Source organism: Bradyrhizobium arachidis, from assembly GCF_024758505.1.
GTDB classification, from domain to species: domain Bacteria; phylum Pseudomonadota; class Alphaproteobacteria; order Rhizobiales; family Xanthobacteraceae; genus Bradyrhizobium; species Bradyrhizobium manausense_C.
Genome location: NZ_CP077970.1, coordinates 6133452 through 6248794 on the forward strand (window position 1 = coordinate 6133452; position 115343 = coordinate 6248794).

Genomic DNA, 115343 nt, shown 5'->3' on the forward strand with positions numbered 1-115343 from the left:
CGGGGAGAGGGAGACCAGCGCCTTACTGGAATTGCGCCTTCTTATAGTAGCCGCTGTCAACCAAAACCTTCTCCCAATTGTCCTTGTAGACGACAACGGGCTTGAGCAGGAAGGACGGCACGGTCTTGACGCCGTTCTCGTAGGTCTTGGTGTCGTTGACGGTCACCTGCTTGCCGGCCAGTGCCGCGTCGACCATGTCAGCGGTCACCTTGGCGAGGTCGCGGGTGTCCTTGAAGATCGTCGAGTACTGGTCGCCGCGCAGCATCGCCTTGATCGAGGGCACTTCCGCGTCCTGGCCGCTGATGATGGGCATGGGCTGGCCGGCGCTGCCGTAGCCGACGCCCTTGAGCGACGAGATGATGCCGATCGAGAGGCCGTCATAGGGCGACAGCACGGCGTTGACCTTCTTGTTGCCGTAGTAGGCGCTGAGCAGGTTGTCCATACGGGCCTGCGCGGTGGCGCCGTCCCAGCGGAGCGTCGCGACCTTGTCCATGCCCATCTGCCCCGAAGCGACGACGAGCTTGCCGCTGTCGATGTAGGGCTTCAGCACGCTCATGGCGCCGTTGTAGAAGAAGTAGGCGTTGTTGTCGTCGGGCGAGCCGCCGAACAGCTCGATGTTGAACGGACCCTTGCCATCCTTGAGGCCGAGCCCCTGCACGAGCGAGTCCGCCTGGAGCACGCCGACCTGGAAGTTGTCGAAGGTCGCGTAGTAGTCGACGTTCGGCGTGCCGCGGATCAGGCGGTCATAGGCGATCACGGTGACGCCCTTGGCCTTGGCCTGCTTGAGCACGTCGGACAGCGTGGTGCCGTCGATCGCGGCGATCACCAGCACCTTGGCGCCCTTGGTCACCATGTTCTCGACCTGCGAGAGCTGGTTCGGGATGTCGTCCTCGGCATATTGCAGGTCGGTGGCGTAGCCGCGCTCCTTCAGCACCTTGACCATGTTGTTGCCGTCGTCGATCCAGCGTGCGGACGACTTCGTCGGCATGGAAATGCCGACCGTGCCCTTGTCCTGCGCGTAAGCGCCGCCGGATGAGGCGAGCGCGGCAGCGCCGGCGAATGCCAGTGCGAGAAAAGTCGCTTTTAGTTTCGTCATGTTTCACTCCCTTTAGGGTTTACGAACGCTTCGTTGCAGTGAGAACTCGGTGTGATGCTCTGTCTTTAGGTCTCCTATGCGAGCTTGACGTCGGGTTCCGCGCGACCGTGCGCGGAAGCCTCCAACAGAAAGGTGCAGCCGGCTTGCGGATCGGCAGCGCGCGCCGCCTCGTCCATATCCTGCCATGCCGAGGTGACGAGAAGATGCGACAGACCCGGCCCGACAAAGGCCGGACAGCTCGATTGCAAGGCGGGAACGCGCAGCGAGCGCAGGAGCTCGCCTTGCGGGCTGTAGACGTCGACGCAGCCGCCGCCCCAGCGCGCATTCCAGATCAGGCCGTCGGCATCGACCACGGAGCCGTCGATGCCGCCGATGCCGCGGTGGCGTACCAGCAGTTTTGGCTCACCGCGCGGCAATCCCGTCGCAGGGTCGAGCGCGACGCTAAAGAGCTCGTTGCGGCCGGTGTCGGCAAAGTAGCCGGTCGCACCGTCAGGCGAGAAGCAGATCGAATTCGGAATGGTGACGCCGGGATACAGCGTCGAGATCTCCCCACGATGCAGCGCATAGATCGCACCGGACAGGGGCTCCGCCTTCTTTCCCATCGTGCCGATCCAGAACGTGCCGGAGGGATGAACGCGGGAATCGTTGGAGCGCGTGCGGGGATTGTCGGCTTCGAGCGGACGATAGAGCGTCATCGCGCCATCGGCGATACGGCGGATGTAGAGGCCGTCTTCCGCGACGATCAACTGGCGCTCGGCGTCGATGCGGCCGAGCGCGCTCGCCATCCGGCCGAGATTGTGGATCCGGAGCGCACCGCTGCCGAGATGCGCCTCGAACAGCTTTGCCTCGCGAATGTCGAACCACCACGCCGTGTCGGTGGCCGGATCGTAGGTCGGCCCTTCGCCGAGATGGCAATGCTCGTCGCACAGGACTGATGTCGGCACCTGCTCGATCATGTCCGCACTCCAAAGCGATAGACCGTGCGATGCCGATAGACGCTGTCGGGCTTGAGGAGCGGACTCGGGAAGTCCGGCCGGTTCGGTGAGTTCGGCCAGACCTGCGGTTCGAGGCAGATCGCGTCCGATTGGCGGTAGAGCTTGCCGCCCTTGCCGAGCACGGAGCCGTCGAGATAGTTGCCGGAATAGACCTGCAAGCCCGGCTGATCGGTCAGAAGCTCGAGCACGCGTCCCGAGCGCGGCGCCTCGAGCCGCGCCGCGAGCTTCAAGGCGCCGTCGGGGGCGAAGCAGAAATTGTGATCGTAGCCCTTGCCGTTGCGCAATTGCTCGTGGCTGTCGCGGATTCGCGCACCGACCGGCGTCGCAACCCGGAAATCGAACGGCGTACCCGCAACCGGGTGCGGCGGTCCCGGCAGCGGAATGGCGGTGGGATCGATCGCCAGGAAATGATCTGATGTCAGCGTCAGCCGGTGGTCGAGCGTGTTGAGGCCGGAGGTGGCACCTTCCAGGTTGAAGAAGCTGTGATTGGTCAAATTGAGGATCGTCGACCGGTCGGCTCTCGCCACGAACTCCATCGACAGTTCGGCGGGTCCGGTGACGCGGTAGGTGAGACGCACCTCCAGCCGGCCCGGATAGTTCTCCTCGCCATGCGCGCTGACATAGCTGAGCGTGACCGCGGGCTCTGCGCCATCGGCGATGTCGGCAATGTCCCACAGCTTTCGATCAAAGCCGTTCGGTCCGCCATGCAGCGCATTCGGTCCGTTATTGGCCTCGAGCTGCACCGTTGCACCGTCCAGCGAGAACTGCGCGTTGGCGATGCGGTTGGCGTAGCGGCCGACGGTCGCGCCGAAGAACTTTCGCTCCGTGACGTAGCCGGCGAGTTCGTCATAGCCGAGCGTGACGTCCTCGCAGCCGCCCTTCGCATCCGGCATGATCAGCGCCTGCAGAGCCGCGCCGAAATTGATGATGCGCGCCTCGAAGCCGCCCTGCCCGCGCAAGGTCACGCGCTGGACGGCGCGGCCATCCGGCAGCCGTCCGAAAACCTCTCCTGCGATACGCGGCTCGGCCATGATCAATCCACGAACGGTTCGACGATTGTGCGCTTGCCGAGCATGAAGGCGTCGGCGACGAGACGGAACGGCGAAAGGTCGACGTCGGCGGCACCGGTCGCCGCAAGTTCGACAAAACGATGATAGAGCTCGCGATACTCAGCGTCCGGTGCCTCGGACAAGACCTTGCCGTCCACCGCCATCCGCCTGCCGCCACCGGACAGTGTCATGCGGCCGCCGTCGGTCTCCACAATGACGTCCCAGCTTTGCGGACCGGTCTGGCGGAAGTCGAATTCGGCCGTGATCGGCAAACCGGTCGCGTCGGCCAGCGTCAGGTCCGCCGCGATCGGCGCCTCGCAATTGGAAGGAAATGACAGCGTCGCCGCCGTGACGAATACCGGACGCGGCATGATCCTGGTCAGGATCGAGAGCGCGTTGATGCCGGGGTCGAACACGCCGAGCCCGCCCGGCTGCCAGATCCAGGTTTGCCCGGGATGCCAGACGCGGACATCTTCTTTCCAGCTGATGTGCACGGACGAAATGCGGCGCGCGGCAAGCCACTCCCGCGCCGGCTCGACCGCGGGCGCGTAGCGCGAATGCCAGGTCGCAAACAGCGTTCGCTTGGAACGCTCGGCCTGCGCAATCAGCGGATCGAGCTCGCTGACGCTGACGCCGGGCGGCTTCTCCAGCATCACATGCTTGCCGGCGGCGAGCGCGCTGGCTGCCTGCGCGCGGCGCACCTGCGGCGGCGTGCACAGCGAAACCGCGTCGATCGGCGGGCCCTTGCTCAGGAGTTCTTCGATGGTCGCAAAATGCGGCAGGTCCGGCAGCGAGGCGTTGCGGCTCGCGATCGCCGCAAGCGTGGCGCCCGGCGTCGCAGCAATCGCCGCGACATGCTGGTCGCGCGCGATCTTGCCAAAACCGACGATGGCTATGCGAAGCTCGGTCACGACGGATCTCCGGAGTCTGCGGCCATGGCTGCTTCGATCATCGTGCCCTCATGCCGGCTCATACCGTTGTGAATGACGAACACCATCGCTTGGAACGCCGCTTCGGTGTCGCCGGCCGCGATGGCATCGACGATCTTCTGATGCCAGAGCAGCACGGTCTCGCGGTCTTCCGGCTCGACGGGAGCGCTGAGCAGGAACGACGCCCGCAGGGCGGCCTCGATGACGTGGCCGATCGAGCGCATGAAAAGATTGCCTGACGCGCGCGCCACGCCAACATGAAGCGCAAGGTCGGCGTCGGCGAAGTCGGCGGAGTCGGAGGCTTCCTTGCGCATCCGATCCATGCTGCGCCTGAGCTCCGCGATATCCTCCTCCGAGCGCTGCATGGCCGCGAGCGCGGCCGCGCGCGGCTCGACCGCGAGCCGGATCTCGGCGAGGTCGTCAAGGAAGCGCTTGTCGATGCCGGCATCGAGATGCCAGGCCAGCACATCGGCGTCGAACATGTTCCAGGCGACGCGCTCGCGCACCACCGTGCCGACCCGGGCTTTGGTCGAGAGCAGGCCCTTTGCGACCAGCGTCTTCACGCTTTCGCGCAGCACCGGCCGCGAGACGCCGAACATCGCGGTCAATTCGGTATCGCCCGGCAACCGCGTTCCTTCGGCATAGCGGCCGGCGATGATGTCGATACCGATTGATCGGGCGACTTCGGCGTGATTGGAATGCGCACGCCGCGTCGGAATGACCACGATACGCGAGGCCATAGTGCTGCTCTCCCCCTCCGGCAAGCGCAATTGATCGCTGTCAGGACGGGTCAGGCGGCGGTAGGCTGGCGCGAGGGATATTGGGTCATGAGGTGCGTCTCCCGGATCTTCTTTGGCGCCAATCAGTATCATGGCACCTACTAGCCGCCTCTTCGGGCAGTCGGACGCACTATTTCACGGAATTTCGGCGACGACTAGTCATATTATCTGACTATTTCGCGATTCCCCTCATTTGGGCCGTTTTCTACTTTGCATGGGGTTGTTTCGCAGGACAGGGATCGGGCCGGCCGACCATGCGGCCGGCCGCCTTGCTTGCCCCGCGGCTAGATGACTTTCCGCTGCGCAAGGCTCTTCATCAGCGCACCGATGCCGAAGCTCCATGGCTCGCATTCGTCACTGGTGCGCATGCGGTTGATCAGCTTGCCGAGTTGAGGCGCCGAAATCGTGACGATGTCATCGCGCTTGTGGGTGAAGCCCTGCCCCGGCGCGTCGCGATCCTCGACCGGCGCGAACATGGTGCCGAGGAACAGGACAAAGCCGTCAGGATATTGATGCACCGTCCCAATGGTCTGCGCGACGAGGTCGGTCGGATCGCGGCTGATCTTGCTGATCGAGGAGTTGCCGTTGAGGACGAAGCCGTCCTGCCCCTTCACGTTGAGACTGATGTCGAGCTTGCGCGCGTCGTCGAGGGTGAACGTGTCGTCGAACAGGCGCAGCAGCGGGCCGATGGCGCAGGAGGCGTTGTTGTCCTTGGCCTTCGACAGCAGCAGCGCCGAGCGTCCCTCGAAGTCGCGCAGGTTGACATCATTGCCGAGCGCGCCGCCGACGATTTTGCCGCGGCTGGAGACGAACAGCACCAGCTCCGGCTCGGGATTGTTCCAGGTCGATTTCGGATGCAGCCCGGCGTCCATGCCGGTCCCGACCGAGGACATCGTCGGCGCCTTGGTGAAGACCTCGGCGTCGGGGCCGATGCCGACCTCCAGATACTGGCTCCAGGCGTTCTGCTCGATCAGCACCTGCTTCAGTCGCATCGCCTGGTCGGAGCCCGGCTTGAGTTTTGACAGATCGTCGCCGATGAGCCGCGTCACTTCCTTCCGGATCGCCTCGGCTGAAGCCGGATTTCCCTTGGCCTTCTCCTCGATCACCCGCTCCAGCATCGAGACGGCAAAAGTGACGCCGGCCGCCTTCAGCGTCTGAAGATCGACCGGGGCGAGCAGCCACGGTTTTTGCCGGTCGCGATGGTCGGGCGGCGTATTCGCCGCAATCGCCTCGAGATCGCCGATCCGCTCGCCCTTGGTCTCGCCCAGCGCCTTTGCGGGATTGTCCTCCTCGCAGAGCGCGCTGATGGTCGGAAACCGCGCGGTGACGTCGAACACGCCGTCGCCGCGCACGGCGACTACGGCCGGACCGTTGGCCTGCGGCAACCAGACGCGCCCCGCCAATGTCCCCTTCGTCCCGTCCTCGGGCAGAAGCTCTTTTGCCGTCAGTGCCGCTTCCGACTTCATCGCATCGGTCCTTTTTCCAGTCTCGTGATCGCCAATCATTGCGGCGTTAGCCGCCGCGACACCAAGAACACCATTTGAAGGACTAGCGCTACTGGCAGAACTGCAATTCGACCACGCCGCGCGCAACACCCTATTGCACCGCGGAACCATTTGCGACGCAACATTCAAAATGAGACTGCCCGTTAAGCCGCACGGGCCTGCGACGCGTGCGCTGCATTCGAGTTCGGTTAGCCTCCTCTCCAAGAGCCGTGCCTCGCGAGCGAGCCGCCAAAAGGCCGCGCCCGCGCGGTCGCGGCGAACAATGTGCGACACAGGGAGGAGAGCAATGTTGAAAGGCAGTGTAGGACTTATCGCGTTGAGCAGCCTGTTTCTTGCAGGGTCCGCTATCGCGCAGGAGAAGATCAAGGTCGGCGTCACCGCGACGCTCGAAGGCACCTATACCGTGCTCGGCGAGGACGGCATCCGCGGCCACCAGACTGCACTCAACGTGCTCGGCAAGAAGATCGGCGACAAGGAACTCGAGTTCGTCATCGCGTCCACGGACGCAACGCCCGACTCCGCCGTCCGCGCCGTGCGCAAGCTGATCGAGCAGGACAAGGTGCAGATCCTGCTGTCGCCGCTATCCGGCGACGAAGGCATCGCGGTGAAGAACTTTGCAAAAACCCATCCCGAGTTGACCTTCATCAACGCGGCCTCCGGCGCCCAGGAAACGACCTATGTCGATCCTGCGCCGAATTTCTTCCGCTACAACATGGACGGCGCCCAGTGGCAGGTGGGCCTCGGCAAATACGCCTACGACGAAAAGAAGTATCGCAAGATCGCGACCGTCGGCGAAGACTATTCCTTCATCTACACCCAGGTGTTCGGCCTCGTGCTCGAATTCTGCGGCGCCGGCGGACAGGTGACGAACCGGCAATGGGTGCCGCTCGGCACCAAGGACTTTGCCTCGGTCATCGCGGCGCTGCCCGACGATGTCGACGCGATCTATCTCGGCCTTGGCGGCGCGGACGCCGTCAACTTCCTGAATCAGTATCAGCAGGCCGGCGGCAAGGCGCACCTGATGGGCGGCTCGATCATGATCGACCAGACCATCCTGTCATCCAAGGGTAACGCCAAGAACGCGCTGATCGGCACGATCGCGGCGAGCGGCCAGGCCGACACCTGGGAGGATCCGGGTTGGCAGAAGTTCGTGAAGGCCTATCAGGACGCCTTCCCGCCGAACAAGCGCTTCCCGAGCCCGTCGCTGCTCGCGACCAACTATTACGGCTCGACGATGGCGCTGATCCTCGGCTTGCGCGCGGTCAACGGCGACCTCAGCAACAACCAGTCGAAGTTCAAGGACGCGCTGGCAAAACTCGAGATCGACGCGCCGAACGGCAAGATCAAGCTCGACTCCAACCGCCAGGCGATCGGCACCAACTTCGTCACCGAAGTCGTCGACGACGGCAAGGGGGCTCTGTTCAGCAAGGTCGTCAAGGTCATTCCGAACGTGAACCAGACGCTCGGCTACGATCCGGCGGTATTCGCCAAGATCGGCTTGCCAAGCCGTACAGTACCCGAATGTAAGAAGTACTGACGCATCACGTTCGTAACTGAACAGCCGGGGAGCGATTTGCATGCGCGGAGACTTCCGCCCTTGCAATCTCTCCCCGGTTGTTCGACGTTGTCGGGAAAATAACAGAACTTTGGGAGGGAAGGCATGAGCCGGGCGCTCGCCGTCTTCCATGGCCGGTTCGGTCGGGCGACGGTTTATCAGTTGAACCGCCCTTTCAACATCCACGCGCATCGCGAAGGTCATCTGATCTTCCATGTCGGCGGCGTGCCCGCTTGCATTGACGTCAATGACGGGCGACATGAGCTGAACGAAGGCTCCGTGGTCGCGGTCAATCCGTGGGAACCGCACAACTTCCTGCCCTCCGATCTCGAAGGCGGCGCGATCTTCTTCGTGCTCTACGTCAATTCGGAATGGTTCGCTCCCGACGCGCCCGGCGCCGATCGCCTCCGCTTCGGCCGTACCCAGTTCAAGCGCACCGTCGCACTCGACAAGCATATCCGCCGGACGGCCGCACTGGTGTGCGGTGCTCCCTCGCTCTCCAGTCTGGATTCCGAGCTGCGGCGGCTGATCGACATCTGCTACGACGAAAGCTGGCAGCAGTCCGAGATCGCCCGCGATCCGCGCGCCGGCGGCGCCGTCACCGACTTCCGCGTGCGCAAATGCATCAAGCTGATGTCGGAAAGTCCGGGCGCGGAGATGGAGCTCGACACCATCGCGCGTGAATCCGGCCTGTCGCGGCCGCATTTCTACCGGCTGTTCCGCACCCAGACCGGCGTCACGCCACACCTCTATCTCAACACCCTGATCATGGAACAGGCGCTGGAAGCGCTGGTTGCCAGCGAAGCGCCGATCGCCGACATCGGCTTCGATCTCGGCTTCTCCTCGCAGAGTGGTTTCACCCGCTTCTTCGCCGCCAATGTCGGCATGGCTCCGACCGATTATCGTCGCGCGGCCAAGGTCTTGCGCGCCTGACGCAGCGCGCGAAAAGATACTGACAATCAAACACCGGCCTTGGAGCCTCGATAGGATGTGCGGAACGCGATCCCGAAACCAGGATCGCAAATCCAGGGAGGACGCACGTCCATGGCAAGGCCTGCAGCCGTCGCAAGGCTGTCTGACCTGATTGCTCCCTCGCCCTGCTTGCGGGGAGAGCAGAAGCCATGACCCGTTTTATCGAACGCCATCCGGCATGGGCGCTGATCGTCATCATCGCGATCGCGATCCTGCTCTGGCTGATCTTTGCGGTGTGGCCGCCCGGGCTCGAAGAGGCGATCGGCCGCAAGCGCGTCTTCCTCAACGCCGTCTTCAACGGCATCACGCTGGGTGGCCTCTACTTCCTGGTCGCGAGCGGCTTTACGCTGATCTTCGGTCTGATGCGCAACGTCAATCTCGCGCACGGCTCGCTCTATCTGTTCGGCGGCTATATCGGCTACGCCATCAGCGCTTCGACCGGCTCCTGGATCCTCTCCTTCATCATCGCCTTCATCCTGACCGCGCTGGTCGGCGTGCTCCTGCAAGTGATCGTGTTCCGCCGCATGGAGGGACAGGATCTTCGGCAAACGATGGTCACGATCGGCCTCTCGATCGTCTTTGCCGATCTGATGCTCTGGGCCTGCGGCGGCGATTTCTACCAGATCCAGACGCCGAGCTGGCTGATCGGCCCGATCGATCTGCCGCTGATCACGGCAGTGAAGTCGTCCGGCGAACCGGTCTATCTCAGGTATCCGCTGGTGCGGCTCGTGATCTTCATCGCGTCCGTCGTGATCGGTGTCGCGATGTGGCTTGCGCTCAACCGCACCCGCATCGGCATGATCATCCGCGCCGGTGTCGACGACCGCGACATTCTCGCTGCGACCGGTGTGCGCATCCAGCTCGTCTTCGTGCTGGTCTTTGCCTTGGGCGCCGGACTTGCCGGCATTGCCGGCGTCGTCGGTGGTACCTTCCAGTCGCTGTCACCCGGCGAAGACATAAGGTTCCTGCTCGCCTCCCTCGTCGTTGTCATCGTCGGCGGCATGGGCTCGATCCCTGGTGCCGCGCTTGGTGCACTGATCATCGGATTGGCCGAGCAGCTCGGTTCCGTCTACATCCCGACCTACGCCATCGTCGTCACCTTCCTGATCATGGTGCTGGTGCTGGCGGTGCGGCCGCAGGGCCTGTTGGCGAGGCGCTGACATGTCCGTCACCCACGATGCCCGCGTTCAGCTTCGCTCCCCCGCCACAGCGCAGCGTCCTAGCGAACGGATATGGCCGGAGATCAACAATCCGGCCGCCTGGATCGTCGCCGTCATCCTCGTGATCATGCCGCTGATCGCCAACGGCTTCTTCCTGATCGAAATCTTTGCAACGACGATGATCCTAGGGACTATCGCACTCAGCCTCATGTTCCTCGCCGGCTATGGCGGCATGGTCAGCCTGATGCAGCTCACCATCGCGGGCTTTGCCGCCTATATGGTCGCGGTCTTCGGCGTCAGCGCCAACACCAATATCAGCCTCGGCTGGCCGTGGTGGCTCGCAACGCCTATGGCGCTGATGCTCGCAACCATCTTCGGCACGCTTGGCGGCACGCTCGCGGTACGCACCGAGGGCATCTACACCATCATGATCACGCTCGCGATCGGCGCGGCCTTCTACTATTTCACCAACCAGAACTGGGCGATCTTCGGTGGCCACACCGGCATCAACACCGTTGCGACCCCGCATTTCTGGGGCGTCAACTGGCGTTCCGATATTCCCTTCTATTATATCGTGCTCGGCACTGCTGCGCTGTGCTACTTCGCCGTCACCTACATCTCCCGCGCGCCGTTCGGGCTCGCCTTGCAAGGCGTGCGTGACAATCCGCGCCGCATGGCCGCGCTCGGCTTCAACGTCAATGCGCATCGGGTCGCGGCCTACGCTGTTGCCTCCTTCATCGCAGCACTCGCCGGCGTGCTCCAGGTCTGGAATTACCGGCAGATTTCACCGGGTTCGGTCAGCGTCGGCGCCTGCATCGATATCCTGATCATCGCCATTGTCGGCGGCATCACGCGCCCGATCGGCCCCTATATCGGCGCGCTGATCTTCGTGCTGCTGCGCACCTTCGCGCTCGACTTCCTGGTCAAGATCGGGCTCGACGGCAACCGCTTCCGGCTGATCATCGGACTCGGCTTCCTCGCCATCGTGTTCTGGTCGTCGGACGGCGTCATCGGACTTTGGCAGCGCTGGCGCCAGGGCAAGCGATCCACCACGTCGCCCCAGCGCGGAGGGCACGGTCATGGATAGCGTCGCGCACCGCCTCTCCGCCATCGGCGCCGGCGCGGCGCTCGAGCTTCGCGGCGTCACGCGGCTGTTCGGTGCACTCGCCGCGCTCACCGACGTCACCATCACCGTCCGCCCGGGCGAGCGGCGCGCGGTGCTGGGCTCGAACGGTGCCGGCAAGACCACGCTGTTCAACTGCATCACCGGCGACTTCCCGCCCACATCGGGTACGATCCGCTTCTTCGGCGAAGACATCACCCGCTTCCCGCCCTATGAGCGCATCCGGCGCGGCTTGCGCCGCACCTATCAGATCTCCGCGCTGTTCCCCGGCCTCACCGTGCAGGACAATGTCTATCTCGCCTGCCGCGGCGTCTCGCGTGGACGCTTCTCGTTCCTGCGTCCCGGCCAGAACGACGCGCTGATGCATGCGGCCGACAATCTCGTCCAGGCCGTACATCTCTCAGCCGTGAAGGATCAGCGCGTTGCCGAGCTCGCGCATGGCCAGCAGCGCCAGCTCGAGATTGCGCTCGCGCTCGCCGGCGCGCCGCGCTTCGTGCTGTTCGACGAGCCGGCTGCAGGCCTCTCGCCAGCCGAGCGGCTCGAGCTGATCGAGATTTTGACGTCGCTGCCCGCGCACATCGGCTACATCATCATCGAGCACGACATGGACGTGGCCTTACGCGTCGTCGAGAGCGTCACGATGATGCACAACGGCCGCATCTTCAAGGAAGGCCTGCCACAGGAGATTCAGTCCGACCCCGAGGTCCAGGAGCTTTATCTCGGAGGCGGCCATGAATGAGGTCCGCCGCGGAGCTCCTGCGCTCGAAGTGAAAGGCCTCGACGTCTATTACGGCCATTCGCATGCGCTGCAGGGCGTCGACCTGACGCTGGAGGCCGGCGTGTTTTCCGTGGTCGGCCGCAACGGCATGGGGAAAACCACGCTTTGCAAGGCCATCATGGGACTGGTCCCGGTCAGCGGCGGCTCGGTGCGCATCCGCGGCGAGGACATCACGCGGCGACCGCCGGCCCACATCGCGCGGCTCGGCGTCGGCTACGTACCGCAGGGACGCCGCCTGTGGCGCTCGCTCAGCGTCGACGAGCATCTACAGCTCGCCGCCGGCCTCCGACGCGGCGCCTGGACCGTCGAGCGCATCTACGACACGTTTCCCCGGCTTGCCGAGCGCAAGGATAACGGCGGCGGCCAGCTCTCCGGCGGCGAGCAGCAGATGCTCGCGATTTCGCGTGCGCTGCTGACCAATCCGCAACTCCTGATCATGGATGAGCCGACCGAGGGCCTCGCGCCGGTCATCGTCGCCCAGGTCGAGGAGATGCTGCTGCGGCTCGGCGAGGACGGCGACATGGCCGTACTCGTCATCGAGCAGAACATCGGCGTCGCCACCGCCGTCTCGCGCAACGTCGCGATCATGGTCAACGGCCGCATCAACCGCATCATCGACTCCGTGCGGCTCGCCGCCGACCGGGACTTGCAACAACGCCTGCTCGGCGTCGGCTTGCATGCGGAGCTCGAACCCGACGTCGATACCGCGCCGGCAGGCGCCGAGGCAAAGACCGCGCCGCAGGCCCCGCGCCCGGCCGGCCCAATCCGCATCTACATCTCGAACCCAACGCCGCCGACGCGCTGGTCGCAGCCGGTGCCGATCGCGCGCATCGAGGCCGCCGCGCGTACGCTTTCGACGCAAGTCGCCCGCCTCGACGAGACTGGGCGGCGCAAGCGCGAGCCGGTCGCAGCACAAACCTCGGGACCGCCGGTCGTCCTCGTCGTCGGCACGCTCGACACCAAGGGCACCGAACTCCGCTTCATCCGCGACATCATCGCGGGAAGTGGCTTGCGGACGCGGCTCGTCGACGTCTCGACCAGCGGCAAGCACTCCACCTGCGATGTCTCGGCACAGGAAATCGCGCTCAACCGCGGCCGCGGCGGCTCGGCCGTGTTCGGCCCCGACCGCGGCGTGGCCGTGACCGCGATGGCGGATGCCTTTGCCAACTGGATGCGACGCCAGGGAAACATCGCCGGCGCCATCTCGGCCGGCGGCTCGGGTGCAGCCTCGCTGGCCGCACCGGGCATGCGCACGCTTCCAGTCGGTGTTCCAAAACTGATCATCTCGTCGGTCGCATCCGGCGATGTCGGTCCCTATGTCGGTGCCGCCGACATCACCATGATGTACTCGGTCACCGACGTGCAGGGCCTCAACTCGATCTCGCGCGCGGTGCTGGCGAACGGAGCCAATGCGCTGGTCGGCATGGTGAAAGCACGTCTCGACCAGCGCGAGGCCCAGGAGCGCGTCGCAGGCGCCGCCCTGCCCTCGATCGGCATCACCATGTTCGGCGTGACGACGCCGGCCGTTCAGAAGATCGCGGCAGACCTGCGCGACGACTTTGAATGTCTCGTCTTCCACGCCACCGGCGTCGGTGGCCGCTCCATGGAAAAGCTCGTCGATTCTGGCCAGCTCGCCGGGGTGATCGATCTCACCACGACGGAGATCTGCGATCTCCTGATGGGCGGCGTGTTCCCCGCGACCGAGGACCGTTTTGGCGCCGTCATCCGCAGCCGCATCCCCTATGTCGGCTCCGCCGGCGCGCTGGACATGGTCAACTTCGGCGCGCCCGACACTGTCCCGGAGCGCTATCGCGGGCGCAAATTCCACGTCCACAATCCGCAGGTCACGCTGATGCGGACCACGGCGGACGAGAATGAGCGGATGGGCCGCTGGATCGGCGAAAAACTCAACCAGATGGATGGTCCCGTGCGCTTCTTCCTGCCCGAGGGCGGCGTGTCTGCCCTCGATGCAGCAGGCCAATCGTTCTGGGATCCCGAGGCCGACGCGGCGCTGTTCCGTGCGATCGAGCGCACGGTGCGGCAGACCAGAAATCGTCAGCTCATCCGCGTCAGGAAGAACATCAACGATCCCGAGTTCGCCGCCACCATTGTCAGTGCGTTCCGAACATTGTTCGGCCGCACCGGGGCGCGCAGAAGACTAGCGAGGTGACCGATGGCGAGGTTTGAACGCGCTGCTCTCCTGAAGAAGTTTCGCGACATGGCCAGGCGCGGCGAGCCGATCGTCGGTGGCGGGGCCGGTACCGGCTTGTCGGCCAAATGCGAGGAGGCCGGCGGCGTCGATCTCATCGTGATCTACAATTCCGGCCGCTATCGCATGGCCGGGCGCGGCTCGCTCGCGGGACTGATGCCTTATGGCGACGCCAACGCCATCGTCCTGGAGATGGCCGGCGAAGTTCTTCCCGTCGTGACCAAGACGCCGGTGCTCGCAGGCGTCAACGGCACCGATCCGTTCCGCGACATGGACGTATTCCTAGACCAGTTGAAGGCCATCGGCTTCGCAGGCGTCCAGAACTTCCCGACCGTCGGCCTGATCGACGGCACCTTCCGCGCCAATCTCGAAGAGACCGGCATGTCATACGCGCTCGAGATCGACATGATCGCAAAGGCGCATGACAAGGACATGCTGACCACGCCCTACGTGTTCAGCGAGAAGGAAGCCGCCGCGATGGCGATCGCAGGGGCCGACATCATCGTCTGCCACATGGGGCTGACGACCGGCGGCACGATCGGCGCGCAAACCGCGCTCAAGCTGCAGGATTGTCCCGCGCAGATCGACACCTGGGCCTCCGCCGCACTGAGCGTCAATCCGGACATCCTGGTGCTGGCCCATGGCGGCCCGATCGCGGATCCGGCGGACGCGGATTTCATCATGAAGAGCACAAGTCACTGCCACGGCTTCTACGGCGCGTCCTCGATGGAGCGACTGCCCGTGGAGCGGGCGCTGACGGATCAGGTGCGTCAATTCAAGGCGATCGGCGCGCGATAACGCCGGAACGTTTGAGGGAGGGAAAGATGTCAGGGATATTGGTCGGTGAATTGATCCTCTGGCTGATCGTCGCGATCGTCGTGATCGTGGTTGGCGTCTACATCGTGAACTGGCTCTACCACCGCTCCTCCAAGGAGGTGTCCTTCGTCCGGACCGGCTTCCTGGGCGAGCGCGTGGTGATCAATGGCGGCGCTTTCGTGCTGCCGTTCATCCACGACTATACGCCGGTCAACATGAACGTGCTGCCGATGGGCATCGTGCGGTCCCGGCAGGACGCCGTGATCACCCGCGACCGCATGCGTGTCGACATCGAAGCCGACTTTTACGTCCGCGTGCAGGCGAGCCGCGAAGCCGTCTCCATCGCCGCCGCCACGCTCGGCCGCCGCACCATGGAGCCGGAGCAGCTCCACGCGCTGCTGGCCGGCAAATTCATATCCGCGATCCGATCGGTTGCCTCCGAGATGACCCTGGAGCAGATGCACGAGCAGCGCGGCGAATACGTCGCCCGCGTCAAGGCCAACGCGGCCGAGGCGCTTGCGCAGAACGGCCTCGAGTTGGAGTCGGTCGCCATCACCGATCTCGACCAGACCGACCTCGAGTTTTTCAACCCGTCGAACCGGTTCGACGCCGAAGGTCTGACCCGCCTGATGGAGGATATCGAGGCCAAGCGAAAGCTGCGCAACGACATCGAGCAGGACTCGATGATCAAGATCCGCTCCCGCAATCTCGAGGCCGAACGGCAGGCGCTGGAGATCGAGCGCGAGAGCGAGACGGCCCGCCTCGAGCAGGAACGCGACATCGAGATGCGCCGCGCCCTGCAGCGCACCGAGGTCGCCCGCGAACGCGCGCTGCGCGAGACCGAGGCCGAGCAGGCCCAGATCTCCGCCCGCGAAGCCATCGAGAAGGCGCGCATCGCCAACGACCAGGCGATCGCAGAAGCTCGCATCGCCTCCGAGCGCGAGACCCGCCAGAAGGAGATCGAGCGGACCCGTACCATCGAAGAGAAGGAACTGCTGGCGCGCGAGGAGGTCGAAAAGACCCGGATTGCGAACCAGCGCTCGATCGACACGACCCGTATCGCTTCGGAGCGCGAAGTGCGCCAACGCGAGATCGAGCGGATGCGCACGGTCGAGGAAGCCGAGATCGCGGCACGCGAGGCGATCGAAAAGGCGCGCATCCAGCAGGATCGCGTCGTCACCGACGCGCGCATCGCCAACGAGGAGGAGACAAGGCGCCGCGAGATCGAGCGGACGCGCGCGGTGGACGAGGCCGAAATCGCCGCCCGCGAGGCGACCGAAAAGGCCCGCATCGCCCAGACCATGATCGTCAATGTCGAGCGCATCTCCTCGGACGAGCGCACCCGCGCGCTGGAGATCCAGCAGGTGCGCACCATCCAGGAGGCCGAGATCGAGGCGCAGCGCGCGGTCGAGGCCGCGCGTATCGCTCGCGAGCGGACCCTCGCCGCCGAGCGCATCGCGGCCGAGCAGAACACGCGCCAACTGGAGATCGAACGCAACCAGTCGCTGGACGTCGCCGGCATCGTCGCGCGCGAGGCCACGGAAGCCTCCCGCATCGCGCAGGAGGAGCGCGTCCGCTCGCTGGAGATCGCCCGCAACCGCGCCGTCGAGGAAGCCGACATCGCCGCCCGCGAAGCGATCGAGGCCGCACGCATTGCGCAGGAGAAGGCAGTTGCTGCGGAACGAATCCAGGCCGATCGGGATACCAAGGCGCTCGAAATCGAGCGCACCGCGGCGATCGAAGCCGCCGATCTCAAGCGGCGCGATGTCATCGAACGCCAGCGCATCGGCGTCGACCTCGCACTCGAATCCGAGCGGATCACCTCGTCGAAGAAGCGCGAGGTGCTCAATATCGAGCAGAAGAAGGCGATCGAGATCGCCGACGAGGACCGCGTCATTGCGCTCTCCACAAAGCGCTCTGAACGAATCGACGCCGACAGCCGGGTCAAGCAGGCCGAGATTGTCGCGCGAAAGGAAGTCGAGACGACCGACGTCTCGCGCGAGCAGGCGCTGGAAGCCGCTCGCATCGAGCGCCGCCGTTCGATCGAGCAGCTCGAAGTCGCCCGCGTCCAGTCGCTCCAGGAGGCCGAGATCGCCTCCCGCGAGGAAGTCGAGCGTGCCCGCATCGCGTCTGATCGCGGCCTCGACGAGGCCCGTGTCGGCCGCGAGCGCGAGCTGCGCAAGCTCGAAGTCAACCGCGAGAAGGAGGTCGAAACCGTCCTGATGGAGAAGGCGATTGCGATCCACCTGAAGTCGCTGGAAGAATCCGCGGCCAAGGCCTCGGCCGAGGAAGCACGGATGCGCGCGACGGAGGCCAGCGAGCGCGTCATCACCGCACGCGAAAGCGAGATCGCCAAGCGCCGCAAGACAGTGGAGATCCTGATCGCCGAGAAGCAGGCTGAGGAAACGCGCATCGCCGCGGAAGCCGAGCGTGTTCGCGCCGCCGTGGAAGCAGAGGCTCAGCGCCTATTGAACGAGGCCGAGAACGTTCTTACCGATCAGGCCCGCTACTCGCTGTTCCGCAGAAAGCTGCTCGACCGCATCGAGGGCATCGTCCGCGAGAGCGTCAAACCGATGGAGAAGATCGAGGGCATCCGCATCCTCCAGGTCGACGGCCTCAACGGTGGCGGCAATGGCGGTGGCGGCGGCCGCAGCGCCACCGATGAGGTGATCGACTCGGCGCTGCGCTACCGCGTGCAGGCGCCGCTGATCGACTCGATCCTGTCGGATATCGGCGTCGAGGGCGGCAGCCTCGCAAAGATGCCGGGCCTGATCCGCGAGGCCCGCGACATGCAGGGCATCAAGGATTCCGCCCGCAAGAGCGGCGGTGGCGGCGGTGGCGATAAGCCGGCCGGCCCGGCCGCTCCCTCCGCTGGAGGCGAGCCGCCGGCCGAGCGCGGTCCACGGAAGAAAAGCTGAGGATTTAGGTTCATGGCCCGCGTCTACGTCTCCACCGTCGTCAATGCCCGTAACGACCGCGTCTGGGCGCGGGTGCGCGACTTCAACGGCATGCCGAACTGGCATCCCGCGATTGCGGAAAGCCGCATCGAGGGCGGTGAGCCCTCGGACAAGATCGGCTGCGTCAGGGATTTTCGCCTGCGCAACGGTGATCGCATCCGAGAGAAGCTGCTTGGCCTCTCCGACTACGACATGTTCTGCACCTACTCGATCCTGGAATCCCCGATGGGCGTCGAGAACTACGTCGCGACGCTTCGGCTCACACCCGTCACCGATGGCGACCAGACATTTATGGAATGGACCGCCGAATTCGACTGCGCGCCGGAACGGGAAGCGGAACTGGTCGGCAATATCGGCGGCGGCGTGTTCCAGGGTGGGTTCGATGCCCTGAAGCGTGTGTTCGGAGGCTAACCGTGCCGCATATCGTCAAAAGCACGATCCTTAACGCACCGACGGACGCAGTGTGGAACGTGCTGCGCGATTTCAACGGCCATGATCGCTGGCATCCGGCGGTCGCAACCTCGACGATCGAGCGGGCGCAGTCATCGGACAAGATCGGCTGCATCAGGCGCTTCAAGCTCAGGGACGGCGCGGAGCTGCGCGAGCAATTGTTGGCGCTGTCCGACCTCGAACAGTCCTTCAGCTACTGCCTGCTCGATACGCCAGTGCCGATGTTCAACTACGTGGCCCATGTCCGCCTGCTGCCGGTGACCGATGGCGACCGCACCTTCTGGCACTGGGAGTCGCGCTTCACCACAAAACCGGAAGACCGGGACCGCATCACCCACATGGTCTCCGAGGATATTTACCAGGCCGGATTCGAGGCCATCCGCCGCCATTTGAAGGAGGCCGCTTAATCATGGCTGTCACGGTCAAGACCTTTGCCAGCTCGAACGAGGCTGCGACGGCGCTGTCGTCCGATCGCACCGCGCGCTATCTCGGCGGCGGCACGCTGGTGATGCGAGCGCTCAACGAGGGCGACGTCTCGATCTCGACCGTCGTCCGTGCCAGCGACCAGGCGCTGACCCGGATAGACGCGTCCGGCCCCCGGATCACGCTGGGCGCCGGCGTCACCTTCGCGCGCGTCCTCGCTGAGCGCGATCTCGCCTTCCTGCATGCCCCTGCCCGCTCGATCGGTGGCCCGGCCGTGCGCAACATGGGCACTGTCGGCGGCAATCTCTTTGCTCCAAACCCCTACGGCGACTTTGCCGTGGCGCTGCTCGCGCTCGATGCCACGGTGGCCGTGCAAGGCGGCTTTGGGTCCCGCGACATCGCGATCGAGGAGTTTTTGCAATCCCGCGAGCGGCAATCCGGTGCGCTGGTGCTGTCAGTGTCCTGCACGCGGCCGGCAAGCGCGGATGCCTTCCGCTACCGCAAGGTCGCGCGCATCAAGCCGAAGGGCGGCTCGGTCATCACGCTCGCGGCGCATCTGCCGATCAGCGGCGGGCGCATCGCCGGCGCGCGCATTGCGCTCGGCTCGATGGCGCCGACCCAGATCCGCGCCAAGGCCGCCGAGCGCGCGCTGGAGGGACGCGTCCTCGATGCAGCAACCATTGCTGCCGCGGCATCCGCCGTCACCGAGGGAACGGCGCCCTCCGACAATGCGCTCGGCAGCGCCTGGTATCGCCGTGAGATCGTGGGCGTGCATCTGCGTCGCCTTCTGTCCGGTCAGGAATAGATCGTCATGTCAAAAACGCCCCTGCAATTTCGTCACAACGGCCGCGACGTCGCGATCTTCGTCGATGGCGGCACCAACCTGCTGGTCGCCCTGCGCGAGCTGATCGGCGACATGACGCCCAAATTCGGTTGCGGCCAGGGCGGCTGCGGCACGTGCAGCGTGCTGATCGACGGCGAACTTCACCTCTCCTGCCTGACGCTGGCCGAAACCGTCGCCGGCCGTTCCGTCGAGACACTCGACGGCATGAAGCAGGGACCGAACCTGCATCCGCTGCAACGCGCCTTCGCCGACGCCTTTGCCGCCCAGTGCGGCTATTGCACGCCGGGCATGCTGATGGCGGCAAAGGCCCTGCTCGACCGCAATCCGTCGCCGAGCCGGGCCGACGTCGTCGAGGCCATCTCCGGCAACATCTGCCGGTGCACGGGCTACGAATCCATCATCAACGCCATCCTCGCCGCCTCGGGCGGCCGGGCCAGCGCCTAGAGGACCTCGTCATGCTGGAACTGCGCAAGGACATTTTCGCCGACGAGCGCGACGATAACCTCAAGGAGATCGGCAAAGGCACGCAGCGGCAAGACATGCTCGGCCACATCACGGGCACGTCGAGCTACTTTAACGACCATAAACTCCAGGGCATGCTGCATCTGAAGGTGGTGCGCTCGACGCATGCGCATGCACGGCTCCGGCGCATCGACACTACGGAAGCTGAGCGCTCGGCCGGCGTGCGCAAAATCATTCGCGGTGCCGACGTGCCGGTCAATCTCAACACGCTGCTCAGCCTCATCAACTTCGGCAAGGATGACGAACCATCGCTCGCCGTGGACAAGGTTCGCTACAAGGGCGAGCCGATCGTCGCAATCGTCGCCGACAGCGAGCGCGAGGCCTTTGAGGCGATCGCGAAGGTGCGGATCGATTATGAGCCGCTACCGACCGTATTCGACGTTGAGGACGCCCTGAAGCCCGGCGCGCCCGTCGTCAATGAGACATACCCCAAGAACGCCTTCATCTATCACGACGTCTACGACCACCAGCGGCTGCGTTTTGGCGATGCCGACGCGGCGCTGGCCACAGCCGATCACGTGCTCGAACAGCGTTATCAGATGTCGCCCATCGAGCATGCGCCGACCGAGACAAACGGCGCGATCGCAGCACCCGACACCAACGGCCGCTATGTCGTCTACACCTCGACACAGGCGCTGTTCTTCTCGGTCGACACCTGCGCCAAGATCTTGGATGTGCCCTCCAACACCTTCCATTTCATCGGCGGCACCGTCGGCGGCGGCTTTGGCGGCAAGGTCGATACGCTGACCGAGCCGCTCGCGATCCTCGGGGCGATGCTGACCGGGCGTCCCGTGCGCTATGTGTTCGGGCGCGAGGAGGAGATGCAATACGGCCCGCCGCGCGGCGCCGAGCGCATCTACATCAAGGACGGCGTGATGCGCGACGGCCGCATCGTCGCGCGCAAGATCCGCGCCTACTTTGACAGCGGCGCCTACACCCGGCTCTCCAGTTACGCCGCCGTGAAATGCGCAGCGCATCTGCCGGGCCCCTACACCATCCCCAACGTCCATGGCGACGTCTATTGCGTCTTCACCAATCGCACGCCCGCGACCGCGATGCGCGGCTTCGGCGTCACCGCGATGGATTTTGCGATCGAATGCCAGATGGACAAGCTCGCGAACCTCGTCGGCATGGACCCGATGGAGTTCCGCATTCTCAACGCCTATCGCGACGGCGACATGAAGGCGCACCGGCGCGAGGCCAAGAACACCGCGCTGATCGAATGCGTGCAGGTGGCTGCCGAAAAGGCCAAGTGGCCGATCCGCGACGAATTCAAGCGTGCCTCCTCGCGCAAGGACGGTGGCGGCAGCCGTGCGATCATTCCGCCGACACCTGCGGATGCGCGCGCGCGTCCGGCCGCGCCTGCGCAGCAGCGCACGACCTATGACCGCGCGCCAGTGAGCGCGACGCGAGAACCACCGCGCGAGCCGCCTCCGCCGGCACCGCCGCCTCCCCCGCCGCGGCCGTCGGCACCGTCGCACGGCGCGACGCGCTTCTCGTCCGTGTTCGGTACAAGGAGACGCTGACATGGCCCGGCATCGCGGACGCGGCATGGCGTCGATCAATTATCCCATCGGCATGAATCTCGGCGGCGATCCGAGCCAAGCGCTGGTGCATTCCAATCCCAGCGGCAAGTTCACCGTGGCGCTCTCGTCGATCGACCTCGGCCAGGGCATGAAATCAGTGACGCGGCAGATCTGCGCCGAGACGCTGGGCGTGCCCGTCGAGGATGTCTATGTCGACACCGCCGATTCCGACACCGGACCGCACTGCATGGGCTCCTTTGCCTCACGCGGCACCCACCGCGTCGGCAATGCCGTTATGGCGGCCGCCCGCGAGGCGCGCGGCGTGATGATGGAGGCGGCCGCCGAGGAACTCGAGGTCAACGCCGCCGATCTCGAGACCGACGGCCGCGGCAACATCCACGTCAAGGGCGCGCCGCACCGCTCGATCTCGACCAAGGATGTCGCCATCGCCGCTCAGTTCAAGCAGGGCAAGACCATCTCGGGCCGCGGCATTTTCCTGGTCCCGCTCTCCAATGTCGATCCAGAAACCGGCGAGATGTCACCGGCGACCTGTTATGCGCATGCCTGCCTCGTCGCCGAGGTCGACGTCGACGACGAGACCGGCGAAGTCGACATGGTGCGGATGGATTCTGCCTATGAGCTCGGCCGCGCGCTCAACCCGCGCCTCGTGGAGCAGCAACTCGTCGGCGGCGCCTGGATGGGGATCAGTCACGCGCTCTATGAGACGCCGGAACCCTACTATCCCGATCCGGTTCACGGCCCTCGCGACTTCGTCGAATATCTGATGCCCGGTCCCGGCGATATCTGCCCGCACGACATCGCGGTGCTGGAGCGGCCTGCTCCTGACGGTCCGTTCGGCGCCAAAGGTCCCGGCGAGATGTGCGCCAATCCGGTGCTGCCCGCCGTCGCCAACGCGATCTTCAATGCTGTCGGCGTGCGCATCGACGATCTGCCGATCACGCCGGAGAAGGTCTTGCGCGCGATCAAGGCCCAGGGCGGCGCGCGGCCGCAGGCCCGGCGCTAAGGGAGACATCGTGGCCGTTCGCAGCAACATCGTCGGCATCGACAGCCCCGAGGCGCTGGAGAAGGCGCTGCGCGCGGCCTATTACCTCGCCGACGAAGGACTTGCGACCGCGGCCTATCTCGGGCTCGCGCTCGGCAAGCCGCTGCTGCTCGAGGGCGCGCCGGGTGTGGGCAAGACCGAGGCCGCAAAAGCCATCGCCGCCGTGCTCGGCCGTCGGCTGATCCGCCTGCAGTGCTACGAGGGCATCGACGCGTCCGCCGCGCTCTACGAGTGGAACTACCCGCGCCAGATGCTCGCGATCCGCCAGGCCGGCGACGAGAGCATCGACATCTACGGCGAAACGTTTCTGATCGAGCGTCCCATGCTGGCGGCGCTGCGTGCGCCCGACTCCACCGTGTTGCTAATCGACGAAATCGACCGTGCCGACCAGGAGTTCGAAGCTTTCCTGCTCGAATTCCTGTCCGACTTCCAGATCTCGATTCCCGAGCGCGGCACGGTCCGCGCCGCGGAGCGCCCGGTCGTGGTGCTGACCTCAAACCGCACGCGCGACCTGCATGAAGCCCTGCGGCGGCGCTGCGTCTATCATTGGATCGACTATCCCACCGCCGAGCGCGAGGCGCGCATCATCATGATGCGGGCGTCGAGCGTCGCGGAATCGACAGCCCGCGCCGTGGTCGCCGCCGTCGAAAAGTTGCGGCGCGAGCCGCTCAGCAAGGCGCCGGGAATTGCGGAGGCCGTCGACTGGGCCGAAGCCGCGACGCTCCTGCACAAGGGCGGCGCACGCTGGCCGGATGCCTTCAAGCGCTCGATAGGCGTTGCGCTCAAGGATGAAGAGGACCTTCATTTCATCTCACCCCGGCTCGACGCCGTACTCGCGGGGGCAACCGCATGAGCACCGAGCCAAGGTTGCCGCGCGCCGCGCGCGTGTTCGTCGACTTCGTCGCCCTCCTGCGCGCCAACGGATTTGCCGTTGCGCCTGAGCAGACCACCACGTTCCTGTCCGCCATCGATCTGCTCGGCCCGCGCGACCTCAATGACATCAGGCAGGCCGCACTGGCAACGCTCGCCCCGCCGCCGGAGCGCCGGGCGACCTTTGACCGGTTGTTCGATCTGCACTTCCGCGGCAGCGAGGCGATCGAGCGCGACGACGAGGGGGAGGACGACGAGACCGTCCGGCTGCAAGAGGAAGGCCGCGGTGACGAGGAGCCGCTGCTCTCGGACGATGCCAACGAGTCCGGCCTCACCGCCACCCGCGCTGAAGCCCTCGTCGAGCGCCGCTTTGCGCAACTCTCCACCACTGACGCGCTGCGCCAGCTGACGCGCGAGGCGCCGCGGCGCCTGCCGCGCCGGCACGGCCATCGCCGCATGCGGGCGCGCCGCGGTCCCTTCGCTGATCTGCGCCGTACCCTGCGCGAGACCGTGCGCAGCGACGGTGAGATCTTGCGGCTCGGGCATTTGAAGCGGCGGCATCGTCCACGAAAGATTCTGGTCCTGATCGACGTCTCCGGCTCGATGAAGAGCCGCACCGAAGACAATATGAAGCTCGCGCATGCGCTGGTGCAAGCGGCGCCCAATGTCGAGGTTTTTACCTTCGGCACAAGGCTGACCCGCGTCACCCGCCCCTTGCGGTTGAAACGCCGCGTGCAGGCGCTGAATGCGGCGGCTCATCTGGTCAGCGACTGGGACGGCGGCACGCGGATCGGCGACGCGCTCCAGGCGTTTCTCGCCGTCCCCCGGTTCGGCGGCTACGCACGCGGCGCAGCCGTGATCGTGATCTCCGACGGTCTTGAGCGCGGCAAGCCGGACGCGTTGCGCGACGCGGTCGCAAAATTGTCGCGGCGCGCCTGGCGGGTGAGCTGGCTGACGCCGCTCGCGACGGGTCCCGACTTCCGCCCGCAGACCGAGGCGCTCGTTGCGATCGAGCGCTTTGTCGACGATCTCGTGGACGGCGGATCGAGCGCGTCGATCGTGGCGCATGTGCTGGCGCTGGGGCGAAGGAGAGCGGCGTGACCGATATCGTGGATGGCCATCATCACATCTGGCGGCAGGCGGATTTGCCCTGGCTGACCGGGCCGATGCAGCCACGCATTTTTGGCCCCTATGAACCGATCCGGCGCGACTATCCGATCGAGGAATATCTCGCCGATCTCAGGGGCACTGGCGTCACGCGCTCGGTCTATGTCCAGACCAACTGGGCCAATGACCGTTTTGAGGATGAGACGGCGTGGGTGCAAAGGACCGCCGACGAAAACGGCTGGCCCCATGCGATCGTCGCCTATGCCAATTTCGCCGTCGAGGACGTTCGCCCGCAGCTCGACCGGCTCACGCGCTATCCGCTGGTGCGCGGCGTGCGCATGCAATTGCACTGGCACGAGAACCCGCTCTATCGCTTCGCGAGTCGCCCCGATCTTTGCGTCGATCCCGTGATCCGTCGCAACGTCGCGCGGCTCGCCGATTACGGCTGGAGCTTTGATCTCCAGGTGTTCACGCCGCAGATGCCCGACGCCGCGCATCTTGCCGAATCCTGCCCCAACGTGACGTTCATTCTCCAGCACGCGGGCATGCTGGAAGACCTTTCGCCGGCTGGCCGCGCCGCCTGGCGCGCCGGGATGGCGCGGTTGGCTTCATGTCCGAGCATCTATTCAAAACTCTCCGGGCTCGGAACGTTCATCCACCGCAACGATCCCGCGCATATCGCTGAAGTCGTCACCGACACCGTCGCGATTTTTGGCGCCGAACGCTGCCTGTTCGGCTCGAATTTTCCGATCGAGAAATTGTGGACCAGCTACCGCGAGCTGGTCGACGCTTTCCGCGCCGCTGCGGCTTCGCTCAGCGACGCGCAGCGCGAAGCTATTTTCAGGACAACCGCGACACGCGTCTACCGGCTCGGGCCGTAGACGCAACCAATAGGACAGGGATAGGGAGGGCAAAGAAATGGCGCTGGAGATCAAGATCCTGGACTACGGGGATATCGAACTGGAATCGAGCTTTCTGGTGCTCGGCCGCGACTGCGGCCGGACCCGCCGCGTCCTGACCCTGGGCTTCCTCATCCTCGGCGGCAAATATCCTGTCGTGGTCGATACCGGCTACCGCTCCAACCAGATCATGGAAACGCTGGGCATGCGGGGCCTGCAATACCATGAGAACATGATCGAGAACCAGCTTGCGCGGCATGGTGTGCGCATGGGCGACATCCGCTTCGTCTGCCACACCCATCTGCACATCGATCACGCCGGCAAGGACGATCTGTTCCCGATGAACACGACCGTCGTCGTCAACCGCAGGGAGCTCGAATATTCCGTCTCCGGCCTGATGCATCCGCAGTATCCGGCACCTGACATCAAGCACCTGATCGATCGCCTGCACACCAAGAGCGCGCTGCGCTTCCTCGACCTGGAGATCACCGGCCCGATCGAGCTGATGCCCGGTGTCTACTGCGACGCTGCCAATGCTCATACCGAGGGCTCGATGAATATCATCGTCGAGACGGCCGATGGCATCGCCACGATCTGCGGCGACGTGATCTACGATTTCAACGACCAGATCGTGACGCCCTTCAACGAAATCCATGATTGGGAGCCGCGCACCACCGGCAACCACGGCACCACCAAGCGCGCAGAGAAGGCGTCGATCAAAAAGCTCCTGAGCAATTCGCGCTATCTTCTGCCCGTGCATGACCGGCCCGCCAAGATCGACGGCGGCATGGTCGTCGGCCGCCTGCACGACCAGGTCCCCGGACCGATCGTGCAGTCCCTGCCCGCGCGCAACTGGTTCCCGGCGTGAAGTGTTGAGGACCGACCGATGACCCACGTCACCTTGCGCTCCGAATTCGAAAACCTGATCGACCCCTACGCGCCGGTCGCGCAGGTCGGCACCGGCTTCGACTTCACGGAAGGACCGATCTGGCATCCGGTCGATCACTATCTGCTGTTCTCGGACATGCCGGGTGACGTGCGCCGGCGCTGGGACGCACGGCGCGGCGTTGTCGAGGTCAAGCGCCCCTCGAACAAATGCAACGGCATGACCTATGACGCCGAGCTGAATTTGATCGTCTGCGAGCACGCGACATCCTCGCTGATCCGCGAACGGCCGGACGGCCGTCGCGAGGTGCTGGCCTCGCATTTTTGCGGCCAGGAGTTGAACAGCCCGAACGACGTCTGCATGCATTCGTCCGGCACGATCTATTTTTCGGATCCCTGGTACGGCCGCATGCCCGTCTATGGCGTCGAGCGGCCGCGCCAGCTCGGCTTCCAGGGCGTGTATCGCGTCATGCCCGGTGGCGAACCGAAGCTTCTGGTCGAGCGCACCCTGTTCGACCAGCCGAACGGCCTCTGCTTCTCGCCGGACGAGAAGCTGCTCTATGTCAACGATACCGTGCAGGCATTGATCCGCGTGTTCGACGTCAATGCCGACGGCTCGTTGGCGAACGGCCGCGTGTTTGCCAGCGGCGTTCGCTCCGAGCTCGAACCCGGCCTGCCCGACGGCATGAAATGCGACCAGCACGGCAACATCTGGGTCACCGCGCCCGGCGGCGTCTGGGTCTATTCGCCCAAGGCCGAACTGCTCGGCAAGGTGCGCGTGCCCGAACTCGTCGCCAACCTCGCTTGGGGCGGGCCAGACTTCCGCACGCTGTATCTGACCTCGACGCATTCGGTCTACGCGATCCCGACGAAAGTCGGCCCGCGGCACGAGCCCTATATGAGCGGCCGGCGCAGTGGCGGCGGCGCCAGCACGAGCACCAGTTCTGCGCCCGCAGCGCCCATCCTTGCCGATGACGAGATGCAGCTCGATCCGCGGCGCTGCGCCATGATCATCCAGGACCTCCAGAACGACGTCATCATGGATGGCGGCGCCTTCGCCGACTCCGGTTCGCCCGGTCATGCGAAGCAACAACATGTCGTCGAGAACGTCCGGCGTCTGGCGGAAGCCGCACGGGCCCGCGGCGTCGCCATCATCCATGTCTGGTTCGTCGTCGAGCCCGGCGCCCCCGGCGTCACCTTGAACGCGCCGCTGTTCGAAGGGCTGGTCGACAGCAAGGCCATGGTGCGCGGAAGCTGGGGCGCAGCGCCCGTGTCCGGCCTCGAGCCGCGACCCGGCGATTTCGTGGTCGAGAAGATGCGGATGAGTGCCTGGGAAGGCACCCGGCTGGAAACGATCCTGAAAGCCACCGGCCGCGACATGATCATCAACACTGGCGCTTGGACCAACATGTCGGTCGAGCACACCGCGCGCACCGGCGCCGACAAGGGCTATTTCATGATCGTGCCGGAGGATTGCTGCTCGACCATGAACGCCGACTGGCACAACGCCTCGATCAACTTTGCCATGCAGAACGTCGCGGTCGTGACACGGGCGGATGCCGTCATCAGAGCGCTGGGATGATGCCCGGTGCCAAAGCTTTTGCACCTCTCCTGCTCGCCGCGCGCCGACTCCGAGTCGAGCGCCGGCGCGCGAATCTTCCTTGACGGCTTCCGCCAGGCGCATCCCGACTGGGATATCGACGTCATGGATCTCTGGCGGGAACGGATGCCGGAGTTTGTCGGTCCCATCGTCGAGGCCAAATATGCCCGCATGAAGGGCCAGGCCTTCAACGATCCGCAACGCGACAGCTTTGCCGAGGCCGAGCGCATGGCGCTGCGGTTCTCACTGGCTGATCGCGTGCTGATCTCGACGCCGATGTGGAATTTTGGCATCCCCTATAAGCTGAAGCAGTGGTTCGACGTGATCATCCAGCCCGGCCTCACGTTCCGGTTCGATCCGGCACAGGGTTACTTTCCGCTGCTGAAGGATCGCCCGACCTTGGTGATCCTCGCCTCCGGCGGCGATTTTTCTACCGGCATGAACCGCGGCCGCATCGACATGGCAACGCCTTACTTGCGGGAAGCGCTGCGCTTCATCGGCGTCAGCAGCGTCAGTTTTGTGCCGATCGGCCCGACCGCAGGGCCTACCGAGCCGATCCGCACCGCGCGTGACAGCGCCCATCACCGTCTCGCCGATCTGGCGAAGCGGTTCTGATCCCTACGCCCCCGTCCTCGCTTTTCGTGCAGCAATCTGCTGAAGCGCCCAGCGTGCGTTCTTGCGCACGTCGGGATCGGGATCGTCGGCGATCACCGCCAGGAATGCCTCGCCGTCGGCATGGGCGATCTCACCGAGTGCCGCGGCGGCTTCCTTGCGCAAGTTTGCCTGCTCATGGGTCATGCAGTTGCCGATCGGGCGCACCGCGCGCTCGATCTTCATTCTGCCGAGGCTGCGGATCGCCTTCAGCCGCACCTGCCAGAACTCGTCAGCAAGGCAGGCAATCAGTTGATCGGCGGCGATCGCACCATTGACGTTGAGCCCGAGCGTTTCCGCCGCCATTTCGCGGACCATCCAGTCGTTGTCCTTCAGCGCGCGGGTGATCGTCTCTGCCGCCGGCTTCATCTGCGAAAAGGCGAGCGCACTCACCGCCGCGCGCCGCACATGGGCATCGGGATCGTGGATCAGCGCTGTCAGCGCCGGAATCGACTCTTCCAGCTTCAGGAAGCCGATGACACCGATCGCCTGCACGCGCACGGCCGCGTCCGAGTCCTGCAGCGCTTCCAGCGCCGGCTTCAGCGTGTCCTTGCGGCGCAGCTCCTTCAACGCACGCAGCGCTCCCATGCGGACGAAGGCGTGGCCGTGCTTGACCAGTGGCAGGATGATTTCGGCGCACGCAGGATCCTTGAACTCGGCCATGCTGTCGGCGGCAGCCCCTGCCACGATCCTTTCGGGGTCGACCAGCAGCCTGACCAGCGCGCCCGCGGCCTCCGGCCCGTCGAACTCGCCGAGTGCCATTGCGACCTGCTGACGCACGCCGGCATCGGGATCGGACACCATGTTGGCGAGATGACCGACCGCGGCGGGATCGCCGGAATGGCCGAGCGCAATGATCGCGACGCGGCGCTCGGCGGGATCGGCGGCCTGCAGACGCTCGTCGGCATCTTCGAGGTCGTCATAGGACTCGAACGGGCTCGACATGACTACCTCAACAGATAGGGAATGTTGACGGTGACGGCGCCGGTCGGGCAGTCCGCTTCGCAGGGCATGCAGTACCAGCACTCGTCATAAGCCATGTAGGCTTTTCCGGTCATGTCGCTGATGCGGAGCACGTCGAGCGGACAGACGTCGACGCACACCGTGCAGCCCTTGTCCGCGATGCACTTTTCATCGTCCACGACCACCGGAACCGATGTCTGATATGAAGCGAGAGGCATCGTTGATCTCCTGTTGCTTGCTGTTGGCGGTGGATCAGGCTGTGGCGCGAATGCGCTGCTTGTCGTAGAGATCCTTCTCGTCGTCGGCGATCGGCACGACGTATGGTTCGACCGCGCGCTTCTCGCTGGTCATCTTGCCGTCCTGCTTGCTCAGCAGCGTATGGCAGAACCAGTTCTCGTTGTCCTTCTCCGGAAAATCCGTGCGCCAGTGATAGAGGCCCCAGCGGCTCTCCTCGCGGTAGAGCGAGGCATGGGCGGCCATGTCGGCGCAATCCATGATCGACTGCACCTCGAGCGCACGAAGCAGCTCGTGTGCATTGCGCGCGATCATGCGCTCCTGCATGTCCTCCCGCACCTCGGCGAGACGGCGCATGCCGAGCTCGTATTTGCGCGTCACCTTCGGCGGCTGGAGATAGTCGTTGACCAGGCGGCGGGCCTTGTACTCGATCTGGTTCGGCGGAATGCCGTCCTCACGCGTGGTCGGCGCCATCACACGGTCGCGCTCCCTTGCCACCTCCTGCGCGTCGAACTCTGCAAAGTCGTGGCTGTCGGCAAACTCCATCGCGTCGATACCGGCGACCGAGCCGTTGGTGAAGGCACCGAGCATGTAATTGTGCGGCACGCTCGCCATGTCGCCGGCGGCATAGAGGCCCGGCACGGTTGTGCGGGCATTGTCGTCGACAAACACGCCCGAGGCGCTGTGGCCGGAGCAGAAGCCGATCTCGGAGATGTGCATCTCGATCGACTCGCTGCGATAATCGACCCCGCGCCCCTGCTGGAACAGGCCGCGCGTCGGCCGCTCCACCTTGTGCAGCGTCGATTCGATCTCCTCGATCGTGTTGGGGTGGAGATGCTTGAGCTGGAGGAACACCGGACCCTTGCCGGACAGCAACTCGTTGTAGAACTCCAGCATCATCTGGCCGGACCAGTAATCGCATTCGATGAAGCGCGAGCCCTCATTGTTCGCGGTATAGGCGCCAAAGGGACCGGCAACGTAGGCGCAAGCCGGGCCGTTATAGTCCTTGATCAGCGGGTTGATCTGGAAGCACTCGAGGTTCGCGAGCGCTGCACCGGCGTGATAGGCCATCGCATAGCCGTCGCCGGAATTGGCGGCGTTCTCATAGGTGCCAAACATGTAGCCGGATGTCGGCAAGCCCAAGCGGCCGGCGGCACCCATGCAGAGGATCACGGCCTTGGCCTTGATCACGAGCATCTCGGCGGTACGGGTATTGACCGAGATCGCGCCGGCAATGCGCCCGTCGCCGGACTTCAAGAGCCGCGTCGCCATGTAGCGGTTGGAGATCAGGATGCGGGCGCGGCGAAGCTGGCGATACAGCGCCTTCTTCACGGTCTCGCCATTCGGCATCGGCAGAACATAGGTGCCGATGTGGTGAACCTTCTTCACGGCGTAATCGCCGTTCTCGTTCTTCAGGAAGCGGATGCCGAAGCTGTCGAGCTCCTCGATGATCTCAAAGCAGTTCTGGGCGTATTTATAGACCGCCTTCTGATCGACGATGCCGTCATTGGCGATCGTGATCTCTTTCGTATACTGCTCGGGCGTCGCGTAGCCGGGGATGACGGCGTTGTTCAATCCGTCCATGCCCATCGAGATCGCGCCGGAGCGCTTGACGTTGGCCTTTTCGAGCAGGACGACATTGGCCTTCGGGTTCTTCAGTTTTGCCTTCAACGCCGCCATCGGGCCGGCCGTGCCACCGCCGATGACCAGCACGTCGCAGGAAACCTCGGAAAGTCCGTCGACGATCTGATCTAGTGCCATCGCTTGCTCCTGGTTCGCCGGCGCGATCCGGCGCCTTTGCATCAGATTTGTTGAGGGGAGTTTCCGGCGATAGCAATTAGTTGTCGCCGGAAGAGAATTGCTGCTCTTTGGTTCATTTGCCCAAACCGCAGCCGCTCGATTGACCGCGGCGTGAGCAAATGGCTCAGCGCTCGACAAACGCCTTTTCGATCACGAAGTGGCCGGGCTGGCTGTGATTGCCTTCTGCAAAACCGCGCGCCGTGAACATCGCGTGTAGCTCTTCCAGCATCGCGGGGCTGCCGCACAGCATGATGCGATCGGTGTCCCTGTCGAGCGGAGGCTGCCCGATATCGGCAAAGAGCTGACCCTGCTCGATCAGATCGGTGATGCGCCCGCGATTCCTGAAGGGTTCGCGTGTCACGGTCGGGTAGTAGACGAGCTTGTCCTTGATCAGTGGACCGAAGAACTCGTGGCTCAGAAGGTTCTCGACGAGGTGTTCCCCATAGGCGAGTTCCGAGACCTGCCGGCAGCCATGCGCGAGCACGATGGCCTCAAAATTCTCGTAGACATCGGGGTCCTTGATCAGGCTCGCAAACGGCGCAAGGCCGGTCCCGGTCGAGAGAAGAAGCAGCCGTTTGCCCGGGAGCAGATTGCCGGTGACCAGCGTGCCCGTGGCCTTGCGGCCGACCAGGATGATGTCGCCTTCCCTGATCTTCTGGAGCCGCGAGGTCAGGGGGCCGTCCGGCACCTTGATCGAGAAGAATTCGAGCGCCTCTTCGTGGTTGGCGCTGGCCATGCTGTAGGCCCGCATCAGCGGCTTGCCTTCGACCTCGAGGCCGATCATGGCGAATTGGCCGTTCTGGAAGCGGAAGCCGGGATCGCGCGTCGCCGTGAAGGAGAACAGGGATTCTGTCCAGTGCTTCACCGACAGAACCGTTTCCTTCTGAAAGGCGCTCATCGTCCGTCTCTCCTTCGCCATGGCTTTCTCGATGCGGCGAAAGGTTTCGGAGAGACGGTCTTCTCGCAACGCCGAATTGCTTCTCTCGGTCGATTAGTTGCGAAATATCGCTGCGATCAGTTCGCCAAGCGCCGTCAGGCAATTAGTTGCTATCCGCGGCGCCACCTTGGTGCTTAGGAGGACGTCGGAGAACCGTCATGACCGTGACCGCATTGGTGGCACCGACCGTCGCTGGCTACGAGGCCAGCGCCGATCTCGCCGCGCTCGTCGTGCGCACCACACATGACGATCAACTCGAACTTGGTGCCGAGCAGCTTCGCCTGGCCTGCAAATGCGCCCACTGCACCCGCGCGCGCTTTGACGGCCGCTTCCCCGCGCGCTTTCCGGGCATTGCGATCACCGACATCGGTGACCTCGGCTACGGGCTGAACATCTCGTTCTCGGACGGGCACAACCGGGGGATTTATCCGAAGCCGTATCTGCTGAGTCTGGCGGAACGCTGATCCCACCCAAGCAGTCGTCCCGGCGAAAGCCAGGACCCCATTACCCCAGGGAGCAGTTGTGGCCCCTGCGCATCTGGCACGAACATTGCTGCTCTTTAGAACGATTTGAACGTTCCGGAGGCGGACAATGCTGATGCAGGCGGCAAATGCGGTGCGCGGGGCTGTTCCCGCAACGGGCCGACCCGCAGGCAGCTCGTCGCTGCTCCTGACCGAAAACCAGCAGTCCATCGGCGGGCCGCCACCATTGATGGACAAGCTGACGCTGCGCGAGCGCGAGCTGGTGCTGAAACAGGGCCGACGCAAGGTGCTCAACCGCGGCCAGACCCTGTTCAGCCAGGGCGGCCGCCACGACGGCATCTGGCTGATCGAGAGCGGCCGGATTCGTGTGTTCTACACCTCTCCGCTCGGGCGCGAGATCACGCTTGCCTATTGGCATGTCGGCAATTTCGTCGGCGGGCCCGAAGTGTTCGAGGGCACCCTGCATCAGTGGTCCGGCGTTGCATCCAGCAATTGCAGCGTCGTTCACCTGCCCGGAAAGGAGCTGCGCACGCTCGCGGCCGAAATCCCCAATCTTGCCATCGGCCTGATCGAAGGCCTGACCTTCAAGGGCAAATGCTATTCGGCGCTGGCGCAGATGCTGGGAACGCGCTCGATCACCCAGCGCCTGGCGCATCTGCTGCTCCACCTCGTCGAGCTCTATGGCGTCGAGGACGCCGACGGCACCGTGATCGCGGCAGCCTTCACCCATGCCGACATCGCCCACATGGTCGGCGCCACCAGGCAGTGGGTGACCATCAGCCTGAAGCGGATGCAGGAAAAGGGAATCGTGCTCACCAAACGGTCCCAGATCGTGGTCTGCCGGCCCGACGTCCTGGAGGAGATGCGTGGCCAAGCCGGCGACTAATGTCCATGCACATGCAAGTGGCTTTCAAGTGCAGGATTGCCCAAGGAGTATGCAATCACCTTTTCCCGGCAACTAATCGACTGCGGCGGTAAATCCGGGTTTGCCCCGCCGGCGCCCTCACCCAATCATGGCAGCCACAGCACATCCAACCGAATGAGGATGAGAATGGTCCGCCATCTTCCAACGCTCTCGATCGCGATGTCGGTGACGTCGCTCGCGCTTCTCCTCGCGCAGCCGGCGACGGCGGAAACGGTCACGATCGGCATCGGCACGCAGGACACGACCACCAACACGGTGACCGCCGGCGTCGTCATCCGGCAACTCAAGCTCCTCGAAAAATACCTGCCGACATCAGGCAAATACGCCAACATCAAGTTCGAGATGGAGTGGCAGAACTTCACCTCCGGCCCGCCCGTCACCAATGCGATGATGGCTAACAAGCTTCAGATCGGCATGATGGGCGACTATCCGCTGATCGTGAACGGCTTCACCTTCGAGAGCAATCCGGAAAGCAAGAGCCGCCTGATCGGCATTGCCGCTTATAGCCTGTCCGGTTCCGGCAACGGCATGGTCGTGCACAAGGACTCGTCCTACTACGATCTTGCCGATCTCAAGGGCAAGCTCGTCAGCGTGCCCTTCGGCTCCGCCGCGCACGGCATGGTGCTGAAGGCGTTGCAGGACCGCGGCTATCCCGCCGATTTCTTCCAGCTCGTGAGCCAGAGCCCCGAGGTCGGCTCGACCAATCTCCAGGAGAAGAAGATCGACGCGCATGCCGACTTCGTCCCCTTCGCCGAGCTGTTGCCGTTCCGTGGGTTTGCGCGAAAGATCTTTGACGGCGTCGAGACCAATCTGCCGACCTTCCACGGCATCGTCGTGCGCACCGACTTTGCCGAAAAATACCCTGAAGTCGTCGTCGCCTACATGAAGGCGATCATCGCCGCCAACCAGTGGCTGCGCGACAATCCAAAGCTTGCGGCCGAAAAGATCCAGGAATGGACCGGCATCAGCAAGGAGGTCGTCTACATCTTCCTGGGCCCCAGCGGCAACATGACCACCGATCCATCGATCAAGCCGGCGCTGATCGATGCGGCCACCACCGACGTCAAGGTGCTGCAGAATCTCGGACGCATGAAGGAGTTCGATCCCAAGAAGTGGGTCGACGACAGCTACATCCGCAAGGCCTATGCCGAGATGAAGCTCGACTATGACGCACAGCTTGCGAGCACGAAGAACTACGAGATCGCGGGCGAGGATGGCTTCTGCAAGAAGCCGATCGGCGATCCACGCAAGGCGGGCGAAGTCTGGGTCGACGAGGCCGGCATCCTGCCCTTCGCAAGTGCCACCTGCACGCTCGGCGCCTATGCTGACTTCAAAGCCAAGGGCAAGAAGATCAACGTGACTTACGTCTTCGACACCTCCCGTGGCATCAAGCTGTTTGCCGACCAGGCCTTCTTCGCGGTCGGCGGCGACGAGATCGCACCGTTCCTCCTGAAGAAGGACGCCGAGACCTATGCGGCGAAAATCAGCGGCAAGGTGCTCGGCTTTGAGGACGCGGTGAAGTCGGCGGTCACCGGAGGCAAGACGTGAGCAGCCCCGCCATTCTGCGGCATCCCGAGGACGCGATGCCATCAGCGGTCGCCGATGCGTCAACGGCACCCGCCGCCACGCCGCAGAGCACTCCGCCGTCGTTCGGCACGCTCGCGTTGCGCTGGTTCCGGCTCAACCAGGGCAGCTTGCGGGCGACGGCAATCGGCATCGCCTCGCTGATCGCCTTCCTTCTCGTCTGGCACCTGCTCACGACCTACCGCGTCGTGTTCTTCGTGCGCTTCACCAACGTGCCCTCGCCGCTCGCCGTCTATGCGAGCTTCATCAAGGCGATCCACGATCCGAAATTCCTGATGCACATCCTATTGAGCTGCCGGCGCATCCTGATGGGATTCACGCTGGCTGCAGTAATTGGCGTGCCGCTCGGGCTGATCATGGGCCGCTTCAAGCTGATCCACGAGATCGTCTTCCCGGTCGCCGAAGTGCTGCGGCCGATTCCCGCGATCGCCTGGGTGCCGATGGCCATCATGCTGTGGCCGACCAACGAGCAAAGCATCGTCTACATCACCTTCCTTGGTTCGTTCTTCCCGATCCTGGTCAACACGCTGCACGGCATGTCGCTGGTCGATCCCGTGCTCGTCCGCGCGGCGCAGTGTCTCGGCGCACGCGAGCGCTCGATCTTCCGCGAGGTGTACTTTCCGGCCTCGCTGCCGCACATCTTCACCGGCCTCACCGTCGGCATGGGCGTGGCCTGGGTGTCGCTGATCGCCGCCGAGATGATCTCGGGCCAATACGGCATCGGCTACTTCACCTGGGAGGCCTACTCACTGGTGCAATACGCCGACATCGCGCTCGGCATGATCGCGATCGGCGTGCTCGGATTGGGATCGAGCCTCCTGATCCGCGGTGCAGGACAAGTTGTGATGCCGTGGAGGGAGAAATGAGCGAGATCCAGATGGTCGCCCCGAAGGGCCATATCGAGGTCAAGAATTTCTCACTGAGCTATGACAGCATCGAAGGGCCGGTACAGGCCGTCACCGATACGCAGATCCATGTGAAGCCGGGCGAGTTCGTTTCCATCGTCGGCCCATCGGGCTGCGGGAAGTCGACGCTGCTCAATGCGGTCGCGGGCTTCCTCAAGCCGACCACGGGCGCCGTCACCGTCGACGGCGAGGCGGTCAACGGGCCGAGCGCCGAGCGCGGCATGGTGTTCCAGCAATATTCGCTGTTTCCCTGGAAGACGGTGCGGGAGAATGTCGAGTTCGGCCTGAAGATGCGCGGCATGCCGCGCTCGCAGCGCGAACGCGCCGCGCGCACCCTGCTTGGCCTTGCAGGGCTCGAGGCTTTTGAAAAGCACTACCCGGAGCGGCTGTCCGGTGGGATGAAGCAGCGTGTCGGCATCGTACGGGCGCTTGCCACGGGACCGAAGGTGCTGCTGCTCGACGAGCCCTTCGGCGCGCTCGATGCACAAACCCGCGTCATCATGCAGCAGATCCTCACCAACATGTGGCAGCGACTGAAAATCTCGGTGTTGTTCGTCACCCACGACATCGACGAAGCGATCTTCCTCTCCGACCGCGTCTACTGCATGACCGCGCGGCCCGGCTCGATCAAAGCCGAGATTCCGATCCCGCTGGACCGCCCGCGGCAGCAGTCGATGATGATGTCGTCGGAGTTTTTGGCGCTGCGCCGCGGACTGATGTCTCTGATCCGCGAGGAAAGCCTGAAGGCCATGGGCGGCGAGATCAACGATCTCGGCATGCAGGGGCTGAACATCGAACTGCACGGTCACTCGCTGGCGGACGTGCTGTAGAGAACTCTCCTTCACCTCGCCCCGCTTGCGGGGTGGGTGCACCGCCATTGCGCTCACTCATTTGAACCAGTGCACCAGCCCGATGCTGATCGCGAGCAGCAGCATCAGCGACAGCGTCACCGCGGCGGTCACGCGCCCCCCGACATTGGCGAGCACGCGCACGTCGACACCGAGGCCAAGCGCGGCCATCGACACCACGGTGAGAAAGCCGGTGATCGTCGTCAGCGGGCTCACCACGCTGGCGGGCACCACTTCGAGCGAGCGAAGTGTCGCGAGCGCAAGGAAGCCGAGGATGAACCAGGGCACCAGGCGGAAGAAGCCTACGCTGGACTTCTTCTGTGCGCTCCCCTGCCAGCGCGAAGCGAACAGCGAAAGCACGATCACCACCGGCCCGAGCATCAGGACGCGCATCAGTTTGACCAGCGTGCCGATCTGCGTGCTGACCAATCCCGCCGGAAGCGTTGCGGCCAGCACCTGCGGCACCGCATAGACGGTGAGGCCTGCGAGAATGCCGTATTGGGTCGCCGACAATTGCAGGAGCGGAATGAGCAGCGGCAGGCCCAGTACCATCATCACGCCGAGGATCGCCGTGAACGAGATCGACGACGCGATCTCGTCGCTGTCGGCGCCGATGATCGGCGCCACCGCGGCAATCGCGGAATTGCCGCAGATCGAGTTGCCGCAGGCGATCAGGATCGACAGCCGCGTCCCCAATCCGAGCATGCGGCTGAGGCCAAAGCTGACCGCCAGCGCGATCACAACGACGGCGGCGATGGCGGCGAGCAAGGCGATGCCGGAGGCTGCGATCGCCGCAAAGCTGATGGAAGCCCCGAGCAGCATCACCGCAACTTCGAGGAGCTGCTTGGCGCTGAAGGCTATGCCGGTCTGCCAGCGCTCGGACGGTTTCCAGAAACTGCGCACGGCCATGCCGAGCAGGATCGCCATGACAAGCGCCTCGACATAGGGGTGCGCGAACATGTGCCGCTCGACGCCTTCGAGACTTGCGGAAATGCCGGCGATCCCGATGCATAGGAGGATGCCGGGAATCAGCGCTCCGATGCGGCTCGCGGGGGTCGCCGGTCTTGCGCCGGCTGCGGAGGATACTTTGTTATCGGCCACTCAAATCTCCCGAAGGAGAAGATTTTATACGCCTGGAGGCGCGAGTGGGTAATATATTTCTAAGCGGGAGCTATGAAAGCAAGTAATGTCCTTGGGGCGCGAATCTTCCACACCTGCTGACAGGCGTCGCACCACGCAAGATCTAATTTTGGGAGATCCGACGCCTAGAAGATGAGGCTTTTGGCGAGCGCGGCAACGCGGCTAAAACCGTCGAAAACGCCGGGCTCGAAGAAGGCCGCGCGGGCCAGAACGATGGCTCCGACCAGCGACCAGAACACGCCGGTGCCGGCCCACAGCAGGTATTTGGACGCGCGCGACTGCGGCCGGGCATCCCCCTCGGGGGCCAAGCGCTCGCCAAACGGCTCGAAATTCACGCGTTCCATCGCAGCCAATCCATCGATTTGTGGAGGAAATGTCGTCGTTTCCGGCTCAAACGGCAATGGAAGCGATTGGCTTTTTTGGCGTCGCGAAGGGAAACTCCTTCCGCACGACACAGCGCGGACGATGGTTTTCTTCTCAGGGGCGATCTTCGTGAGCGCCTGAGCCGGATTCGACCGAGGCTTTGCGCCCCGCAGGGGGCCGCTGCCCCAGCGAATGGAAGGGACATGCGCTTGCCGCAACCATTCTTGGCTCGCGATGCTGATTCGCCGTCTCACCCTTCGACCGCGCGAGCTCCGGCGCGTTCATTTCGGGATCCGGCAGCAAATTCTCACCCACCCAGACCTTGGCGAAGAGGGCTCGCTTGATCAGCCAGGCGGCGATCGGGTTCGGATCGCCCATCTGGTGGAGATCGCGAATACGCTTCGACTGAACCGTCAGAACCACCTGGCGCCCGAGCCCCCACAACGGCTTTGGAAGCTGCGCCTCGTTGAACTGGTCGACGACGTAGGCAGCGAGCTCCCTGCCCGTCTCCGTCTTTGGCCATGGACGCTTCTCGAACTCGTCGACGAACGCCTCCATCGCAGCGAAGTCCGCGGGATAGCCTTGCACATAGCCGTCCGGTCCGCGCATCATCGCCATGATGTCGCGCCAGAAATGATGAGCCGCGATCTTCTGCTTCTCGCTGAAGCCGGGGAGCCCCAGAAACAGGCGAAACCGGTGCAGGAACGTGCCGAGCCAAGCCGTCGTGTAGATGAAGTCATCCCGGGTGAAGGCCTCCACCACCAGCTTCGACATGGCGTCGTGGATGCGATTGACCTGCTCCAGCGACCGCCACGTCTCGACATGCGCAGGTCCATATTCGAACCAGCGCCAGAAATGCGAGAGCGTGTCGTTGGCCCGCTCATGCTTGAGGTCCTTCGCCTTGCGGCTGCGCCGCATCAAAAGCTCACTGCCGAACGGAGACTGCGTGAAGCGCGGCATGCCCGTCGCATAAAGCAGGTTCACCAGCGTTTCATCGGCATAGTAGATAATCGTCAAGGCCCATATCCGCGCGAAATCCTGCTCGGGATCCAGATCCTCGATCTCACGGCTGATCCATTTGTAGCCCTTCACCGGCGTGCGCGCGCTCGCGCCGGCCGGCAAGGCAGATGCCTCGCTGGTCATGGCGTTCTCCCAGTCACTTTGCTTGTTTATTGACGCGCCGATGCTAGGCGCTGCAGATGATCGATGATATAAATAAGATATAATAGTCATTATTGATGATTTCGATGACGGCCGTCGACCTCCGCAATCTCGATCTCAATGTCCTGCTCGTCCTGGACGGCCTGCTCAGGGACAACAACCTGTCGAGCGTGGCGCGCAAGCTTTCGATCAGCCAGCCGACGGCCAGCTATTCCTTGCGCAAGCTGCGCGACATCTTCGACGACGAGCTGTTCGTGCGCACGGGCGGGCGCATGCAACCGACCGCCAAGGCGCACGCGCTGCGGGCGCCGCTCGGCCGCGTCATCGATATCCTGCGCAACGAGTTGCTGAACCAGCCCGCGTTCGACCCGGCGAGCAGCCGGCGCGTTTTCGTGATCAACACGACCGACATCGGCGAGATGGTCTTCCTTCCGTCGATCCTGCGACTGTTGCGCGAATTCGCACCGCATGCGTCGGTGAAGTGCGTCTGTCTCGAGCCGCTCGAATTGAACGAGGCCATGAACGACGGCAAGGTCGACCTTGCCATCGGCTACCTTCCCGAATTGACCGGAGGTGCAATTCGCGTCCAGAGCTTCTTCGATCATCCCTTCGTCTGTCTGGTCAGGGACGATCATCCGACCATCGGCAAGAAACTGACCCTCAGGCAATATGCCGAAGCCAGGCATATCGGGCTGGTGGGCGAAGGGCACAGTCAGAAGAAATTCGAGACTATGATCAAGAAGGCCGGCATCGGCCGGAACATCGCCTTTCGCTCGCAACACTTCATGAATATCCCCTTCATCGTCCGCGACAGCGACCTTGTCGCCACCGTTCCGAAGGTCATAGCGGTTGCGTTCGAGAACCTGCCGGGCCTGCGTGCGCTCTGGCCGCCATTTGCCATTCCGCGCATTCCCATCAAGCAGTACTGGCATCAGAAAGTTGCGAACGATCCGGCGCAGATCTGGCTGCGCAAGACGACCGGTAAGCTATTCCTCAACAACGATCCGACGCGGCATTTCCAGATCGATGGACAGCGCCTCGGCAGATTGCGCTGAGCGTCCCCTCGCGGTCACCGCCGGCGACCGCGCCGCAACTCACAGAGCCAGATAGCGGCGACGGATCGCATCGTCGGCCTTTAGCTCGTCAATGCCGGCGGCATAGACGATCTGGCCCTTGTCGATGACGGTGGCGTGGCTCGCCAGACCCAAGCAGAAGTGCATGTTCTGCTCGGCGATCAGTACGGTCGAGCCGATGCTGCGGAGTTGCCGCAACAATTCTCCGATCCGCTGCACGATGATCGGGGCAAGCCCCTCGCTCGGCTCATCCAGCAGCAAGAGTGCCGGATTGCCCATCAGCGTGCGCGCGATCGCCAGCATTTGCTGCTCGCCGCCGGAAAGCCGGCCCGCGATGCGAGCCTTGAGCGGCTCGAGCAGCGGGAAGACATCGGAAATGCGTCTGATCGGCCATTCATCCTGGCCGTCCGGTCCCTTCTTCCGGCCGATGATGAGATTGTCCTCGACCGTATGCTCGGGAAAGATTTGGCGATCCTCCGGCACGAAGCCGAGGCCTGCTCGCGCGATGTGGTGCGGCTTCCATCCCGAGATAACCTCGCCGCGCAGGCTGACCGTGCCGCGCCGGGGCGGCGCAAGCCCCATGATCGCCTTCATGGTGGTCGACTTGCCGGCGCCGTTGCGCCCGAGCAGCGCCATGGTCTCGCCCTGCCGCACCGACAGGCCAACACCGAACAGGATCTGGCTCGTGCCGTAGTAGACGTCGAGATCGGCGACTTCGATCACGGCTGCGCTCATGCGGCGGCTCCCGCATGTTCGGTGCCGAGATAGGCCTCGATCACGGCTGCGTTGTTGCGGATTTCGTCTGGCGCGCCGGTTGCGAGGATGCGGCCGTAGCAGAGCACGACGATTTTTGGCGCGATCTTGAACACGATGTCCATGTCGTGCTCGATGAAGACGACGGTGATCTTCTGCGTCTCCCAGAGCTCGCGCACCTTGTCGATCATGCGCCAGCGCTCCTCCGGCCCCATCCCCGCAGTCGGCTCGTCGAGCAGCAGCACTTTTGGTTCGAGCACCAGCGCCAGTGCGATGTCGAGCAGCTTTTGGTCGCCATGCGACAAGGTCGCGGCGGTGCGGTGGCGCTTGGCCGTGAGGCCGAGCAGCTCCATCACGTGTTCGGCGCGGTCGCGCGTCTCGGGAAGCGGAAAGCGCCGGTGCAGCACCGACGACGTCCGCTGGTCGGCGCTGACGGCGGCGAGCATCGTCTCCTGCACCGTGAGCGAAGGAAAGATACTCGCAACCTGGAAGGCGCGGCCGATGCCGTGACGCACGATCTCCGGCGGCGAGAGCCCGGCGAGCTCGACGCCGTCGAGCCGGATCTGGCCCGCGTCCGGCTTCAAGGCGCCGGTGATCAGGTTGAAGAAAGTGCTCTTGCCCGCGCCGTTCGGGCCGATCACAGCGGTGAGCGAGCCGTCGGCGAAATCCAGCGTGACGTCGTTGGTCGCCTTCACGCCACCGAATGACTTTTGCAGATTGCGGATCTCCAGCATGGTCAGTCCCGCCCCTCTCCCGCATCGCGCCGATGCGCAACCCACTCGGCCACGAAGTCGAGCAGGCCTTTGCGCAAGCCAAGCGCAAAGAACAGGATGACGATTCCGAGCACGATGCCGTGGTACTCGGTGAACCGCGTGACGGTGTCGTTGAGCAGCAGGAGCAGCACCGTGCCGACCATTGGCCCCAAGAAAGTCGAGACGCCCCCTAACATGTTGATGAAAATGCCCTCGCCCGAGATCGTCCAATAGGCGAATTCCGGATAGGCGCCGGAGACGAACAGCGCCATCACCATGCCGCCCATCGAGGCGAACAGTGCCGCCAGCACGAAGATCGTCAGCTTGGCCCGGTAGACATCGATGCCAAGGAAACTCGCACGCGCGGCATTGTCGCGGATCATGCGCAGCGTGAAGCCGAACGGCGATTGCACGATCTGCCGCATCGCGAGCAGGCCGAGGATCAGGAGCGCGCAGCTCATGACATAGAGATGGACGTGGTTGGAGAGATCGATGCCGAGAAATGCCGGCCGCGGAATGCCGCCGCGCAGCCCCTGGTCGCCGCCGGTGAAGGACGGCCAGGACAGGATCGTCGAGTGGATCAGCATCTGGAAGGCGAGCGTGACGAAGGCGAAATAGATCTCCTTCAGCCGCACGCAAATCGCGCCGATGATCGTCGCAGCAATGGCAGTGATCGCGAGAGACGCCACGAACGCCACCGGGATCGGCACGGAAAGCCGCTGCATGATCAGTCCAAAACCGTAGGCACCGAGGCCAAAGAACATGCCATGCCCGAACGAGGTCAGCCCGGTATAGCCGACCAGCAGATTGAGCGAGGTCGCAAACAGCCCGTAGGCCGAACAGCGAATCACGAAATCGAGCAGCGCCTTGCTGCCCGTGAACAGCGGCAGGCTTGCCAGTGCCACAAACGCGATCAGCGCGACAGCCAGGTCGAGATAGCGCGACCGCCACGCGGACGCAGCGTCGCGCGGCGTTGCGAGCGCCCCCGCGCGTCCGGCCTCGAGCTCGGTCATGCGACCTCCTTGCCGAACAGGCCGGTGGGCCGCGAGACCAGCACGATGACCATGAACAGATACATCAGTCCTTCGGTGAACAGGGGAAAGCCGAGCGAGCCGAAGGAGCGGATCAGGCCGAGCAGCAGCGCGCCGATCAGCGCGCCCAGGATCGAGCCCATGCCGCCGATCACGGTGACGATGAAGGATTCGATGAGCACGGAAAATCCCATGCCCGGGGTCAGCGAGCGCACGGGCGCTGCGAGCGCACCTGCAAGTCCCGCGAGCCCGCCCCCGAGCGCGAACACGCCGCCATAGATCAGGCCGGTGTTGATGCCGAGCGCCGAAACCATGCCGGGATTTTGCGCGGCCGCGCGGATCACCTTGCCGATCCGGCTGCGCGACAGCCCGATGCCGAGCACGATTGCAGCGGCGAGCGCCACGCCAATCAGCAACAGATAGTAAGGCGGCACCACGCCGCCGGCAATGAACAGCGGCACCACCTGGAATGCGCTCGGCATCCCCATCGACTTGAATTCAGGCCCCCAGATGATCCGCACCACGTCATCGAAGATCAGCACGAAGGCGTAGCAGACGAGGAGCTGCATCAGGACATCGGCGCCGTAGACCCGGCTCATGAAGACGCGTTCAAAGATCAGCCCGAGGATCGCTGTGCCGGCGGCGCCGCACAGCATCGCCAGCGCAAAGCTGCCGGTGAGCTGATAGGCCGCCATCGCAAAATAGGCGCCGAACATATAGAAGGCGCCGTGGCTGAAATTGACGACCTTGAGCACGCCGAAGATCAGGGTCAGCCCGACCGCGACCAGGAACAAGAGCATGCCGATGATGAGCCCGCTGGTGGTTTGCGTCACCAGACAGGCCGGACTTGAAAGACACCCGGTGAGCGCGTCGAGATCCACGGCAGCATTTCCATTGCGGCACACCGGGATGATCGATGTGCGTGAAGCCCCATCGTGAAGAGCGGAGGCAGCCTAGGCCACCTCCGTCGAACTGCTGGACCAAGCCTCAGGCGTAGCCCTTGCTCTTCTTCCACTCGGCTTCGAGCTCGAGAATGGTCTTCCAGTCGCCGGCCTTCACCTCCGGCACGTAAGGCTCCTGCGGGATCGTCGTCCCCCACCCGATCGCGTAGCCGATCAGGGTCTGGTCCTCGCCACGCATGGTCACCGTGCCATCGGCGCCGAAGGGGGACTTGATGGTCAGCCCCCGCATCGCCTCGGCAAGCTTCTTGCCGTCGGCGGAATTGGCCTTCTTCGCGGCTTCCGCGATCAGCATCATGGCGGTGGCGTTCTCCCAGGACCAGTTGGTCGGGTACTCGTTGTACTTCGCCTTGTAGGCATCGCCCCATGCGGCATTCTCGGCGGTGCCGGGGAAAGTCTTGATGTAGCGGTTGCCGGAGTGAATGCCCTTCGGCAAGTTCTTCACCACGGTGAGCGCGGTGTAGTCGGCCATGTTGACGGCAAACACCTCCATCTGGCCGAACATCGCGTAGATGTTCGCCTGGTCGATATAGGAGGTGAGATCGCCGCCCCACAGGCAGGAATAGAGCGCCTGCGGTTTCGCTTGCAGGATCTTCGTCACTACCTCGGTGTAGTCGGGCTGGAACAGTTTTGGCCAGGACTCGCTGATGATCTCGACGTCGGGCGCGAAGCGCTTCAGGTAGAGGGTGTACTCGGCCGTGGTGTCGCGGCCATAGGCGTAATCAGGCGAGCACGTCGCCCATTTCTTCAAACCCTTGGCCTTGGCAATCGCCGCCGCGTAGCTGCCGCCGACGATGGAGTCGTGCACGCCCTGCCGCGCGGTGCGGAAGGCGTTCGGAATCTGCTGCTTCGGATCGGCCGTTAGCGCCGAGGTTTCCGAATTGGTGTGGATGCAGAACACGCCGAGGTCGCGCGCCACTTCGTGCACGGCGAATGCGCCAGATGAGGCCTCGGCATCGATCAGCAGCTCGCAGCCGTCGGTGTTGACGAGCTCGCGCGCCACGCGCGCGGCTTCCTGCGGCTGGCCCTTGGAATCGCGGATCACCATCTCGATGGTCCGGCCCGCAAGCCCGCCGGCGGCGTTGATCTTGTCGACTTCGAGCATGACGGCGTTGCGTGACGACGTGCCGAGCTGCGCGACACGGCCCGACAGAATCGTCGGCATGCCGATCTTGATGGTCTTGGCTTGTGCGCGCGCCACCCACGGCGCGGCAAAGGACATTGCACCGGCGCCCATCAGCGCCAGAGTCGAACGGCGGCTGATGCCCGGTGTGCGGGTTCTCGTCATCGTCCCCTCCCTGTTCGGGGTTCGCGTTCCCATTCCCTCGGAGATCGTTTTCGTCTCCGTGGCTGTGAGAATTTCAGAGGTAAGGGGGTGACGTCAAGCCAAAGATGAATTACGAGTCAGAATTCATCGAGAGAGAAACGGACCGGCAAAAGCGGTTCCAAAAGCGGTTCAATGTCCGAGCCATGATCAACCTGTCGAGCTTCATCACCTTCCACGCCCGCCGGACTCCGGATCGGCCCGCGCTGAAATATCGCGGCGAGGAGATCTCTTATGCGGCATTCGACGCCCGCGTGCGCAAGGTGGCTGGCTGGTTGGCCACGTGCGGGATAGGCGCGGGCGACGTGGTCGCGGTGCTGATGAAGAACAGCGCGGCGTTCCTCGAACTTGTCTTCGCCACTAGTCATCTCGGCGCGGTGTTTTTGCCGATTAACTTCCGCCTCTCCCGCGACGAGGTCGGCTACATCGCCGGCAATGCCGGCGCGCGCATCCTGATCGTCGACGAAGAACTCGCGCCGAATGCTGCGGGGACGACGGTCGTGGCGCTCGACGCGTCAGCACAACAGAGCGTCACGCACCTTGCCGGCGATGCGAGGCCGGTGCCGATGCATGTCTGTGCGCCGTCGGACCTGATGCGGCTGATGTACACCTCGGGCACGACAGATCGTCCCAAGGGCGTGATGCTGACTTACGAGAATTTCTATTGGAAGTCCGCGGACCAGACGATCGCGCTGGCCTTGAGCGCCGATACGCGGCTCCTCGTGGTCGGCCCGCTCTACCACGTCGGTGCGCTCGACCTACCCGGCATTGCCGTGCTTTGGCACGGCGGCTTCATCTCGATCCAGCGCGATTTCGAACCGGAGACGGCGCTCGCCGCAATTGCGGAGGACAACCTCAACGCGGCCTGGTTCGCGCCGGTCATGACGACGGCGATGCTCACCTGCCCTGCCCGCGAGCGCTACGACGTGTCGAGCCTCAAATGGGCGATTGGCGGCGGCGAGAAGACGCCGGAGGTGCGCATCCGCGCCTTCTCCGACTATTTTCGCAACGCGCGCTATATCGACGCTTACGGGCTGACCGAAACCTGTGGCGGCGACACGTTTATGGACGCCGGCCGCGAGATCGAGAAGATCGGCTCCACCGGGCATGCCATCGCCCATGTCGAGATCGAGATCCGTGATGAGGTCGGCAATCGCCTGGCCGCGAACGTCAACGGCGAGATCTGCCTGCGCGGGCCCAAAATCACCAAGGGCTACTGGAAGGATCCGCAGAAGACGGCGTCCGTTTTCTTCGGCGACTGGTTCCGCAGCGGCGACGTTGGTTACCTCGACGACGACGGCTTTCTTTTCCTCACCGACCGCAAGAAGGACATGATCATCTCCGGCGGCGAGAACATCGCCTCCTCCGAGGTCGAGCGTGTGATCTATGAGCTATCAGGCGTACGCGAGGTCGCGGTGATCGGATTGCGCGACGCGCGCTGGGGCGAGCGGCCGGTGGCCGTCGTGGTGCTGGCGGATGGTGCCGCGCTGGAGCTCCCGGCTCTCACCGAGCACTGCCGCGCCCGCCTTGCGAGCTTCAAGGTGCCAAAGCAGCTCGTCGTCCGCGACAGCCTGCCACGCAACCCCTCGGGCAAGATTCTCAAGCGCGTGCTGCGCGCCGAACTGGAGAGCGTTGAATGACGGAAGCGCGAGCCACGGCCAAGGTGACCAAGCTCAATCGCGTTGAGCGCAACGCCTGGACCAAGCAGAAGATATTTGAGGCCGCGACCAAAGTCGTCGGCAAATACGGCTATGCGGAAGCCTCCGTTGCCCGCATCACCGAGCAGGCCGGCGTGGCGCAGGGCACCTTCTACAATCATTTCGAGAACCGCCAGGAGCTTTTGGACCAGCTCCTGCCAAAAATCGGCATCGACATGGTGCACTTCATCCGCGCCCGCACCGGCACGGCGCACGCCGCGCGCCAGGAGATCGAGCGCTTCTCCGCCTTCTTCGACTTCATCCGCGAGGTGCCGGAATTCTTGCGCATCCTCAATGAGGCCGAGTTCTTTGCGCCCTCCGGCTACCAGAAGCACCTCGACAACATCTCCACCGCCTATGTGCGCATCCTGCGCCGCGCCCGGCTCGCAGGCGCGATCGAGGACTTCAGCGACGAGGAATTCGAGGCCATCGTCCACATGCTGATGGGCGCGCGCGGCTATCTCAGCCGTCGCTATTCCTATTCGGCCGATGGCGTCACTGCCGTGCCCGACCACGTCATTTCCGCCTATCGCAAGCTGATGACGCGCGGCCTGTTCAATGCCTCCGGGGAGAAGACGACGCCATGAACATCGAGCTCCCGCGCAAGCAACTCGATCTCGCCTCGGCGATCGCGGAAGGCGACATCCGCTGCCTCCTGATGGTGCTGGTGCATATGACCGGTGATACGCGCTGGCTCGAGCAGCCCTATCTGCCCAAGCGCGACATCCGCCTCATTCCCGATCCCGACGCCGGTGTGCCCAGGGAGGTTCAGGACGAAATCCGCGCCGCCGTAATCAAGCTGTTTGCCGACGGCACACCAAAACCCGTCATCACCGATCCCGGCGAAGAACTTCTCTTGAAGATGATGCGTGCCTGCCTTGGCGAGAACGTCGCACGGGAATACGCGCCGCTGATGCGCGAGGAGATGGGCTTTGTGCCGCGCGAGGCGGGCTGGCGCGAGCGCCCGTCGGACGAGACGCTGGCGCAGCAACAGGTCCTCATCGTCGGCGCCGGGGTCTGCGCCATTGCGCTCGGCGTCACACTCGGCCATCTCGGCATCCCCTACACCATCGTCGAGAAGAACGCCGAGCTCGGCGGCACCTGGTGGATCAACCGCTATCCCGGCTGCGGCGTCGACACGCCGAACCACTCCTATTCCTACTCTTTCGGCTCGCTCAATCCCTGGACACGCTATTTCTGCCAGCGCGAGGAGTTGCTCGCCTATTTGCAGAAGGTCGCGGACGAGTATGGCATCCGCAAACATTTGCGCGTCAACACCGAGCTGACCTCCTCGCACTGGGACGAAGGCAAGCGGCGATGGATCTCGACGTTGAAGACAAAGGATGGCCAAGAGACATTCGAATCGACGGCCTTAGTGAGCGCCATCGGGCAGCTCAACGATCCCTCGCGCGCCCGCTTCAAGGGCGAGGAGGATTTTGGCGGCCAGATCCTGCATTCGGCGCTGTGGTCCGGTGACATCAAGTTCGACGGCAAGCATGTCGCGGTGATCGGGACCGGCGCAACCTCGATGCAGCTCGTGCCTGCGATCGCCGAGCGCGTCGCCTCCGTCACCGTCTATCAGCGCACCGCGCAATGGGCGCGGCCGGTGAAAGGCTACTCGGACCCGATCACAGAGGGCGCGCAATGGCTGCTCGCGCATTTGCCATTCTATGTGAAGTGGTACCGCTTCAACATGTTCTGGCGCTATGGCGACGGGCTATTGCCGTTCCTGCGAAAGGACCCGGCCTGGCCGCACCCCGAGCGCGCCGTCAACAAGGGCAATGACCGGCACCGGCAGGAGCTCACCGACTTCATCCTGTCGGAACTGAAGGACCGCCCGGATCTGATCGCAAAATGCGTGCCTACCTACCCGCCCTATGGCAAGCGCATCCTGCTCGACAACAACTGGTTCAAGACACTGACGAGAGACAATGTCGAGCTCGTCACCGATGAGATCGACCACTTCGATCGCGAGGGCATCGTCACCGCAGACGGTGAGCAGCGTCCCGCCGACATCATCGTGATCGCGACCGGCTTCAAGGTGACCGAGATGGCCGCACGCCTCAACATCACCGGCCGCGATGGCAAGAACCTGCGAGAGGCCTGGGCCAACGACAATCCGACGGCCTTCCTCGGCCTCACCGTGCCCGACTTCCCAAATTTCTTCTGCATGCTCGGCCCGAACGCCGGCCCGGCGCATGGTGGCAGCGTGATCTTCCAGTCGGAATGCCAGAGCCGCTATATCTCGGCCTGTCTCGTCGACATGATCGAGCAGAGCGTCGCCGCGATCGACGTCCGTCAGGACGTGCTCGACGACTACGTGCGCAAGGTCGATGCCGAGCACGAAGCGATGATCTGGACCCATCCGGGCATGACGACCTACTACCGCAACAAGAGCGGCCGTGTGTTCTCGGCAATGCCCTGGCGCTTCGTGGACTACTGGCGCATGACGCACGATCCGGATTTTGGACAGTACCGGCTGACGAAGGCATAGAAAGCCGCATAGACGGTGCACCCTCTCCCCTTGTGGGAGAGGGTGGCTTCGCGAAGCGAAGCCGGGTGAGGGGTTGCTTCCGCGAGACCAACTCTTACCGAACTTGCGGAGATAACCCCTCATCCGGCGCTATAACCGATGCGAAGCATCGGCGTTCTAAGTGAACGGCGGCCAGAGGCCGCCTATGCCACCTTCTCCCACAAGGGGAGAAGGAAGAAGTCGCCACAAAAAGCCCGCGTAACTTGGGCGCCTCTACGCTGCAAGTCCCTCCGTCGGCGAGAACGGCAGACCAAGACTCTCCGCCACCGCCTTGTTGGTGATGCGGCCGCGATAGACGTTGAGGCCGTTGCGCAAATGCTGGTTCTCGAGCACGGCGGCAAAGCCGTTCTTCGCAAGCTGCAGGCCGAACGGCAGCGTCGCGTTGTTGAGCGCCTGGCTCGACGTCACCGGCACCGCGCCGGGCATGTTGGCAACGCAATAATGCACGATGCCGTCCACCTCATAGGTGGGGTCGGCATGGGTCGTCGGCCGCGATGTCTCGAAACAGCCGCCCTGGTCGATCGCGACGTCGACCAGCACCGATCCTGGCCGCATCGAGCCCAGCATCTTACGCGTGACGAGCTTAGGCGCGCTGGCGCCGGGCACCAGCACCGCGCCGATGACGACGTCGGCGGCGAAGACTTCCTCTTCGACCGACTCGATCGTCGAGAAGCGCGTGCGCACGCGCCCGATAAAGAGATCATCCAGTTCGCGCAGGCGGGGGATCGAGCGATCGATGACGGTGACCTCGGCACCGAGCCCTGCGGCCATGCGGGCGGCCTGGGTTCCGACCACGCCACCGCCGAGCACCACGACGCGGGCGGGCTGCACGCCCGGCACGCCGCCGAGCAGCACGCCGCGACCGCCGGCCGACCGCCTGAGCGCTGCGCCGGCAGCTTCGATCGCAAGGCGGCCGGCGACTTCGCTCATCGGCGCGAGCAGAGGGAGGTGACCGCTCGCGTCAGTGACGGTTTCATAGGCGATCGCGGTGCAGCCGGAGGCGAGCAGACCCCTAGTCTGCTCCGGGTCCGGCGCGAGGTGAAGATAGGTGAAGAGGATCTGGTTCTCGCGGAGCTGGGACCACTCGCTCTTCTGCGGCTCCTTCACCTTCACGATAATGTCCGCCTTGGCGAAGATGTCGCGCGCGTTCTCCGCGATTGTGGCCCCTGCCCGCCGGTAGACCTCGTCCGAGGCACCGATACCGTCGCCGGCGCCGGTCTCCACCGTGACCTTGTGCCCGGCCGCGACATATTCGCGGACGGCACCGGGGGTAAGCCCAACGCGATATTCCTGCATCTTGATTTCCTTGGGGACACCGACGCGCATCTCGCGCTCCTTCCTGAGAGTCTTGCCTTAAAGCCTTGAATCGCCTCCTGATGTTAGCGGCAGCGCCAGTTTGGTTTCGTGCAAATATCGCGTAGTTTCACCATGCCAACGCCGGTTTCCGGCGCCATTCCTCTCTTTCACGCTGGAATCGAAACCGTGGGCCTTGACCGAAAAGACCTGACCATCCTCGCGGAACTCACCACCAACGCGCGCGCGAGCCACACTGAGCTCGCAACCAAGGTCGGGCTCTCGAGCACGGCACTGGCGCGGCGGCAGAAGGCGCTGGAGGATGACGGCTACATTCAGGCCTACCAGGCCGCACTCGATCTCGCGCAGTTCGGCCTCACCACGACGGTGCTGGTCCGGATCGCGCTGGAGAGCCAGAGCGACGACGCGCTGAAGGCGTTCGAGGCGGAGGTGGTGAAATGCCCCTCGGTCGTCCGCTGCTTCCTGATGTCGGGCACCGACGACTACATCCTGATCGTGCTGGCGCGCGACATCCAGGATTTCGAGCGCATCCACCGCACCGAGTTGTCGCGGCTGCCGCGCGTCGCGCGCGTGCAATCGAGTTTCGCGCTCCGCGAGGTGGTCAACCGCGCCGTGCCGCCGGTGGTGTTTCGGGAGACGCAACGCTAGCGCTGGCCGAAACGGCCGGGCTGTCATCCCACTGTCATCGAATATGCCGAGAGCTGTGAGCTTCGCATATTCGGGACCGCACATGGACTATTTCAAGCGCTTCAACTTCCTGTTCGCCGCACCGGTGTTCGACACCGACGATCTCGAAGGCATCCGTTTCAACCAGATCATCGAGGAGATCCAGCGCTCCGGCTTCGAGGTGGTGCGGGCCCGCAGGCTCGAGGATGCCGAAATCGCGGTGCAGACCGATGCCGCCATCGGCTGCATGGTCGTCGACTGGGGCAAGAAGGGCCTAGAAGGCAAGACTTCGGCGCTGATCAACCTGATGCGCCGTCGCGGCCTCGACTTCCCGATCATCCTCCTGATCCGACGCAAGCGGTTCGAGGACCTGCCCGTCGAGGTGCTCGATTTCATCGACGGTTACGTCTTCCTGTCTGAGGAAACGCCGCCCTTCATCGCCAAGAACCTGATCAGCCGGCTGAAACAATATGCCGAGACGCTGAAGACACCTTTCTTCGGCGCGCTGGTCGACTACGCCGAGGAAGGCAACCAGCTCTGGACTTGCCCGGGCCACAATGGCGGCGTGTTCTACAACCGCAGCCCGATCGGACGCGTCTTCGTGGAACATCTTGGCGAGTCCGTATTCCGCGACGATCTCGACAATTCCGTGCTCGACCTCGGGGACCTCCTCACCCATGAGGGCCGGGCGCTGAAGGCACAGAAGGAAGCCGCCCAGATTTTTGGCGCGGAAAAGACCTATTTCGTGCTCAACGGCACCTCGACCTCGAATAAGGTCGCGCTCGGCGCGCTCGTCACCGATGGCGACCTCGTGCTATTCGACCGCAACAACCACAAGGCCGCCCATCACGGCGCGCTAATGATCAATGGCGGCATCCCGGTCTACGTGCCGACCATCCGCAATGCCTGGGGCCTGATCGGCCCGATGCGCTGGGAGGCGCTCGACGAGAAGGCGCTGCGCGAGGAGATCCGCAACAACCCGCTGGTGCAGGACAGGGACGCCTGGCGCAAGGAGCGGCCGTTCCGTGTCGCGGTCGTCGAACAGTGCACCTATGACGGCACGATCCACAGCGCCGAGATGATTTTGAAGCGCATCGGCCATCTCTGCGATTACATCCTGTTCGACGAGGCCTGGGCCGGCTTCATGAAGTTCCACCCGCTCTATGCCGGCCGCTTCGCCATGGGCCTTTCGGGCCTGACACCGGATGCGCCGGGCATCATCGCGACGCAGTCGACCCACAAGCAGCTCGCGAGCTTCTCGCAGGCCTCGCAAATCCACGTCAGGGACCGCCACATTCGCGGCCAGAAGCGACGCGTCGAGCACCGCCGCTTCAACGAAAGCTTCATGCAGCACGCCTCGACGTCACCGTTCTATCCCCTGTTCGCCTCGCTCGATGTCGGGGCGCAAATGATGAAGGGCCGGTCCGGCGAGGTGCTGTGGGACGATACGATCCGGCTTGGCATCGAACTGCGCAAGAAGATGCGCGCGATGCGCCGGGAGTTCGAGGAGAAGGAGCAGACCCCCGAGCGACGCTGGTTTTTCGAGCCGTTCGTTCCCGATCGTGTCGCCATTCCCGACGTCAGCCGGCCCGGCGCGGTCCATAACGTTGCCTGGGAGACCCTTTCGACCGACGAGCTCGCGACCAATCCCGCGCTCTGGCAGCTTTCTCCCGACAGCACCTGGCACGGTTTTCCCGGCTTGACGGAAGGTTTTGCCATGACCGATCCGAACAAGCTGACGCTGCTGACGCCCGGCTTCGACCGCACCACCGGCGCCTATGCCGAGCATGGCATCCCGGCCCCGGTCGTCGCGCAATATCTGCGCGAGAACCGCATCGTGGCCGAGAAGAACGACCTCAACTCCCTGCTCTTCCTGCTCACACCCGGGGTCGAGGCGAGCAAGGCCGGCACGCTGATTTCGGGCCTGGTCGCCTTCAAGAAGCTGCACGACGACAATGCACTGCTGGCCGACGTGATCCCGGAATTCTATCAGCGGCGTCGGGCGCGCTATGCGGAAGTACGGCTCCGCGATCTTTGCGCTGATATGCACCGCTTCTTCCGCGAGGCCGAGGTCAGCACGCTCCAGGCACGGCAATTCCAGCGCGAGCACCAGCCCGAGATCGCGCTGTCGCCGCGCGATGCGGCCCGGTGCCTGATCCGCAACGACGTCGACTATCTGCCGATCGAGGCGATTGCCGGCCGTATCGCCACCACGCCATTCGTGGTCTACCCGCCCGGCATCGCCACGATCGTCCCGGGCGAACGGCTGACCGAGCGCGCCAAGCCGATGATCGACTACCTGAAGATGTTCGAAACCTGCTTCAATACGTTCCCGGGCTTCGATGTCGAGATCCAGGGCGTCTACAAGGAGGTCGACGCGGCCGGCCGCATCGGACTCTATACCTATGTGGTGGCCGAGTAGTCGCCGATGGACGGAATGAGCATGATGCGCGCGGACGACGAGCCGGTTCTGGTCCGTCCCTCGCGCGACAGTGACGTCGAGGCGATGCTGGCGATCTACCGCCATCACGTCAGGCACGGCGTTCCAAAGGATGTCGAAGGCCACGGTGCGCCGGAACCTGACGATCTGCGGGATCGGCGCAAGAATTTGCGGCAGAACCGCCTGCCGCATCTGGTCGCCACATGGCGCGGCGACGTCGTCGGATACGCCTATGCGGTGCTATTCCGTAAGCGCCCGGCCTATCGCTTCACGGCCAAGCACTCAATCTACGTCCACCACGACCATGTCGGGCACGGCATCGGACGGCTGCTGCTTCAGGACTTGATCGACGCCTGCGCGGCCGCCGGCTTCCGTCAGATGATCGGCTATATCGACGCCGACAACACCGCCTCGCTCGCGCTGCACGAAAAGTTCGGATTCACGCGGGCCGGATTGCTGTGCGGAGTTGCCTATCGCTACGGCCGCTGGTCCGACACGGTCATGGTGCAACGCTCGCTCGGTGCCGGTTCAACGGCGCCGCCGCCCGCATCTTCCCCAGGCCGTTAGACAAGGCGACAACCCGGCGTCACGACGGGAAATCAGCCGCTTTCACATGAATGCGGTCTGCATGCAGGGACCAATGATGTAACGCCTGATCCTTGCAGAATTTTCGCTTGGCCTGCTCGGTGGCTTCGCCTTCGTCCGAAGCCTCGATCTCCAGGGTACCCTGGCAGACTTCGCTCTGCCGGCCGTACTCGCCGAGCACGTCCTTCATGAACCTGACGACATAGCGTGACATGGCACCTCCTGCTGCCCCGGCGGCACTCTAGTCCCATTTAACCGCATCGCGGGAGAGCGATTTTGACGCGGATCAAAAAACCGCCGGCGGTTCCACTACTTGTCGTTCCGGGGCGCCCGAAGGATGAACCCGGAATCCAAATTGGCCGCTGGTGAAGGGAGAAATGGATTCTGGACTCGCGACTTCGTCGTGCCCCGGAATGACAGTTGTCCTTACCCCGGCGTGAAGCCAAAAGCCTTGTGGAAGCGCTCCGCGTAGTGCGGCCAGACGGCGGGATTAATGACGCGCGGCGGGCGCTTGCCGTCGAGCGCGGCCAAGACCTGCTCGGCGGCGATGCGACCCATATTCTGGCGGGCTTCAGTGGTGACGCCAGCGGTATGCGGGCTGGCCAGCACGTTGTCGAACTGCAGCAGCGGGTGGTCCGGCGGCGGCGGCTCCTTGGACCAGACGTCGAGGCCGGCACCGGCAATGCGCTTGTCGCGCAACGCCCCAAGCAACGCGTCCTCGTCGTGGATGAAGCCGCGCGCCGTGGTGACGAAATAGGCGTGCGGCTGCATCAGCGCGAACTCGCGCACCCCGATCATGCCGCGGCTGCCCTTGTCGAGCGGACAGGAGATCGACACGAAGTCGGCGCGGCGCAAAAGCTCGTCGAGCTCGACCTTTTCGCCGCCGCGCGCGGCCATCTCTTCGGCCGAAAGATACGGGTCGTAGGCCAGCACCTTCATGCCGAGCAGCGTGCTGCACAGCGCGGCGATGCGACGGCCGACATTGCCGAGCCCGACGATGCCGACGGTCTTGTGCTCGACCTCGTTGCCGACGAGATCGTTGCGGTTGACGTTGCGCTCGCGGCGCAGGCGACGGTCGGACTGGATGATCCGCTTCGACAGCGTGAGCATCATGGCGAGCGCATGCTCGGCGACCGAATGCGCATTGCCGCCGGACTGGTTGACGACGAGGACGCCCGCCGCGGTGCAGGCCTCGACATCGACGGGATCGAAACCCGCGCCGTTGGAGGACACGAGCAGCAGGTTGGGCGTCCGCTTGAGGAGATCGGCATGGACGTGGAAATGCGGCGCCAGTTCGTCGCGCGCGGCCCCAACCTGATAGACATGCGCGGCCTCCAGGACCGGCGCGAAATCGGCCACTGGACTATCGTTCTCAAGCCGGTCGAGCCGGACGTCGGCACGCGCCTTCAGGATGTCGATGTAGATGGGATTGGCGAGATATTTGACGTAAAAGACGCGCTTGTTGTTGACCGACATCGACCTGCTTCCGGCTCCCGGCGGAGGCCATGCAGGAGCGGCGCGGCATGCGCCCCTCCAGGCTTTCCTCCCGTTCTTCTGATTGTGGTTGCTTATGACACGGCGGTGCCGGCCGAGGCAGGCCTTGCGGCGCAGATCGCCATGCCGGCGTGGACATGTTGACAATCCCGCCGGTGGCGTCAAGTTCGGACCCCGAAGCACCTGAACTGGGCAGCCGCGATTTGCGCTCAAGAGCAAGAAGGATGGTCGCGGAAGGGAGGACGAGATGGCGATCGTGGAGCAGCACACCCCGCCCCTGACGTCTCACGACACGGCTGAAAGAACCTGGCACGGCATCGTGCTGCAGACCCTGAAGCGGAACGACGTCGGCCTCATCCCCTACGTGCCCGATCGGGTGCTGACGCCGCTGATCAGGAACCTGCACGCCGATCCCTTCTTCACGACGTTTGCGACCGCGCGCGAGGAGGAAGCCGTCGGCATCCTTGCCGGCGCCTGGATGGGCGGCCGCCGCGGCGCGCTGCTGATGCAGACCTCGGGCTTCGCCACGCTGGCCAATGTGCTGGCCTCGCTCGCGGTGCCCTATCAGATCCCGCTGATCATGTTCGTGTCCGAGCGCGGGACGCTCGGCGAGTTCAACTACGGCCAGGCGCTGGTCTGCCGCACCATGCGTCCGGTGTTGGATTCGCTCGCGCTGGAGCATCACACCATCACCCGGCTCGACGAGCTTGAATTCACCGTCGACCGCTCGATCAAGCAGGCCGTCACCACGCAGGCGCCCGTGGCGCTGATCCTCAATCCGCTGCTAACCGGCGGCAAGACTTTCGACAAGTGAGATCAGCCATGAGCAAGGACACCGCCAATCGCAACACCAAGGTGATGAACCGCTACGACGTCACCTCGCGCCTGATCGGCAAGCTCCAGAACGAGGAGGCCGTGATCGGCGGCATCGGTAACACCAATTTCGACCTGTGGGCCGCGGGCCACCGGCCGCAGAACTTCTACATGCTTGGCAGCATGGGGCTGGCCTTCCCGATTGCGCTCGGCGTGGCACTGGCGCAGCCCGATCGCCGCGTCATCGCGCTGGAGGGTGACGGCTCGCTGCTGATGCAGCTCGGCGCGCTGTCGACCATCGCGTCGTTGAAGCCCAAAAACCTCACCATGATTGTATTCGACAACGGCATCTACCAGATTACGGGCTCGCAACCGACGCCGGCCGCTTCAGTTGCCGATATCGTGGCTATCAGCGTCGGTTCGGGACTGACCAACAGCGTCTGGGCCGCAGACGAGGAGGATTTTGAGCGTCTGGTCGATGAATCGCTGGGCGCGTCTGAGCCAACGCTGATTGCGCTACGCATCGACGACCAGCCGGGCGTCGGCACGACCCGCCGCGATCCCGTTCAGATTCGTGAACGGTTCATGCACGGCCTCGGCGTGCGGCAGCCACTTTAACGATCTGTAATTAACTACCCGGCGATCTGACGCCTGACGACTTTTATTGCGCTGCAAAATCGTGCTAAGCGAACTGGAATGACCATTCTTTTGAAGCTATTTGCCTGGCTGCTCGCCGCCGCCGTCGCCTTCGCGACGCTTGGTCCGCCCGACCTCCGCCCGCATGCCCAACTCGGCCAGGATGGCGAGCACGCGCTCGCCTTCGTGCTGGTTGGCCTTGCCTTCGGGCTTGCCTATTCGACGCGACGCTGGTCGGCTGCGATGATCGCGGTCGGCCTGATCGGCGTCCTCGAATTGTTGCAATTCATTGCGCCAGGCCGCCATGCGCGGCTTGAAGATTTTGTCGTGGATGCCCTCACCGCTTGCGTCGGCTTCGTGCTGTCCGCGGCCGTCGAGTGGGCGGTCACACGCTTTCGCAGCAACACCCTCACGAGCGAAGGCCCCGCGGAGTAGATCTCCGCAGGGCCCGTTGACGTTCGTGGTGGGTGCGATCAGTCGATGATCTTGACGATTTTGCGCGTGCGCGGCTCGACGATCACGCGGCGATCATTGACGACCGCGTAGCGGTACTCGGTGTAGTTCGGAACGGGGCGCAGCACCACGGTTGGCGGCAGCGGCTCGCCGACGACGACGCGCTCCTGCACCACGACCGAGTGATCACGCGGAATTCCGCCCAGCACCGCGTTCGGAATTTCGAGGCCCGCGCCGACGGCCGCTCCGACCGTGCCGCCGACCATCGCGCCGATCGGGCCGCCGACCTCACCGCCCGCACGCGCGCCCTCGTGGGCGCCCTGGGCGGTGGTCGACTGAGCAAAGGCTGCGCTTGACGCCAGCAGCGACGCCGCAGCCAACGAGATCGCAAGACTCTTCATGTCAACTCTCCAGTGTTTGTTATGCGCTCACAACCGATGGAAACGGCGATAGTTCCGGTTCCATCGTGGCCGAAGCGCGGCACAAAAACTGGAGAACGTTACTGCGTAACAGTTCAGGCGGCGGCGATCTCGTGCCCCGCCATCAATTCGAGCGCGCGCACCATCGCCGAATGATCCCAAGCCTTGCCGCCATGCGCGGTGCAGGCCGAGAACAATTGCTGGGCGACCGCCGTGCTCGGCAGCGACAGGCCGAGCGAACGCGCGCCTTCGAGCGCGAGGTTGAGATCCTTCTGGTGCAGCTCGATCCGGAAGCCGGGATCGAAATTGCGCTTCACCATGCGTTCGCCATGCACCTCCAGAATCCGCGACGAGGCGAAGCCGCCCATCAGCGCCTGCCGCACCAGCGCCGGATCGGCGCCCGCCTTGGAGGCGAACAGCAGCGCCTCGCTCACCGCCTCGATCGTCAGTGCGACAATGATCTGGTTCGCGACCTTGGTGGTCTGTCCGTCGCCATTGGCGCCGACCCGGGTGACGTTCTTGCCCATCTTGTCGAACACGCCCTTCATGGTGTTGAAGGCGCGCTCGGGCCCGCCGATCATGATGGTGAGGCTCGCAGCCTTCGCGCCGACCTCGCCGCCCGACACCGGCGCGTCGAGATAGTCCGCACCCAGCGCCTCGATCTTCCTGGCGAACTCCTTGGTCGCAAGCGGCGAGATCGAGCTCATGTCGACCACGATCTTGCCCTTGGAGATGCCGTCCGCAACGCCGTCCTTGCCAAACAGCACGGCCTCAACATGCGGCGTATCCGGCACCATGATGATGACGGCGTCCGCCTCCTGCGCGACCTCCTTCGCCGACTTGCAGTCGACGCCGCCGGCCGCAATCAGATCCGGCGCGACTCCGCCGACGTCATGCAGGAACAGGCGATGGCCCGCAGCCAGGAGATGGCCGGCCATCGGCCGTCCCATGGTGCCCAGTCCAATGAAACCGATATCGATCATGTCCATAAATCCTCAGGTCTCGAACGTTTGCGCGGCGTGCCAGGACAGGCCTTCCAGCGTCGTGGTGCGCGGCTTGTATTCGCAGCCGATCCAGCCGCGATAGCCGATCGCGTCGAGGTGGCGAAACAGGAAGGGATAGTTGATCTCGCCGGTGCCGGGCTCGTGGCGGCCGGGATTGTCGGCGAGCTGAACATGGGCGATGCGATCGAGATGCTTCTCAATCGTGCGGGCGAGATCGCCCTCCATGATCTGCATGTGATAGATGTCGTACTGGATGAACAGATTGCTCGAGCGCACCTCGGAGATGAGCTGCACCGCCTGTTCGGTCCCGTTGAGGAAGAAGCCGGGAATGTCGAGCGTGTTGATCGGCTCGACCAAGAGCTTGATGTTCTCCCGCGCCAGCGTCGCGGCGGCAAAGCGCAAATTCCCGACCAGCGTCTCGTTCAGCTCGCCCGGATCGGCGCCAGCGGGCGCGATGCCGACGAGGCAATTGAGCTGATCGCAGTCGAGCGCCTTGGCATAATCGATGGCGCGGAACACGCCGTCGCGGAATTCGGCGACGCGGTCCGGCAGGATGGCGATGCCGCGCTCGCCCGCCGCCCAGTTGCCCGCCGGCAGATTGTGCAACACCTGCGTGAGCCCGTGGCTGTCGAGCTGCTCGCGCAGCAGCGCCTTGTCGAAATCATAGGGAAAGAGATACTCGACCCCGTTGAAGCCTGCGGCCTTGGCGGCCGCAAACCGCTCGGGAAACGGCATCTCGTTGAAGAGCATGGTGAGGTTGGCGGCAAATTTCGGCATCGTGCTGTCCTCCCTATTCCGCCGGCTGCAGCACGCCGGGCCGCGCGCTTTCGACCTCGTCGAGCGGCAGGTCCAGCACCTCCTCGAACTCGACGATGTTGTCGATCTCCGTGCCCATCGCGATGTTGGTGACGCGTTCCAGGATGAACTCGACCACCACGGGCACGCGGTGCTTGGCCATCAATTCGCGCGCGGCTGCAAATGCCGCCTGCGCGTCCTTCGGATCCCTGACGCGGATCGCCTTGCAGCCGAGCCCTTCGGCGACCGCGACATGGTCGACGCCGTAGACGCCGAGTTCGGGGGCGTTGATGTTCTCGAAGGAGAGCTGGACGTGATAGTCCATGTCAAAGCCGCGCTGGGCCTGACGGATCAAGCCGAGATAGGAATTGTTCACGACGACGTGAATGTAGGGCAGATTGAACTGCGCCCCGACCGCGAGTTCCTCGATCAGAAACTGGAAGTCGTAGTCGCCCGAGAGCGCGACGATGTCGCGTTCCGGACATGCCGCGCGCACGCCAAGGGCTGCGGGCAATGTCCAGCCGAGCGGACCCGCCTGCCCCGCATTGATCCAGTTGCGGGGCTTGTAGACGCCGAGGAACTGCGCGCCGGCGATCTGCGAGAGGCCGATCACGGTGACGTAGCAGGTGTCGCGGCCAAAGGCCTTGGTCATCTCCTCATAGACGCGCTGCGGCTTGATCGGCACGTTGTCATAATGGCTCTTGCGCAGCATCGAACGTTTGCGATCGAGGCAGGCGGCGGGCCACGCCTGGCGCTCGCGCAGCCTGCCGGACCGGCGCCACTCCCTGGCGACGGTGACGAAGAGTTCAAGCGCAGCCTTGGCATCCGAGACGATCCCGAGATCGGGATTGAACACGCGGCCGATCTGCGTCGGCTCGATATCGACGTGAACGAATTTGCGGCCCTTGGTGTAGGTCTCGATCGAGCCGGTATGGCGGTTGGCCCAGCGGTTGCCGATGCCGAGCACGAAATCGGAGTCCAGCATCGTGGCGTTGCCGTAGCGGTGGCTGGTCTGCAGGCCGACCATGCCGGCCATCAGCACGTGATCGTCCGGAATGGCGCCCCATCCCATCAGCGTCGGCACGACAGGCACGTTCACGGTCTCGGCGAATTCGACGAGCAGATCGGAGGCGTCGGCATTGATGATGCCGCCACCCGCGACGATCAGCGGCCGCTCGGCGGCGTTGAGCATCTCCAGCGCCTTCTCGACCTGCTTTCGCGACGCGGTCGGCCGGTAGACCGGCAGCGGCTCATAGGTCTCGTCATCGAACTCGATCTCGGCGAGCTGCACGTCGAGCGGCATGTCGATCAGCACCGGGCCCGGCCGGCCCGAACGCATGATGTGGAAGGCCTGGCTGAATACGCGGGGTACCAGCGCCGGCTCGCGCACCGTCACCGCCCATTTCGTCACGGGCTTTGCGATCGACTCGATGTCGACGGCCTGGAAGTCTTCCTTGTAGAGCCGCGCCCGCGGCGCCTGGCCGGTGATGCAGAGGATCGGGATGGAATCGGCGATCGCCGAATAGAGCCCGGTGATCATGTCGGTGCCAGCAGGCCCCGATGTCCCGATGCAAACGCCGATATTGCCGGCCTTCGCCCGCGTATACCCCTCCGCCATGTGCGAAGCACCTTCGACGTGGCGCGCCAAAATATGGTGGATCGAGCCGCGCTTCTTCAGCGCTGAATAGAGCGGATTGATCGCAGCACCGGGAACGCCGAAGGCGGTGGTGATGCCCTCCTTCTCCAGAATGCGGACGGCTGCATCGACGGCTCGCATCTTCGCCATATCGGACCTCGCTCGGTTGCGGTGTTCTCGAGCGTGATCATCGGGGGCGTGGGCGGCGATCTCAACGAGATCGATTTTATTTTCCACCATGCGGCAGCCGCAGAAAAATCGCGGCGGTCTCAATCGGTTAGATCGAGAGATGCGTGAAAGCGGATCACGCGAAGATGCAAATTTCCGGAATGGCCGATAGCGGAATCAAATCGAAGCCGGTGAACTAATCCTCGTTCGCCTTGAATCGCCCGAGGCCCTTCAACACGAAGGGTGCCAGCAGCGCGATCAGCGCCACCGCAAGCAGCGTCGCCGAGATCGGGCTCTGCACCAGTGTCATGGGATCGCCGAGACTGATCGCGAGCGCGCGGCGCAACTGGCTCTCGGCGATCGGGCCGAGGATCAGGCCGACCACGACGGGCGCGATCGGAAAATCGAACCGCCGCATCAGGAAGCCGAGCACGCCAAAACCAGCCAGCATCGACAATTCGACTACCGACGGCTTTGCGGCAATGGTGCCCATGGTCGCGAAGACGAGGATGCCGGCGTAGAGCCACGGCTGCGGGATCGCGAGCAGCCGTACCCACAATCCAACCAGCGGCAGATTGAGCACGAGCAGCATGCAATTGGCGATGAAGAGACTGGCGATCAGGCCCCACACCAGGTCCGGCCGCTCGGCGAACAGCAGCGGCCCCGGGTTGAGGCCGTATTGCTGGAAGCCCGCCAGCATCATCGCGGCCGTTGCCGATGTCGGCAATCCCAGCGTCAAGAGCGGCACCAGCGTGCCGGCGGCGGAGGCGTTGTTGGCGGCTTCCGGTCCCGCGACGCCTTCAATCGCGCCCCTGCCGAACTCTTCCGGATGTTTTGTGAGACGCTTCTCTGTCGAATAAGACAGGAAGGTCGGGATCTCTGCGCCGCCTGCGGGCAGCGCGCCGATCGGGAAGCCGAACATGGTGCCGCGCAACCACGGCTTCCACGACCGCTTCCAGTCTTCTTTTGTCATCCACAACGACCCGCGCACAGGCTCGAGCTTTTCCTCGGTGTGGTGGCGACGCGATGCGACGTAGAGCGCCTCGCCCACCGCGAACAGGCCGACGGCCAGCGTAGTGACCTCGACGCCGTCGAGCAACTCCGGGACGCCGAACGCAAGCCGCGCCTGACCGGTCAGCTTGTCGATGCCGATGAGGCCCAGCGTCAGCCCGATGAACAGGCTGGTCAGGCCGCGGATCGGGGAATCTCCGAAGGTCGCCGACACCGTGACGAAGGCGACGCACATCAGCGCGAAATAATCCTCAGGGCCAAAGCGCACGGCGAAATCGACCAGCCACGGTGCGAGGAACGCGAGACCAATGGTGGCGATGGTGCCGGCGACGAAGGAGCCGATCGCCGATGTCGCAAGCGCCGGCCCGCCGCGGCCCGCCTTGGCCATCTTGTTGCCTTCGAGCGCGGTCGCCATCGAGGCGCTCTCGCCGGGCGTGTTAATGAGGATAGCGGTGGTCGATCCGCCATACATGCCGCCATAATAGATGCCGGCGAACATGATCAGCGAACCGCCGGGGTCGAGCTTGTACGTCACCGGCAGCAGCAGCGCGACCGTCAACGCCGGACCGATGCCGGGCAGCACGCCCACGGCCGTGCCGAGGAACACGCCGATCAACGCGTACAGCAAATTCATCGGCTGGATGGCAACCGCCATGCCATGCGCCAGCGCGGCAAAAGTGTCCATCACAGCAGTCGCTCCAGCGGGCCGGTCGGAAGGCTCAGCGTCAACAGGCGGTCGAACGCGAGATAAATGAGGGTCGACATCACGATGGCGATAATGCTGTCGACAAGGATGGCACGGCGCCCGAAGGCGGCCGACGTCGTGACGAACAGCGCCGACGTCGCCAGGATGAAACCTCCGCCAAGGCCAATGATGGCGATCAGCAGCGCAAGGCCAATGAGGATCAGAATCACCGGCACGGGATCGGCGCTTTCTCGCTCCGGAAGATTACCGCGCAGCGCGTCGATGAAATTGCCGATTGCGAGCAGCGCGAGGCCGGTGGCGACCAAGACCGGCATGGCCTCCGGCCCCATCCCGTACATTGCGGTGGACTGCAGGCCGCGCGCGTCCCAGACCAGCACCGCGGCGAGCGCCGCGAGCAGTGCAGCGATGACGATGCCGGCGCGATCGACGCGCCGCGGCGGCTGCGCAGGATCACCTGAGCTCATGACTTGACCAAGCCAACCGACCTGAGCACATCAGTGACGCGCACGGTTTCCTTCTTCAGGAAGTCGGCGAAAGCGTCGCCGCCGAGATAGGCGTCCTCCCAGCCCTTCTGCTTGAGGATTTCCTTCCACGCGTCCGACTTCACCATCTTCTCGACCGCATCGCTCAGCGTCTTGCGCTGCTCCGGCGTGATGCCGGGAGGCGCGACCACCGAGCGCCAGTTGGCGATCACGAGGTCTATGCCCTGCTCCTTGAAGGTCGGGATGTCGCTGCCTGCGATGCGCTTCTCCGAGGTCACGCCGATCGCGCGCAGCTTGCCGGACTTGATCTGCCCTTCATATTCGCTCAGCCCCGAAATGCCCGCGGTGACCTTGCCGCCGAGGATCGCCGCCAGTGACTCGCCACCGCCGGAGAACGGGATGTAGTTGATTTTCTTCGCGTCGGCGCCGACGGCGCCAGCGAACAACGCCGCCATCACATGGTCGACGCCGCCGGCCGACCCGCCGGCGAAGGTCACCTTGGCGATATCGGCCTTCACCGCGGCGGCCAGATCCTGCGCGGTCTTGATCGGCGAATTCGCCGGCACCACGATCACCTGGATTTCCTCGGTGAGGCGCGCGATCGGTGTCACCTGATCGAGCGTCACCGGCGACTTGTTCATCGCGAGTGCGCCCACCATGACGAAGCCGTTGACCATCAGCTGGTTGCCATCGCCCTTTGCGCCGTTGACAAACTGCGCAATGCCGACGCTGCCGCCTGCGCCGGGAACGTTGGTGACCTGCACGCTGCGCGCGACGCCCGCGGCGACCAGCGCCTGCTGCATCGAGCGCGCGGTCTGGTCCCAGCCCCCGCCTGGTGCCGCCGGCGCCATCAGCTTGAGCTCGAGCTGCTGGGCAAAGGCCGGGGTGGCTGCCGCAAGGGTCAGCGCGACGGCTGCGCCGACAAGGCGCGCAGAAAATTGAAACATGAGGGCATTCTCCAGGCTCATGCGGACGTTGCTGATCATTTGCCGCATTGTGTCGTTTGGTCGCATATCAGCCAAAACGGCTGATGCTGTCCAGCGACAGCGCCTGGTTTCCTGTTAGCGGGACGCCGGCATCACCCCGCCGAGCGCGACCGTCAGCTCACCGGCGACTTCGCGCACGATTTGGCCGATTTCCGGTAATCTGTCGTCGGTCATGCGGCTGGTCATGCCCGAGACGGAAATCGCCGCGAGCGGCTCGGCGCAGTCGTTATAGACCACTGCGGCAATACAGCGCAGGCCCATACAGGCCTCTTCATCGTCGAGCGCGTAACCCTGCTTGCGGATTTTTTCGAGCTCCTTGAACAGGTCGCTCGGGCGCACGATCGACTTCTCAGTCAGCCTGGGCATGCCGTGATGGCGAATGACCGCGCCGACGTCCTCATCGGAATAGGTCGCGAGCACCGCCTTGCCGACACCCGACGTCACCATGGCGACGCGGCCGCCGACCTGGGTCAGCGAGCGCATGATCTCGCGGCTCTCCATCCGGGTCAGCACGATGATGAATTCGTCGTCGACCACGGCGAGGTTGGCGGTCTCGCGAGTGAGATCGCGCAGCTTGCGCAGATAGGGAATCGCCTGCGCACTGAAGTTGCGCCGCCGCGCAAAACTCGCGCCTACGGTAAAGCTGCGTACGCCGACATGCCATTTGGATTCGGCGCGGTCGAACTGTACGAAGCGACGGCTTTCCAGCGTCGCCAGCAGGCGGTGCACGGTCGAGGCCGACAGGCCGGTGCGGACAGCTAGATCGCTGAGGCGATAGCCCTCGTCGTCTTCGGCCAATGTCTCGATGATCGACAGCGCGCGGTCGACGGACTGTACGCCGCCATCGCGCGAATCGTGATCGGCCTCCCCAGATTTGGGCTCGAGAGGTTTGCGCCGGATCACGTCTTTTTTCATCGCGACCTGACCGTTCCGACTACGTCATTCCGGAATGGTCCGAAGGACCATATCCGGAATCTCGAGATCCCGGGTTCGATGCTTCGCATCGCCCCGGGATGACAGGAGAGATAACGCTCAGAGCAGGCCCGCGCCGCGGGCCCACTTGTACTTGGCGCCGAGCACCTCGACCGGCAGCTCGGTCGAATAGGCGTAGGCCGGGATGCCGTGCTGGTAGAGATATTCGGCGGCCTCCTCGACCTCGACGTCGCCGGCGAGCGAGGCGACCATCGGCTTCACAAAGCCCTTGGCCTCCATCTCCTTCTTCACCTCGACCATGTTGCGGGCGAACACCATCGGCGGAGTGACGATCGTGTGCCAATAGCCGAGGATCAGCGCGTGGATGCGTTCGTCGGAGAGCCCGAGCTTCACCGTGTTGACGTAGGTGATCGGCGGCTCACCGCCGGTGATATCCACAGGATTTCCCGCCGCACCGAACGGTGGGATGAACTTGCGGAAGGCCGCATCCAGATCCGGCGGCATCGACATCAGCGACAGGCCGTTGTCGACGCAGGAGTCCGACAGCAGCACGCCCGAGCCGCCCGCACCGGTGATGATCAGCACATTCTCGCCCTTCGGCGTCGGCAGCACCGGCACGCCGCGGGCGAATTCGAGCAGTTGACGCAAAGACCGCGCACGGATCACGCCGGACTGCTTGAACACGTCCTCATAGATCCGGTCGTTACCGGCGAGCGCGCCGGTGTGCGAGGATGCCGCCTTCGCGCCGGCCGAGGTGCGGCCGGCCTTGAGCACGACCACCGGCTTCTTCTTGGAGACGCGTTTTGCAGCCTCCGCAAAAGCACGGCCGTCCTTGAGGTCTTCGCAGTGCTGCGCGATCAAATTGGTGTTGGGATCCTGCTCGAAGAAGGCGAGCAGATCGTCCTCGTCGATGTCGGACTTGTTGCCGAGACCGACGATCGCCGACACGCCCATCTTGGCGGAGCGCGAGAAGCCGATGATGGCCATGCCGATGCCGCCCGACTGCGACGACAGCGCCGCGTGGCCTTTGACGTCGTAGGCGGTGCAGAAGGTCGCGCAGAGGTTCGCCCACGTATAGTAGAAGCCGTAGATGTTCGGCCCCATCAGGCGGATGTCGTACTTCTTGCCGACCTCGACGATCTCGGCCTGGAGCTCGGGCGCGCCGGCTTCCGCAAAACCCGACGGGATCAACACCGCACCGGGGATCTTCTTCTCACCGCATTCAGTGAGCGCCGCCGCCACGAACTTTGCGGGGATCGCGAACACAGCCGTATCGATCACGCCCGGCACGTCCTTGACGCTCTTATAGGCCTTGTAGCCGAGGATCTCGGCGGCCTTCGGATGGATCGGGTAGATCTCGCCCTTGTAGCCGCCGTTGATGAGGTTCTTCATCACGGAGTTGCCGATCTTGCCGTCTTCGGCCGAGGCACCGACCACGGCAACCGCCTTCGGCTGCATGATGCGCTTCATGGCCGCGACGATCTCTTCGGTCGGGCGCGGCTTGGGCTTCGGCTTGTAGGCGAAGTCGACGACGATGCGCACGTCGGCGGCGATCGCGTCCTTCGGAGTCGCGAAGACCGGGTTGAGGTCGAGCTCGACGATCTCCGGGAAGTCGGTGACGAGCTGCGACACCTTGACGATGACGTCGGAGAGCGCAGTGCGGTTCACCGGCTCGCTGCCACGAACACCCTTCAAAATCTCATGCGCCTGGATGCCGTCGAGCATCGAGAGCGCGTCTTCCTTGGTCGCGGGCGCGAGACGGAAGGTGATGTCCTTCAGGACTTCGACCAGCACGCCACCGAGGCCGAAGGCGACGAGCTTGCCGAACGAGGCGTCGGTGATGGAGCCGACGATGACCTCGGTGCCGCCGGCCAGCATCTGCTGCACCTGGATGCCCTCGATCTTGGCGTCGGCCTTGTATTTCTTGGCGTTGGAGAGAATGGTCTCGTAGGCCTTCTCGGCATCCTGCGCCGTTTTGACGCCGACGATGACGCCGCCAGCTTCGGTCTTGTGGAGAATGTCCGGCGAGACGATCTTCATCACGACCGGGAAACCCATCGAGGACGCCATCTTGCCGGCCTCGCCTGCCGACTTCGCAACCCCCTCCTTCGGCACCGGAATGCCATAGGCGTCGCAGACGACCTTGCCTTCGGGCGCCGTCAGGCTGGTGCGATTGTCCGCCTTGACCTGGTCAAGAACCTTGCGGACGACATCTTTGGAATTGGACATGTGGCTTCCTCCTTGACCTCAAATTCTTGCTTTGCAGGGCGCGCATTGGGCTGCCCGTGACGCCTGCCATTCGCCGCGCCCTGTTCCCTCGGACGGAACGGAGTGGCATTTGCCTAACTCTCTTCCGCCGGCCTGGATCAAAAATGGCTGGCGATGGCATTTGGTATGCCAGAAGCCAACTTGTCAAGCGGCCGCATCGGGGGTAACGCCGCAAAAAATAGGCAGCTTGACATTCTGGCATGTGGTATGCCAAAAACATTTCGGTAAATATTCCTGTAAAAGACGACTCCTTCATAGGAGGAGAATCGTCGTGTCCCTACGGAAACAGACCAAGGCGCCGTCCAACATGGCCGAGGCAGACATCGCAATCGTCCGCATTGCCCCGGAGAGCAGCTTCAAGAACAAGGCGTATGACGCCTTGAAGGAAGCGATCCTCAGGATGGACATCTATTCGACGCCCGAGCCGGTAATGCTCGACGAGCGCGCCCTCTCCGAACGACTTGGTGTCAGCCGCACGCCGATCCGCGAAGCGATCGCCATGCTCGAGCAGGACGGCTTTGTGAAGACCGTGCCGCGCCGGGGCATCATGGTGGTGCGCCGGACCAAAAGCGAGATCGTCGACATGATCCGCGCCTGGGCGGCGCTGGAGAGCATGGCCGCGCGCCTGATCACCACGACCGCGCGCAAGAAGGACATCTCGGCGCTGCGCGACTTCTTCAAGGATTTTGGCAAGGACCGCCTGCCCGAAGATCACGTCGAGGAATATTCCAAGGCGAATATCGCGTTCCACCAGGCGCTGATCTCGCTGTCGGAATCGCCGATCCTGGTCGACCTGACCAACGATCTGCTGCTGCATGTGCGCGGCTACCGGCAACTGACCATCGGACGCAAGGATCGCACCGCGACCTCGCTGCCCGAGCATCTCGGCATCATCGAAGCGCTGGAAGCGCGCGACACCGAACTCGCCGAGAAGCGCGCGCGTGACCACACGCTGGGCCTTGCGGCCTACGTCGAGGCCCACGGCCAGGAACTTTTTACTTAGCAACGTTCACCAGAAGGACGAGCACTCGTCCCAACGACCTTGAGATCAGGGAGACAAGGCCCATGCTGAATACCGCGACCAAGTCCGAAGCACCGGGCTCCGAGCAGGAACTGACGGATGGTTTTCATCTCGTCATCGACGCGCTCAAGCTGAACGGCATCAACACCATCTATAATGTGCCGGGCATCCCGATCACGGATTTGGGCCGCATGGCGCAGGCCGCCGGTATTCGCGTGATCTCCTTCCGCCACGAGCAGAACGCCGGCTACGCAGCAGCGATTGCCGGCTACCTCACCAAGAAGCCGGGCATCTGCCTCACCGTGTCGGCGCCCGGCTTCCTCAACGGCCTCACCGCGCTCGCCCACGCCACCACCAATTGCTACCCGATGATCCTGATCTCGGGCTCGTCGGAGCGCGAGATCGTCGACCTCCAGCAGGGCGACTATGAAGAGATGGATCAGCTCGCGATTGCAAAACCGCTGTGCAAGGCGGCCTATCGCGTGCTGCACGCCCAGGACATCGGCATTGGTCTCGCCCGTGCGATCCGCGCCGCGGTCTCGGGCCGTCCCGGCGGCGTCTATCTCGACCTGCCGGCAAAACTGTTCGGCCAGGTGATGAACGCCGACGCCGGCCAGAAGTCGCTCGTCAAGGTGATCGACGCTGCGCCCGCGCAGATCCCCTCGCCCGCTTCGGTCAGGCGCGCGCTCGACGTGCTCAAGGGCGCAAAGCGTCCCCTCATCATCCTCGGCAAGGGCGCGGCCTACGCGCAGGCCGACGAAGAGATCAAGACCTTCGTCGAGAAGAGCGGCGTGCCGTTCCTCCCGATGAGCATGGCCAAGGGCCTGTTGCCCGACAACCATCCGCAATGCGCCGGTGCGGCCCGCTCCACGGTGCTGAAGGACTCCGACGTCGTGATGCTGATCGGCGCGCGGCTGAATTGGCTGCTCTCGCACGGCAAGGGCAAGAGCTGGGGCGATGCGCCCAAGAAGTTCATCCAGGTCGATATCGAGCCGAAGGAAATGGACTCCAACATCGAGATCGTCGCCCCCGTGGTCGGCGACATCGGCTCCGTCGTTTCCGCTTTCGTCTCGGCGATGGGCGCAGGCTGGACCGCGCCGCCGTCCGACTGGACCAAGGCCGTTGCGACCAAGCGCGAAGAGAACGTCGCCAAGATGGCGCCGAAGCTGATGAACAACAAGTCGCCGATGGACTATCACGGCGCGCTCGGCGTCCTGAAGAACGTCATCAAGGATCGTCCCGACGCGATCCTTGTCAACGAGGGCGCCAACACGCTCGACCTCGCCCGCGGCGTCATCGACATGTACAAGCCGCGCAAGCGTCTCGACGTCGGCACCTGGGGCGTGATGGGCATCGGCATGGGCCAGGCGATCGCAGCCGCGCTCGAGACCGGCAATCCCGTGCTCGCGGTCGAAGGCGACAGCGCGTTCGGCTTCTCCGGCATGGAGGTCGAGACCATCTGCCGTTACAACCTTCCGGTCTGCGTCGTCATCTTCAACAATGACGGCATCTATCGCGGCACCGACGTCAACAATGCCAACGCGGATCCCGCGACCACCGTGTTCGTCAAGGGCGCGCGCTACGACAAGATGATGGAAGCTTTTGGCGGTGTCGGCGTGAACGCGACCTCGCCGGACGAGCTCAAGCGCGCCGTCAACGAAGCGATGGATTCACGCAGGCCCACGCTGATCAACGCGGTGATCGATCCGGCGGCGGGCTCGGAGAGCGGCCGTATCGGCAATCTCAATCCGCAGAGCGTTTTGCAGAAGAAGAAGTAAGCACCCCCTTCCACCCATTATTCCCTGCGGTGAGCGGGGGCAGACAGACCAGATAGAGTACGGAGCAAATACGATGACAAAGGCGCTTACGGGCGTTCGCATTCTCGACTTCACCCACGTCCAGTCGGGCCCGACCTGCACGCAGTTGCTGGCGTGGTTCGGCGCCGACGTGATCAAGGTGGAGCGTCCGGGTGTCGGCGACATCACCCGCGGCCAGTTGCAGGACATCCCGAACGTGGACAGCCTGTATTTCACCATGCTCAACCACAACAAGCGCTCGATCACGCTCGACACCAAGAACCCCAAGGGCAAGGAAGTTCTCACCGAGCTGATCAAGAAGTGCGACGTGCTGGTCGAAAACTTCGGCCCCGGCGTGCTCGACCGCATGGGCTTCCCCTGGGAGAAGATCCACGCCATCAACCCGAAGATGATCGTCGCCTCGATCAAGGGCTTTGGCCCCGGACCGTACGAAGACTGCAAGGTCTATGAGAACGTCGCCCAGTGCACCGGCGGCGCCGCTTCCACCACCGGCTTCCGCGACGGCCTGCCGCTCGTCACCGGCGCGCAGATCGGCGATTCCGGCACCGGCCTGCATCTCGCGCTCGGCATCGTCACCGCGCTCTACCAGCGCACGCATTCCGGCAAGGGTCAGAAGGTCACCGCCGCGATGCAGGACGGCGTGCTCAATCTCGCCCGCGTCAAGCTGCGCGACCAGCAGCGCCTCGCCCACGGTCCGCTCAAGGAATACAGCCAGTTCGGCGAAGGCATCCCGTTCGGCGATGCCGTGCCGCGCGCCGGCAACGATTCCGGCGGCGGCCAGCCCGGCCGCATCCTGAAGTGCAAGGGCTGGGAGACCGATCCCAACGCCTACATCTACTTCATCACCCAGGCCCCGGTCTGGGAGAAGATCTGCGACGTGATCGGCGAGCCGACCTGGAAGACCGATCCGAACTACGCCAAGCCCCCGGCCCGCCTGCCGCGCTTGAACGAAATCTTCGCCCGCATCGAGAAGTGGACGATGACGAAGACGAAGTTCGAAGCGATGGAGATCCTCAACAAGGACGACATCCCCTGCGGCCCGATCCTGTCGATGAAGGAGATCGCGGAAGACCAGTCGCTGCGCGCCACCGGCACCGTGGTCGAGGTCGATCACCCGACTCGCGGCAAGTACATCTCGGTCGGCAACCCGATCAAGCTGTCGGACTCGGCCAGCGACGTGACCCGCTCCCCGCTACTCGGCGAGCACACCGACGAGATTTTGCGCCAGGTGCTCGGCTTCTCCGACCATCAGGTCGCCGACATCCACGACTCCGGCGCGCTCGATCCGCCGCGCAAGCAGGCCGCGGAGTAAGGATCCGCATCAAAACGACGAAAGGCCGCCGGTTTCGGCGGCTTTTTTCTTGCGCGACGAGGCGGGCGCTTGCGGGCCCGCCACCAAAACCTGAAAACAACCCCATGCACAGTAGCCGGTGGCCACCCGCACGACGCTACGGATTTTACGAAATTCGCTTGACGCGTCGGGCAAATCAGTGCTATAAGCAGATCATTCCACAGTTGGGCCTCCGGTCGGCGACGCTTCACGCAAGCGTGGAGATCGCGTTGATGCGAGTTGCGTCACGAGCGGGCCGTCGTCGCGAACAATTCACCCGACAGTCGGTTTTCTCCTCGTTAGCGTCGCTGACACGTGCAACTACCGCAGGCCACCGCCGGGCCGCGCTCCAAAGCGGTCGCGGCGCTGTTCCGAATCGATTAACCACCCCAACGACGATCCACATGTGCGCTCCCGTGGTTCGGTAGAGCTTCGCAATGCATGACCTGCCATGGAGACATCCCTTGTACGCGGCCGCCACTCGTTCCCTGGCTATCGCAATCCTGCTCAGCACCGCCGTCCCTGACGCATCCGAAGCCGCCGGCCAGATTCCGTACGGCACGCGCGCCGGGATGTTGGTGACCATCAAGGCGATGGACGGCATCGATACCGAAAAGGCCTCGATCAAGGTCGAGCACACGCGGCAGAACGCCAAGGAATTCTGCGTCGAGTACTCCCTGGAACAGAGCGAGGCCTGCGTCGAGAGAACCCTGAAAGACGTCCGCATCAACGATGTGCTGATCGGCAACTGCCGCACCGCGCAGTTCACCAACCTTCGCGGCGAACAGCGGATTTTTGCGGGAGCGAACCTTGATCACGACGCCGTTCAGTACAGTCCCGAGTACAGGATCTTCAAGAAGGGCGAGCGGGCCTACCTGGACGGCAGCTCGGGGTCCGGTTATCCGGTCGACCTCGAGCAATTCAAGGCACTCTGCCCTTCGGCGTACGCGCAAGCGATGACGGCGTTCGAGACCAGACCGAAATTCATCGGGCGCTGGTACCTGGACGACAAGAAGATCTGCGGCAATCCCGACGGGGCCGCCGAGGGTCTGTTGACCTACACGTCGCGGGAGTTCCTCGCCATCGAAATGGCCTGCAAGTTTACGAACGTCCGCGCAGTGGGCGACCGCTACGAAATCTCCATGAACTGCGCCAGTGAGGGCCAGACTTCGAAGGAACGGGTCACGCTCGGGGTCAGCAAGGGCAAGCTCGTCCGGACGATCACCGTCGACCGAAAGCAGACGACGTTCACCTACAACCGGTGTCCGTTCTGATATTTCATCAGCTGAATTTGGCGGGAGTTTAGAGGTTCCGGCCAGACGATCTTCCCGCCGGCACTCCCAACATGCGGCGGCCTTTTTTCATGGCGAGTTTTCATGGGAAGTGGCGTGCCTCGCTAGAGATCCCCGCCGAGCAGCTTCCTGCCCGCCGCGGCCCGGGACATCGCATCCCTGCAAGGCTCGCTCAGCTCTGCGATGTGCGATTTGATGCATGCCCTGATGCCGCCGGTACCAGGCCTGATACCGGCACACAGATTGGCGACATCCGCCTTGCAGGTCTTTCCGGTCACCGCCACCGTGAGCAGGCGGTCCTGGCAGGCCTCCGACACGTCTTTCAAGTGAGACTTGATGCAGGCCTTGATCCGGCCCTCGCCGGGTCGAATGCCCGCACACAGCGTCTTGATGTCACCGGTGCAAGGTGGTCCCGTCTGCTGCGCCACCACGACGGAATCTGACAGCAACAAAGCTATCATGATGACGAGCCCGGATCGGATCCCTGCCATTTTGATGTCCTCAGCGCGGACAGGATCATATCCGAACGCCGGCCGCGGCGCCAGAAAGACGAGCGGACCGCAAAATCCTTCCGCGCTCGCGCCCCGCCCGACAAACTTGAAAAACAACCCCTTGCAAGTAGCTGAGGATCACCGGCACTAGCCCTGCGATCGGTTCAGAAGCCTCGCCCTCTCTTGGAGCCGCGGCAGATCGGCTTTCACGAACGCCCTTGCGGAGTCGTTTGCGCCAATGCCGTGAATGAATTGCGCGCGGTCAATCACCCGGTTGATCCTGGAGATCAGTACGGAGATGAAGGCGGCGACGGCGCCGAGCAGGAACGCAGGCGCGGCGACGTTGGCGATGATCTGGCCGAGCTGGTCGATCGAAGGTGTGACCGGCATTAGATCGGTTACGCTCGTCACCGAAGCGTCTCGACCTTGGCGGCCATGTCGGGCGCACGGCTTACTCGATAGCTCGCGTTGCTGCATTTCAGCACCCACACCGCGTGATCGGGCCTTGATCGTTGCCGATCCCTGACGGCGCCGAGTGGTTTGTCGCAGGCAAAACCCTGCATGCGTATCTGTGCCGCGAGCATGCTCTGGGGCGTTTCCTGCGCGGTTTGGGCGCGGCCGACCGTCAGTCCGCCCATTGTGCCTGCCAGCACAAGTAAACCAAGCGTCTTGTACATGTCATTTCCTCTCAACGCGACGGAGCTGCCTTGGGCTACCGCCCGCAAGATCGGGCCCCACGCGAACCATGACGGCCTAACGAAAAGGACAAGACCGGTCGCCCCGGCCTCGGCGGCCGCGGCGAGAACGGTCCATTGCGATCTCCATGCCTTTCCACATGCAGGTCTCTGCCGCCGACAGCGAATTCATGCCACCCGCTTGATTGGAGGAATCTCATAGCTCCGTCGAGCAAAGGTTTGCTCGTATTCATTGCAGAATCCTCCTAGATGACGAAGTCCTCCGTAAACGCAGCCAGTTGCTATTTTCTTGTGGGCCGTCTCCGGCGGTCCCACTGTCCAGGACCTCCCTATGACATCCGCTTCACCCCAGGAGGCTGCCATGTCTCCTGTCCGACGGGCAGGATCGATGGTGGCTCGGTTCTCGGCCAATAGAGCCGCATCGCGAGATAGATCGGACCGTCTGGCGCAGGCAGCCAGTTGGACTCCCTCTCGGCGCCAGGCGATTTGTTTTGGATGTAAATCGTCAGTGACCCGTCCGCGTTCTTCTTCAGGTTCGGGAGCATCGGCGCATTGATCAGATAGCGATCGATGGGATTCTTGATCAGCAACTGCGTTTTGCCGTCATACATCGTCACTGACCAGAACGCTTTCACGGGCGGCAACTGACCTGACGGGAACGTGAGGGTGTAGTTGTGCTTGCTACCGTCCAGCGCCTGGCCGTCGCTATCGAGGCGCGTCATGGGATAGGTCGCCTCCTCCGCATCGTTGCCGTATATTCCAGCCTTCGCGCCGGCCGCGCGCTTCAGCCAGTCGCCATTGAAGAAGGCACTGTCACCGAACATCGAGCTGATCCGCCACCCATTGATCTCCTTGCCGGCACTGGCGACAGCTTCGTCGATCTTGCGCTCACCTTCCTTCATGCCCAGGCCGATCTCCAGCTTGTCCTCAAGCGAGAGGTCCTTGAAGTTGACGGTCTTGCCCGGCCCGATGCCGATGCGCGCAAGCTGGGCGCGTATCTCCTTCTCGTTCTCCTGCGCCGGTGCGAACTGCAGCGCGAAGTCGAGATATTCGAAAAAGTTTGTTTTCACGAGCTCCTTGTCGATCTTGGGAAAGTCAATGGCCGCGGCGGCAGTCGTCGCCGGCTGATTCAGATAGGCGGAAAGCGTCTGGACCTTGTACCCGGCCTGCACCTTCCGGACGTTCTCGACGTCATCGGGATTGAAAAGCTGGGTACGATACGCTGCAGCCGAAAGTTGGGTGCTCGATCTGAATACCTTCTTGATCCCGGGCGGGATCGCTCCCTTCCAATCCGGCCCGACAACCATGTAGTCGCCCGGCTCGCTGCCGGTGGCGCGGCTGCCGATATAGCCGTAGTTGTAGGTATTGCCGTCGCAGAGCATGACCGAATAGTAGCGCTTCGGGTCCACCTCGGGCACAGAAAGGACGATCGGCTCGGCCCGCAGGTCCATCCACAGAAGCGAATAGGGCGTGTCGCTGTTCGGCGTGATGACCGCGGTGTCCTTGTAGGTGTAGACGTTGGGTTCGTTCTTGATCTGATTGAAGGGAGCCTTGAACTGACCCGAGTTACGGTCGACGGCGTATTCGTACATCACGGCGTAGTTCATCACGATTGGCAAGCCGTAGATGAAACCCGCCTCGGCAATGTCTTTAGCCGCGAAGAAACGGGGGCGGTCGGTGTTCGTCTGGGCGAACACCGGAATCGATTTCGTTGCCGCAGCAGTGATCGCAGCCAGCGCGGCCGAGCCAAGAAGTTCGCGTTTCGTCAACATTTTGCAGCACTCCCGTTTAGGGCACCTTTCCGCGATACTGAGTGAGGCAGCCGAGGGGCGCTGAGTTGTGCCGATCTTGATGTCGGCTTGAGCGCCCCTCCTCTGTTCGTCGCTTGAACTATTCGCGCGCCCAGCATCACTGCTGGACGCATTGCTGGACGAACTTGACGCGGTCGACCATGCTCAGACCCTGGGCCTCGGCCTGCTTGCGGCAACCTTCTCGCTTGTCGATTCGGAGCTGGATCTTGTCGACAAGGCTCAGGCCGACGGTCCCGACTTGTGGTCCGGCCGAAGCGGTCTTTCCGTCGTCGGCCGATGGTCCATCGCCCGCCGCACGCGCGGTCTCCTGTAGGCGCTTGATGTCGTCCGGGCTCAGCTTGGGCCGGTCGATGTCGAGCGTGAGCCTGTTGATCTTGCCGGTGAAGGCGAACGGTGCCTGATAGTCGTTATCGTCGACCGGCGTGCCGGTGTCGGACCCGATGTCGAACGCCTCGTCCCATTGCAGGATGAACGGAAGCGTGTGCTCCATCTTCTCGGTCGCCGCCACCTTGCCGTCGACCTTGAGCGTTCCGGTGCCGCCTTGTCCGATGCCGGTATAGTTGCCGAACACCATGGTGCCCGCACCAAGACCATCGTACTTGAAGTCAAACTCGATCAGGTGCTTGCCCGGCGTGAGTTCCGGCCCCTCCCAACGCACGCGCTTGAGGTCGACGAGGTTCCACGTGAACACGGGCTTGTTCTTCAGGACATAGAGGCCATAGCCGCCAAACCGGCCGCCCTGGGTCACAAGTACGCCCTCGGCACCTCCTTGCGGAATGTCTACGTCGGCCTTGAAAGTGTAGGACGCGTTGAGAAGGCTCGGCGCGTCACCATTCGGCGTGCCGGTCATCGGGCGTGTCCAGGCGAAATTGGTGCGCCCCGCGCTGAGACTCGGACGCGGAGTGATCATGCGCGAAGCCACCGTCGAATCGAGCGGCAACACTTGATACTTTTCCGCCTCCTTCCAGAACAGCGCCTGCAATTCCTTCAGCTTGTCGGGATTCCCAGCGGCAACATCCTCGGCCTGCGTCCAGTCGTTTCGCAGGTCGTAAAGCTCCCAGGGGTAGTCGCCCGGGCTCGGCAGTTTCGCGACAGTCACCCACGGCGGCCGCAAAACCTTGGTGCTGGCGATCCAGCCGTCGTTATAGATGGCGCGATCGGCAAACATCTCGAAATACTGCGTCGTGCGCGTTGAGGACGCGTTCGCGTTCTTGGCATCGAACGTGTACATCATGCTGACACCCTCGATCGGGCTCTGCTTGATGCCGTCGACGACTTCCGGCTGCTTGATCTGCGCAGCCTCGAGTATGGTCGGCACGACGTCGATGACGTGGTGGAACTGATTGCGGACGCCGCCCTTGTCCTTGATCACTTCCGGCCAGGAGATCGCCATACCCTGGCGCGTGCCGCCGAAGTGGGAGACGATCTGCTTGGTCCAGGAGAACGGCGTGTCGAACGCCCAGGCCCAGCCGATCGACATGTGATTGTAGGTCTTGTCGGTGCCCCAGACGTCGTAGAAATATTTGAGCTGGTCCTCGACCGACGGGGTGATCTGGTTGAACATCGCCACTTCGTTCGGCGTGCCGTTGGGTTGCCCCTCCGCGCTCGTCCCGTTGTCGCCCTCGATATAGATGATGAGGGTATTGTCGAGCTTCCCCATGTCCTGGATGGACTGGATCACGCGGCCGATTTCATTGTCCGCGTATGCGACATAGGCGGCGAAGACATCCGCCTGGCGGATGAACAGCTTCTTCTCATCGGCCGAGAGCTGATCCCACTCCTTGATCAGGTCTTTCGGCCATGGGGTCATCTTCGCATTCTGCGGAATGACGCCGAGCCGCTTCTGGTTCTCGAAGATGGTGTCGCGCAGCTTGTTCCAGCCCTGGTCGAACAGATGCATGTCGCCGATCTTCTTGACCCACTCCGGCGTCGGGTGATGTGGGGCATGCGTTGCGCCAGGCGCGAATTTGACGAAGAACGGCGTATCCGGCGACAGCGCGTTCATGCGATTGACGTAGTCGATGGCCTCGTCGGCCATCGCCGTCACCAGATTCCAGCCGGGCTTCCCGACGTAGGGATAGATCGGCGTGGTGTTGCGGACGAGATTGCCGGGCTCCCATTGGTTGGTATCGCCACCCATGAAGCCATAGAAATATTCGAAGCCCATGCCGGTCGGCCATTGGTCAAACGGACCTGCCTGGCTCGCTTGGTATTCCGGCGTATTGTGGTTCTTGCCAAACCACGCGGTGCGATAGCCGTTGTCCGACAGAATCCGGCCGATGGTGGCCTTGTCCTTGGTGATGATGCTGTCATAGCCGGGGAAGCCGGTGGCCTGCTCGGCGATCACGCCGTAGCCGACCGAGTGATGGTTGCGCCCGGTGATGAGTGCTGCGCGCGTCGGCGAGCACAGCGCAGTCGAGTGGAAATTCGTGTAGCGCAAGCCGTTCTGCGCGATGCGATCCAGCGCGGGCGTCGGGATAACGCCGCCGAACGTGCTCGGCACGCCGTAGCCTGCGTCATCCGTAATGATCAGCAGAACGTTCGGCGCGCCCTTCGGCGGAACCACGCGCGCCGGCCAATATGGCTTTGACTCTTTCGCGTCGCGTTCGATCTTGCCGCCGAATTTTTGCGGCGGGGGCGGAAGCTGGTCGCCGGGGATGGTGATGGTTGCAGCGGGTGAACCGGGTGGCGGTGCAGCTTGTTGCGTCTGCTGTGCGAATGCCGGCGCTGAAAGGATGAGTGTTAGTGCAAATGCGGAAACTGTGAAGGATCGGGAAGTGCTCATTGCAAGGCCTCCCTTCAAATGAAGAGAGATCATTTGCCAGCGACGGAAAAAGAACTTGATATAGATCAAAATGACCCGATGACGGATCAAAAGCGGAAATGTTTTCCGCACGCGTGGTCACGACATCCCCGCATGGCACCACGATCGGAGCGGTCTTGCCGGAAACTCCCGGCTCCCTGTATCCGAAAAGGCGATACGATAGCGCTGCATCGTGCCCCTCCCACCACATCCTGCTGCCAAGTCGGCTGCTTCCGCTCGCAGGTTGCGGCAGCGGGCCCGCAGGTCGGCTTCGCCGGCGCCGCCGATGCCGATCGCGCCGCCGAAGCGGATGAGCGATCTCTCCGGAGGCCAGCGGCGGCTCTGTTGCGCCCTTGATCACGACTGATACCCATGGGCGATCGATCCTTCTCCCATTCAAAAAAAGCGCGAGTCATTTGAGATGGATCAAACCGATCGATCGCGGCTCGTCTCTTACTGACGACGAGGACAAGAGGCATCCGGGTAGTGTACTGCTTCGAGGAGGCAGGCCATGGTGCAACAAGCACTGGGTGGGATTGCCGCAGACTTCTGCCTTGACGTTAGTCAGGCAAAGTCGACTTTCGACCGCTTGTTGAGAGCCTATTTCGCAAGGTTCGCGGTCGGAGAGCCCCCGGTGATCGGTGATGTGAGCCACGCGCTCGAGCTTCCTCTCGCAGACTGTTGCGCGAGCAGTCTGCCTGCACGCAAGACCTATTTGGTCACAACACCAGAAACGACCTGCGATCCGATTGGCCTGGCCCTCCAACTCAGCCAGGCCAGTTCTGACGCTTAGTGGCAGCTCAAGGTGGTTAGTTTGACAGGGCTTGAAGGAGCTCAAGATGAAGATGGCAGCATTATTTGCAGCACTCCTCGGAAGCCAATTGTTTGTGATCCCCGTTTCCGAGCGGGTCCCCGAATTGAAGGTCGAGGCGACGTGCAAGGCGACCACGGCTGACGACAAGGCAAATGGACTCGCCCTGCCACAGAGCTTTGCCGACTGCATGCGCGACGAGACGGCTGCACAGCAACAGCTCAACACGGTTTGGGGCGCGGCTCCCAATTCCCTTCGCGACAGCTGCGAAGGGGAAGCCACGAGCGGCGGAAGCCAGAGCTATGTTGATCTTCTCACCTGCATCCAGATGGCGGAGTGGGTGAAGTCGCCGTCAAGCGCGACGCGGTTGAGGGGAGCAAGCAAGACTCGAAATTCGCAGTGATCCGCCTCTCGTTTCGAGAACGCGGCGCGTTCTATTTGGCAATTCATCTGTGTAAGCAAAGGAGGTCGCTATGAAAAATACCTGTATGAAATGGTGGCTTGGGGCAGCGATCATTGCCTGCTCCGCGATCGGCTCCGTGCAGTGGTCGCCGGAGCATGGGCTGTCAGTCTCGGTCGACAGCGCACAGGCAAGGGTTGGGCGACCGGCGACTCCCGCGAGCGTTGCGGGCGTCGCGCGCCGGACAACCCGCCGCGCAGTCGTGGGTGGAGCCGCCGTAGGTGCAGCGACCGTAGGAGCCGCTGTGGCGGCACCAACGTGCGCCCGTGTGCTGGTGAACGGAGTGTGGGTCTGTCGCTAACCAGTCATCGCTGACGCCGACCTGATCATTCGGTCCACACTGAAGCTGTACGAGCGGCAAGACCCGAGAGTGAGCATGACCACTTCTCGCGTGCTTGCCGCCGTACATCGGCTTGTCATCAGTTCTTCTAGTAGACACCGCCCTGGCGTCGTCGGGAATTGTGGCCCGGCGATCCCCGCCAATATGGGTTCTCCAGGCACATGGCCGAGAGTCCCGAAGCCGTCATCCGGCACTGATCCATCGACGTATAGCTGCAGTCGACGATGATGAGGCCCCGCTTGTGCCACGACTGCAGGCAGACCGGGTAACGCGGGTCGTAGCGTTGAGCCGTGGCTGGGACGACCACGAGAATCGTCGCCCCCGCCAGGATCATCCAATAAAGCATGCGCATCTCGTAGCCTTCCTTATTTCAGACCGAGCGGCCCATGCGAACGACGGCGGCGATTTGAGGAGCACCTTCACGCAATGCAACTGAACCGTCGGGCGCGCCTGACATCAGCAAGCGGCCTGGCGCCCCGTGGCTTTTACTGGATCGTTGCATTCACCGTGATGACTGACCTGCCCGAACCGTACGGACCTTGTCCTGAACCGTAGATGGCAAACGTATCGCTGCCCCTGTAGCCACGTGGAGCCGTGTAGGTGAAGGTCGTTATGTTGACCTGCCTTAGCGTTCCGCGCGCGGGCTTCTGCGAAATGCCGGAAGCCGCCATCATGCCTGGAATTCGGATCGGGAATTTGCAGGTTTCACCAGACCTGACGGCAAAGAAAGCCGTCATGTCGACGCCGAAGCCGGAGGGCTCGCCGACGACCCGGCAATCGGCAGCTCGAGCTGAAACGGGCACCAAGCCAAGCGCAACTCCTGCCAGAACCGAGAACCGCCACATGCTGACCTCCTGTGACGACATTGCCGAGGAAATGAAGTCGGATCACGGCTACCACCGTTGATTTGAGTCAAAGCGTCGAGGCCTCTGCGATTGGCTCAAAAAGCACCAATACAATCTGAGATTGGGACCATCGGGATGACGTAGTAAAAGGACTTCCCGGCCGGGGAAAAATTCATGCATTGGGCGCTTAGGCTTTTCGGTTTCGTCGTCGGCATTCTGGCCTTGGCGATATTGGGCTAAGCGGTTGGATCCTCATCGCCCGTCACGATGAATTGCAGCTCGCCTCAAGATCGTAGGGCCGCGGTCCCGTCTATGGTCGCGGACAGGTTTGGTTGGCCCGAGGCCAAGGGCTCGATCTCCCCGCCGACACGTTCTTGTTGCAAGGGCACCTCCGCCAGGTGATAGCGGTCGTCCCCTCGCGCAAACTGGTGATCTTGCGCATGGGGACGACGCGGGAAGATATTGGTTATAGCTACGCGAGACTGTTACGCGCGATTGTGGCCGCAGGGCTTTGAATCCAGCGCCGAACTTTCACGCACACCTTGCGTCTGGACACAGCACATTCGCCCAAGATTTCTGCGCCTTGGCTTCACCCTATACCTGGCATAGGATCGGCAGACATTGATGTCTCAGCGGGATAAGACAAATGAGCCGCTTCCTGTTGATTTGCGTGGCCGCTACCTGCCTTGCGGGACCTCTGCTTTTCCATTCCTCTGAAGCGAATGCGGTCTTTTGGCGCGGCATAACCGCGCCAACAAATATCGACATTCACGGATGGCCGATCATCAAGGAGCCTCCCCCCAGTCGATGCCAATGGATACGAGTGAGCGGTGGCTACTGGGTCCGGCAATGCCTCTACTAGGCCGATATGGACGGGATAGCTCCGCGGACGTTCATAGCGATGGGCCTCATCATGACCGCGACTGTCGCTGGCTCGGGCCTTTGTGATGCGTTTGCAGAGCCTCGCTTTTGATCGTTGGCTCGAACACTCGTTTGGACGCGAAGTTCGCTTTCAGCAGACACCTTGGTACTTCGACCCGGACCATGATTGGTGGGATCCGCCGCCGATGGAAGCCGTATCTTATCTCACTCGACTGTTTGACGACCCGGAGCCAGCGTTACAGGGATTTGCTGACAGCCAAATAGCACAAGGCTTGACCTACCTCGTCAATACGAGCGCTTGCGGCGATAACAGATGGCTTTGTTCAACTGATGTGCCGGTCGAAGACCGGATCCGCTGCGTTACTTCTGTCGCTAATCTATTTACGAAATTGTTTGAGCCTCGCTGCGTTTCCAGTTTGTCTCACCTGAGCGAAGCCGACGCCGGAACACTAAACTGTGTTTGCTACATGTGGTGGGACGTGTTTCCGAGCTTGGCGCTTTCTGGCGACCCAGACCTTCCAACTCTCCACGATTGCGCGCTGCGTACCATGGAGCGCATCCTGCACCTCAACTCGCTTGCTTGCCAGGAGAGCGCTTTGCATGGGCTGGGACACTGGCAGCGAGACTACAGCGAGAAAGTCATCCGGATCATAGACCGCTTTTGCGAGGCGCACTCCAAGGCCGACCCCCGGCTGTTGGCCTATGCCCAATCGGCTCGCAGCGGATGCATCCTGTGATGTTGGCCTACGCTTATCACGATGACAGGATCGAACACGCACTGCCATTGACCGATTGAGCGACGCTAGGAACCCGTCTGGAAAGACAATGAGCCCCTCAACGTTTCCGCGAAAGTGCGGCGGCACGATACACAGTGCCCCCGCTCGTGACCCGAAGGAAGATCGCAGCACGAGAAGTCAATCGGCCCCTCACCAACACGCGGGCGCATGCCTGCGGCAGTTTAGAAGCTTCGGCCACACCATCCGCGCCTGATGTTCCCGACACGGGTTGGCAAAAAATCCGAGACGCGATGTCGGACCAGCCAGGTCTCGTTCGTCCTTAGGCCATGAATGGGCAATAGACCTCGATGTCAGGCCCATCAATTCATGAGGATGACGATCATGCCCAGCACTGTGCGCCTGCACCGCGTTCTGACGACCAGCCCGGAGAAAGTCTATCGCGCCTTCCTCGAGGCGGACGCGCTGGCGAAATGGCTGCCGCCCAACGGCTTTGCCTGTACCGTTCATCATTTGGAGCCAAAGGTCGGCGGCACGTTCAAAATGTCGTTCCGGAACTTCACGACCGGCAACAGCCACGCCTTCGGCGGCGAATATGTCGAGCTCGTCCCCGGCGAACGTCTCCGCTACACCGACAAATTCGACGATCCCAATCTGCCGGGCGAGATCCAGGTGACCGTGATCTTGAAGAAAGTATCCGTGGGCACCGAAGTGGACATCACGCAGGCCGGCATCCCGGACGTCATTCCGCCGGAAGCCTGTTATCTCGGCTGGCAGGAGTCGCTGCGGAATCTGGCAAGGCTCGTCGAACCCGAGATCAATCAATAGCGTGCGTAAATAGCGCGCGGATACTGAAGGCGGGCTCGTGACCTTGGGCTACGCACCCGCCTTCGACCTGAGTCCTCCGTCGGCAGTCCAGCGGTCCGGGTCGGGACTGTGTCCGATCAAGGCGAGGCCGTAAGCGATCGACTCGAACTGGTCGCCCGACATCAGCCGGTCGTTGCCAAACCGCTCGGCGAACAGTTTTCGGACGGCGGGCACGAACGAGGTCCCGCCGGTCAAGAACACCTTCTCCACCTCGCGCGCTGTGATGCGGGCCTCGCCCAGCACCTTGTCGACGGTGGCACCTAACCGGGCGATATCGTCGGCAATCCAGGCTTCAAAATTCTTCCGGGTGATGGTCGAGCCAATCTCGACGCCGCCGCCCTTAAAGCGGAAGTCCACCTGATCATTGGCCGACAGCGCGACCTTGGCGTCCGACACCGCGCGATACAGCGAGAAGCCGAGGTCGAGATCGACGATGGTGATGAAATCCCCAAGCAGAGCCGGCTTCAGCGCGGTGCGTGAAAGCTCGCGGAGCTCGCGCAGATCGCCGTTGCTCTTCATCATCGCGAGCTGATGCCAGCGCGCGAGGTTGGTGTAGTGGCTGTTGGGGACCGGCAGCACCTTGTCGAACGAGCGGAAGCTGGTGCCTTTGCCCAGCCGCGGGGAAACGACGTGATCGACGATGCGGTAGTCGAACGTGTCGCCGGCGATGCCGATGCCGGCATGCCCGAGCGGCTCCGCACGCAGCGTGCCGCCGGCACGCGAAAACCGCATCACGGAGAAGTCGCTTGTGCCGCCGCCGAAATCCGCCACCAGCACCGTGGCATCGCGCTCCAGCCGGCGGGCGAAGGAGAACGCAGCGCCCACGGGCTCGTAGACATAGCGCGCGTGGCCGGCGCCCAGGCGCTCGAACGCGGCGCGATAGCGTTGCATTGCCAGCGCCTCGTCGGGATTGCCGCCGGCGAAGCGCACGGGGCGGCCGACCACGATGTTCGCCGCATCGAAGCCGAACTTGTCGCCGCCGTGACGCGCGAGTGTCCGCAGGAACGCCGCCAAAATATCCTCGAACTTGTAGCGCTGCCGGAACACCTGGGTGGTGTTGAAGCTGCTGCTCGCAGCAAAGGTCTTGAACGATTGCAGGAAGCGGTAGATGTGGCGCCCTTCGAGGAACTGCTCGATCGCCCACGGGCCGCCCTCCGCCTGGGCTCCGGCGCCCGGCCGATCCTCCCAGAAGCACAGGGCCGACACGTAGACGCTGTGCCTGTGCCCACCATGATCGAAGCGGATGGCCTCGACCCGGCGGTCGTCCGCCGCGAGCGCGACGACCGTGTTGCTGGTTCCAAAATCGATGCCGATCGAGACGGCGGACGAGGCGCTCGACATGAACCACTCTGACAGATGATTGGAAAAAGGGGGCAGACCTCTAACGGCTTTGAGTTGCCCTGCCAAGGCCCGGTCCGTTGCGTCGGCAACGGAATTCCGCCGGGAACGAACGTTTTGGCGCCCGTTTTGTATCTTTATGCCCGAAACGGCCGCGTTAAGGGAACATTATGTTGCAATGCAAGATATCAAATGCTGCTATGCAAACAAAACTGTAGTCCTTGGCATCTGGTATACATAGATTGACTTTCGAAGACGGGGACGGCGACCGGCCCGTCCCCGCAAGAAAGGAAAGACCGATGTCCAAAACTGCCTCCGTCGCGCTTGCGCCCTCCAGCTCCCTGCTCGCCCGCCTGATCGCCGCGGTCGACGGCCTGTTGATGGCGAGCGCCCAGATCTCGATCCGCAACGGCGACCTGCCCCGGTTCGGCCTGTAAGAAGGCCTTCCCCGCGCTGCCGAAACGGCGCGCCGGTTTTGGAACCCTGAAGCACTATGATTGTTGAATGGCCCCGCACGGCGGGGCCATTTTCTTTTTGCCCTCGCAGCATCCCCGGTTGGAACTGCGACGATTGGTCCGCCGATGTGGCCCGCTGGTCCAATTGTTTGTCCATTGGCATCTCGCATACCATTGGCCAATCGAGAAGGATTTGCACAACCAAAAGTGCAAGACGGGGATGCATAACGCAGGACGGGAACGGCCAAGGGCGAGCCACGCACCGTGGTCCTTGGCGGAACCTTAGCCCAAAGGAGCGGATGCCGCGCCTTGTCCCCGCTCATAAACTTCTGGTTGGTGAGGCTGCTGGGAGATCAGCCGTAAACGGTGACCCCCAGGCATTGAATCGGGATGGGCTGATGCGAGCTGCCAAAGAGCGGCCGTGTTCAAGGTTCGACAGGGAGAGAAACAAATGAAGCCATTCGTTCTGAATGTCGCTTTGGCGGCAATCGCGATGTCGTGCGTCTGCAGCACCGCAAGCTCTGCGGCCTGGGAGCCGGTTCGTCCGGTCGAGTTCATCGTGCCCGCGGGCACCGGCGGCGGTGCCGATCAGATGGCGCGCACCATCCAGGGCATCGTCACCAAACACAGTCTGATGAAGCAGCCGCTGGTCGTCATCAACAAGGCCGGCGGCGCCGGCGGTGAAGGCTTCCTCGATGTGAAGACGGCGTCGAACAACCCTCACAAGATCATTATCACGCTGTCGAACCTGTTCACGACGCCGCTGGCAACGGGGATTCCCTTCAACTGGAAGGACCTGACCCCGGTTGCAATGCTGGCTCTCGATGAATTCGTGCTCTGGGTGAATGCCGAGAAGCCGTACAACAGCGTCAAGGACTACGTCGAAGCCGCAAAGGCGGCACCGGGCGGCACCTTCAAGATGGGCGGCACCGGCTCGAAGCAGGAGGATCAGATCATTACCGTCGGCATCGAGAAGGCGATCGATGCGAGGTTCACCTACATCCCCTACAAGGGCGGCGGCGAAGTCGCCGTCCAGCTCGTCGGCAATCACGTCGATTCGACCGTCAACAATCCGATCGAAGCGGTCGCGCAATGGCGCGGCGGCAAGCTCCGTCCGCTCTGCGTCTTCGACGCGCAGCCGATGGCCTATGACGAACCGATCGCCGACGGCAAGGCCTGGAAGGATATTCCAACCTGCAAGTCGCAGGGCCTCGCAATGGAATATCTCATGCTGCGCGGCATCTTCATGTCGCCCAAAGCCACGAAGGACCAGGTCGAGTATTACGTCGAGCTGTTCAAGAAAGTCCGCGCCACGCCGGAGTGGCAGGACTTCATGAAGAGCGGCGCCTTCAACACGACCTTCCTGACCGGGGCCGACTACGCCAAGTGGATCGAAGCGGAGGAGAAGCGCCACGAGGGCTTGATGAAGGACGCCGGCTTCCTCGCGCCGGGGAATTGACCCCTGACATCGGTGACGGCTGAGGACGCAGGTCGTCCTCCCGTCGGCCGCGACCGCGAAACAGCGCGACTTTATCTGGAGGCCCCATGACTGAACTACCCGGATCCGAATCTGGCCCGGCACACAAGACGCTGGAAATCGGCATGGCGCTGTTGATCGGCGCCTTCGGCCTGGTCGTGATCTTCGGCAGCCTGAAGGCCGGTATCAACTGGGGTGCGGAAGGCCCGCGTGCCGGCTTCTTCCCCTTCTATATCGGCACCGCCATCGTCGCCGCGAGCGCCATCAACCTTTGGAGCGCTCAACGCAACACCGACCGCCGGCTGTTCGCAGCATGGGGACAGCTTCGCCAGGTCATGAGCGTCGTCGTACCCACCGCGATCTATGTCGGCTCGATGCCGTTCATCGGCCTCTATGTCTCCTCGATGCTCTTTATCGCCTGGTTCATGCGCTGGCTCGGCGGCTATCGCTGGCTGACCACCATCGCCGTGGCCGTCGGCATGCCGGTCCTGACCTACCTTGTTTTCGAACGCTGGTTCCTGGTCCCGCTTCCCAAGGGTCCGCTCGAGGAATGGCTTGGTCTGTAGAAGGCTTGGCCTGCAAGGGCTGTGCCGTCAATTCAGTTGTTGTTGCAGGACGCATCGATATGGAAGAGTTAGCCAACCTGTTTCACGGCTTCGCGGTCGCCCTGCAGCCCTACAACATCATGCTGATGATCATCGGCATCACGCTCGGGGTGATCATCGGCGTGCTTCCGGGGCTCGGCGGTGCCAACGGCGTGGCGATCCTCCTGCCCCTCACCTTCAGCATGCCGCCGACATCGGCGATCATCATGCTGTCCTGCATCTATTGGGGCGCATTGTTCGGCGGCGCCATCACCTCGATCCTGTTCAACATACCCGGAGAGCCCTGGTCGGTGGCGACCACGTTCGACGGCTACCCGATGGCGCAACAGGGCAAACCCGGCGAAGCGCTGACGGCCGCCTTCACCTCCTCCTTCGTAGGCGCGCTGTTTGCGGTCATCATGATCACGCTCGTCGCCCCCCTGGTCGCAGGCTTCGCGCTGCGATTTGGTCCGGCGGAAAAGTTCGCCGTCTACTTCCTCGCCTTCTGCAGCTTCGTTGGCCTGAGCAAGGAGCCGCCGTTCAAGACCATCGCGGCGATGATGATGGGTTTCGCGCTCGCGGCGGTCGGCCTGGATTCGATCACGGGGCAGTTGCGGCTGACCTTCGGCGTCACGGAGTTGCTCAACGGGTTCGATTTCCTGATCGCCGTGATTGGCCTGTTCGGGATCGGCGAGATCCTGCTGACCATGGAGGAAGGGCTGGCCTTCCGCGGCGGCAACGCGACGATCAACCTTCGGGTCGTGCTGCAAACATGGTGCGAACTGCCGAGCTACTGGATGACGTCGCTGCGCTCCTGCCTGATCGGGTGCTGGATGGGCGTGACCCCCGCCGGCGCAACGCCGGCCTCCTTCATGAGCTACGGCATCGCCAAGCGGCTGGCGCGGCGCGGCAACAACTTTGGCAAGGGCGAGATCGAAGGCGTGATCGCGCCGGAGACGGCCGCGCATGCTGCGGGCACCTCGGCGCTGCTGCCGATGCTGTCGCTCGGCGTGCCCGGCTCCCCGACAGCCGCGGTTCTGCTTGGCGGACTGTTGATATGGGGCCTGCAGCCCGGCCCCATGTTGTTCGTCGAGCAGAAGGAGTTCGTCTGGGGCCTGATCGCGTCGATGTATCTCGGCAACCTCGCGGGCCTCATCGTCGTGCTCACCTGCGTCCCGATCTTCGCTGCGATCCTGCGCGTGCCCTTCGGCATCATCGCGCCGCTCATCCTCGTGCTCTGTGCGATCGGCGCCTACTCGGTGCACAACAGCACCTTCGACGTGATGCTGATGCTGGTGTTCGGCGTGCTCGGCTATCTCCTGAAGAAGTGCAACTACCCGCTCGCGCCGCTGGTGCTCGCCATCGTGCTCGGCGACAAGGCGGAGGAAGCCTTCCGCCAATCGCTGCTGGGATCGCAGGGCTCGCTCGGTGTGTTCTTCTCCAACGGCCTCGTCAGCACGATCATGGTGCTTGGCCTGGTCGCGTTGTTCTGGTCCGCGATCCAGGAAGGCTATAGCCGGCTGCGCACCGCGGCCGCGTGAATCGCGCGCACGCCAGCGCGCCGCGATACGCCCTCGCGCCTCGCTTCTGGAATAAAGAATTCCACGCCTTGCGCGATCGCCCGGCCGTCGCACCTCGACGCGCGCTGCCCTGCCCGCCCCAGCGGAAGCTGAAAAAGCCGTGGATGCGTGAGCTTCCCGCAGCAGGCGGACTGAGTGCAGCGAGGAATATTTCTTACGAAATCAAAGCATTAAGTGCGGAGCGGTGGCGGTTTCGGGCCGCGCATGGACGGGCTTTACAATTCCGCCGTCATGGGATGATGTGAGCATCTCCCGCGATATTTCGCCGCACCTCTCAGCCCCGCCCGTCGCTTGAATCTTGGCATAATGAATACCAAGATGCCCGCCGCGCATTCGGGAATGATAAGAGATAAGCAAGGCGCGTCGGAGGATTCATGACGGATATGGTGCAGGCAACAGCGGCCCCCACTGCCGCGCGCGTGAGCGATGCCTATCGCTGGACGCAATTGGCGGTGGGCGTTCTGGCGATGGTGATGATCGCCAATTACCAATACGGATGGACGTTCTTCGTCCCCGACATCCAGAAAAAGTTCGGCTGGGATCGCGCGTCGATCCAGTGGGCGTTCACGCTCTTCGTGCTGTTCGAGACCTGGCTCGTGCCGGTCGAAGGATGGTTCGTCGACAAATACGGCCCGCGCATCGTCGTGCTCGTCGGCGGCGTGCTCTGCGCCATCGGCTGGGCGATCAACGCCCAGGCCACCTCGCTCAACGGCTACTATCTCGGCATGATCATCGCGGGTATCGGCGCCGGCGGCGTCTACGGCACCTGCGTCGGCAATGCGCTGAAATGGTTCCCCGACAAGCGCGGTCTGGCCGCCGGCATCACGGCCGCCGGTTTCGGCGCGGGCTCTGCGCTCACGGTTGCGCCGATCCAGGCAATGATCAAGGACTCCGGCTTCCAGACCACCTTCCTCTATTTCGGTCTCGGTCAGGGCATCATCATCTGCATCCTCGCCTTCTTCCTGCTCGCGCCGAAGGCCGGCCAGGTGCCGAACGTGGTGGCGAATGCCGCGCTGGTGCAGAGCCGCCGCAACTACCAGCCGACCGAAGTTCTGCGTCAGCCGATCTTCTGGCTGATGTACTTCATGTTCGTGATCGTCGGCGCCGGCGGACTGATGGTGACGGCGAACCTGAAGCCGATCGCGGCCGACTGGAAGGTCGACAACGTGCCGGTCACGCTGATGGCGGTGACGATGACCGCGGTGACCTTCGCAGCCACGATCGACCGCGTGCTCAACGGCCTGACGCGTCCGTTCTTCGGCTGGATCTCCGACATGATCGGCCGCGAGAACACGATGTTCATCGCCTTCGGCATGGAAGGCTTCGGCATCTGGATGCTCTACCTTTGGGGCCACGATCCGGTGTGGTTCGTGCTGCTCTCGGGCTTCGTGTTCTTCGCCTGGGGTGAGATCTACTCGCTGTTCCCCTCGACCTGCACCGACACGTTCGGCGCCAAGTTCGCGACCACAAATGCGGGCCTGCTCTACACCGCAAAGGGCACGGCCGCGCTGCTGGTCCCCATCGCCAACTACATGCAGCAGTCGTCGGGCACCTGGGACAGCGTGTTCATCATCGCGGCCGGCGCCAACATCCTGGCCTCGGCGCTGGCGATCGCGGTGCTCAAGCCCTGGCGCAAGGTCGTGGTCGCCAAATCCACGCTCTGACGCGACCCAAATTACTGACGAAAATCGCGCTCGGCCCCTCGGGGCCGGGCGCTTTTCGTTGGCGATTCTGCTTTCACGAAACAGAGTAGCGGATTTGATGGAGGTTCCCTCAAGATTGGGCTTGCATTCTGGAATATGGTATACCAGATTGCCCGATGCGCTTGCGACAATACGCCACAACCTTGCGACACTAGGTCACAACCGGCGAGCGCGTTGGGAGGACATTGATGATGACCGATACGGACGGCGCCGTTACGGCCGCGCCCCTGCGAAGTGGTTACCGTTGGCTCCAGCTCGCGATGGGCATCGTCTGCATGGCGATGATCGCCAACCTGCAATATGGCTGGACGCTGTTCGTCGATCCGATCGATGCCGCCCATCACTGGGGCCGTGCCGCGATCCAGCTCGCCTTCACCATCTTCGTCGTCACCGAGACCTGGCTCGTGCCGGTCGAGGCCTGGTTCGTCGACAAATACGGCCCGCGCATCGTCATCATGTTCGGCGGCGTGATGATCGCGCTCTCCTGGATTCTCAACTCCTACGCCGACTCGCTCACCCTGCTCTATGCGGCTGCGATCGTCGGCGGCATGGGCGCGGGCGCCGTGTACGGCACCTGCGTCGGCAACGCGCTGAAGTGGTTTCCGGACCGCCGCGGCCTCGCCGCCGGCGCGACCGCGGCCGGCTTCGGCGCCGGCGCAGCGCTCACCATCGTGCCGATCGCGAGCATGATCGCCTCCAGCGGCTATGAGAGCGCGTTCCTCAAATTCGGCATCGGCCAGGGCCTGATAGTCTTCGCGCTCGCCTTCTTCATCAGCCCGCCGCAGGTCTCGATCCCGCCGCGGAAGAAGAAGCTCAATCTGCCGCAGACCAAGATCGACTTCACCCCGCCGCAGGTGCTGCGCAGCCCTATTTTCTGGGTGATGTACCTGGTTTTCGTGATGGTCGCCTCCGGCGGCCTGATGACGGCGGCGCAGATCGCCCCGATCGCGCACGACTTCAAGATCGCCGACACGCCCGTCACGCTGGCCGGCTTCCAGATGGCGGCGCTGACCTTCGCGATCTCGCTCGATCGCATCTTCGACGGCTTTGGGCGTCCGTTCTTCGGCTGGGTCTCCGACACGATCGGCCGCGAGCACACCATGTTCATCGCGTTCGGAACGGCAGCGCTCATGCTGCTGACCCTGTCGGCTTACGGGCATGTGCCTATCGTCTTCGTGCTGGCGACCGCGATCTATTTCGGTGTGTTCGGCGAGATCTACTCGCTGTTCCCCGCGACCTGCGGCGACACTTTCGGTTCCAAGTTCGCGACCACCAACAACGGCATGCTCTATACCGCAAAGGGCACCGCTTCCCTGCTGGTCCCGCTCGCAAGCGTGATCTCGACCACCTATGGCTGGAAGGCCGTGTTCGTCGTGGCGGTGGCGCTGAACGCGACGGCAGCGCTGATGGCGCTGTTCGTCATCAAGCCGCTACGGCGTTCCTTCATCCTCGGCCACGAGGCGATCGAGACGGACACCGCGACTGGCAAGGCGACGAGCAAGCCCAAGACGGCTTGAGCGCCGCAAAATCCGCAATACCTGAGAGGGGCGCTTAACGGCGCCCCTTTTCATTTCCGGATCGGGAACGTCAGCAACCCTGCCGTTTAAATTTTCGGCCAAACCGCATCTTGGGTTTGACAATTGGCATAATGTATACCAGACTTATCCTGCACGATTGATCCAGGGAGGTTGCAATGCTGGTCGGAGACATTCTGAGCAAGAAGACGTCGCGCGTTGTAACGGTGCGGATGAACGAGACGGTCGAAATCGCCGCCAAGCTGATGCGCGCCAACAACATCAGCGCGCTGGTGGTGAAGGACGTCGTCCGCTCCGAGGGCAATACCGCGGTCGGCATGTTCACCGAGCGCGACGTGGTGCGCGCGATCGCCGAGCACGGCGCGAACGGCGTCAACGTCAAGATCTCGCAGCTCGTCTCGGTGCAGCAGCTCGTCTCCTGCTCGACCACTGATACCCTCGAGCATGTCCGCCACCTGATGAAGCGGCATCACATCCGGCATCTGCCGATCATCGACAATTACAGCCTGGTCGGCGTCGTCAGCATGCGCGACGTCTCGGCCGCCTTCGACGAGATCACCGCGAGCACACCGCACGCGGCCTAGCGCATGATCCGGAAAAGTGTGCAGCGGTTTTCCGGAAAGATCATGCTCAAGAAATAAGACTTAAAGCCACTTCCCCTGCGACTGCCGGCCCCGGCTCGGATGCGTCCGAGCCGGACCGGATCTTTCGTCCCAAAATCTGGCTTCTGGCCGCGAGGAATTTCCATGAAGATCTGCATCTACGGCGCCGGCGCGATCGGCGGATATCTCGGTGTGCAGTTGGCGCGCGCCGGTGCTGATATCAGCCTGGTCGCCCGCGGCGCCCATCTCGCCGCCATGCGCGAGCGCGGCCTGACGCTGCTGATGGGCGATGAGGAGCACACCGTGCATCCGCGCTGCACGGACGATGCCGCCGAGCTCGGCGTGCAGGACTACGTCATCATCACGCTAAAGGCGCATTCCATTACTGGCGTGATCGAAAAGATGCAGCCGCTGCTCGGGCCCCGCACCCGCATCATCACCGCCGTCAACGGCATCCCCTATTGGTATTTCTACAAGCACGGCGGTGCCTACGAGAACTCGACGCTGGAGAGCATCGACCCCGGCGGCCGGCAGTGGCGCGAGCTGGGCGCCGAGCGCGCCATCGGTTGCATCGTCTATCCCGCCACCGAGATCGAGGCGCCCGGCGTGATCCGCCATGTCTACGGCAACAATTTCCCGCTCGGCGAGCCCTCCGGCGAGATCACCGGCGACGTGCAGCGCCTCGCCGATCTCTTCGTCCATGCCGGCATGAAGGCACCGGTGCTCGACCGCATCCGCGACGAGATCTGGCTCAAGCTCTGGGGCAATGTCTGCTTCAACCCGATCAGCGCGCTGTCGCATGCGACGCTGGACGTGATCTGCACCGATCCGGCCACGCGCGCGCTGTCGCGGGCGATCATGCTGGAGACGCAAAGCATTGCCGAAAGCTTTGGCGTAAAATTCCGCGTCGACGTCGAGCGCCGCATCGAGGGCGCCCGCAAGGTCGGCGCGCACAAGACCTCGATGCTCCAGGATCTCGAGCGCGGCCGGCCCATGGAGATCGACCCGCTCGTCACCGTGGTGCAGGAGATGGGCCGTCTGACCGGCATTGCCACGCCCGCGCTCGACTCCGTGCTGGCGCTGGTGGCGCAGCGTGCCCGTATCGCCGGCCTCTACGATGGCGCGACGGTCTCCGCCGGCCTCACGCGGGCGGTGGCGTGATGGCGGCCGGTGAAGTCATTAAATGGCTGCGTTTCCGGCACGGCGGCAAAACCGGCTTCGGAACGCTGGAGGCTTCCCGCATCGCCGTGCATGACGGCGAGATGTTCGGCACATCAGCGCCGAACGGCAAGGTGTTGGCGCTGTCGGAGGTCGAGCTGCTCGCGCCCAGCGCGCCGAGCAAGATCGTCGCGCTCTGGAATAATTTTCACGCGCTCGCCGCCAAACTCAACCAGCCCGAGCCGGCGGAGCCGCTTTATCTGCTGAAAGCCACGACCAGCGTCGCCGCGCCCGGCGCGGTGATCCGCCGCCCCTCCTCCTATGACGGCAAGACCACCTATGAAGGCGAGCTTGGCATCGTCATCGGCAAGACCTGCAGCCGCGTCGCGCCGTCGGAGGCCGGCCGATTCATCTTCGGGTACACCTGCGTCAACGACATCACCGCCAACGACATCCTCACCCGCGATCCGACCTTCCCGCAATGGGCTCGCGCCAAGGGCATTGATGATTACGGCCCGTTCGGCCCGGTGATCGCGACAGGCCTCGATCCTGCAAAACTCGTGGTGCGCACCATCCTCAACGGCGCGGAGCGGCAGAACTATCCGATCTCCGACATGATCTTCAGCGCCGAGGAGCTGGTCAGCAAGATCTCGCACGACATGACACTGCTGCCTGGCGATCTCATCGCCGTCGGCACCTCGGTCGGCGTCGGCGTGATGAAAGAGCCGGTCAACACCGTCACCGTCGCGATCCACGGCATCGGCGAGCTCACCAACGAGTTTCGGCTGTAGCGCTTCCACGCCTCTCCGGTCATTCCGGGGCGCGACAAAGTCGCGAGCTATGATGCGCAATTGCGCATCTGAGAATCCGTACCGACAGGGTCCAGTTGTCGGGCGAGATGTCAATTGCCCGCCTTCGCCAAACACGATCCTGTGGTTTTGGATTCCGAACTCGCCGCTTCGCTCCGCCGATTCTGGGTACTCGACATCGCCTGCGCAGAGACGACCATTCGTCGCCGACCACCTTAGCCGCTCGTGCCGCTTTCGGCAGCCGCGCGATGGATGTCGCGAGACCTCAATCCATCATGCACACGTCACGCGACAGCAATCGCGGTCAACCCGCTGTCGTTTGCGTTGGCAATTGGTCGTGACGGCATCGCGTCAAGCGAGCTGGCGGTGCACTCCTTGAAGTGCTCAAGGAGTGCCGCATCGGCCAGGTGCTCCCAGAACTCCGCCTCGGCGAGCAGCTTCCAGCTTCTGTCGGGACGATAAGCGGCCGTCTGTCGGCAGAGCGACGCCATCGCACGCAAGCGGCGTACTGTGTCCATTCCCCAACCTCCCGTTGGTTCCGTTTATTTGTTTCTTGTTTTTGTCGAGCAGGATCATGTGGCTTGACGTTCTCAGGCGGGAAACGCCGGCCTCGTCGTCGCGCCAGATCGGTTGTTCTCACTTCGCGATCTGCCCGTTATTCACAGACGCAGTAAACATACGATCGTGTATATTGACAATCTAAAAATATTCTTCGCGAGAGTCGCAAACCGAACCAACAATTCGGCTTGTGTCGGACATAGTCCTGTCAGGCAGGGATTGAAACTCATCAAAAAGCAGATCGCACATCGAGCAAGAGCTCTCGTGACATTAGCGAGCGTGGCAGCAACGCTTTCGCTTGAGACGCGAGATCAAACCGCGAGTGAAAGCAAAAGCAAAAGTCATATTAAATGGCCAGCGTCGCGGTGCTCACGTCACGTTAGGGGATTCGTACAAGGAGGGATCCGGCCGGTTGGAAAGAAGAGCTAGCCCCGAGCGGCCCCCCCAGGCGCTCGAACACGGCTTGAAGGTGCATGCCCCCCCAAGTCAACCGCACCGACACGACGCTCAAATTCCAACCGGCCGGTTTTTTTCGACGCAGTTCTGTGATCGCGATGGAGGGACACCATGGCGCAAGTGCAGACTTCAACCGAACCGTCCACCTGGCTGATGCAGGCAAGGGAATTTCTCAACGATGCACGACGGCTGAAGCCGGGCGCCGCGCGTAACGAACTGCGCGAGACAGCTAAAGTACTGCGCGAGCTTGCGAGGCTCGACGCGGAATCAGAGTCCGGCACCGCCCCGGATAGCTTCCCCCGATTCAATTCCTGAGGCAGCCCGCCGCCGTGCGGCGCTGGTCCGTATGCGCCGGGTAGATCTCTTCGACTTCGAGACGCATGGTGTCGTGACACTCGCACGCCACCGCCTCGAGCCGGGACCTGTCGATTTCGATCCGACCTCGCTGATCGGACCTGATCGCTCCGCGCATGCGCAGATTGCGCATCAGGAGCGTCACCGTCGTGCGCCGCACACCGAGTATTTCCGACAAGGCCTGCTGGGTGAGCGGAAGCATGTCATGGTCGGTGCGGTCCCGCAGCTGGAGCAACCAGCGGGCCATGCGCGCTTCGACCGGGTGCAGCGCGTTGCAGGCCGAGCCGCGCTGGAGCTGCGTCAGCATCGCCCTGACATGGTTCTGGACAGCGTGCCTGATCGCTGGACTCCGGTTGAACGCGGCGTGGAAGCGCGACGCCGGGACCCGCGAGCCGGTGCCTGCCGCACGAACGACCGCGGTGATGGATGAAGGTGCCGGCCCAAGCACTGAAAGAATGCCCACGGCCCCGTCGCGCCCGACGACCGCGGTGGCAACCGTGTGTCCGTCCGCCATATCGACCATCAGCGAAACGGCGCCGCTATCGGGGAACAAGACATGTTCGATCCGGTCGCCCGCACGCGAAATCACGGCGTCCTGATCGAGCGTGACCGTCTCCAGGTCGGGCAGCAGCAGGTCGAGGTCCGGTGCCGGCAGTGCTGCAAGGAGGTAATTTCCGAACCGGCCGGGAGGCGTCACTGGCGCGCCCCTGCGGCAGGGCATGCGCCGCGATCTCTACTCGGGCCGTCGCGGAGCAGCGATCCTAACATAGGTTCAAATCGGTTCTTTCGAACTGCATTGAAATTGAAGTCATTGGATTTCGCCCGCAACAACGCACCCCACACACTTGATGGCAGCGGCGTTTTCTTCTCGCCGCGCTGAGATACTTAGATGCAAATGCGTTTTCAGGTGCAACTGCAAAATGCGAATGGGTAACACCGTATGGCTGCGGGCGATGCCGAGTTCCAATTTCCGGCCTACGGCAAACCACGTTGTGACACCATGACGCGCGCTGGCAGCAGCCTTGCGGGCATGTGGCTAACGGCCGTTAACCAGCGTTGCGCCAGCCGATTTGCGCCGGCGAAAGCGGCGAGCGCGACTTACGGGCTGGCACTACCTGAGCGTGTAAATTCCCGCATGGCCACCAGTATCTGGACGGTCGACGAATTCGCCTGCCCCAGTTGCGCAATGAACTACTCCGCAACACCAGAAGAACACTCGGACGAGCGGTCCGGCCAATTCAAATGCAGCAATGCCGACGTCCATGCCAGAGGGGCTTATTTGACCCTCGCAGCGCAGCAAAATTGATCCAGCGCAAATCCGCCGTCGCGGTCACCGTTATCCTCTCGCAGCAAGAAAGTTCATTTCTGGGTGCAAGGGAGGACGCCATGACGAATGCCGGCAATGCTCTTTTGTGGACGGGCCTGTACTTTGCTCTCTCGTTTGCTGCGATCTTCGTGGTCTGGTTCGCCGACAAGATGCGCTCGAATTTCCTGGGGAAGTGAGTGCCGGACGCGCGCTGGCTCTCTTGGCATGCGCCTGCTAGCCTTGCATGAGGCGGGGTGACGCGACACGCGTCGTCTCGCAACCGGCTACGCTCCTCGCCTTCATGCGCGTCATCCTCAGCCTTCTCTCGGGTCTCGTCGGCGCGCTTGCCGGCTGGCTCGGGCTTGCCCTCCTGGCCGCGAGCATCGCGGGCCCGGACCGCGATGGCGGCATCGCCATGGGCGCGTTCTTCGACATCGGGCCGATCGGCGGTCTCGTCGGCTTTGCCGCCGGTGTGTGGCTGTTTGTCAGGACTGGCGTGGTCCGCGACAGCACGGCGTCGCCTGATGCCGCAACGGCGCCACGCACGCGCATCTCGCGTCCCTATGCTGTCGTCCTGTTGCTTCTGGTCGGCGGCATCGCATGGTGGACCTGGTACGAGTTCATCCGCTCGCCCTACCTCACCCACGGCTTCATGACGCTCGAGCTCCAGTTTCGGCTACCAGCCGGCATGACATTGCCGCCGAAGAAGGAAGAAGTGCAGATCGAGGTCAGCGAAGGACAGGGACACGCGATCGTCGATCTCACCGACCGCTGGCGCGGCCATGACGGCGAGCGGCAGGCGATCCTCGCAACCGCCTCGCTCATGTACAAGACAAGCAATCGCATCGTTACTCTGGTGGTGCCCGACATCCCCAAGCAGACCTGGCGCCTCGATCTCACATCCGATCCCGATCCGACACCGGGCTTTTCAGGCTGGCGCCTTCCGAGCGGCGCGCCCGCCGGCAGCATCGAGCTGAACTACCGCTTGAGGGCGGACCGCTGAAGGCGCACGGCCGATTGAATGCGATGGTGTGTTTGCGATTGAGATCAGCATTGGGTGTGGAGGCTCCTCCTCTCCGTCATTGGGGGCGCTCAGCCGCCATCTAACGAAATTATCCGCCACACGGAATCACCCCCCTCGTCCCCGGCATGAGCGCCCTGCCCTGGCAGCACCCCGCCTCGATAGACTTTTGCCTGACCGGGCGGCATCCTCCCGGCGAATGCAGCCAAAACAGCCGCGCGAAGACCGCGAGCCAGAGGAAACAGAGGGCGACCATGTTGAAGACACGTTTCACCGAGCTTGTCGGCGTCGAACACCCGATCGTCCAGGGCGGCATGCAGTGGGTCGGGCGTGCGGAACTGGTCGCGGCCGTTGCGAACGCCGGCGCGCTCGGCTTCATCACGGCGCTGACCCAGCCGACACCGGAGGACCTCAAGAAGGAGATCGCGCGCTGCCGCGACCTCACCGACAAGCCGTTTGGCGTCAACCTGACCATTTTGCCCGCGATCAAGCCGCCGCCCTATGCCGAGTACCGCGCCGCCATCATCGAAAGCGGCATCAAGGTGGTCGAGACCGCCGGCAACAAGCCGCAGGAGCATGTCGACGAGTTCAGAAAGCACGGCGTCAAGGTCGTGCACAAATGCACCAGTGTCCGCCACGCGCTCTCGGCCGAGCGGATGGGCGCCGACGCCATCTCGATCGACGGTTTTGAGTGCGCCGGCCACCCCGGCGAGGACGATACGCCCGGCCTGATCCTGATCCCGGCCGCCGCCAACAAGGTCAAGATCCCGATGATCGCCTCGGGCGGCTTTGCCGATGCCCGTGGTCTCGTGGCCGCCCTGGCGCTAGGGGCCGAAGGCATCAACATGGGCACGCGCTTCATGGCCACCAAGGAGAGCCCGATCCACCAGTCCATCAAGGAGAAGATCGTCGCCAATGACGAGCGCGAGACCGAGCTGATCTTCCGCACCATGCGCAACACCTCCCGCGTCGCCAAAAATGCGATCTCGACCAAGGTCGTCGCCATGGAGAAGGAAGGCGCAAAGTTCGAGGACATCCGCGAGCTCGTCGCCGGCGCGCGCGGCAAGATGGTCTATGCGACTGGGGATTCCGACGAGGGCATCTGGTCGGCCGGCCAGGTCCAGGGCCTGATCCAGGACATCCCGACCTGCGCCGAACTGGTCTCGCGCATCGTGCGCGAGGCGGAGGCCATCATCCGCAGCCGGCTCGAGGGCATGATCGCTCAACCCAAAGCGCAAGCAGCGGAGTAAGTGCAAGAGCGACTAAATCATGCGCATCAAGTTGCAGAGGTGAAACATGAAGGCCTACGTCTATGGCCCTAACGGAGCAGCGATTTCCGATGTCGCTCAACCAACACCTAAGGGCGCGCAGGTGCTCGTACGTGTGCGTGCCTGCGGACTGAACCGCGCCGACACCGGCATGCGAAAAGGCCACGCCCATGGCTCAGCGGGCGGCGCCGGCACCGTGCTCGGCATGGAATGGGCCGGCGAAGTTGCCGCACTCGGCCCCGATGCAAAAGGCGTCAAGGTCGGCGACCGCATCATGGGCTCGGGCGCCGCGGCCTTCGCCGAGTACACGCTGGCCGATCATGGCCGGCTGTTCCGCGCGCCCTCCAACATGAATTTTGAGGAAGCGGCCACCCTGCCCGTGGCGCTCGCGACCATGCACAACGCGGTCGTCACCGCGGGCGCCCTGCAACCCGGCCAGACCGTCCTGATCCAGGGCGCCAGTTCCGGCGTCGGCCTGATGGCGATGCAGATCGCCAAGCTCAAGGGTGCAAAGCTCGTGGTGGGATCCTCGACCGACGCCACCCGCCGCGGCCGGCTCAAGGAGTTTGGCGCCGACCTCGCCGTCGATTCCTCCGATCCCGGCTGGGTCGAGGAGGTGCTGAAGGCGACGGGCGGCGAAGGCGTCGACCTCATCGTCGACCAGGTCTCGGGCAAGGTCGCCAACCAGAACCTGGCGGCCACCAAGGTCAAGGGCCGCATCGTCAACGTCGGCCGGCTCGGCGGCACCCACGCCGACTTCAACTTCGACCTGCATGCGGCCCGCCGCATCAACTATATCGGCGTCACCTTCCGCACCCGCACCATCGAGGAGGTCCGCGAGATCTTCGACGGGGTCAGGAAGGACATCTGGGGCGCGGTCGAGCAGCGCAAGCTGCAACTGCCGATCGACAGGGTGTTTGCCTTTGCCGATATCGACCAGGCGTTCGAGCACATGGAGGCCAACAAGCACCTCGGCAAGATCGTCGTGACGATGTGAGGCCTTTGACCGCCGCGGAGTAGTGTCTCCTGAGGCACTACCCTCATCGCTCGTCATGGCCGGGCTTGACCCGGCCATCCACGCCTTAGCGCCCGGCACGAAGATCGTGGATGCCCGGGACAAGCCCGGGCATGACGGAAATTGAGGACCTGCTCCTGCAAATCAGTCGCGTCTACGGCTGTGGATGGTCGCTTGATGTTCAGACCGGGCCTGCTAAATCCCCGGCCATGACCACCGAAACCTCAAAAACCTCGGTCGCGGCGATCTCGATCTTCGCCAGCGGCGGCATGGCGATTGCCAAATTCGTCGTCGGCGTCGCCATCGGCTCGCTGGCGCTGATCTCGGAGGCGCTGCACTCCTCGATCGACCTGGTCGCGACCATCATCACCTGGGCGGTGGTCCGGGTCTCCGACAAGCCGGCGGACGAGGAGCACCATTATGGGCACGGCAAGCTCGAAAGCATCTCCGCGCTCGGCGTTACCGCGCTGCTCTACGTGCTCGCGGGCGGCATCCTGGTCGAGGCCTATAGCCGGATCCGCGAGGGCACGCCGCCGCCGATCATCTCGGCCGTGCCGTTCGTCGTGCTGGTCATCGACATCGTCGTCAATCTCTGGCGCGCCCGTGCGCTGCATCGCGCCGCGCGGGCGACCAAGAGCCAGGCGCTCGCCGCCGATGCGCTCCACTTCGCCTCCGACGTCATGGGCTCGTTCGCCGTCATCGCCGGCCTCATCCTCGCCGCGCTCGGCTTCTGGTGGGGCGACGCCGCCGCGGCCGCAGCCGTTGCCGTGATGATCGCCCTGCTCGGGCTTAGGATGGCGGGCTCGACCGTGGAGACGCTGGTCGACCGGGCCCCGGACGGGGTCGCCGAGCGCGCCACCGCCGCGATCCGCAGCGTGCCGGGCGTGGTCGACGTCGAACGGCTGCGTGCGCGCATGGTCGGTGCGACCTATTTCATCGACGCCATCGTGCAGGTGCCCCGCACTTACCCGATCGACCGGATCGACGGCATCAAGCAACAGTCACAGGAGGCCGTGAGCAAGGCGCTCGGCGATGCCGACCTCACCTTCGCGGCCGTGCCGGTCGCGCGCAACAACGAGACCGTGCGCGACCGCATCATGGTGATCGCGCGCAATTCCGGCCTCGCCGTGCATCACGTCACGGTGCACGACCTCGGCGACAAGCTGATCGTCAGCCTCGACCTCGAAGTCGCCGGCGACATGGCGCTGACCGCCGCCCATGACGTCGCAAACGCGCTGGAGCGCAACGTCACCGACGAATTCGGCGAGGATGTGGAGGTCGACGTCCATATCGAACCGCTCGAACCGGAACTGCCGCACGGCATCGATGCGCCCGCCGAGCGGGTCGAGGCCATTGCCGCGGCGCTCCGGGGTTTTGCCGACGGCTCCGACATCCACGACGTCCACAATGTGCGCGTCCGCAACACCGAGGCCGGCGAGATCGTCAACTTCCATTGCCGCGCCGCGCCGTCGATGAGCGTGATCCGCGTGCACGAGCGTGTCGACGAGATCGAGCGCGCGCTGCGCCGCGCGTTCCCCAGCGTGAAGCGCGTCATCAGTCATGCCGAGCCGCCGCGCGCGTGAGCAAAGGGAGCCGGACTCGTCATACGTTCTCGTTTCGGACTCACGCTTCGCGTCATTTTTCGGAACGCCGTAAGGCACAGACTCCATTGGACAAGATTTATTTCGTATTAACGAATCGTTGACTCTCGACAGGCCGGGAAAACTGGATTCAAATCGCTGTGATTCGGAAGCGAGCTGGGGCTCTTCCGAACCGGGTAGAGCGAAGTTTTTTCTGAGTCTTTTTAGGGGGCCGAAGGCATGGCGCGCGCAGACGCCGCGAACGCGTGCGTCCAATCCGATTCGATCAAAGGATTGGCGCAGTCGATCGCGAAACCTGCCTACCACCGGCTCCTGGTTGCAGAGCCGGCGCTGAGGCGCGCTGTGCCCACGCTCATCATCGCCTTCCTCATCACGATCTGCCTCGGTGCGCTCGTGCAAGTCGTCGATCAGACGCGGCAGAAGCGCGGCGTGATGCAGCGTGACATCTCCGCGCTCGCCGACTTGCTCGCCGAGCGCATCGACCGCCTCACCTCGATGCGCATCGAGCGTCTGAAGAACATCGAGCATTTGCCTACCCTGCTGCCGGACCTGTTCCCGTCCTGGGGCACGGCGAACGGCCGCCACGTGATCGTCACCTCGGCCGGCGCCGAGCGCCGCATCCTCGCGCGTGTTCCCGTCGACACCGACATCGGCGGCAACGATCGCCTGCTCGACGCCATCACGACCGCGCAATTGCTCACTGCCCCGCCGCAGCAGGGCAGCGTCTCCGAGCTGACGCTGCCGAACGGCAACAGCGCGATGGTGACGTCGCGCAGCATCAAGTCGCTGCCCGGCCAGGTCACCGTCATCCAGGAGAGGATCGAGCCGATCTGGGGCTCGGACGCCGCGCTCTCGGTGACGCTGTCGGCGACGACCGGCTTCGTCGTCCTGATCCTCGGCTTCGCCTTCCACTGGCAATCGACCCGTGCTCGCGAGGGCGACCTGATCAACGACGCCGTGCGCGGGCGCATCGACACCGCACTCAATCGCGGCCGCTGCGGCCTGTGGGACTGGGACCTTTCGCGCGGCCGCATCTTCTGGTCGCAGTCGATGTTCTCGATGCTCGGGCTGGACGGCCGCAACGAGCTGCTTACCTTCGGCGAGGTCAACGCGCTGGTGAAATCCGACGACATCGACCTGTTCGCGATCGCCGACCAGCTCATCTCCGAGGAGATCGACCACATCGACCAGACTTTCCGCATGCAGCATGTCGACGGCCATTGGATCTGGCTGCGCGTGCGCTGCGAGCTCACCGCTGCTGCCGATTCCGGCAAGCACCTGATCGGCATCGCCGTCGACATCACCGAGCAGAAGAGCCTCGCTGAAAAGACTGTCGAAGCCGATCTGCGGCTGCGCGACGCCATCGAGACCATCCCCGAGGCGTTCGTGCTGTGGGACGCCAGCGACCGCCTGGTGCTCTGCAATTCGCACTTCCAGCGCCTGCATAGGCTGCCGGACACCGCCGTCATCCCCGGTACGTCCTACGAGACCGTGCTCGAGGTCGGCCGCATGCCGGAGGTGCGCACCCGCCACAACGAAACCGCCAATCCGTCGCCGGGCGCCCGCACCTTCGAGGCGCAGCTCGACGACGGAAGCTGGCTGCACATCAGCGAGCGCCGCACCAAAGACGGCGGCTACGTCTCGGTCGGCACCGACATCACCCGTATCAAGGAGCACGAGCAGAAGCTCGTCGACAACGACCTGCGCCTGCGCGCGACCGTAATCGACCTCAAGCGCTCACAGGCCGCGCTGGAGCGCCAGACCAACGAGCTTGCCGACCTCGCCGAAAAGTATCAGCGCGAGAAGACCCGCGCCGAGGAAGCCAACCAGACCAAATCGAAATTCCTCGCCAATATGAGCCATGAGCTGCGCACGCCGCTCAACGCCATCATCGGCTTCTCCGAGATCATGGGCTCCGGCATGTTCGGCGAGCTCGGAAGCGAGAAGTACCAGGAATACTGCCAGGACATCCTCACCAGCGGCCACTATCTGCTCGAAGTCATCAACGACATCCTCGATATGTCCAAGATCGAGGCCGGCCGCATGAAGCTCGACATGGAGTCGCTCGACCTGTCACGGACGCTCGCGGAATCCTTGCGCGTCGTCTCCGGCCGCGCCGAGGACAAGCATCTCACGCTCGACGCCGAGATCGACAACACCATCTCCGTCGTCGCCGACCGCCGCGCCACCAAGCAGATCATCGTCAACCTGCTCTCCAACGCCGTGAAGTTCACACCCGACGGCGGCCGCATCGTGGTGCGCGGCCGACAGCTCGAGGACAGGATCGTGCTGATGATCGCCGACACCGGCATCGGCATCGCGCCGCATTCGCTGGCGCGGCTCGGCCGCCCGTTCGAGCAGGTCGAGAGCCAACTCACCAAGACCTATCACGGCTCGGGACTGGGACTTGCGATCGCCCGCTCGCTGGCGCAGCTCCACGGCGGTTCGATGCGGTTGCGCTCGAAGATCGACGTCGGCACTGTCGTGCGCGTGACGCTGCCGCGCGATTCCAACAAGACGATGCCCAGGATTTCCGCGGCGGCCTAGAGCACGATCCGAAAAAGTGTGCAGCGGTTTTCCGAAGAGATCGTGCTCAAATAAAGCTCCCCTCAGGACTGCAGTGTCGGTGCGACCTCGCGCGCGGTGTTGACCAGCGCGGCAATCAGCGGCGTCATCGGATCGCGCTGTGGGATCACCAGGCCGATGCTGTAGTTGACGTGCGGGTCGACGATCGGGATCGAACGCACGGTGTCCGAAAGGCCCAGCGTCTCCGCAAGCTTCGCCGGCATCACGCTCGCCCAGCGCCCCGTCTTGACGTGGGTAAAGAGCACCAGCAGCGAGTTCGAGGTCAGCGTCGGCGTCGCCTCCGCACCGACCGAGCGCAGTGCGCGGTCGATGATGCGGCGGTTCTGCATGTCTGGGGTCAGCAGGCACAGCGGCACCTGCCCCACTTCCTTCCACGTCACCGTCTCACGATCGCCAAACATCGCGTCCGGCGCGGTCAGGAGGCGATAGCTCTCGTTGTAGAGCGGAATGGTGCGTACCTTGCCGATCGGCTCGTTCTCGATATAGGTCAGCCCCGCATCGACCTCGAGATTTTCGAGCAGTCCCAGCACCTCCGATGAGGTCGTGGACTGGATGCGGAAGCGCACGTCGGGATGTTTTGCGCGGAACGGCGTCGTCAATGAGGCCACCATGCCGAGCACGGTCGGGATCGCCGCGATCCTGATCTCGCCAGAGAGCTTGTGCCTCAACCCGTTGATCTCATCGCGCATGGCGCGAGTGTCGCCGACGATGCGACGCGCCCAGTCGAGCGCTCGCTCGCCTTCCGGCGTAAAGCCCTGGAAACGGGAACCGCGCTGAACCAGCATCACGCCGAGGATCTCCTCGAGCTGCTTCAACCCCGTCGACATCGTCGGCTGGGTGACGCCGCAGGCCTCCGCCGCCCGTCCAAAATGCCGCTCCTTGGCCAGCGCCAGCAACAGTTCAAGCTTGTCGATCAAGCGTCGGTCCCCTTGCGTAGTCTCACGCCGTGCAAGCTATCACGCTCCGCCCCCTCCAACACGCGAAAACACAACGATTATCGGACTTTCCTATTGTCCGATTGCAGATCCATATCGATCCGGATTCGCTATCGCAGCATGAGACAGCTTTATTGATTTTCGAATGATTCCAACTCTCATAGGGAGATCGGTCACCCTCTGGTTGAGAACGAGAATGACAGCGGTCAGTGAACCTTGGAGCGAAGCGCGCGGCGCTGAAATCATCGCCGAACATGCGGGACAGGAGGGCGCGACGCTGGTCATCCTCCACGCCCTGCAGGAGGCCTTCGGATACGTGCCGGAGCCGGCGATCCCGATGGTAGCGCAGGCGCTCAGCCTGTCGCGCGCCGAGGTTCATGGCGTGTTTACCTTCTACCATGATTTCCGGCACAAGCCGGCCGGCCGCCATGTGCTCAAGCTGTGCCGCGCGGAAGCCTGCCAGGCCGCTGGCGGCGACCGGCTTGCGGCGCGCGCTGAAGCAAAACTCGGCGTGTCGCTGGGCCACACCACCGCCGATGAGCGCGTCACGCTGGAGCCGATCTACTGCCTCGGGCTGTGCGCCACCGCCCCGTCCGCGATGCTCGATGGCCGCCTCGTCGGCCGGCTCGATGAAACGCGCCTCGATGCGCTGGTCGCGGAGGCGCAGCGATGACGATGCGTTTCTTCGTCCCACGCGATGCCGGCGCGGTGGCCGTCGGTGCCGATGACGTCGCGCTCGCGCTGGAACAGGCGGCCGCCAAGCGCGGCCTCGCGGTCGAAATCATCCGCACCGGTTCCCGCGGCCTCTATTGGCTGGAGCCGATGGTCGAAGCGGCGACGCCCGCGGGCCGGATCGCTTTCGGACCGGTCACGCCTGCCGATGTGCCGTCCCTGCTGGATGCCGTCGCTGCTGGAACGACACACCCGCTCGCACTCGGTGCGACCGACGAGATCCCCTGGCTGAAGCGGCAGACCCGGCTCACCTTCGCGCGCTGCGGCGTGATCGATCCACGTTCGCTTGACGACTACCGCGCTCATGGCGGCTACAGGGGTTTTGAGCGCGCCTTGTCGCTCGGCCCCGAGGGCATCCTCAACGAGGTCACCGCCTCCGGCCTACGCGGCCGCGGCGGCGCGGGCTTCCCGACCGGGATCAAGTGGAAGACGGTTGCGCAAGCCAAGGCCGATCGCAAATTCATCGTCTGCAACGCCGACGAAGGCGACAGCGGCACCTTTGCCGACCGCATGATCATGGAAGGCGATCCCTTCCTCGTCATCGAAGGCATGACGATCGCTGCGATCACGGTCGGCGCGACCAAGGGCTACATCTACATCCGCAGTGAATATCCGCACGCGGTCGAGGTGATGAATGCAGCCATCGTTGCCGCCAAGCGCGGCGGTTATCTCGGCAGCAATATCGGCGGCTCCACGCACAGCTTCGATTTGGAAGTGCGCGTCGGCGCCGGCGCCTATGTCTGCGGCGAGGAGACCTCTCTGCTGGAGAGCCTCGAAGGCCGCCGCGGCATCGTGCGCGCAAAGCCGCCCCTGCCGGCGCATCACGGCCTGTTCGGCAAGCCGACCGTCATCAACAACGTGCTGTCCTTCGCGGCGGCGCCGTTCGTCATGGCTGAAGGCGCGAAAGCCTATGCCGATTTCGGCATGGGCCGTTCGCGCGGCACCATGCCGATCCAGCTCGCCGGCAACATCCGCCATGGCGGGCTGTTCGAGACCGCCTTCGGCGTCACGCTCGGCGAGCTCGTCGACGACATCGGCGGCGGCACGTTTACGGGACGCCCGGTTCGCGCCGTGCAGGTCGGCGGCCCCTTGGGCGCCTATTTCCCGCGCGCGCTGTTCGACACGCCGTTCGACTACGAGGCCTTTGCGGCGCGCGACGGCCTGATCGGCCATGGCGGCATCGTCGTGTTCGACGACAGCGTCGACATGCGCCGGCAGGCTCGCTTCGCGATGGAGTTCTGCGCCATCGAGTCCTGCGGCAAGTGCACGCCGTGCCGGATCGGCTCGACCCGCGGCGTCGAGACCATCGAAAAGATCATCAACGGCGAGCGCGTGGCGGAAAACCTCGCACTGGTCGAGGACCTCTGCAACACCATGAAATTCGGCTCGCTCTGCGCACTCGGCGGCTTCACGCCCTACCCGGTGCTCAGTGCATTGAAGCATTTCCGGGAGGATTTTGTCCCGGCCCCGATGCTTCAGGCCGCGGAATAGGAGAACAACGATGTCTCTGATCGAAGAAATCGACTTCGGCACACCGGCCTCGAAATCGGCAACGATGGTCACGCTGACCATTGACGGCAAGGAGATCTCGGTGCCAGAGGGCACCTCGATCATGCGCGCCGCGATGGACGCCGGCCACCAGATCCCGAAACTTTGCGCGACCGACATGGTCGACGCCTTCGGCTCCTGCCGCCTCTGCCTCGTCGAGATCGAGGGACGCGCCGGCACGCCGGCCTCCTGCACCACTCCCGTGATGCCCGGCCTCGTCGTCCACACCCAGACCGATCGGCTGAAGAAGCTGCGCAAGGGCGTGATGGAGCTCTACATCTCCGACCATCCGCTCGACTGCCTGACTTGCGGCGCCAACGGCGATTGCGAATTGCAGGACATGGCGGGTGCCGTGGGCTTGCGCGACGTCCGCTACGGCTATGAGGGCGAGAACCACGTCTTCGCCAAGTCGCACGGCTGCGACAACGACCATTGGATGCCGAAGGACGAGTCGAACCCGTACTTCACCTACGATCCCTCAAAATGCATCGTCTGCTCGCGCTGCGTCCGCGCCTGCGAGGAGGTGCAAGGCACCTTTGCGCTGACGATCTCGGGCCGCGGCTTTGACAGCCGCGTCTCGCCCGGCATGAGCGAGAGTTTCCTCGGCTCCGAATGCGTCTCCTGCGGCGCCTGCGTGCAGGCATGCCCGACCGCGACGCTGACGGAAAAATCGGTCATCGAGATCGGTCAGCCCGAGCATTCCGTGGTGACCACCTGCGCCTATTGCGGCGTCGGCTGTGCCTTCAAGGCCGAGATGCGCGGCGAGGAAGTGGTGCGTATGGTGCCGTACAAGGACGGCAAGGCCAATCGCGGCCATTCCTGCGTCAAGGGCCGCTTTGCCTGGGGCTACACCAACCACAAGGAGCGTATCCTCAAGCCGATGATCCGCGAACGGATCGAGGATCCCTGGCGCGAAGTCTCCTGGGACGAGGCATTCTCGTTTGCCGCCACGAAGATGCGCGGCATCCAGAAGAAGTACGGCCGCGACGCGATCGGCGGCATCACCTCGTCTCGCTGCACCAATGAAGAAACCTATCTGGTGCAAAAACTGATCCGCGCCGGTTTCGGCAACAACAATGTCGATACCTGCGCCCGCGTCTGTCATTCCCCGACCGGCTATGGGCTGTCGCAGACCTTTGGCACCTCGGCCGGCACGCAAGATTTCGACTCGGTGGAGCACACCGACGTTGCGGTCGTGATCGGCGCCAATCCGGCCTCAGCGCACCCCGTGTTCGCCTCGCGCCTGAAGAAGCGGCTGCGCCAGGGTGCAAAGCTGATCGTGATCGATCCGCGCCGCACCGAGATGGTTGAGGCACCGCATGTCAGGGCGTTGCACCTGCCGCTGATGCCCGGCACCAACGTCGCTGTAGTCACGGCGCTCGCCCATGTCATCGTCACCGAAGGCCTCGTCAACGAAGCCTTCGTTCGCGAGCGCTGCGACTGGGCCGAGTTCGAGGAATGGGCGGCGTTCGTCGCCCAGTCCAAGCACAGCCCGGAATCCACTGCGATTCTCACCGGCGTCGATCCAAAAGTGCTGCGCGAGGCGGCGCGGACCTATGCGACCGGCGGCAACGGCGCGATCTATTACGGCCTCGGCGTCACCGAGCACAGCCAGGGTTCCACGACCGTGATCGCGATCGCCAACCTCGCGATGGCAACCGGCAATATCGGGCGGCCCGGCGTCGGCGTGAACCCGCTGCGCGGCCAGAACAACGTGCAGGGCTCCTGTGACATGGGCTCGTTCCCGCACGAACTGCCGGGCTATCGCCATATCTCGGGCGATGCGGTGCGCGACCAGTTCGAGGCGCTATGGAGCGTCAAGCTCAATCCTGAGCCGGGCCTGCGCATTCCCAACATGTTCGATGCCGCGATCGAAGGCACGTTCATGGGTATCTATGTGCAGGGCGAGGACATCCTGCAATCCGATCCCAACACGTCGCATGTGGTGGCGGCGCTGTCGGCGATGGAATGCGTCATCGTCCACGATCTGTTCCTGAACGAGACCGCGAACTACGCCCACGTCTTCCTGCCGGGATCGAGCTTCCTGGAGAAGGACGGCACCTTCACCAACGCCGAGCGCCGCATCCAGCGCGTGCGCAAGGTGATGACGCCGAAGAACGGCATGGCGGACTGGGAGGTCACCATCGGCCTCGCCAAGGCCATGGGCTTGGAGATGAACTACAGCCATCCGTCCGAGATCATGGACGAGATCGCTGCGCTGACGCCGACCTTTGCCGGCGTCTCCTACGCACGGCTCGACGAGCTCGGCTCGGTGCAGTGGCCCTGCAACGAGAAGGCGCCCGAGGGCACGCCGGTGATGCACATCGACGGTTTTGTCCGCGGCAAGGGTAAGTTCGTGGTCACCGAATATGTCGCGACCGACGAACGCACCGGCCCGCGCTATCCGCTGCTGCTCACCACGGGCCGCATCCTCAGCCAGTACAATGTCGGCGCGCAGACCCGTCGCACCGACAACGTCGTCTGGCACAGTGAGGATCGGCTCGAAATCCATCCGCACGACGCCGAGCAGCGCGGCGTGCGCGACGGCGATTGGGTGCGGCTGAAGAGCCGGGCCGGCGAAACCACGCTGCGCGCGGAGATCACCGATCGCGTCGCGCCGGGCGTGGTCTACACCACCTTCCACCACCCGGACACGCAGGCCAACGTGATCACGACCGAGTATTCGGACTGGGCGACCAACTGCCCCGAATACAAGGTCACGGCGGTGCAGATCTCGCCGTCGAACGGGCCGTCGGACTGGCAGAAGGCCTATGACGCGCAGGCGCGGCACTCCCGCCGCATCGCGCCCGCTGAAGCCGCGGAGTGAACCCATGCACGTCCCGGTGCAAGCCATCGACCGCGAGATCTGGCGCGACGGCGCGGCCTCCGAGGGCGCACGGCTGATCCCCGAGGAGACGCCGATCGCGCTGACCTATAATGGCGGCACCTATGCCGTCATGATGGGGACGCCGCAAAACCTCGAGGATTTTGCTGTTGGATTCAGCCTCAGCGAGGGCATCGTCACATCTGTGGATGAGATCCAGTCGCTCGAGGTGGTACGCCTCGACGACGGCATCGAGCTTCGGATGTGGCTCGCGGCCGAGACCGCGGGTCTGATCAGCGAGCGGCGGCGACACATCGCGGGCCCGACGGGTTGCGGGATCTGCGGCGTCGAGTCGATTGCGGAGGCGATCCGGCCCGCTGCGATCGTGCCGCAAGGACAGACTTTTTCGCCCGATCAGGTCATGGCGGCGATGCAGGCCATCGCGCCGCTGCAATCAATCAATCTGCAGACCCGCGCGGTGCACGCTGCCGCGTTCTGGTCCCCTGCCCGCGGCATCGTTGCGCTGCGCGAGGACGTCGGCCGCCATAACGCGCTCGACAAGCTCGCGGGCGCGCTTGCGCGCAGCCGGACTGATGCGCGCAACGGCATGGTGCTGCTGACGAGCCGCGTCTCCGTCGAGTTGGTACAGAAGACGGCTGCGATCGGCGCGCCGGTGATGGTTGCCGTCTCCGCCCCGACCGCACTCGCCGTTCGCACCGCGGAGGCCGCCGGCATTACGCTGGTTGCAATCGCCCGCAGCGACGGATTTGAAGTTTTTACGCATGGCGGCCGCGTGGCGGCCTGCGTCACCACAGAGGTTGCCAATGTCGCCTGACCGATTGATCTACATGGCCAACCAGATCGGGACGTTCTTCCGCAGTCAGGGCCATGACAAGGCGGTGCCGGGGATCGCCGAGCACATCAAAAAATTCTGGGATCCGCGCATGAAGCGCGCGATCTTCGCCCACATCGATACCGGCGGGGCGGGGCTCGACTCCAACGTCCGTGAGGCCCTCGAAACGCTGAAGAAGGCGGCCTAGCTCACCTCCCCAACGCATCCGGAGCATGGCGCGCATGCCATGCCTACCCGCAGACGGTCATTGCAGCCTCGTCAGGCGGCCTTATACAGGTCGGGCAATGATCTGATGGGGATGACGATGGGCCTGACGCGCCGGACGCTGCTAGCCGCACCTAGCCTCCTGCTCGGAACCGCCCGCGTACGCGCGGCTGCCGTCACCGATGCCACCGGCCGCGCGCTTGAAATCCCCGCAACCGTTGCCCGCGTGTTTCCGGCGGGGCCCCCCGCGGCGATCCTGCTCTACACGCTTGCGCCGGAGCTGCTGCTCGGCTGGCCGCGCGCCAACCGCGCCGAGGAATGCGCGTTCCTGCTGCCGGACATCTGCGCGCGTCCCGAGGTCGGCCGGCTCACCGGCCGCGGCAACACCGCGAACCTGGAATCGGTCATCGCACTGAAGCCTGACCTGATCCTCGACGTCGGCTCGACCGCGCCGACCTTTGCCTCGCTCGCCGCACGCGTGCAGGAGCAGACCGGCATCCCCTATGCCCTGCTCGACGGTCGCTTTGACGCGACGGCTGCGACCTACCGCCTGCTGGGCGCGCTCACGCGGCGCGATGCCGAACCGCTCGCGACCTACGCCGAAGCGACGCTCACAACCATCCAGGGGCGCGTCAACCGTGTCCCCGAGAATGAGCGGCCACGCGTCTATTACGCGCGCGGGCCGCGCGGGCTGGAGACCGGGCTCGGCGGCTCGATCAATGTCGAAACGCTGGAATTTCTGGGTGCACGCAACGTCGCGGCCGAGCAGAAGGGCGGCCTTGCCACCGTCTCGGTCGAGCAGGTGCTGGCGTGGAATCCCGCTGTCATCGTCACCATCGATCGCGACTTCGCTGCCAACGTCCGCAGCGATCCGCAATGGGCCGGTGTCACCGCGGTACGCGACGGTCGCGTGCATTTGTCGCCAAAACTGCCATTCGGCTGGGTCGACTTCCCGCCCTCCGTCAATCGGCTGATCGGACTGTGGTGGCTAGCAAAGATCCTCTATCCCCAGCACTTCTCCGAGGACATGCGCGAGCTGACGCGGGACTTCTATTGGCGATTCTACCACGTCAAACCGTCGGACGCCGATATCGACCGTGTGCACGCCGGGCGGGACTGATAGTCTCCGCCCGATGTCCCGCTCGCCCCTCCCCGGTCTTTTGATCTCGTTCGCCGTCCTGCTCGCGGGACTGCTGCTTGCGTTCACGGTCGGGCGCTATCCGGTTGGACTCGGCGACCTCTTCGCCGTGCTCGCGGCAAAGCTGTCCGGCCATGCGTCGAGCACGCCGGCCGCCGTCGAGACCGTAATCTGGCAGGTGCGGGGCCCGCGCGTGATCGCGGCGAGCCTCGTCGGCGCGGCGCTCGCGGTCGCCGGCACCGCATTCCAGGGGCTGTTCCGCAATCCGCTGGTGTCGCCAGACATCCTCGGGGCGTCCTCGGGCGCTGCGCTCGGCGCCGTGCTTGGTATCTATTTTTCGCTCGGCGTATTCGCGATCCAGGCGCTGGCCTTCGCGGGCGGTCTGGCCGCGGTGGCGATGGTCTATGCGGTCGGCTCCGCGGTTGCCGCGCGCGATCCTGTTTTGGTGCTGGTGCTCGCGGGCGTCGT

107 protein-coding genes (1 of these 107 only partly in view) are annotated in these 115343 nt (G+C 63.8%); 66 read left to right on the forward strand and 41 right to left on the reverse strand.

The window, feature by feature from the left end; all coding sequences use genetic code 11:
- Positions 1-22: 22 nt before the first annotated feature.
- From chvE to KUF59_RS28420, 6 genes are all read right to left on the reverse strand, one after another.
- Positions 23-1096 (reverse strand): multiple monosaccharide ABC transporter substrate-binding protein, encoded by a 1074-nt coding sequence (chvE, locus tag KUF59_RS28395; protein ID WP_212455498.1) that lies wholly within the window; start codon positions 1094-1096, stop codon positions 23-25.
- Between the two features lie 74 nt (positions 1097-1170).
- Positions 1171-2052 (reverse strand): SMP-30/gluconolactonase/LRE family protein, encoded by an 882-nt coding sequence (locus KUF59_RS28400; protein WP_212455499.1) that lies wholly within the window; start codon positions 2050-2052, stop codon positions 1171-1173.
- Positions 2049-3122 (reverse strand): aldose epimerase family protein, encoded by a 1074-nt coding sequence (locus KUF59_RS28405; RefSeq protein WP_258767257.1) that lies wholly within the window; start codon positions 3120-3122, stop codon positions 2049-2051. Before KUF59_RS28405 ends, KUF59_RS28400 begins: the two co-directional genes overlap by 4 nt.
- Before the next feature lie 2 nt (positions 3123-3124).
- Positions 3125-4051 carry a Gfo/Idh/MocA family protein gene (locus KUF59_RS28410; RefSeq protein WP_212455501.1) on the reverse strand — a complete coding sequence of 309 codons (927 nt, stop codon included), beginning with the start codon at positions 4049-4051 and terminating at the stop codon, positions 3125-3127.
- Complete coding sequence (locus tag KUF59_RS28415) at positions 4048-4809, reverse strand: FadR/GntR family transcriptional regulator (protein ID WP_212455502.1); 762 nt, start codon at positions 4807-4809, stop codon at positions 4048-4050. Before KUF59_RS28415 ends, KUF59_RS28410 begins: the two co-directional genes overlap by 4 nt.
- A 323-nt stretch (positions 4810-5132) precedes the next feature.
- Positions 5133-6314, reverse strand: a complete 1182-nt coding sequence (locus tag KUF59_RS28420; RefSeq protein WP_212455503.1) for a fumarylacetoacetate hydrolase family protein — start codon at positions 6312-6314, stop codon at positions 5133-5135.
- A 325-nt stretch (positions 6315-6639) separates the two neighbouring features.
- Between KUF59_RS28420 and KUF59_RS28425 the strand changes: the two genes are divergently transcribed.
- The 20 genes from KUF59_RS28425 (at position 6640) to KUF59_RS28520 (ending at position 28727) form a co-directional block, all read left to right on the forward strand.
- On the forward strand, positions 6640-7890 hold the full coding sequence (locus KUF59_RS28425; RefSeq protein WP_212455504.1) for an ABC transporter substrate-binding protein: 1251 nt from the start codon (positions 6640-6642) through the stop codon (positions 7888-7890).
- 123 nt (positions 7891-8013) lie between these two features.
- Positions 8014-8841, forward strand: a complete 828-nt coding sequence (locus tag KUF59_RS28430; protein WP_212455505.1) for an AraC family transcriptional regulator — start codon at positions 8014-8016, stop codon at positions 8839-8841.
- A 188-nt stretch (positions 8842-9029) separates the two neighbouring features.
- Complete coding sequence (locus tag KUF59_RS28435) at positions 9030-10040, forward strand: branched-chain amino acid ABC transporter permease (RefSeq protein ID WP_212455506.1); 1011 nt, start codon at positions 9030-9032, stop codon at positions 10038-10040.
- Between the two features lies 1 nt (position 10041).
- Positions 10042-11127, forward strand: a complete 1086-nt coding sequence (locus KUF59_RS28440; RefSeq protein ID WP_212455507.1) for a branched-chain amino acid ABC transporter permease — start codon at positions 10042-10044, stop codon at positions 11125-11127.
- Positions 11120-11902 carry an ABC transporter ATP-binding protein gene (locus tag KUF59_RS28445; protein WP_212455508.1) on the forward strand — a complete coding sequence of 261 codons (783 nt, stop codon included), beginning with the start codon at positions 11120-11122 and terminating at the stop codon, positions 11900-11902. Before KUF59_RS28440 ends, KUF59_RS28445 begins: the two co-directional genes overlap by 8 nt.
- The gene (locus KUF59_RS28450) at positions 11895-14111 is read left to right on the forward strand and encodes an ABC transporter permease (RefSeq protein ID WP_212455509.1); all 2217 of its coding nucleotides are present in this window, start codon (positions 11895-11897) and stop codon (positions 14109-14111) included. The genes KUF59_RS28445 and KUF59_RS28450 overlap by 8 nt, the downstream gene beginning before the upstream one ends.
- 3 nt (positions 14112-14114) lie before the next feature.
- Positions 14115-14948: a phosphoenolpyruvate hydrolase family protein gene (locus tag KUF59_RS28455; protein WP_212455510.1), complete on the forward strand. Its 834-nt coding sequence runs from the start codon at positions 14115-14117 to the stop codon at positions 14946-14948.
- A 26-nt stretch (positions 14949-14974) separates the two neighbouring features.
- Positions 14975-17884 carry a flotillin family protein gene (locus KUF59_RS28460; protein WP_212455511.1) on the forward strand — a complete coding sequence of 970 codons (2910 nt, stop codon included), beginning with the start codon at positions 14975-14977 and terminating at the stop codon, positions 17882-17884.
- Positions 17885-17896: 12 nt separating this feature from the next.
- On the forward strand, positions 17897-18334 hold the full coding sequence (locus tag KUF59_RS28465) for an SRPBCC family protein (RefSeq protein WP_212455512.1): 438 nt from the start codon (positions 17897-17899) through the stop codon (positions 18332-18334).
- A gap of 2 nt (positions 18335-18336) precedes the next feature.
- On the forward strand, positions 18337-18780 hold the full coding sequence (locus KUF59_RS28470; RefSeq protein WP_212455513.1) for an SRPBCC family protein: 444 nt from the start codon (positions 18337-18339) through the stop codon (positions 18778-18780).
- A gap of 2 nt (positions 18781-18782) precedes the next feature.
- Entirely contained in the window at positions 18783-19601 is an 819-nt protein-coding gene (locus KUF59_RS28475; RefSeq protein WP_212455514.1) for an FAD binding domain-containing protein, read from the forward strand.
- A gap of 6 nt (positions 19602-19607) precedes the next feature.
- Positions 19608-20084 (forward strand): (2Fe-2S)-binding protein, encoded by a 477-nt coding sequence (locus tag KUF59_RS28480; protein ID WP_212455515.1) that lies wholly within the window; start codon positions 19608-19610, stop codon positions 20082-20084.
- Positions 20085-20095: 11 nt separating this feature from the next.
- Complete coding sequence (locus KUF59_RS28485) at positions 20096-21688, forward strand: xanthine dehydrogenase family protein molybdopterin-binding subunit (RefSeq protein WP_212455516.1); 1593 nt, start codon at positions 20096-20098, stop codon at positions 21686-21688.
- 1 nt (position 21689) lies between these two features.
- A complete protein-coding gene (locus tag KUF59_RS28490; protein WP_212455517.1) occupies positions 21690-22712 on the forward strand; it encodes a xanthine dehydrogenase family protein molybdopterin-binding subunit in 1023 nt (340 codons plus the stop codon).
- Positions 22713-22722: 10 nt separating this feature from the next.
- Positions 22723-23604 carry an AAA family ATPase gene (locus KUF59_RS28495; RefSeq protein WP_212455518.1) on the forward strand — a complete coding sequence of 294 codons (882 nt, stop codon included), beginning with the start codon at positions 22723-22725 and terminating at the stop codon, positions 23602-23604.
- Positions 23601-24722, forward strand: coding sequence for a vWA domain-containing protein (locus KUF59_RS28500; RefSeq protein ID WP_212455519.1), 1122 nt, complete (start codon positions 23601-23603; stop codon positions 24720-24722). Before KUF59_RS28495 ends, KUF59_RS28500 begins: the two co-directional genes overlap by 4 nt.
- Positions 24719-25609: an amidohydrolase family protein gene (locus KUF59_RS28505; protein WP_212455520.1), complete on the forward strand. Its 891-nt coding sequence runs from the start codon at positions 24719-24721 to the stop codon at positions 25607-25609. Before KUF59_RS28500 ends, KUF59_RS28505 begins: the two co-directional genes overlap by 4 nt.
- A 37-nt stretch (positions 25610-25646) precedes the next feature.
- The gene (locus KUF59_RS28510; protein WP_212455521.1) at positions 25647-26495 is read left to right on the forward strand and encodes an N-acyl homoserine lactonase family protein; all 849 of its coding nucleotides are present in this window, start codon (positions 25647-25649) and stop codon (positions 26493-26495) included.
- Between the two features lie 18 nt (positions 26496-26513).
- The gene (locus KUF59_RS28515) at positions 26514-28094 is read left to right on the forward strand and encodes an isochorismatase family protein (RefSeq protein WP_212455522.1); all 1581 of its coding nucleotides are present in this window, start codon (positions 26514-26516) and stop codon (positions 28092-28094) included.
- 6 nt (positions 28095-28100) lie between these two features.
- On the forward strand, positions 28101-28727 hold the full coding sequence (locus KUF59_RS28520; protein WP_212455523.1) for an FMN-dependent NADH-azoreductase: 627 nt from the start codon (positions 28101-28103) through the stop codon (positions 28725-28727).
- A gap of 3 nt (positions 28728-28730) precedes the next feature.
- On the opposite strand, the gene KUF59_RS28525 is transcribed toward KUF59_RS28520, so the two are convergent.
- The 4 genes from KUF59_RS28525 to KUF59_RS28540 all read right to left on the reverse strand — a co-directional run bounded on the left by KUF59_RS28525 (position 28731) and on the right by KUF59_RS28540 (position 32658).
- A complete protein-coding gene (locus KUF59_RS28525) occupies positions 28731-29708 on the reverse strand; it encodes a HEAT repeat domain-containing protein (protein ID WP_212455524.1) in 978 nt (325 codons plus the stop codon).
- 2 nt (positions 29709-29710) lie between these two features.
- Positions 29711-29944 (reverse strand): 4Fe-4S dicluster domain-containing protein, encoded by a 234-nt coding sequence (locus KUF59_RS28530; protein WP_212455525.1) that lies wholly within the window; start codon positions 29942-29944, stop codon positions 29711-29713.
- Positions 29945-29978: 34 nt separating this feature from the next.
- A complete protein-coding gene (locus KUF59_RS28535; RefSeq protein ID WP_212455526.1) occupies positions 29979-31721 on the reverse strand; it encodes a fumarate reductase/succinate dehydrogenase flavoprotein subunit in 1743 nt (580 codons plus the stop codon).
- A 163-nt stretch (positions 31722-31884) separates the two neighbouring features.
- Positions 31885-32658, reverse strand: a complete 774-nt coding sequence (locus KUF59_RS28540) for a ferredoxin--NADP reductase (protein ID WP_212455527.1) — start codon at positions 32656-32658, stop codon at positions 31885-31887.
- A gap of 197 nt (positions 32659-32855) precedes the next feature.
- Here KUF59_RS28540 and KUF59_RS28545 point away from each other — a divergent pair, with 197 nt between their 5' ends.
- From KUF59_RS28545 to KUF59_RS28565, 5 genes are all read left to right on the forward strand, one after another.
- Entirely contained in the window at positions 32856-33161 is a 306-nt protein-coding gene (locus KUF59_RS28545; protein ID WP_212455528.1) for a gamma-butyrobetaine hydroxylase-like domain-containing protein, read from the forward strand.
- 127 nt (positions 33162-33288) lie between these two features.
- Entirely contained in the window at positions 33289-34065 is a 777-nt protein-coding gene (locus KUF59_RS28550; RefSeq protein WP_212455529.1) for a Crp/Fnr family transcriptional regulator, read from the forward strand.
- A 165-nt stretch (positions 34066-34230) separates the two neighbouring features.
- Positions 34231-35652 (forward strand): ABC transporter substrate-binding protein, encoded by a 1422-nt coding sequence (locus KUF59_RS28555; RefSeq protein WP_212455530.1) that lies wholly within the window; start codon positions 34231-34233, stop codon positions 35650-35652.
- Positions 35649-36554, forward strand: a complete 906-nt coding sequence (locus tag KUF59_RS28560) for an ABC transporter permease (RefSeq protein WP_212455531.1) — start codon at positions 35649-35651, stop codon at positions 36552-36554. Before KUF59_RS28555 ends, KUF59_RS28560 begins: the two co-directional genes overlap by 4 nt.
- The gene (locus KUF59_RS28565; RefSeq protein WP_212455532.1) at positions 36551-37423 is read left to right on the forward strand and encodes an ABC transporter ATP-binding protein; all 873 of its coding nucleotides are present in this window, start codon (positions 36551-36553) and stop codon (positions 37421-37423) included. The genes KUF59_RS28560 and KUF59_RS28565 overlap by 4 nt, the downstream gene beginning before the upstream one ends.
- Before the next feature lie 57 nt (positions 37424-37480).
- Here KUF59_RS28565 and KUF59_RS28570 read toward each other — a convergent pair whose 3' ends face one another.
- The 3 genes from KUF59_RS28570 to KUF59_RS28580 all read right to left on the reverse strand — a co-directional run bounded on the left by KUF59_RS28570 (position 37481) and on the right by KUF59_RS28580 (position 40087).
- The gene (locus KUF59_RS28570) at positions 37481-38542 is read right to left on the reverse strand and encodes a YeiH family protein (RefSeq protein ID WP_212455533.1); all 1062 of its coding nucleotides are present in this window, start codon (positions 38540-38542) and stop codon (positions 37481-37483) included.
- 164 nt (positions 38543-38706) lie between these two features.
- On the reverse strand, positions 38707-38925 hold the full coding sequence (locus KUF59_RS28575) for a hypothetical protein (RefSeq protein ID WP_212455534.1): 219 nt from the start codon (positions 38923-38925) through the stop codon (positions 38707-38709).
- Between the two features lie 133 nt (positions 38926-39058).
- Complete coding sequence (locus KUF59_RS28580) at positions 39059-40087, reverse strand: oxygenase MpaB family protein (protein ID WP_212455535.1); 1029 nt, start codon at positions 40085-40087, stop codon at positions 39059-39061.
- 104 nt (positions 40088-40191) lie between these two features.
- On the opposite strand from KUF59_RS28580, the gene KUF59_RS28585 reads away from it, so the two are divergent.
- On the forward strand, positions 40192-41160 hold the full coding sequence (locus KUF59_RS28585; RefSeq protein WP_212455536.1) for a LysR family transcriptional regulator: 969 nt from the start codon (positions 40192-40194) through the stop codon (positions 41158-41160).
- Between the two features lie 39 nt (positions 41161-41199).
- On the opposite strand, the gene KUF59_RS28590 is transcribed toward KUF59_RS28585, so the two are convergent.
- The 5 genes from KUF59_RS28590 to KUF59_RS28610 all read right to left on the reverse strand — a co-directional run bounded on the left by KUF59_RS28590 (position 41200) and on the right by KUF59_RS28610 (position 45961).
- Positions 41200-41913 (reverse strand): ABC transporter ATP-binding protein, encoded by a 714-nt coding sequence (locus tag KUF59_RS28590; protein WP_258767258.1) that lies wholly within the window; start codon positions 41911-41913, stop codon positions 41200-41202.
- Positions 41910-42665, reverse strand: coding sequence for an ABC transporter ATP-binding protein (locus KUF59_RS28595; protein WP_212455538.1), 756 nt, complete (start codon positions 42663-42665; stop codon positions 41910-41912). The genes KUF59_RS28590 and KUF59_RS28595 overlap by 4 nt, the downstream gene beginning before the upstream one ends.
- A 2-nt stretch (positions 42666-42667) precedes the next feature.
- Positions 42668-43696: a branched-chain amino acid ABC transporter permease gene (locus KUF59_RS28600; RefSeq protein WP_212455539.1), complete on the reverse strand. Its 1029-nt coding sequence runs from the start codon at positions 43694-43696 to the stop codon at positions 42668-42670.
- Positions 43693-44595: a branched-chain amino acid ABC transporter permease gene (locus tag KUF59_RS28605; protein WP_212455540.1), complete on the reverse strand. Its 903-nt coding sequence runs from the start codon at positions 44593-44595 to the stop codon at positions 43693-43695. The genes KUF59_RS28600 and KUF59_RS28605 overlap by 4 nt, the downstream gene beginning before the upstream one ends.
- A 106-nt stretch (positions 44596-44701) precedes the next feature.
- Positions 44702-45961, reverse strand: coding sequence for an ABC transporter substrate-binding protein (locus KUF59_RS28610; RefSeq protein ID WP_212455541.1), 1260 nt, complete (start codon positions 45959-45961; stop codon positions 44702-44704).
- Positions 45962-46143: 182 nt separating this feature from the next.
- On the opposite strand from KUF59_RS28610, the gene KUF59_RS28615 reads away from it, so the two are divergent.
- Genes KUF59_RS28615 through KUF59_RS28625 form a run of 3 tightly spaced genes read left to right on the forward strand, consistent with a single transcriptional unit; the run spans position 46144 to position 50188 of the window.
- Entirely contained in the window at positions 46144-47637 is a 1494-nt protein-coding gene (locus KUF59_RS28615; RefSeq protein ID WP_258767259.1) for an AMP-binding protein, read from the forward strand.
- The gene (locus KUF59_RS28620; protein ID WP_212455543.1) at positions 47634-48281 is read left to right on the forward strand and encodes a TetR/AcrR family transcriptional regulator; all 648 of its coding nucleotides are present in this window, start codon (positions 47634-47636) and stop codon (positions 48279-48281) included. The genes KUF59_RS28615 and KUF59_RS28620 overlap by 4 nt, the downstream gene beginning before the upstream one ends.
- Positions 48278-50188 (forward strand): flavin-containing monooxygenase, encoded by a 1911-nt coding sequence (locus KUF59_RS28625; RefSeq protein WP_212455544.1) that lies wholly within the window; start codon positions 48278-48280, stop codon positions 50186-50188. Before KUF59_RS28620 ends, KUF59_RS28625 begins: the two co-directional genes overlap by 4 nt.
- A gap of 252 nt (positions 50189-50440) precedes the next feature.
- Here the strand turns inward: KUF59_RS28625 and ald are convergent, their stop codons facing one another.
- Positions 50441-51553, reverse strand: coding sequence for an alanine dehydrogenase (gene ald / locus KUF59_RS28630; RefSeq protein ID WP_212455545.1), 1113 nt, complete (start codon positions 51551-51553; stop codon positions 50441-50443).
- Between the two features lie 156 nt (positions 51554-51709).
- On the opposite strand from ald, the gene KUF59_RS28635 reads away from it, so the two are divergent.
- From KUF59_RS28635 to KUF59_RS28645, 3 genes are all read left to right on the forward strand, one after another.
- Positions 51710-52189 carry an Lrp/AsnC family transcriptional regulator gene (locus tag KUF59_RS28635; RefSeq protein WP_212402470.1) on the forward strand — a complete coding sequence of 160 codons (480 nt, stop codon included), beginning with the start codon at positions 51710-51712 and terminating at the stop codon, positions 52187-52189.
- Positions 52190-52271: 82 nt separating this feature from the next.
- Positions 52272-54629, forward strand: coding sequence for an Orn/Lys/Arg family decarboxylase (locus KUF59_RS28640; protein ID WP_212455546.1), 2358 nt, complete (start codon positions 52272-52274; stop codon positions 54627-54629).
- Positions 54630-54644: 15 nt separating this feature from the next.
- A complete protein-coding gene (locus KUF59_RS28645; protein ID WP_408918038.1) occupies positions 54645-55214 on the forward strand; it encodes a GNAT family N-acetyltransferase in 570 nt (189 codons plus the stop codon).
- Positions 55215-55233: 19 nt separating this feature from the next.
- On the opposite strand, the gene KUF59_RS28650 is transcribed toward KUF59_RS28645, so the two are convergent.
- Complete coding sequence (locus KUF59_RS28650; protein WP_212455548.1) at positions 55234-55446, reverse strand: hypothetical protein; 213 nt, start codon at positions 55444-55446, stop codon at positions 55234-55236.
- A 212-nt stretch (positions 55447-55658) separates the two neighbouring features.
- Complete coding sequence (locus KUF59_RS28655; RefSeq protein WP_212455549.1) at positions 55659-56708, reverse strand: hydroxyacid dehydrogenase; 1050 nt, start codon at positions 56706-56708, stop codon at positions 55659-55661.
- Positions 56709-56973: 265 nt separating this feature from the next.
- Between KUF59_RS28655 and KUF59_RS28660 the strand changes: the two genes are divergently transcribed.
- The 3 genes from KUF59_RS28660 (at position 56974) to KUF59_RS28670 (ending at position 58610) form a co-directional block, all read left to right on the forward strand.
- Entirely contained in the window at positions 56974-57540 is a 567-nt protein-coding gene (locus KUF59_RS28660; protein WP_212455550.1) for a thiamine pyrophosphate-binding protein, read from the forward strand.
- Positions 57541-57548: 8 nt separating this feature from the next.
- On the forward strand, positions 57549-58157 hold the full coding sequence (locus KUF59_RS28665; RefSeq protein WP_212455551.1) for a thiamine pyrophosphate-dependent enzyme: 609 nt from the start codon (positions 57549-57551) through the stop codon (positions 58155-58157).
- 78 nt (positions 58158-58235) lie between these two features.
- On the forward strand, positions 58236-58610 hold the full coding sequence (locus tag KUF59_RS28670; RefSeq protein ID WP_212455552.1) for a VanZ family protein: 375 nt from the start codon (positions 58236-58238) through the stop codon (positions 58608-58610).
- Positions 58611-58648: 38 nt separating this feature from the next.
- Here KUF59_RS28670 and KUF59_RS28675 read toward each other — a convergent pair whose 3' ends face one another.
- The 9 genes from KUF59_RS28675 to KUF59_RS28715 form a co-directional block, all read right to left on the reverse strand.
- Entirely contained in the window at positions 58649-59029 is a 381-nt protein-coding gene (locus KUF59_RS28675; RefSeq protein WP_212455553.1) for a DUF1236 domain-containing protein, read from the reverse strand.
- A 113-nt stretch (positions 59030-59142) separates the two neighbouring features.
- A complete protein-coding gene (locus tag KUF59_RS28680) occupies positions 59143-60030 on the reverse strand; it encodes a 2-hydroxy-3-oxopropionate reductase (RefSeq protein WP_212455554.1) in 888 nt (295 codons plus the stop codon).
- Between the two features lie 12 nt (positions 60031-60042).
- Positions 60043-60828 (reverse strand): hydroxypyruvate isomerase, encoded by a 786-nt coding sequence (gene hyi / locus KUF59_RS28685; protein ID WP_212455555.1) that lies wholly within the window; start codon positions 60826-60828, stop codon positions 60043-60045.
- Positions 60829-60841: 13 nt separating this feature from the next.
- Entirely contained in the window at positions 60842-62632 is a 1791-nt protein-coding gene (gcl, locus tag KUF59_RS28690; RefSeq protein WP_212455556.1) for a glyoxylate carboligase, read from the reverse strand.
- A 214-nt stretch (positions 62633-62846) separates the two neighbouring features.
- The gene (locus KUF59_RS28695) at positions 62847-64346 is read right to left on the reverse strand and encodes a tripartite tricarboxylate transporter permease (RefSeq protein WP_212455557.1); all 1500 of its coding nucleotides are present in this window, start codon (positions 64344-64346) and stop codon (positions 62847-62849) included.
- On the reverse strand, positions 64346-64831 hold the full coding sequence (locus tag KUF59_RS28700) for a tripartite tricarboxylate transporter TctB family protein (protein WP_212455558.1): 486 nt from the start codon (positions 64829-64831) through the stop codon (positions 64346-64348). The genes KUF59_RS28695 and KUF59_RS28700 overlap by 1 nt, the downstream gene beginning before the upstream one ends.
- Positions 64828-65796, reverse strand: coding sequence for a Bug family tripartite tricarboxylate transporter substrate binding protein (locus KUF59_RS28705; RefSeq protein ID WP_212455559.1), 969 nt, complete (start codon positions 65794-65796; stop codon positions 64828-64830). The genes KUF59_RS28700 and KUF59_RS28705 overlap by 4 nt, the downstream gene beginning before the upstream one ends.
- A gap of 114 nt (positions 65797-65910) precedes the next feature.
- The gene (locus KUF59_RS28710) at positions 65911-66750 is read right to left on the reverse strand and encodes an IclR family transcriptional regulator (RefSeq protein ID WP_212455560.1); all 840 of its coding nucleotides are present in this window, start codon (positions 66748-66750) and stop codon (positions 65911-65913) included.
- Between the two features lie 117 nt (positions 66751-66867).
- Positions 66868-68997: an acetate--CoA ligase family protein gene (locus KUF59_RS28715; protein WP_212455561.1), complete on the reverse strand. Its 2130-nt coding sequence runs from the start codon at positions 68995-68997 to the stop codon at positions 66868-66870.
- Between the two features lie 346 nt (positions 68998-69343).
- Between KUF59_RS28715 and KUF59_RS28720 the strand changes: the two genes are divergently transcribed.
- The 4 genes from KUF59_RS28720 (at position 69344) to KUF59_RS28735 (ending at position 74478) form a co-directional block, all read left to right on the forward strand.
- Positions 69344-70039 carry a GntR family transcriptional regulator gene (locus KUF59_RS28720; protein WP_249140020.1) on the forward strand — a complete coding sequence of 232 codons (696 nt, stop codon included), beginning with the start codon at positions 69344-69346 and terminating at the stop codon, positions 70037-70039.
- A 62-nt stretch (positions 70040-70101) separates the two neighbouring features.
- Complete coding sequence (gene oxc / locus KUF59_RS28725; RefSeq protein WP_212455563.1) at positions 70102-71835, forward strand: oxalyl-CoA decarboxylase; 1734 nt, start codon at positions 70102-70104, stop codon at positions 71833-71835.
- 73 nt (positions 71836-71908) lie between these two features.
- Complete coding sequence (gene frc, locus KUF59_RS28730; RefSeq protein WP_212455564.1) at positions 71909-73186, forward strand: formyl-CoA transferase; 1278 nt, start codon at positions 71909-71911, stop codon at positions 73184-73186.
- A 482-nt stretch (positions 73187-73668) separates the two neighbouring features.
- Positions 73669-74478 carry a hypothetical protein gene (locus tag KUF59_RS28735; RefSeq protein ID WP_258767260.1) on the forward strand — a complete coding sequence of 270 codons (810 nt, stop codon included), beginning with the start codon at positions 73669-73671 and terminating at the stop codon, positions 74476-74478.
- A gap of 122 nt (positions 74479-74600) precedes the next feature.
- On the opposite strand, the gene KUF59_RS28740 is transcribed toward KUF59_RS28735, so the two are convergent.
- From KUF59_RS28740 to KUF59_RS28760, 5 genes are all read right to left on the reverse strand, one after another.
- The gene (locus KUF59_RS28740; protein ID WP_212455566.1) at positions 74601-74987 is read right to left on the reverse strand and encodes a hypothetical protein; all 387 of its coding nucleotides are present in this window, start codon (positions 74985-74987) and stop codon (positions 74601-74603) included.
- 147 nt (positions 74988-75134) lie between these two features.
- The gene (locus KUF59_RS28745; RefSeq protein WP_258767261.1) at positions 75135-75398 is read right to left on the reverse strand and encodes a DUF2721 domain-containing protein; all 264 of its coding nucleotides are present in this window, start codon (positions 75396-75398) and stop codon (positions 75135-75137) included.
- On the reverse strand, positions 75395-75664 hold the full coding sequence (locus KUF59_RS28750; protein ID WP_258767262.1) for a hypothetical protein: 270 nt from the start codon (positions 75662-75664) through the stop codon (positions 75395-75397). The genes KUF59_RS28745 and KUF59_RS28750 overlap by 4 nt, the downstream gene beginning before the upstream one ends.
- A 347-nt stretch (positions 75665-76011) precedes the next feature.
- Complete coding sequence (locus tag KUF59_RS28755) at positions 76012-77454, reverse strand: DUF1254 domain-containing protein (RefSeq protein ID WP_258767263.1); 1443 nt, start codon at positions 77452-77454, stop codon at positions 76012-76014.
- 136 nt (positions 77455-77590) lie between these two features.
- Positions 77591-80278, reverse strand: a complete 2688-nt coding sequence (locus KUF59_RS28760; protein WP_258767264.1) for an arylsulfatase — start codon at positions 80276-80278, stop codon at positions 77591-77593.
- A gap of 857 nt (positions 80279-81135) precedes the next feature.
- Between KUF59_RS28760 and KUF59_RS28765 the strand changes: the two genes are divergently transcribed.
- Positions 81136-81510 carry a hypothetical protein gene (locus KUF59_RS28765; RefSeq protein ID WP_258767265.1) on the forward strand — a complete coding sequence of 125 codons (375 nt, stop codon included), beginning with the start codon at positions 81136-81138 and terminating at the stop codon, positions 81508-81510.
- A gap of 485 nt (positions 81511-81995) precedes the next feature.
- On the opposite strand, the gene KUF59_RS28775 is transcribed toward KUF59_RS28765, so the two are convergent.
- Together KUF59_RS28775 and KUF59_RS28780 are read right to left on the reverse strand one after the other, a co-directional pair.
- Positions 81996-82259 (reverse strand): DUF3551 domain-containing protein, encoded by a 264-nt coding sequence (locus tag KUF59_RS28775; protein WP_258767267.1) that lies wholly within the window; start codon positions 82257-82259, stop codon positions 81996-81998.
- A 133-nt stretch (positions 82260-82392) separates the two neighbouring features.
- Positions 82393-82752 (reverse strand): hypothetical protein, encoded by a 360-nt coding sequence (locus tag KUF59_RS28780; RefSeq protein ID WP_258767268.1) that lies wholly within the window; start codon positions 82750-82752, stop codon positions 82393-82395.
- 947 nt (positions 82753-83699) lie between these two features.
- Here KUF59_RS28780 and KUF59_RS28785 point away from each other — a divergent pair.
- Positions 83700-84371, forward strand: a complete 672-nt coding sequence (locus KUF59_RS28785; protein ID WP_212455571.1) for a hypothetical protein — start codon at positions 83700-83702, stop codon at positions 84369-84371.
- 381 nt (positions 84372-84752) lie between these two features.
- The gene (locus tag KUF59_RS28790) at positions 84753-85196 is read left to right on the forward strand and encodes an SRPBCC family protein (protein WP_212455572.1); all 444 of its coding nucleotides are present in this window, start codon (positions 84753-84755) and stop codon (positions 85194-85196) included.
- Positions 85197-85244: 48 nt separating this feature from the next.
- Here KUF59_RS28790 and KUF59_RS28795 read toward each other — a convergent pair whose 3' ends face one another.
- On the reverse strand, positions 85245-86576 hold the full coding sequence (locus KUF59_RS28795; protein ID WP_212455573.1) for an Hsp70 family protein: 1332 nt from the start codon (positions 86574-86576) through the stop codon (positions 85245-85247).
- A gap of 296 nt (positions 86577-86872) precedes the next feature.
- On the opposite strand from KUF59_RS28795, the gene KUF59_RS28800 reads away from it, so the two are divergent.
- From KUF59_RS28800 to KUF59_RS28840, 9 genes are all read left to right on the forward strand, one after another.
- On the forward strand, positions 86873-87010 hold the full coding sequence (locus KUF59_RS28800) for a hypothetical protein (protein WP_258767269.1): 138 nt from the start codon (positions 86873-86875) through the stop codon (positions 87008-87010).
- A 469-nt stretch (positions 87011-87479) separates the two neighbouring features.
- Positions 87480-88487 carry a Bug family tripartite tricarboxylate transporter substrate binding protein gene (locus tag KUF59_RS28805; protein ID WP_212455575.1) on the forward strand — a complete coding sequence of 336 codons (1008 nt, stop codon included), beginning with the start codon at positions 87480-87482 and terminating at the stop codon, positions 88485-88487.
- Positions 88488-88573: 86 nt separating this feature from the next.
- Positions 88574-89071 carry a tripartite tricarboxylate transporter TctB family protein gene (locus KUF59_RS28810; RefSeq protein ID WP_212455576.1) on the forward strand — a complete coding sequence of 166 codons (498 nt, stop codon included), beginning with the start codon at positions 88574-88576 and terminating at the stop codon, positions 89069-89071.
- Between the two features lie 59 nt (positions 89072-89130).
- Positions 89131-90630, forward strand: a complete 1500-nt coding sequence (locus KUF59_RS28815) for a tripartite tricarboxylate transporter permease (RefSeq protein WP_212455577.1) — start codon at positions 89131-89133, stop codon at positions 90628-90630.
- Between the two features lie 413 nt (positions 90631-91043).
- Positions 91044-92333: an oxalate/formate MFS antiporter gene (gene oxlT, locus KUF59_RS28820; RefSeq protein ID WP_212455578.1), complete on the forward strand. Its 1290-nt coding sequence runs from the start codon at positions 91044-91046 to the stop codon at positions 92331-92333.
- Positions 92334-92560: 227 nt separating this feature from the next.
- Positions 92561-93889, forward strand: a complete 1329-nt coding sequence (gene oxlT, locus KUF59_RS28825) for an oxalate/formate MFS antiporter (RefSeq protein ID WP_212455579.1) — start codon at positions 92561-92563, stop codon at positions 93887-93889.
- A gap of 176 nt (positions 93890-94065) precedes the next feature.
- The gene (locus KUF59_RS28830; RefSeq protein ID WP_212455580.1) at positions 94066-94491 is read left to right on the forward strand and encodes a CBS domain-containing protein; all 426 of its coding nucleotides are present in this window, start codon (positions 94066-94068) and stop codon (positions 94489-94491) included.
- Between the two features lie 162 nt (positions 94492-94653).
- Entirely contained in the window at positions 94654-95670 is a 1017-nt protein-coding gene (locus KUF59_RS28835; RefSeq protein ID WP_212455581.1) for a 2-dehydropantoate 2-reductase, read from the forward strand.
- On the forward strand, positions 95670-96458 hold the full coding sequence (locus KUF59_RS28840) for a fumarylacetoacetate hydrolase family protein (RefSeq protein WP_212455582.1): 789 nt from the start codon (positions 95670-95672) through the stop codon (positions 96456-96458). Before KUF59_RS28835 ends, KUF59_RS28840 begins: the two co-directional genes overlap by 1 nt.
- Before the next feature lie 302 nt (positions 96459-96760).
- On the opposite strand, the gene KUF59_RS28845 is transcribed toward KUF59_RS28840, so the two are convergent.
- A complete protein-coding gene (locus KUF59_RS28845) occupies positions 96761-96994 on the reverse strand; it encodes a hypothetical protein (protein WP_212455583.1) in 234 nt (77 codons plus the stop codon).
- A 607-nt stretch (positions 96995-97601) separates the two neighbouring features.
- Here KUF59_RS28845 and KUF59_RS28850 point away from each other — a divergent pair.
- Complete coding sequence (locus KUF59_RS28850) at positions 97602-97805, forward strand: hypothetical protein (protein WP_212455584.1); 204 nt, start codon at positions 97602-97604, stop codon at positions 97803-97805.
- Here the strand turns inward: KUF59_RS28850 and KUF59_RS28855 are convergent.
- The gene (locus KUF59_RS28855) at positions 97795-98541 is read right to left on the reverse strand and encodes a Crp/Fnr family transcriptional regulator (RefSeq protein ID WP_258767270.1); all 747 of its coding nucleotides are present in this window, start codon (positions 98539-98541) and stop codon (positions 97795-97797) included. The genes KUF59_RS28850 and KUF59_RS28855 overlap by 11 nt on opposite strands.
- 243 nt (positions 98542-98784) lie before the next feature.
- On the opposite strand from KUF59_RS28855, the gene KUF59_RS28860 reads away from it, so the two are divergent.
- The 7 genes from KUF59_RS28860 (at position 98785) to KUF59_RS28890 (ending at position 106602) form a co-directional block, all read left to right on the forward strand.
- A complete protein-coding gene (locus tag KUF59_RS28860; RefSeq protein ID WP_212455586.1) occupies positions 98785-99150 on the forward strand; it encodes a hypothetical protein in 366 nt (121 codons plus the stop codon).
- Positions 99147-99347, forward strand: a complete 201-nt coding sequence (locus KUF59_RS28865; RefSeq protein WP_212455587.1) for a hypothetical protein — start codon at positions 99147-99149, stop codon at positions 99345-99347. The genes KUF59_RS28860 and KUF59_RS28865 overlap by 4 nt, the downstream gene beginning before the upstream one ends.
- 47 nt (positions 99348-99394) lie before the next feature.
- Positions 99395-100153, forward strand: a complete 759-nt coding sequence (locus KUF59_RS28870) for a hypothetical protein (protein WP_249139978.1) — start codon at positions 99395-99397, stop codon at positions 100151-100153.
- Positions 100154-100425: 272 nt separating this feature from the next.
- Complete coding sequence (locus KUF59_RS28875) at positions 100426-101421, forward strand: NAD(P)H-dependent flavin oxidoreductase (RefSeq protein ID WP_212455588.1); 996 nt, start codon at positions 100426-100428, stop codon at positions 101419-101421.
- A gap of 46 nt (positions 101422-101467) precedes the next feature.
- Entirely contained in the window at positions 101468-102436 is a 969-nt protein-coding gene (locus KUF59_RS28880; protein WP_212455589.1) for a zinc-binding dehydrogenase, read from the forward strand.
- 227 nt (positions 102437-102663) lie between these two features.
- On the forward strand, positions 102664-104037 hold the full coding sequence (locus KUF59_RS28885) for a cation-efflux pump (protein WP_212455590.1): 1374 nt from the start codon (positions 102664-102666) through the stop codon (positions 104035-104037).
- Positions 104038-104274: 237 nt separating this feature from the next.
- Positions 104275-106602: a PAS domain-containing sensor histidine kinase gene (locus KUF59_RS28890; RefSeq protein ID WP_212455591.1), complete on the forward strand. Its 2328-nt coding sequence runs from the start codon at positions 104275-104277 to the stop codon at positions 106600-106602.
- A gap of 62 nt (positions 106603-106664) precedes the next feature.
- Here KUF59_RS28890 and KUF59_RS28895 read toward each other — a convergent pair whose 3' ends face one another.
- Complete coding sequence (locus tag KUF59_RS28895; protein WP_212455592.1) at positions 106665-107558, reverse strand: LysR family transcriptional regulator; 894 nt, start codon at positions 107556-107558, stop codon at positions 106665-106667.
- Positions 107559-107772: 214 nt separating this feature from the next.
- On the opposite strand from KUF59_RS28895, the gene KUF59_RS28900 reads away from it, so the two are divergent.
- The 7 genes from KUF59_RS28900 to KUF59_RS28930 all read left to right on the forward strand — a co-directional run.
- A complete protein-coding gene (locus tag KUF59_RS28900) occupies positions 107773-108249 on the forward strand; it encodes a formate dehydrogenase subunit gamma (protein WP_212455593.1) in 477 nt (158 codons plus the stop codon).
- Positions 108246-109799 carry a formate dehydrogenase beta subunit gene (locus KUF59_RS28905; protein ID WP_212455594.1) on the forward strand — a complete coding sequence of 518 codons (1554 nt, stop codon included), beginning with the start codon at positions 108246-108248 and terminating at the stop codon, positions 109797-109799. The genes KUF59_RS28900 and KUF59_RS28905 overlap by 4 nt, the downstream gene beginning before the upstream one ends.
- Before the next feature lie 10 nt (positions 109800-109809).
- Entirely contained in the window at positions 109810-112683 is a 2874-nt protein-coding gene (gene fdhF / locus KUF59_RS28910; RefSeq protein WP_212455595.1) for a formate dehydrogenase subunit alpha, read from the forward strand.
- 4 nt (positions 112684-112687) lie between these two features.
- Complete coding sequence (fdhD, locus tag KUF59_RS28915; protein WP_212455596.1) at positions 112688-113515, forward strand: formate dehydrogenase accessory sulfurtransferase FdhD; 828 nt, start codon at positions 112688-112690, stop codon at positions 113513-113515.
- Entirely contained in the window at positions 113505-113720 is a 216-nt protein-coding gene (locus KUF59_RS28920; protein ID WP_212455597.1) for a formate dehydrogenase subunit delta, read from the forward strand. The genes fdhD and KUF59_RS28920 overlap by 11 nt, the downstream gene beginning before the upstream one ends.
- Positions 113721-113831: 111 nt before the next feature.
- Entirely contained in the window at positions 113832-114857 is a 1026-nt protein-coding gene (locus KUF59_RS28925; protein WP_212456006.1) for an iron ABC transporter substrate-binding protein, read from the forward strand.
- Positions 114858-114870: 13 nt separating this feature from the next.
- A protein-coding gene (locus KUF59_RS28930) for a FecCD family ABC transporter permease (protein WP_212455598.1) crosses the window boundary here: on the forward strand, positions 114871-115343 show its start. 547 nt of this gene lie beyond the right edge of the window; the window shows 473 of its 1020 coding nt (coding positions 1-473); its start codon is at positions 114871-114873; the stop codon falls past the right edge of the window.

Excerpts from the sequence above, each read along its gene's own strand:
- KUF59_RS28565 (WP_212455532.1), top strand. The coding sequence starts at position 36,551 with ATGAGCGAGATCCAGATGGTCGCCCCGAAGGGCCATATCGAGGTCAAG.
- KUF59_RS28650 (WP_212455548.1), bottom strand. The coding sequence starts at position 55,446 with ATGTCACGCTATGTCGTCAGGTTCATGAAGGACGTGCTCGGCGAGTAC.
- KUF59_RS28705 (WP_212455559.1), bottom strand. The coding sequence starts at position 65,796 with ATGTTTCAATTTTCTGCGCGCCTTGTCGGCGCAGCCGTCGCGCTGACC.
- KUF59_RS28460 (WP_212455511.1), top strand. The coding sequence starts at position 14,975 with ATGTCAGGGATATTGGTCGGTGAATTGATCCTCTGGCTGATCGTCGCG.
- KUF59_RS28800 (WP_258767269.1), top strand. The coding sequence starts at position 86,873 with ATGTCCAAAACTGCCTCCGTCGCGCTTGCGCCCTCCAGCTCCCTGCTC.
- KUF59_RS28535 (WP_212455526.1), bottom strand. The coding sequence starts at position 31,721 with ATGGCACTAGATCAGATCGTCGACGGACTTTCCGAGGTTTCCTGCGAC.
- KUF59_RS28765 (WP_258767265.1), top strand. The coding sequence starts at position 81,136 with ATGAAGATGGCAGCATTATTTGCAGCACTCCTCGGAAGCCAATTGTTT.
- KUF59_RS28875 (WP_212455588.1), top strand. The coding sequence starts at position 100,426 with ATGTTGAAGACACGTTTCACCGAGCTTGTCGGCGTCGAACACCCGATC.
- KUF59_RS28585 (WP_212455536.1), top strand. The coding sequence starts at position 40,192 with ATGACGGCCGTCGACCTCCGCAATCTCGATCTCAATGTCCTGCTCGTC.
- KUF59_RS28615 (WP_258767259.1), top strand. The coding sequence starts at position 46,144 with ATGATCAACCTGTCGAGCTTCATCACCTTCCACGCCCGCCGGACTCCG.
- KUF59_RS28810 (WP_212455576.1), top strand. The coding sequence starts at position 88,574 with ATGACTGAACTACCCGGATCCGAATCTGGCCCGGCACACAAGACGCTG.
- KUF59_RS28885 (WP_212455590.1), top strand. The coding sequence starts at position 102,664 with ATGACCACCGAAACCTCAAAAACCTCGGTCGCGGCGATCTCGATCTTC.
- KUF59_RS28600 (WP_212455539.1), bottom strand. The coding sequence starts at position 43,696 with ATGACCGAGCTCGAGGCCGGACGCGCGGGGGCGCTCGCAACGCCGCGC.
- KUF59_RS28795 (WP_212455573.1), bottom strand. The coding sequence starts at position 86,576 with ATGTCGAGCGCCTCGTCCGCCGTCTCGATCGGCATCGATTTTGGAACC.
- frc (WP_212455564.1), top strand. The coding sequence starts at position 71,909 with ATGACAAAGGCGCTTACGGGCGTTCGCATTCTCGACTTCACCCACGTC.
- chvE (WP_212455498.1), bottom strand. The coding sequence starts at position 1,096 with ATGACGAAACTAAAAGCGACTTTTCTCGCACTGGCATTCGCCGGCGCT.
- KUF59_RS28775 (WP_258767267.1), bottom strand. The coding sequence starts at position 82,259 with ATGCGCATGCTTTATTGGATGATCCTGGCGGGGGCGACGATTCTCGTG.
- KUF59_RS28440 (WP_212455507.1), top strand. The coding sequence starts at position 10,042 with ATGTCCGTCACCCACGATGCCCGCGTTCAGCTTCGCTCCCCCGCCACA.
- KUF59_RS28780 (WP_258767268.1), bottom strand. The coding sequence starts at position 82,752 with ATGTGGCGGTTCTCGGTTCTGGCAGGAGTTGCGCTTGGCTTGGTGCCC.
- KUF59_RS28670 (WP_212455552.1), top strand. The coding sequence starts at position 58,236 with ATGACCATTCTTTTGAAGCTATTTGCCTGGCTGCTCGCCGCCGCCGTC.
- KUF59_RS28465 (WP_212455512.1), top strand. The coding sequence starts at position 17,897 with ATGGCCCGCGTCTACGTCTCCACCGTCGTCAATGCCCGTAACGACCGC.
- KUF59_RS28655 (WP_212455549.1), bottom strand. The coding sequence starts at position 56,708 with ATGTCGGTCAACAACAAGCGCGTCTTTTACGTCAAATATCTCGCCAAT.
- KUF59_RS28625 (WP_212455544.1), top strand. The coding sequence starts at position 48,278 with ATGAACATCGAGCTCCCGCGCAAGCAACTCGATCTCGCCTCGGCGATC.
- KUF59_RS28900 (WP_212455593.1), top strand. The coding sequence starts at position 107,773 with ATGACAGCGGTCAGTGAACCTTGGAGCGAAGCGCGCGGCGCTGAAATC.
- KUF59_RS28840 (WP_212455582.1), top strand. The coding sequence starts at position 95,670 with ATGGCGGCCGGTGAAGTCATTAAATGGCTGCGTTTCCGGCACGGCGGC.
- KUF59_RS28665 (WP_212455551.1), top strand. The coding sequence starts at position 57,549 with ATGAGCAAGGACACCGCCAATCGCAACACCAAGGTGATGAACCGCTAC.
- KUF59_RS28510 (WP_212455521.1), top strand. The coding sequence starts at position 25,647 with ATGGCGCTGGAGATCAAGATCCTGGACTACGGGGATATCGAACTGGAA.
- oxlT (WP_212455579.1), top strand. The coding sequence starts at position 92,561 with ATGATGACCGATACGGACGGCGCCGTTACGGCCGCGCCCCTGCGAAGT.
- KUF59_RS28675 (WP_212455553.1), bottom strand. The coding sequence starts at position 59,029 with ATGAAGAGTCTTGCGATCTCGTTGGCTGCGGCGTCGCTGCTGGCGTCA.
- KUF59_RS28530 (WP_212455525.1), bottom strand. The coding sequence starts at position 29,944 with ATGCCTCTCGCTTCATATCAGACATCGGTTCCGGTGGTCGTGGACGAT.
- KUF59_RS28580 (WP_212455535.1), bottom strand. The coding sequence starts at position 40,087 with ATGACCAGCGAGGCATCTGCCTTGCCGGCCGGCGCGAGCGCGCGCACG.
- KUF59_RS28835 (WP_212455581.1), top strand. The coding sequence starts at position 94,654 with ATGAAGATCTGCATCTACGGCGCCGGCGCGATCGGCGGATATCTCGGT.
- KUF59_RS28680 (WP_212455554.1), bottom strand. The coding sequence starts at position 60,030 with ATGATCGATATCGGTTTCATTGGACTGGGCACCATGGGACGGCCGATG.
- KUF59_RS28925 (WP_212456006.1), top strand. The coding sequence starts at position 113,832 with ATGACGATGGGCCTGACGCGCCGGACGCTGCTAGCCGCACCTAGCCTC.
- KUF59_RS28785 (WP_212455571.1), top strand. The coding sequence starts at position 83,700 with ATGCGTTTGCAGAGCCTCGCTTTTGATCGTTGGCTCGAACACTCGTTT.
- KUF59_RS28815 (WP_212455577.1), top strand. The coding sequence starts at position 89,131 with ATGGAAGAGTTAGCCAACCTGTTTCACGGCTTCGCGGTCGCCCTGCAG.
- KUF59_RS28880 (WP_212455589.1), top strand. The coding sequence starts at position 101,468 with ATGAAGGCCTACGTCTATGGCCCTAACGGAGCAGCGATTTCCGATGTC.
- KUF59_RS28430 (WP_212455505.1), top strand. The coding sequence starts at position 8,014 with ATGAGCCGGGCGCTCGCCGTCTTCCATGGCCGGTTCGGTCGGGCGACG.
- KUF59_RS28425 (WP_212455504.1), top strand. The coding sequence starts at position 6,640 with ATGTTGAAAGGCAGTGTAGGACTTATCGCGTTGAGCAGCCTGTTTCTT.
- KUF59_RS28490 (WP_212455517.1), top strand. The coding sequence starts at position 21,690 with ATGGCCCGGCATCGCGGACGCGGCATGGCGTCGATCAATTATCCCATC.
- KUF59_RS28720 (WP_249140020.1), top strand. The coding sequence starts at position 69,344 with ATGGCCGAGGCAGACATCGCAATCGTCCGCATTGCCCCGGAGAGCAGC.
- KUF59_RS28415 (WP_212455502.1), bottom strand. The coding sequence starts at position 4,809 with ATGGCCTCGCGTATCGTGGTCATTCCGACGCGGCGTGCGCATTCCAAT.
- KUF59_RS28475 (WP_212455514.1), top strand. The coding sequence starts at position 18,783 with ATGGCTGTCACGGTCAAGACCTTTGCCAGCTCGAACGAGGCTGCGACG.
- KUF59_RS28550 (WP_212455529.1), top strand. The coding sequence starts at position 33,289 with ATGCTGATGCAGGCGGCAAATGCGGTGCGCGGGGCTGTTCCCGCAACG.
- KUF59_RS28755 (WP_258767263.1), bottom strand. The coding sequence starts at position 77,454 with ATGTTGACGAAACGCGAACTTCTTGGCTCGGCCGCGCTGGCTGCGATC.
- KUF59_RS28610 (WP_212455541.1), bottom strand. The coding sequence starts at position 45,961 with ATGACGAGAACCCGCACACCGGGCATCAGCCGCCGTTCGACTCTGGCG.
- KUF59_RS28455 (WP_212455510.1), top strand. The coding sequence starts at position 14,115 with ATGGCGAGGTTTGAACGCGCTGCTCTCCTGAAGAAGTTTCGCGACATG.
- KUF59_RS28700 (WP_212455558.1), bottom strand. The coding sequence starts at position 64,831 with ATGAGCTCAGGTGATCCTGCGCAGCCGCCGCGGCGCGTCGATCGCGCC.
- KUF59_RS28860 (WP_212455586.1), top strand. The coding sequence starts at position 98,785 with ATGGCTGCGGGCGATGCCGAGTTCCAATTTCCGGCCTACGGCAAACCA.
- KUF59_RS28870 (WP_249139978.1), top strand. The coding sequence starts at position 99,395 with ATGAGGCGGGGTGACGCGACACGCGTCGTCTCGCAACCGGCTACGCTC.
- KUF59_RS28575 (WP_212455534.1), bottom strand. The coding sequence starts at position 38,925 with ATGGAACGCGTGAATTTCGAGCCGTTTGGCGAGCGCTTGGCCCCCGAG.
- fdhF (WP_212455595.1), top strand. The coding sequence starts at position 109,810 with ATGTCTCTGATCGAAGAAATCGACTTCGGCACACCGGCCTCGAAATCG.
- KUF59_RS28515 (WP_212455522.1), top strand. The coding sequence starts at position 26,514 with ATGACCCACGTCACCTTGCGCTCCGAATTCGAAAACCTGATCGACCCC.
- KUF59_RS28695 (WP_212455557.1), bottom strand. The coding sequence starts at position 64,346 with ATGGACACTTTTGCCGCGCTGGCGCATGGCATGGCGGTTGCCATCCAG.
- KUF59_RS28850 (WP_212455584.1), top strand. The coding sequence starts at position 97,602 with ATGGCGCAAGTGCAGACTTCAACCGAACCGTCCACCTGGCTGATGCAG.
- KUF59_RS28905 (WP_212455594.1), top strand. The coding sequence starts at position 108,246 with ATGACGATGCGTTTCTTCGTCCCACGCGATGCCGGCGCGGTGGCCGTC.
- KUF59_RS28620 (WP_212455543.1), top strand. The coding sequence starts at position 47,634 with ATGACGGAAGCGCGAGCCACGGCCAAGGTGACCAAGCTCAATCGCGTT.
- KUF59_RS28540 (WP_212455527.1), bottom strand. The coding sequence starts at position 32,658 with ATGAGCGCCTTTCAGAAGGAAACGGTTCTGTCGGTGAAGCACTGGACA.
- KUF59_RS28845 (WP_212455583.1), bottom strand. The coding sequence starts at position 96,994 with ATGGACACAGTACGCCGCTTGCGTGCGATGGCGTCGCTCTGCCGACAG.
- KUF59_RS28450 (WP_212455509.1), top strand. The coding sequence starts at position 11,895 with ATGAATGAGGTCCGCCGCGGAGCTCCTGCGCTCGAAGTGAAAGGCCTC.
- KUF59_RS28805 (WP_212455575.1), top strand. The coding sequence starts at position 87,480 with ATGAAGCCATTCGTTCTGAATGTCGCTTTGGCGGCAATCGCGATGTCG.
- KUF59_RS28480 (WP_212455515.1), top strand. The coding sequence starts at position 19,608 with ATGTCAAAAACGCCCCTGCAATTTCGTCACAACGGCCGCGACGTCGCG.
- KUF59_RS28640 (WP_212455546.1), top strand. The coding sequence starts at position 52,272 with ATGGACTATTTCAAGCGCTTCAACTTCCTGTTCGCCGCACCGGTGTTC.
- KUF59_RS28500 (WP_212455519.1), top strand. The coding sequence starts at position 23,601 with ATGAGCACCGAGCCAAGGTTGCCGCGCGCCGCGCGCGTGTTCGTCGAC.
- KUF59_RS28660 (WP_212455550.1), top strand. The coding sequence starts at position 56,974 with ATGGCGATCGTGGAGCAGCACACCCCGCCCCTGACGTCTCACGACACG.
- KUF59_RS28555 (WP_212455530.1), top strand. The coding sequence starts at position 34,231 with ATGGTCCGCCATCTTCCAACGCTCTCGATCGCGATGTCGGTGACGTCG.
- KUF59_RS28445 (WP_212455508.1), top strand. The coding sequence starts at position 11,120 with ATGGATAGCGTCGCGCACCGCCTCTCCGCCATCGGCGCCGGCGCGGCG.
- KUF59_RS28750 (WP_258767262.1), bottom strand. The coding sequence starts at position 75,664 with ATGTACAAGACGCTTGGTTTACTTGTGCTGGCAGGCACAATGGGCGGA.
- KUF59_RS28420 (WP_212455503.1), bottom strand. The coding sequence starts at position 6,314 with ATGAAGTCGGAAGCGGCACTGACGGCAAAAGAGCTTCTGCCCGAGGAC.
- KUF59_RS28920 (WP_212455597.1), top strand. The coding sequence starts at position 113,505 with ATGTCGCCTGACCGATTGATCTACATGGCCAACCAGATCGGGACGTTC.
- KUF59_RS28485 (WP_212455516.1), top strand. The coding sequence starts at position 20,096 with ATGCTGGAACTGCGCAAGGACATTTTCGCCGACGAGCGCGACGATAAC.
- ald (WP_212455545.1), bottom strand. The coding sequence starts at position 51,553 with ATGCGCGTCGGTGTCCCCAAGGAAATCAAGATGCAGGAATATCGCGTT.
- KUF59_RS28740 (WP_212455566.1), bottom strand. The coding sequence starts at position 74,987 with ATGGCAGGGATCCGATCCGGGCTCGTCATCATGATAGCTTTGTTGCTG.
- oxc (WP_212455563.1), top strand. The coding sequence starts at position 70,102 with ATGCTGAATACCGCGACCAAGTCCGAAGCACCGGGCTCCGAGCAGGAA.
- KUF59_RS28760 (WP_258767264.1), bottom strand. The coding sequence starts at position 80,278 with ATGAGCACTTCCCGATCCTTCACAGTTTCCGCATTTGCACTAACACTC.
- KUF59_RS28525 (WP_212455524.1), bottom strand. The coding sequence starts at position 29,708 with ATGTCGAGCCCGTTCGAGTCCTATGACGACCTCGAAGATGCCGACGAG.
- hyi (WP_212455555.1), bottom strand. The coding sequence starts at position 60,828 with ATGCCGAAATTTGCCGCCAACCTCACCATGCTCTTCAACGAGATGCCG.
- oxlT (WP_212455578.1), top strand. The coding sequence starts at position 91,044 with ATGACGGATATGGTGCAGGCAACAGCGGCCCCCACTGCCGCGCGCGTG.
- gcl (WP_212455556.1), bottom strand. The coding sequence starts at position 62,632 with ATGGCGAAGATGCGAGCCGTCGATGCAGCCGTCCGCATTCTGGAGAAG.
- KUF59_RS28710 (WP_212455560.1), bottom strand. The coding sequence starts at position 66,750 with ATGAAAAAAGACGTGATCCGGCGCAAACCTCTCGAGCCCAAATCTGGG.
- KUF59_RS28645 (WP_408918038.1), top strand. The coding sequence starts at position 54,645 with ATGAGCATGATGCGCGCGGACGACGAGCCGGTTCTGGTCCGTCCCTCG.
- KUF59_RS28590 (WP_258767258.1), bottom strand. The coding sequence starts at position 41,913 with ATGAGCGCAGCCGTGATCGAAGTCGCCGATCTCGACGTCTACTACGGC.
- KUF59_RS28790 (WP_212455572.1), top strand. The coding sequence starts at position 84,753 with ATGCCCAGCACTGTGCGCCTGCACCGCGTTCTGACGACCAGCCCGGAG.
- KUF59_RS28545 (WP_212455528.1), top strand. The coding sequence starts at position 32,856 with ATGACCGTGACCGCATTGGTGGCACCGACCGTCGCTGGCTACGAGGCC.
- KUF59_RS28405 (WP_258767257.1), bottom strand. The coding sequence starts at position 3,122 with ATGGCCGAGCCGCGTATCGCAGGAGAGGTTTTCGGACGGCTGCCGGAT.
- KUF59_RS28595 (WP_212455538.1), bottom strand. The coding sequence starts at position 42,665 with ATGCTGGAGATCCGCAATCTGCAAAAGTCATTCGGTGGCGTGAAGGCG.
- KUF59_RS28400 (WP_212455499.1), bottom strand. The coding sequence starts at position 2,052 with ATGATCGAGCAGGTGCCGACATCAGTCCTGTGCGACGAGCATTGCCAT.
- KUF59_RS28890 (WP_212455591.1), top strand. The coding sequence starts at position 104,275 with ATGGCGCGCGCAGACGCCGCGAACGCGTGCGTCCAATCCGATTCGATC.
- fdhD (WP_212455596.1), top strand. The coding sequence starts at position 112,688 with ATGCACGTCCCGGTGCAAGCCATCGACCGCGAGATCTGGCGCGACGGC.
- KUF59_RS28830 (WP_212455580.1), top strand. The coding sequence starts at position 94,066 with ATGCTGGTCGGAGACATTCTGAGCAAGAAGACGTCGCGCGTTGTAACG.
- KUF59_RS28435 (WP_212455506.1), top strand. The coding sequence starts at position 9,030 with ATGACCCGTTTTATCGAACGCCATCCGGCATGGGCGCTGATCGTCATC.
- KUF59_RS28715 (WP_212455561.1), bottom strand. The coding sequence starts at position 68,997 with ATGTCCAATTCCAAAGATGTCGTCCGCAAGGTTCTTGACCAGGTCAAG.